113 protein-coding genes and 1 tRNA gene (2 of these 114 running past the window's edge) are annotated in these 115343 nt (G+C 50.2%); 66 read left to right on the forward strand and 48 right to left on the reverse strand.

Annotated elements, in window-relative coordinates; translation table 11 throughout:
* Together EFO84_RS09815 and EFO84_RS09820 are read right to left on the reverse strand one after the other, a co-directional pair.
* Window positions 1-41, reverse strand: the 5' end (the start) of a protein-coding gene (locus tag EFO84_RS09815) for a DUF2788 domain-containing protein (RefSeq protein WP_127347887.1). 175 nt of this gene lie to the left of the window's left edge; the window shows 41 of its 216 coding nt (coding positions 1-41); its start codon is at window positions 39-41; its stop codon lies beyond the left edge, outside the window.
* Between the two features lie 27 nt (window positions 42-68).
* Window positions 69-938 (reverse strand): alpha/beta fold hydrolase, encoded by an 870-nt coding sequence (locus tag EFO84_RS09820; RefSeq protein ID WP_348534537.1) that lies wholly within the window; start codon window positions 936-938, stop codon window positions 69-71.
* Window positions 939-970: 32 nt separating this feature from the next.
* Between EFO84_RS09820 and EFO84_RS09825 the strand changes: the two genes are divergently transcribed.
* Window positions 971-1459 carry a replication initiation regulator SeqA gene (locus tag EFO84_RS09825; protein ID WP_127347888.1) on the forward strand — a complete coding sequence of 163 codons (489 nt, stop codon included), beginning with the start codon at window positions 971-973 and terminating at the stop codon, window positions 1457-1459.
* Window positions 1459-3102 (forward strand): phosphoglucomutase (alpha-D-glucose-1,6-bisphosphate-dependent), encoded by a 1644-nt coding sequence (pgm, locus tag EFO84_RS09830; RefSeq protein ID WP_127347889.1) that lies wholly within the window; start codon window positions 1459-1461, stop codon window positions 3100-3102. Before EFO84_RS09825 ends, pgm begins: the two co-directional genes overlap by 1 nt.
* On the opposite strand, the gene EFO84_RS09835 is transcribed toward pgm, so the two are convergent.
* Entirely contained in the window at window positions 3077-4360 is a 1284-nt protein-coding gene (locus EFO84_RS09835; protein ID WP_127347890.1) for an MFS transporter, read from the reverse strand. The genes pgm and EFO84_RS09835 overlap by 26 nt on opposite strands.
* Before the next feature lie 169 nt (window positions 4361-4529).
* Between EFO84_RS09835 and EFO84_RS09840 the strand changes: the two genes are divergently transcribed.
* Both EFO84_RS09840 and hda read left to right on the forward strand, forming a co-directional pair.
* Complete coding sequence (locus tag EFO84_RS09840; RefSeq protein WP_127347891.1) at window positions 4530-5588, forward strand: DUF2066 domain-containing protein; 1059 nt, start codon at window positions 4530-4532, stop codon at window positions 5586-5588.
* Complete coding sequence (gene hda / locus EFO84_RS09845) at window positions 5588-6265, forward strand: DnaA regulatory inactivator Hda (protein ID WP_127347892.1); 678 nt, start codon at window positions 5588-5590, stop codon at window positions 6263-6265. The genes EFO84_RS09840 and hda overlap by 1 nt, the downstream gene beginning before the upstream one ends.
* On the opposite strand, the gene EFO84_RS09850 is transcribed toward hda, so the two are convergent.
* From EFO84_RS09850 to arsC, 3 genes are read right to left on the reverse strand one after another with little or no spacing between them, the layout of a single operon-like run.
* A complete protein-coding gene (locus tag EFO84_RS09850) occupies window positions 6262-6654 on the reverse strand; it encodes a DUF2069 domain-containing protein (protein WP_127347893.1) in 393 nt (130 codons plus the stop codon). The genes hda and EFO84_RS09850 overlap by 4 nt on opposite strands.
* A gap of 4 nt (window positions 6655-6658) precedes the next feature.
* A complete protein-coding gene (gene wrbA / locus EFO84_RS09855) occupies window positions 6659-7231 on the reverse strand; it encodes an NAD(P)H:quinone oxidoreductase (protein ID WP_127347894.1) in 573 nt (190 codons plus the stop codon).
* Window positions 7228-7581 carry an arsenate reductase (glutaredoxin) gene (arsC, locus tag EFO84_RS09860; RefSeq protein WP_127347895.1) on the reverse strand — a complete coding sequence of 118 codons (354 nt, stop codon included), beginning with the start codon at window positions 7579-7581 and terminating at the stop codon, window positions 7228-7230. Before arsC ends, wrbA begins: the two co-directional genes overlap by 4 nt.
* A gap of 45 nt (window positions 7582-7626) precedes the next feature.
* On the opposite strand from arsC, the gene EFO84_RS09865 reads away from it, so the two are divergent.
* A complete protein-coding gene (locus EFO84_RS09865) occupies window positions 7627-8094 on the forward strand; it encodes a TlpA family protein disulfide reductase (protein ID WP_127347896.1) in 468 nt (155 codons plus the stop codon).
* Here the strand turns inward: EFO84_RS09865 and bepA are convergent.
* Window positions 8083-9525 carry a beta-barrel assembly-enhancing protease gene (gene bepA, locus EFO84_RS09870; protein ID WP_127347897.1) on the reverse strand — a complete coding sequence of 481 codons (1443 nt, stop codon included), beginning with the start codon at window positions 9523-9525 and terminating at the stop codon, window positions 8083-8085. The two genes, EFO84_RS09865 and bepA, sit on opposite strands and share 12 nt — an antisense overlap.
* Before the next feature lie 162 nt (window positions 9526-9687).
* On the opposite strand from bepA, the gene EFO84_RS09875 reads away from it, so the two are divergent.
* Window positions 9688-10764, forward strand: coding sequence for an AI-2E family transporter (locus EFO84_RS09875; RefSeq protein WP_127347898.1), 1077 nt, complete (start codon window positions 9688-9690; stop codon window positions 10762-10764).
* Window positions 10765-10768: 4 nt separating this feature from the next.
* On the opposite strand, the gene bcp is transcribed toward EFO84_RS09875, so the two are convergent.
* A complete protein-coding gene (gene bcp, locus EFO84_RS09880; protein ID WP_127347899.1) occupies window positions 10769-11230 on the reverse strand; it encodes a thioredoxin-dependent thiol peroxidase in 462 nt (153 codons plus the stop codon).
* 125 nt (window positions 11231-11355) lie between these two features.
* Between bcp and dapA the strand changes: the two genes are divergently transcribed.
* The 3 genes from dapA to purC are packed head-to-tail and all read left to right on the forward strand — an operon-like array spanning window position 11356 to window position 14056.
* Window positions 11356-12231: a 4-hydroxy-tetrahydrodipicolinate synthase gene (gene dapA / locus EFO84_RS09885; RefSeq protein WP_127347900.1), complete on the forward strand. Its 876-nt coding sequence runs from the start codon at window positions 11356-11358 to the stop codon at window positions 12229-12231.
* Window positions 12232-12244: 13 nt separating this feature from the next.
* Window positions 12245-13303, forward strand: coding sequence for an NlpB/DapX family lipoprotein (gene bamC / locus EFO84_RS09890; RefSeq protein ID WP_127347901.1), 1059 nt, complete (start codon window positions 12245-12247; stop codon window positions 13301-13303).
* Window positions 13304-13342: 39 nt separating this feature from the next.
* Window positions 13343-14056 (forward strand): phosphoribosylaminoimidazolesuccinocarboxamide synthase, encoded by a 714-nt coding sequence (gene purC, locus EFO84_RS09895; RefSeq protein WP_127347902.1) that lies wholly within the window; start codon window positions 13343-13345, stop codon window positions 14054-14056.
* On the opposite strand, the gene EFO84_RS09900 is transcribed toward purC, so the two are convergent.
* Genes EFO84_RS09900 through EFO84_RS09915 form a run of 4 tightly spaced genes read right to left on the reverse strand, consistent with a single transcriptional unit; the run spans window position 14039 to window position 16431 of the window.
* On the reverse strand, window positions 14039-14191 hold the full coding sequence (locus EFO84_RS09900; RefSeq protein WP_127347903.1) for a DUF2897 family protein: 153 nt from the start codon (window positions 14189-14191) through the stop codon (window positions 14039-14041). The genes purC and EFO84_RS09900 overlap by 18 nt on opposite strands.
* A complete protein-coding gene (locus EFO84_RS09905; protein WP_127347904.1) occupies window positions 14179-14937 on the reverse strand; it encodes a M15 family metallopeptidase in 759 nt (252 codons plus the stop codon). The genes EFO84_RS09900 and EFO84_RS09905 overlap by 13 nt, the downstream gene beginning before the upstream one ends.
* Entirely contained in the window at window positions 14931-16064 is a 1134-nt protein-coding gene (dapE, locus tag EFO84_RS09910) for a succinyl-diaminopimelate desuccinylase (protein WP_127347905.1), read from the reverse strand. The genes EFO84_RS09905 and dapE overlap by 7 nt, the downstream gene beginning before the upstream one ends.
* Window positions 16057-16431: a Spx/MgsR family RNA polymerase-binding regulatory protein gene (locus tag EFO84_RS09915; RefSeq protein WP_127347906.1), complete on the reverse strand. Its 375-nt coding sequence runs from the start codon at window positions 16429-16431 to the stop codon at window positions 16057-16059. The genes dapE and EFO84_RS09915 overlap by 8 nt, the downstream gene beginning before the upstream one ends.
* Before the next feature lie 187 nt (window positions 16432-16618).
* On the opposite strand from EFO84_RS09915, the gene yfbV reads away from it, so the two are divergent.
* The gene (yfbV, locus tag EFO84_RS09920) at window positions 16619-17026 is read left to right on the forward strand and encodes a terminus macrodomain insulation protein YfbV (protein ID WP_127347907.1); all 408 of its coding nucleotides are present in this window, start codon (window positions 16619-16621) and stop codon (window positions 17024-17026) included.
* 30 nt (window positions 17027-17056) lie between these two features.
* Here the strand turns inward: yfbV and xthA are convergent, their stop codons facing one another.
* A complete protein-coding gene (gene xthA / locus EFO84_RS09925; protein ID WP_127347908.1) occupies window positions 17057-17866 on the reverse strand; it encodes an exodeoxyribonuclease III in 810 nt (269 codons plus the stop codon).
* Window positions 17867-18051: 185 nt separating this feature from the next.
* Between xthA and EFO84_RS09930 the strand changes: the two genes are divergently transcribed.
* Genes EFO84_RS09930 through EFO84_RS09950 form a run of 5 tightly spaced genes read left to right on the forward strand, consistent with a single transcriptional unit; the run spans window position 18052 to window position 23283 of the window.
* Window positions 18052-19122, forward strand: coding sequence for an alpha/beta hydrolase (locus tag EFO84_RS09930; protein WP_127347909.1), 1071 nt, complete (start codon window positions 18052-18054; stop codon window positions 19120-19122).
* 8 nt (window positions 19123-19130) lie between these two features.
* The gene (gene hemH, locus EFO84_RS09935) at window positions 19131-20228 is read left to right on the forward strand and encodes a ferrochelatase (RefSeq protein WP_127347910.1); all 1098 of its coding nucleotides are present in this window, start codon (window positions 19131-19133) and stop codon (window positions 20226-20228) included.
* Window positions 20206-20424 carry a hypothetical protein gene (locus EFO84_RS09940; RefSeq protein WP_127347911.1) on the forward strand — a complete coding sequence of 73 codons (219 nt, stop codon included), beginning with the start codon at window positions 20206-20208 and terminating at the stop codon, window positions 20422-20424. Before hemH ends, EFO84_RS09940 begins: the two co-directional genes overlap by 23 nt.
* Complete coding sequence (locus EFO84_RS09945; RefSeq protein ID WP_205701973.1) at window positions 20421-21887, forward strand: phospholipase D family protein; 1467 nt, start codon at window positions 20421-20423, stop codon at window positions 21885-21887. The genes EFO84_RS09940 and EFO84_RS09945 overlap by 4 nt, the downstream gene beginning before the upstream one ends.
* A gap of 34 nt (window positions 21888-21921) precedes the next feature.
* On the forward strand, window positions 21922-23283 hold the full coding sequence (locus tag EFO84_RS09950; RefSeq protein WP_127348233.1) for an MBL fold metallo-hydrolase RNA specificity domain-containing protein: 1362 nt from the start codon (window positions 21922-21924) through the stop codon (window positions 23281-23283).
* Here the strand turns inward: EFO84_RS09950 and EFO84_RS09955 are convergent.
* The 3 genes from EFO84_RS09955 to EFO84_RS09965 form a co-directional block, all read right to left on the reverse strand.
* On the reverse strand, window positions 23280-26804 hold the full coding sequence (locus EFO84_RS09955; RefSeq protein WP_127347912.1) for a putative bifunctional diguanylate cyclase/phosphodiesterase: 3525 nt from the start codon (window positions 26802-26804) through the stop codon (window positions 23280-23282). The genes EFO84_RS09950 and EFO84_RS09955 overlap by 4 nt on opposite strands.
* 63 nt (window positions 26805-26867) lie before the next feature.
* Window positions 26868-27308 carry a GNAT family N-acetyltransferase gene (locus EFO84_RS09960; protein WP_127347913.1) on the reverse strand — a complete coding sequence of 147 codons (441 nt, stop codon included), beginning with the start codon at window positions 27306-27308 and terminating at the stop codon, window positions 26868-26870.
* A 2-nt stretch (window positions 27309-27310) separates the two neighbouring features.
* Window positions 27311-27901, reverse strand: a complete 591-nt coding sequence (locus EFO84_RS09965; RefSeq protein ID WP_127347914.1) for a YceI family protein — start codon at window positions 27899-27901, stop codon at window positions 27311-27313.
* Between the two features lie 156 nt (window positions 27902-28057).
* Here EFO84_RS09965 and EFO84_RS09970 point away from each other — a divergent pair, with 156 nt between their 5' ends.
* The 3 genes from EFO84_RS09970 (at window position 28058) to EFO84_RS09980 (ending at window position 30786) form a co-directional block, all read left to right on the forward strand.
* Window positions 28058-28567, forward strand: a complete 510-nt coding sequence (locus EFO84_RS09970) for a fasciclin domain-containing protein (protein WP_127347915.1) — start codon at window positions 28058-28060, stop codon at window positions 28565-28567.
* Window positions 28568-28666: 99 nt separating this feature from the next.
* Window positions 28667-29596, forward strand: coding sequence for a mechanosensitive ion channel domain-containing protein (locus EFO84_RS09975; protein ID WP_127347916.1), 930 nt, complete (start codon window positions 28667-28669; stop codon window positions 29594-29596).
* 2 nt (window positions 29597-29598) lie between these two features.
* Entirely contained in the window at window positions 29599-30786 is a 1188-nt protein-coding gene (locus EFO84_RS09980) for a GGDEF domain-containing protein (RefSeq protein ID WP_127347917.1), read from the forward strand.
* On the opposite strand, the gene EFO84_RS09985 is transcribed toward EFO84_RS09980, so the two are convergent.
* The gene (locus tag EFO84_RS09985) at window positions 30766-31140 is read right to left on the reverse strand and encodes a YchJ family protein (RefSeq protein WP_127347918.1); all 375 of its coding nucleotides are present in this window, start codon (window positions 31138-31140) and stop codon (window positions 30766-30768) included. The two genes, EFO84_RS09980 and EFO84_RS09985, sit on opposite strands and share 21 nt — an antisense overlap.
* Before the next feature lie 215 nt (window positions 31141-31355).
* Here EFO84_RS09985 and EFO84_RS09990 point away from each other — a divergent pair, with 215 nt between their 5' ends.
* The 5 genes from EFO84_RS09990 to prpF are packed head-to-tail and all read left to right on the forward strand — an operon-like array spanning window position 31356 to window position 37870.
* Complete coding sequence (locus EFO84_RS09990; RefSeq protein WP_127347919.1) at window positions 31356-32039, forward strand: GntR family transcriptional regulator; 684 nt, start codon at window positions 31356-31358, stop codon at window positions 32037-32039.
* Window positions 32040-32064: 25 nt separating this feature from the next.
* Entirely contained in the window at window positions 32065-32931 is an 867-nt protein-coding gene (prpB, locus tag EFO84_RS09995; protein WP_205701982.1) for a methylisocitrate lyase, read from the forward strand.
* Between the two features lie 22 nt (window positions 32932-32953).
* Window positions 32954-34081 (forward strand): bifunctional 2-methylcitrate synthase/citrate synthase, encoded by a 1128-nt coding sequence (gene prpC / locus EFO84_RS10000; RefSeq protein ID WP_127347921.1) that lies wholly within the window; start codon window positions 32954-32956, stop codon window positions 34079-34081.
* Window position 34082: 1 nt separating this feature from the next.
* Window positions 34083-36674: a Fe/S-dependent 2-methylisocitrate dehydratase AcnD gene (gene acnD / locus EFO84_RS10005; protein WP_127347922.1), complete on the forward strand. Its 2592-nt coding sequence runs from the start codon at window positions 34083-34085 to the stop codon at window positions 36672-36674.
* Window positions 36674-37870, forward strand: coding sequence for a 2-methylaconitate cis-trans isomerase PrpF (gene prpF, locus EFO84_RS10010; RefSeq protein WP_127347923.1), 1197 nt, complete (start codon window positions 36674-36676; stop codon window positions 37868-37870). Before acnD ends, prpF begins: the two co-directional genes overlap by 1 nt.
* Before the next feature lie 22 nt (window positions 37871-37892).
* Here prpF and EFO84_RS10015 read toward each other — a convergent pair whose 3' ends face one another.
* From EFO84_RS10015 to EFO84_RS10035, 5 genes are all read right to left on the reverse strand, one after another.
* Window positions 37893-39671, reverse strand: a complete 1779-nt coding sequence (locus tag EFO84_RS10015) for a long-chain-acyl-CoA synthetase (RefSeq protein WP_127347924.1) — start codon at window positions 39669-39671, stop codon at window positions 37893-37895.
* 94 nt (window positions 39672-39765) lie between these two features.
* The gene (gene kynU / locus EFO84_RS10020; protein WP_127347925.1) at window positions 39766-40953 is read right to left on the reverse strand and encodes a kynureninase; all 1188 of its coding nucleotides are present in this window, start codon (window positions 40951-40953) and stop codon (window positions 39766-39768) included.
* A 12-nt stretch (window positions 40954-40965) separates the two neighbouring features.
* Window positions 40966-41835, reverse strand: coding sequence for an alpha/beta hydrolase family protein (locus EFO84_RS10025; protein ID WP_127347926.1), 870 nt, complete (start codon window positions 41833-41835; stop codon window positions 40966-40968).
* A 69-nt stretch (window positions 41836-41904) separates the two neighbouring features.
* Entirely contained in the window at window positions 41905-42417 is a 513-nt protein-coding gene (locus EFO84_RS10030; RefSeq protein WP_127347927.1) for a hypothetical protein, read from the reverse strand.
* Between the two features lie 37 nt (window positions 42418-42454).
* Window positions 42455-43903: a protein adenylyltransferase SelO gene (locus EFO84_RS10035; RefSeq protein ID WP_127347928.1), complete on the reverse strand. Its 1449-nt coding sequence runs from the start codon at window positions 43901-43903 to the stop codon at window positions 42455-42457.
* An 80-nt stretch (window positions 43904-43983) separates the two neighbouring features.
* Here EFO84_RS10035 and EFO84_RS10040 point away from each other — a divergent pair, with 80 nt between their 5' ends.
* Together EFO84_RS10040 and EFO84_RS10045 are read left to right on the forward strand one after the other, a co-directional pair.
* Complete coding sequence (locus tag EFO84_RS10040; RefSeq protein ID WP_127347929.1) at window positions 43984-44682, forward strand: PepSY domain-containing protein; 699 nt, start codon at window positions 43984-43986, stop codon at window positions 44680-44682.
* Window positions 44683-44799: 117 nt separating this feature from the next.
* Window positions 44800-45303: a YbjN domain-containing protein gene (locus EFO84_RS10045; RefSeq protein WP_127347930.1), complete on the forward strand. Its 504-nt coding sequence runs from the start codon at window positions 44800-44802 to the stop codon at window positions 45301-45303.
* A gap of 83 nt (window positions 45304-45386) precedes the next feature.
* On the opposite strand, the gene EFO84_RS10050 is transcribed toward EFO84_RS10045, so the two are convergent.
* The 8 genes from EFO84_RS10050 to EFO84_RS10085 all read right to left on the reverse strand — a co-directional run bounded on the left by EFO84_RS10050 (window position 45387) and on the right by EFO84_RS10085 (window position 51263).
* Complete coding sequence (locus tag EFO84_RS10050; protein ID WP_127347931.1) at window positions 45387-45596, reverse strand: cold-shock protein; 210 nt, start codon at window positions 45594-45596, stop codon at window positions 45387-45389.
* A 207-nt stretch (window positions 45597-45803) separates the two neighbouring features.
* Window positions 45804-46022: a DUF2798 domain-containing protein gene (locus tag EFO84_RS10055; RefSeq protein ID WP_127347932.1), complete on the reverse strand. Its 219-nt coding sequence runs from the start codon at window positions 46020-46022 to the stop codon at window positions 45804-45806.
* A 25-nt stretch (window positions 46023-46047) separates the two neighbouring features.
* Window positions 46048-46124 (reverse strand) — tRNA-Val (locus tag EFO84_RS10060).
* A 123-nt stretch (window positions 46125-46247) separates the two neighbouring features.
* On the reverse strand, window positions 46248-47759 hold the full coding sequence (locus EFO84_RS10065; protein WP_127347933.1) for an AbgT family transporter: 1512 nt from the start codon (window positions 47757-47759) through the stop codon (window positions 46248-46250).
* Window positions 47756-48925: a vWA domain-containing protein gene (locus EFO84_RS10070; protein ID WP_127347934.1), complete on the reverse strand. Its 1170-nt coding sequence runs from the start codon at window positions 48923-48925 to the stop codon at window positions 47756-47758. Before EFO84_RS10070 ends, EFO84_RS10065 begins: the two co-directional genes overlap by 4 nt.
* A 3-nt stretch (window positions 48926-48928) precedes the next feature.
* Window positions 48929-49762 (reverse strand): AAA family ATPase, encoded by an 834-nt coding sequence (locus EFO84_RS10075; protein WP_127347935.1) that lies wholly within the window; start codon window positions 49760-49762, stop codon window positions 48929-48931.
* On the reverse strand, window positions 49759-50145 hold the full coding sequence (locus EFO84_RS10080) for a DUF6746 family protein (RefSeq protein WP_127347936.1): 387 nt from the start codon (window positions 50143-50145) through the stop codon (window positions 49759-49761). The genes EFO84_RS10075 and EFO84_RS10080 overlap by 4 nt, the downstream gene beginning before the upstream one ends.
* Window positions 50146-50207: 62 nt before the next feature.
* Window positions 50208-51263, reverse strand: coding sequence for a DUF3080 family protein (locus EFO84_RS10085; protein ID WP_127347937.1), 1056 nt, complete (start codon window positions 51261-51263; stop codon window positions 50208-50210).
* A 34-nt stretch (window positions 51264-51297) separates the two neighbouring features.
* Here EFO84_RS10085 and EFO84_RS10090 point away from each other — a divergent pair, with 34 nt between their 5' ends.
* Entirely contained in the window at window positions 51298-51897 is a 600-nt protein-coding gene (locus EFO84_RS10090; RefSeq protein ID WP_127347938.1) for a riboflavin synthase subunit alpha, read from the forward strand.
* Here the strand turns inward: EFO84_RS10090 and EFO84_RS10095 are convergent.
* Both EFO84_RS10095 and EFO84_RS10100 read right to left on the reverse strand, forming a co-directional pair.
* Window positions 51891-52100: a CPXCG motif-containing cysteine-rich protein gene (locus EFO84_RS10095; RefSeq protein ID WP_127347939.1), complete on the reverse strand. Its 210-nt coding sequence runs from the start codon at window positions 52098-52100 to the stop codon at window positions 51891-51893. The two genes, EFO84_RS10090 and EFO84_RS10095, sit on opposite strands and share 7 nt — an antisense overlap.
* Before the next feature lie 68 nt (window positions 52101-52168).
* Window positions 52169-53080: a DMT family transporter gene (locus EFO84_RS10100; protein WP_240642689.1), complete on the reverse strand. Its 912-nt coding sequence runs from the start codon at window positions 53078-53080 to the stop codon at window positions 52169-52171.
* Between the two features lie 97 nt (window positions 53081-53177).
* Between EFO84_RS10100 and thrS the strand changes: the two genes are divergently transcribed.
* From thrS to EFO84_RS10135, 7 genes are all read left to right on the forward strand, one after another.
* Window positions 53178-55091, forward strand: a complete 1914-nt coding sequence (gene thrS / locus EFO84_RS10105) for a threonine--tRNA ligase (protein WP_127347940.1) — start codon at window positions 53178-53180, stop codon at window positions 55089-55091.
* 22 nt (window positions 55092-55113) lie between these two features.
* Window positions 55114-55659 (forward strand): translation initiation factor IF-3, encoded by a 546-nt coding sequence (gene infC, locus EFO84_RS10110; protein WP_127347941.1) that lies wholly within the window; start codon window positions 55114-55116, stop codon window positions 55657-55659.
* 84 nt (window positions 55660-55743) lie between these two features.
* Entirely contained in the window at window positions 55744-55941 is a 198-nt protein-coding gene (gene rpmI, locus EFO84_RS10115; protein WP_127347942.1) for a 50S ribosomal protein L35, read from the forward strand.
* Window positions 55942-55956: 15 nt separating this feature from the next.
* The gene (rplT, locus tag EFO84_RS10120; protein ID WP_127347943.1) at window positions 55957-56310 is read left to right on the forward strand and encodes a 50S ribosomal protein L20; all 354 of its coding nucleotides are present in this window, start codon (window positions 55957-55959) and stop codon (window positions 56308-56310) included.
* A gap of 100 nt (window positions 56311-56410) precedes the next feature.
* Window positions 56411-57391 (forward strand): phenylalanine--tRNA ligase subunit alpha, encoded by a 981-nt coding sequence (gene pheS / locus EFO84_RS10125; protein ID WP_127347944.1) that lies wholly within the window; start codon window positions 56411-56413, stop codon window positions 57389-57391.
* A 15-nt stretch (window positions 57392-57406) separates the two neighbouring features.
* The gene (pheT, locus tag EFO84_RS10130) at window positions 57407-59794 is read left to right on the forward strand and encodes a phenylalanine--tRNA ligase subunit beta (protein WP_127347945.1); all 2388 of its coding nucleotides are present in this window, start codon (window positions 57407-57409) and stop codon (window positions 59792-59794) included.
* Window positions 59795-59797: 3 nt separating this feature from the next.
* On the forward strand, window positions 59798-60091 hold the full coding sequence (locus EFO84_RS10135; RefSeq protein ID WP_127347946.1) for an integration host factor subunit alpha: 294 nt from the start codon (window positions 59798-59800) through the stop codon (window positions 60089-60091).
* An 11-nt stretch (window positions 60092-60102) separates the two neighbouring features.
* On the opposite strand, the gene EFO84_RS10140 is transcribed toward EFO84_RS10135, so the two are convergent.
* The 3 genes from EFO84_RS10140 to EFO84_RS10150 form a co-directional block, all read right to left on the reverse strand.
* Entirely contained in the window at window positions 60103-60768 is a 666-nt protein-coding gene (locus EFO84_RS10140) for a ChrR family anti-sigma-E factor (protein ID WP_127347947.1), read from the reverse strand.
* Entirely contained in the window at window positions 60761-61381 is a 621-nt protein-coding gene (locus EFO84_RS10145; RefSeq protein WP_127347948.1) for a sigma-70 family RNA polymerase sigma factor, read from the reverse strand. Before EFO84_RS10145 ends, EFO84_RS10140 begins: the two co-directional genes overlap by 8 nt.
* A gap of 74 nt (window positions 61382-61455) precedes the next feature.
* On the reverse strand, window positions 61456-62058 hold the full coding sequence (locus EFO84_RS10150; RefSeq protein ID WP_164742430.1) for an LON peptidase substrate-binding domain-containing protein: 603 nt from the start codon (window positions 62056-62058) through the stop codon (window positions 61456-61458).
* A gap of 213 nt (window positions 62059-62271) precedes the next feature.
* Between EFO84_RS10150 and phrB the strand changes: the two genes are divergently transcribed.
* From phrB to EFO84_RS10195, 9 genes are read left to right on the forward strand one after another with little or no spacing between them, the layout of a single operon-like run.
* Complete coding sequence (gene phrB / locus EFO84_RS10155) at window positions 62272-63678, forward strand: deoxyribodipyrimidine photo-lyase (RefSeq protein WP_127347950.1); 1407 nt, start codon at window positions 62272-62274, stop codon at window positions 63676-63678.
* Between the two features lie 26 nt (window positions 63679-63704).
* Window positions 63705-64145 carry a nuclear transport factor 2 family protein gene (locus EFO84_RS10160; RefSeq protein WP_240642692.1) on the forward strand — a complete coding sequence of 147 codons (441 nt, stop codon included), beginning with the start codon at window positions 63705-63707 and terminating at the stop codon, window positions 64143-64145.
* Window positions 64142-64855: an SDR family NAD(P)-dependent oxidoreductase gene (locus EFO84_RS10165; RefSeq protein ID WP_127347951.1), complete on the forward strand. Its 714-nt coding sequence runs from the start codon at window positions 64142-64144 to the stop codon at window positions 64853-64855. Before EFO84_RS10160 ends, EFO84_RS10165 begins: the two co-directional genes overlap by 4 nt.
* A gap of 12 nt (window positions 64856-64867) precedes the next feature.
* Window positions 64868-66151 carry an NAD(P)/FAD-dependent oxidoreductase gene (locus EFO84_RS10170; RefSeq protein WP_127347952.1) on the forward strand — a complete coding sequence of 428 codons (1284 nt, stop codon included), beginning with the start codon at window positions 64868-64870 and terminating at the stop codon, window positions 66149-66151.
* Window positions 66141-66908: a DUF1365 domain-containing protein gene (locus EFO84_RS10175; RefSeq protein ID WP_348534538.1), complete on the forward strand. Its 768-nt coding sequence runs from the start codon at window positions 66141-66143 to the stop codon at window positions 66906-66908. The genes EFO84_RS10170 and EFO84_RS10175 overlap by 11 nt, the downstream gene beginning before the upstream one ends.
* The gene (locus EFO84_RS10180) at window positions 66905-68143 is read left to right on the forward strand and encodes an SAM-dependent methyltransferase (protein ID WP_127347953.1); all 1239 of its coding nucleotides are present in this window, start codon (window positions 66905-66907) and stop codon (window positions 68141-68143) included. The genes EFO84_RS10175 and EFO84_RS10180 overlap by 4 nt, the downstream gene beginning before the upstream one ends.
* Window positions 68134-68679, forward strand: coding sequence for a DUF2878 family protein (locus tag EFO84_RS10185; RefSeq protein ID WP_127347954.1), 546 nt, complete (start codon window positions 68134-68136; stop codon window positions 68677-68679). Before EFO84_RS10180 ends, EFO84_RS10185 begins: the two co-directional genes overlap by 10 nt.
* On the forward strand, window positions 68654-69190 hold the full coding sequence (locus tag EFO84_RS10190; protein WP_127347955.1) for a chalcone isomerase family protein: 537 nt from the start codon (window positions 68654-68656) through the stop codon (window positions 69188-69190). Before EFO84_RS10185 ends, EFO84_RS10190 begins: the two co-directional genes overlap by 26 nt.
* On the forward strand, window positions 69187-69708 hold the full coding sequence (locus tag EFO84_RS10195; RefSeq protein ID WP_127347956.1) for a DUF3833 domain-containing protein: 522 nt from the start codon (window positions 69187-69189) through the stop codon (window positions 69706-69708). Before EFO84_RS10190 ends, EFO84_RS10195 begins: the two co-directional genes overlap by 4 nt.
* Here the strand turns inward: EFO84_RS10195 and EFO84_RS10200 are convergent, their stop codons facing one another.
* The gene (locus EFO84_RS10200; protein WP_127347957.1) at window positions 69709-70086 is read right to left on the reverse strand and encodes a hypothetical protein; all 378 of its coding nucleotides are present in this window, start codon (window positions 70084-70086) and stop codon (window positions 69709-69711) included.
* Window positions 70087-70194: 108 nt separating this feature from the next.
* Between EFO84_RS10200 and EFO84_RS10205 the strand changes: the two genes are divergently transcribed.
* Genes EFO84_RS10205 through EFO84_RS10220 form a run of 4 tightly spaced genes read left to right on the forward strand, consistent with a single transcriptional unit; the run spans window position 70195 to window position 73490 of the window.
* Window positions 70195-70950, forward strand: coding sequence for a Nif3-like dinuclear metal center hexameric protein (locus tag EFO84_RS10205; protein ID WP_127347958.1), 756 nt, complete (start codon window positions 70195-70197; stop codon window positions 70948-70950).
* A gap of 3 nt (window positions 70951-70953) precedes the next feature.
* Window positions 70954-71730, forward strand: coding sequence for a methyltransferase domain-containing protein (locus EFO84_RS10210; protein WP_348534539.1), 777 nt, complete (start codon window positions 70954-70956; stop codon window positions 71728-71730).
* A complete protein-coding gene (locus tag EFO84_RS10215; protein ID WP_127347959.1) occupies window positions 71723-72598 on the forward strand; it encodes a diacylglycerol/lipid kinase family protein in 876 nt (291 codons plus the stop codon). Before EFO84_RS10210 ends, EFO84_RS10215 begins: the two co-directional genes overlap by 8 nt.
* Before the next feature lie 19 nt (window positions 72599-72617).
* The gene (locus tag EFO84_RS10220) at window positions 72618-73490 is read left to right on the forward strand and encodes an NAD(P)-dependent oxidoreductase (protein ID WP_127347960.1); all 873 of its coding nucleotides are present in this window, start codon (window positions 72618-72620) and stop codon (window positions 73488-73490) included.
* Between the two features lie 83 nt (window positions 73491-73573).
* Here the strand turns inward: EFO84_RS10220 and EFO84_RS10225 are convergent, their stop codons facing one another.
* Window positions 73574-74929 carry a DUF1329 domain-containing protein gene (locus EFO84_RS10225; protein ID WP_127347961.1) on the reverse strand — a complete coding sequence of 452 codons (1356 nt, stop codon included), beginning with the start codon at window positions 74927-74929 and terminating at the stop codon, window positions 73574-73576.
* Between the two features lie 171 nt (window positions 74930-75100).
* On the opposite strand from EFO84_RS10225, the gene EFO84_RS10230 reads away from it, so the two are divergent.
* Both EFO84_RS10230 and EFO84_RS10235 read left to right on the forward strand, forming a co-directional pair.
* On the forward strand, window positions 75101-76231 hold the full coding sequence (locus EFO84_RS10230; RefSeq protein ID WP_127347962.1) for a WD40/YVTN/BNR-like repeat-containing protein: 1131 nt from the start codon (window positions 75101-75103) through the stop codon (window positions 76229-76231).
* Between the two features lie 18 nt (window positions 76232-76249).
* A complete protein-coding gene (locus EFO84_RS10235) occupies window positions 76250-78598 on the forward strand; it encodes an efflux RND transporter permease subunit (RefSeq protein WP_127347963.1) in 2349 nt (782 codons plus the stop codon).
* On the opposite strand, the gene EFO84_RS10240 is transcribed toward EFO84_RS10235, so the two are convergent.
* Both EFO84_RS10240 and sbcB read right to left on the reverse strand, forming a co-directional pair.
* Entirely contained in the window at window positions 78595-80226 is a 1632-nt protein-coding gene (locus EFO84_RS10240; protein ID WP_127347964.1) for a GMC family oxidoreductase, read from the reverse strand. The two genes, EFO84_RS10235 and EFO84_RS10240, sit on opposite strands and share 4 nt — an antisense overlap.
* A 2-nt stretch (window positions 80227-80228) precedes the next feature.
* Window positions 80229-81656, reverse strand: coding sequence for an exodeoxyribonuclease I (gene sbcB, locus EFO84_RS10245; protein ID WP_127347965.1), 1428 nt, complete (start codon window positions 81654-81656; stop codon window positions 80229-80231).
* A gap of 141 nt (window positions 81657-81797) precedes the next feature.
* Between sbcB and EFO84_RS10250 the strand changes: the two genes are divergently transcribed.
* On the forward strand, window positions 81798-82799 hold the full coding sequence (locus EFO84_RS10250) for an isoaspartyl peptidase/L-asparaginase family protein (protein ID WP_127347966.1): 1002 nt from the start codon (window positions 81798-81800) through the stop codon (window positions 82797-82799).
* A 70-nt stretch (window positions 82800-82869) separates the two neighbouring features.
* Complete coding sequence (gene hrpA / locus EFO84_RS10255; RefSeq protein ID WP_240642693.1) at window positions 82870-86622, forward strand: ATP-dependent RNA helicase HrpA; 3753 nt, start codon at window positions 82870-82872, stop codon at window positions 86620-86622.
* A gap of 1 nt (window position 86623) precedes the next feature.
* On the opposite strand, the gene EFO84_RS10260 is transcribed toward hrpA, so the two are convergent.
* The 6 genes from EFO84_RS10260 to ubiG all read right to left on the reverse strand — a co-directional run bounded on the left by EFO84_RS10260 (window position 86624) and on the right by ubiG (window position 92407).
* A complete protein-coding gene (locus EFO84_RS10260; RefSeq protein WP_127347968.1) occupies window positions 86624-86881 on the reverse strand; it encodes a GrxA family glutaredoxin in 258 nt (85 codons plus the stop codon).
* Window positions 86882-86897: 16 nt separating this feature from the next.
* Complete coding sequence (yfaE, locus tag EFO84_RS10265; RefSeq protein WP_127347969.1) at window positions 86898-87161, reverse strand: class I ribonucleotide reductase maintenance protein YfaE; 264 nt, start codon at window positions 87159-87161, stop codon at window positions 86898-86900.
* Window positions 87162-87168: 7 nt separating this feature from the next.
* Window positions 87169-88299, reverse strand: coding sequence for a class Ia ribonucleoside-diphosphate reductase subunit beta (nrdB, locus tag EFO84_RS10270; protein ID WP_127347970.1), 1131 nt, complete (start codon window positions 88297-88299; stop codon window positions 87169-87171).
* A 17-nt stretch (window positions 88300-88316) separates the two neighbouring features.
* A complete protein-coding gene (gene nrdA, locus EFO84_RS10275; RefSeq protein ID WP_127347971.1) occupies window positions 88317-90656 on the reverse strand; it encodes a class 1a ribonucleoside-diphosphate reductase subunit alpha in 2340 nt (779 codons plus the stop codon).
* Window positions 90657-91037: 381 nt separating this feature from the next.
* Window positions 91038-91709 (reverse strand): phosphoglycolate phosphatase, encoded by a 672-nt coding sequence (gene gph, locus EFO84_RS10280; RefSeq protein ID WP_205701974.1) that lies wholly within the window; start codon window positions 91707-91709, stop codon window positions 91038-91040.
* Window positions 91694-92407 carry a bifunctional 2-polyprenyl-6-hydroxyphenol methylase/3-demethylubiquinol 3-O-methyltransferase UbiG gene (ubiG, locus tag EFO84_RS10285; protein ID WP_127347972.1) on the reverse strand — a complete coding sequence of 238 codons (714 nt, stop codon included), beginning with the start codon at window positions 92405-92407 and terminating at the stop codon, window positions 91694-91696. Before ubiG ends, gph begins: the two co-directional genes overlap by 16 nt.
* Before the next feature lie 154 nt (window positions 92408-92561).
* Between ubiG and gyrA the strand changes: the two genes are divergently transcribed.
* The 11 genes from gyrA (at window position 92562) to EFO84_RS10340 (ending at window position 104241) form a co-directional block, all read left to right on the forward strand.
* Complete coding sequence (gene gyrA / locus EFO84_RS10290) at window positions 92562-95258, forward strand: DNA topoisomerase (ATP-hydrolyzing) subunit A (RefSeq protein ID WP_127347973.1); 2697 nt, start codon at window positions 92562-92564, stop codon at window positions 95256-95258.
* Window positions 95259-95263: 5 nt separating this feature from the next.
* Window positions 95264-96346, forward strand: a complete 1083-nt coding sequence (gene serC, locus EFO84_RS10295) for a 3-phosphoserine/phosphohydroxythreonine transaminase (RefSeq protein ID WP_127347974.1) — start codon at window positions 95264-95266, stop codon at window positions 96344-96346.
* An 18-nt stretch (window positions 96347-96364) separates the two neighbouring features.
* Window positions 96365-97477, forward strand: coding sequence for a histidinol-phosphate transaminase (hisC, locus tag EFO84_RS10300; protein ID WP_127347975.1), 1113 nt, complete (start codon window positions 96365-96367; stop codon window positions 97475-97477).
* 4 nt (window positions 97478-97481) lie between these two features.
* A complete protein-coding gene (gene aroA, locus EFO84_RS10305) occupies window positions 97482-98774 on the forward strand; it encodes a 3-phosphoshikimate 1-carboxyvinyltransferase (RefSeq protein ID WP_127347976.1) in 1293 nt (430 codons plus the stop codon).
* A 76-nt stretch (window positions 98775-98850) separates the two neighbouring features.
* Complete coding sequence (gene cmk / locus EFO84_RS10310; RefSeq protein WP_127347977.1) at window positions 98851-99552, forward strand: (d)CMP kinase; 702 nt, start codon at window positions 98851-98853, stop codon at window positions 99550-99552.
* 112 nt (window positions 99553-99664) lie between these two features.
* The gene (gene rpsA / locus EFO84_RS10315) at window positions 99665-101341 is read left to right on the forward strand and encodes a 30S ribosomal protein S1 (protein ID WP_127347978.1); all 1677 of its coding nucleotides are present in this window, start codon (window positions 99665-99667) and stop codon (window positions 101339-101341) included.
* Between the two features lie 29 nt (window positions 101342-101370).
* Window positions 101371-101670 carry an integration host factor subunit beta gene (locus tag EFO84_RS10320; protein ID WP_348534541.1) on the forward strand — a complete coding sequence of 100 codons (300 nt, stop codon included), beginning with the start codon at window positions 101371-101373 and terminating at the stop codon, window positions 101668-101670.
* Window positions 101671-101742: 72 nt separating this feature from the next.
* The gene (locus tag EFO84_RS10325) at window positions 101743-101994 is read left to right on the forward strand and encodes a lipopolysaccharide assembly protein LapA domain-containing protein (protein ID WP_164742431.1); all 252 of its coding nucleotides are present in this window, start codon (window positions 101743-101745) and stop codon (window positions 101992-101994) included.
* Window positions 101995-101999: 5 nt separating this feature from the next.
* A complete protein-coding gene (gene lapB / locus EFO84_RS10330) occupies window positions 102000-103157 on the forward strand; it encodes a lipopolysaccharide assembly protein LapB (RefSeq protein ID WP_127347981.1) in 1158 nt (385 codons plus the stop codon).
* Window positions 103158-103163: 6 nt separating this feature from the next.
* Entirely contained in the window at window positions 103164-103856 is a 693-nt protein-coding gene (gene pyrF, locus EFO84_RS10335; protein WP_127347982.1) for an orotidine-5'-phosphate decarboxylase, read from the forward strand.
* An 82-nt stretch (window positions 103857-103938) separates the two neighbouring features.
* A complete protein-coding gene (locus EFO84_RS10340; protein WP_127347983.1) occupies window positions 103939-104241 on the forward strand; it encodes a ComEA family DNA-binding protein in 303 nt (100 codons plus the stop codon).
* A gap of 12 nt (window positions 104242-104253) precedes the next feature.
* On the opposite strand, the gene rrtA is transcribed toward EFO84_RS10340, so the two are convergent.
* A complete protein-coding gene (rrtA, locus tag EFO84_RS10345) occupies window positions 104254-104862 on the reverse strand; it encodes a rhombosortase (protein WP_127347984.1) in 609 nt (202 codons plus the stop codon).
* Window positions 104863-104938: 76 nt separating this feature from the next.
* On the opposite strand from rrtA, the gene ggt reads away from it, so the two are divergent.
* Window positions 104939-106699, forward strand: a complete 1761-nt coding sequence (gene ggt, locus EFO84_RS10350) for a gamma-glutamyltransferase (RefSeq protein WP_127347985.1) — start codon at window positions 104939-104941, stop codon at window positions 106697-106699.
* On the opposite strand, the gene msrB is transcribed toward ggt, so the two are convergent.
* Window positions 106696-107868 (reverse strand): peptide-methionine (R)-S-oxide reductase MsrB, encoded by a 1173-nt coding sequence (gene msrB, locus EFO84_RS10355; RefSeq protein ID WP_127347986.1) that lies wholly within the window; start codon window positions 107866-107868, stop codon window positions 106696-106698. The genes ggt and msrB overlap by 4 nt on opposite strands.
* Window positions 107869-107885: 17 nt before the next feature.
* Entirely contained in the window at window positions 107886-108620 is a 735-nt protein-coding gene (locus EFO84_RS10360; protein ID WP_127347987.1) for a DUF1499 domain-containing protein, read from the reverse strand.
* Between the two features lie 173 nt (window positions 108621-108793).
* On the opposite strand from EFO84_RS10360, the gene EFO84_RS10365 reads away from it, so the two are divergent.
* The 4 genes in view from EFO84_RS10365 to EFO84_RS10380 are tightly spaced (at most 43 nt apart) and all read left to right on the forward strand, a layout consistent with a single transcriptional unit that may run on beyond the window.
* Window positions 108794-111175: a TonB-dependent receptor gene (locus tag EFO84_RS10365; RefSeq protein ID WP_127347988.1), complete on the forward strand. Its 2382-nt coding sequence runs from the start codon at window positions 108794-108796 to the stop codon at window positions 111173-111175.
* 43 nt (window positions 111176-111218) lie between these two features.
* Entirely contained in the window at window positions 111219-113363 is a 2145-nt protein-coding gene (locus EFO84_RS10370; RefSeq protein WP_127347989.1) for a dihydrolipoyl dehydrogenase family protein, read from the forward strand.
* Window positions 113363-114427: an ABC transporter substrate-binding protein gene (locus EFO84_RS10375; protein ID WP_164742432.1), complete on the forward strand. Its 1065-nt coding sequence runs from the start codon at window positions 113363-113365 to the stop codon at window positions 114425-114427. The genes EFO84_RS10370 and EFO84_RS10375 overlap by 1 nt, the downstream gene beginning before the upstream one ends.
* On the forward strand, window positions 114424-115343 hold the 5' portion of the coding sequence (locus tag EFO84_RS10380) for an ABC transporter permease family protein (protein ID WP_127347991.1). 655 nt of this gene lie beyond the right edge of the window; 920 of the gene's 1575 nt are visible here — the first part of the coding sequence; its start codon is at window positions 114424-114426; its stop codon lies off the right edge, out of view. Before EFO84_RS10375 ends, EFO84_RS10380 begins: the two co-directional genes overlap by 4 nt.

Here is a 115343-nt window from a genome sequence, read left to right on the forward strand (position 1 = left end):
GTTCCTAAGGTTTCGATCAGTTCAAAATGTTCTGACAACATCGATGGTCTCCAGCAAATTGGCCGAGATTATACCACGCCAAGCCGCTCGGTGCGACTATGTTGCGCCAGAAATGCCATCACTAAGCGGTTAAAAATCTGTGGCTTTTCGGCATGCAACCAATGCCCAGTGCCTTCAATAACTTTCAATTCTACGCGGCTAAATCGTTGCCGAATGGCCGCTTCGTGTTGCGCTAAGAGATAGTCGGAAGCGCCACCCTTGATAAATAAAATAGGCCCAGAGTAGTGACCATCGGTAACCGCGCCGGCGAGGGTTGGGTAATTGTGTTGCAACGCTGCTAAGTTCAACCGCCAGCTAAACTGGCCTTCATCGAGGCGCAGATTCTTCAACAAGAACTGCCGTACACCGATGCTATCAATCGTTTTTGCGAGGGCTTGGTCAGCCTCTTTGCGACTGCTAATAGTGCTTAAATCAAGGCTGCTCAGGGCATCAAGGATATGATGATGCTTGGCTTCATACGCTACCGGGGCAATATCGGCGGCCACCACACTGAGGCTTTGTTGCGGGTAGCGCAGGGCAAATTCCATCGCCACTTTGCCACCTAATGAATGGCCGACTAAATGTACCGCTGGCAGTTCAAGCTTGGTCAGAAGCTGCCGCAGATCTGCGGCCATTAAGGCAAAATCCATGTGTTCGGCATGTGCTGAATCGCCATGATTACGTAAATCAACATAAATCACCTGATAATCCTGTTGGAGCTCACGGCCTAAGCCTTTTAGATTATCTAAATCGCCGAATAGCCCGTGCAGCAGCACTACCGCTGGCCCGTTACCTTGTATTTCATAATTCAAATCTAGCGAGCTCGATTGACTCATCACCACCTCATACTCTGTGAATATCTGTACCCGCGGCTTGGCTTCGGTATAATAGCCCATCATACGCATTGATAACCAATTAGGGTAACGACCCGATGACTAAGCAGATCGACATTGACGACGAATTATATCGCTATATTGCCAGCCACACGCAACATATTGGCGAGAGTGCCTCAGCGATTCTGCGGCGCTTACTTGGGTTTCAACAAGCTATTGTGCCCGCAACACCAGCGCCTACTAACCCAACGCGTACAATTTTTGATGTGATGAGCAAAGCCGACTTAGCCGGTCAGCGCAGCATCGTCGCACGCTTTCTATATATCTTGAGTATGTTGCACCGTTGTCATGCACAGCAATTTGAGCGGGTACTGCAGATCACAGGGCGCGACCGTAAGTATTTTGCCACTGTAGAACGCGAGCTCGAAGAAGCTGGCACCAGCACCAATCCAAAGCAAATACCCGATAGCGACTATTACGTGGTGACTAATAACAACACCACGCGCAAAAAAATGATGCTGACTCAGGTAGCGTTAGAGCTCGGCTATAACCAAACACAAGCTGAACGAATCAGGGACTTACTCTAATGGCATTGCATGAACGCGCTGGACAGCCAGCCCAAGCGAGTGATTTGACCAATATTGCACAACTGGTGAGTGCTTATTTTGTGCATGATGTTGACCCCCGCAAAAAAGCCGAACAAGTACAGTTTGGCACCTCTGGCCATCGCGGTTGTTCACTGAACAATAGCTTCAATGAAGCACATATTTTAGCGATAAGCCAAGCGCTGGTGTTATATCGTGAGGAGCAGGGTATTACTGGGCCAATATTTGTTGGTCGCGATACCCATGCCTTATCTGAAGCGGCCTTTATGACCACCTTAGAGGTACTCATTGCCAATGGTCTTGAAGTGCATGTGCAAAGCGACGATGGCTACACCCCAACGCCAGTGATTAGCCATGCTATTTTGCGCTATAACCGTGGTCGCAAAAAAGGTTTAGCCGATGGTATCGTGATCACCCCATCGCATAACCCACCCAGCGATGGCGGCTTTAAATACAATCCGCCGCACGGTGGACCGGCCGATACCGATGCGACCCGAATCATTGAAAAATATGCTAATGCTATTTTGAGTTCGGAGTTAATTGGAGTGAACGCAGTGCCTTATGCTGAAGCTCGCGCCAGTAAGCGCCTCAAGCAGGTTGATTGGCGTAAAGCCTATGTCGAAAGCCTCGATCAAGTGGTGGATATGGCGGCAATTGCGAAGGCCGGTGTGCGTATTGGCGTCGATGCTATGGGCGGTGCCGGGGCCAGTTACTGGGCTTTGATGCGCGATCATTATGGTCTCGATATCAGCGTGAAAAACGCTGTGGTAGATGCCACCTTCAGCTTTATGAGCTTGGATAAAGACGGCAAGATCCGTATGGATTGCTCGTCGCCGTATGCCATGCAATCACTATTGGCGTTAAAAGATCAGTTTGACATCGCTGTGGCCAATGACCCTGATTATGACCGTCACGGTATTGTCACGCCATCACACGGGCTCATGAACCCTAACCATTTTCTTGCCGTTGCAATTGATTATTTGTGCCAAAGTCGTGGCTGGCCGGCGCAGCTAGCGATAGGTAAAACCTTGGTATCCAGTGCCACTATTGACCGTGTGGTAGCCGCGCATGGCCGTCCATTGCGTGAAATGCCGGTCGGCTTTAAATGGTTTGCGCAAGAATTGCATGATGGCGTGACCGCGTTTGCTGGTGAAGAAAGTGCTGGTGCAACATTTCTTGATCGCCAAGGTTTGCCATGGTCGACCGATAAAGACGGTATCGTCATGGCATTACTGGCGGCCGAAATAGTCGCCACGCAAAAATGCGATCCAAGCCAGTATTACCAAGCCCTCTGTAGCAAACACGGTACTGCCTATTATCAGCGTATTGATGTGGCATCAAGCGCAGAAGCCAATGCGGCGTTTGCGGATCTTCGCGGCTACAAATTGGGAATTACCGAGTTAGCGGGTGATGCAGTGACCGCGGTGATGACCAAAGCACCAGCCAACCAAGCCTTGATTGGTGGGGTTAAAGTGACAACCGTCAATGGTTGGTTTGCAGCGCGCCCTTCAGGCACTGAACCAGTATATAAAATCTATAGCGAAAGCTTTGTCAGTGCTGAGCATTTGCAGCAGTTAGCTAGCGAAGCTCAGCAATGGGTTAATCGTTGGTTGGGCGTGGCATAGGGCCGGGACCATCGGCTTCGCCTTCTTGCATCTCTTCAGCTAATGCCGTTAACACGCCGTCAGAAGTTGCTGACGGCGGTACCATGGCAAATGCTGAATGAGTTTGTAAGCGTGCTTTGGGACGTTTGCCGATACGGAATAACGAGTACACACTGACACTTGCGGTAAGCGCCATTAGCAGTAAGAAGAAGTAATCAACCCCACCAAATTCCATCAATACGGCCACCAGTGGTGCACCGATAATAGCGCCCATGGCACCCACTTTAATGATGGCACCAGTAGCGCCAACCATCTGATCTTTTTCTAAAAAGTCATTGGTGTGGGCCATACCTAACGAATACATCGGCAGGGCACAGGCCCCGAGTAACCCCATACAAAGGTAGATTAACGCGACCGAATCGGCATTTAGTTGCGATAAAATCAGCGACATCACCGCCGCGATACCGGCACTGGCGGCCATAATCCAGCGCCGATCAATGCGATCTGATAAGAAGCCGATCGGTGCTTGCGCGAGTAAGCCACCGAGGATAAAAGCGGCCATAAATAATGACACTTGCTCGACCGTCAGACCAATATATAACGCGTACATGGGCCCGATACCATAAAACATGGCGAAACAGGCCTGCATGATAAAGGCGTTCACCAGCCCGAGGGGAACAATTTTAAACAGTTCCCCGAGCGGTACTTTGCGCGGTTCATTGCCGCTCGGCTCCACCGTAACACTGATCAGAATTGGAATAATCGACAGGTTCATCAGCAATGCCACCAAGGCAAAAGCGACGAAGCCGCTTGGATCGGCAATACCCAGTAGCAGCTGGCCAATGACCAGACCGCCGTATATTAGTACCAGATAGACCGATAGCACTTTGCCTCGATTGCGGTTATCTGCCATGGTGTTCAGCCAGCTCTCAACAATGACAAAGATAGCGGACATGGCAAAACCAGTCATGAAGCGCATGACAAACCATACCAGTGGGTCTATCCACACCGCTTGAATTAATACTGATGCTGCACCTAATGCGGCTAATCCTCCAAAGGCACGAATGTAACCAACGCGGCGAATATCTTTCGGAGCGCGGGTAGTGCCAAACAGAAAGCCAATAAAATAGGCCGACATGATCATACCGGTGGTGAGGGTACCGAAATCTTCCATGGTGGCGCGCAATGACAACAGGGTGCTGGTCATGCCAACACAAATACCAATAAAGGTGACGCTGGTGAGAAGCGAGCTAATTGCTCGCAGTTGTTGCTTCAGCATGCGGGTATGATCCTTGCTTGCGCGCGTGTGGCGGCGGCCGATACAGTGTTAAAAGTGTAGCACAGCAAATGCAAAGGTTGAATGAACAATGAGTTATCCACAGCTTGTTACTTGCCCGCAGGGCTTGGGCTGATTATGATGGGGTCATTACTGTTTATTTGAGGCCACTATGCCGTATCAGCTGCTCTCTCTGCTTCGCTTTGTCACGCTTGCGACACTGCTGTTGTTTAGCTCTCAACCAGCACGAGCTGCGGTGGAATTGACTGCGCTATATCAAGCCCACGTTGAGGTGTCGACGCAAAGCACGGCAGAACGTACCAAAGCTCTGCAGCAAGCACTGTCGCAGGCATTGTTACGCATTTCTGGAGATGATCAATTATTACAGCACCCACAAGTACTGCAGGCATTGCGCAGCGTGTCGGACTACATCATGCAATATGCGTATCAGCAACACGCTGAACAATTACAACTTTGGGTGCAATTTGATCAGGATAAAATTAATCAACTGATTCAAAACGCAGAGTCAGGTATTTGGAGTAATTTACGCCCGGAGCTACTGGTTTGGGTGGTGCGTGAAAATGAGCAATTACAGCGGCAATTGGTCGGTCGCGATGAGTCATCGGAATTATTAACACAACTGCGCGATACCGCTCAGCAACGCGGTTTACCGCTGAAGTTTCCGTTACTCGATTTGAACGACACCATGGCTATCAGCGCACTGGATGTATGGGGACGCTTTGACGACGCCCTCAGTTTTGCCTCGGCACGTTATCCACACGATGGTGTGATTGTTGCCCGTATTTATCAGGCTGATCCAAGTTTGAACACAGACCTGTGGATGGCGGATTGGACCTTACAATTAGGTGATATTCGTTGGCGCGGTGAGGTGACTAGCCCCGATCAGCAACAGCTAGGAGCTCTGCTGATTGCCCAAGTCAGCCGAGAATTGGCGCAACGCTACCGTATTAGTAGTACCGCTGCACAACTCAATCAATGGCAGATGACGGTGCATGAGTTGGCTGACATTACACAAGTAATTGCCGCCGAGCAGCTACTGGCCAGTCTGCCGGCGGTTACTAGTGTGCAATTGACTGGCTTTGGCGAGCGTACCGCAGTATTTTCGATTAGCCTGCAAGCCGATCCAAATAGTATTGTCCAAGCCCTAGATCTGAGTAAGCAATTACGGCCACTGCCTGATGCGGCCCATTACCGCTGGGTTACTGATTAATGAATGCCCAGCAATTACCCTTGGCGGTTTCCCTTCCTGTTGCTGAAACTTTCGCAACCTGGGTCGGTGGAGGCAATACCGATGCAGTTGCGATGTTAACCAGTAGCCAGCAGCCTCTGGTATACCTGTGGGGGCCTTCAGGGGTCGGTAAAAGCCATTTATTGCACGCCCTTTGCGCTGAATATTCGCAGTTGATTTATTTACCATTAGCAGAACTCAAAGGCGTGGTTGATGCTAAGTGTCTTCGCGGTTTGGAAAACTATGCATGGGTCTGTTTAGATGATATCGATGCGGTGTTGGCAGACCCCGATTGGTGTCATGAATTATTCACCTTATACAATCGCATTGATGATCAGGGCAGTACTAAGTTGGTGGTTACCGCCAAACAAGCCCCAGCTCAATTGACGGTTCACTTAGCAGATTTAAAATCGCGCTTACAATGGGGTCTCACCTTACATATTCAGGCGCTTGACGACAGCCACAAAGTACGCGCTATCCAGCTACGCGCCCAAGCTATGGGCTTAAGTTTGAGTACCGATACCGCGCAGTTTATGGTACAGCGCTTACATCGTGATTTACCCAGTTTGATCAACGCGTTAGAGCGGCTTGACCAAGCTTCCATTGTGGCTAAACGAGCCCTGACCACGCCCTTCGTGAAAGCGGTATTAGAGCTTTAGCGCTGTTCTTTTAGTGGTTTGAGACCGAGCCCTTGCGCACGACCTTGCATGCGGGCATAGCCGGTACAGCCAACAAACGCCATGCTGGTTAGAATCAACTCAGCAATCGCCCAATCACGTTGCAGCGGTGCCACGTATAGCATGGTCAGGCTGTGTAAAAAATACCACATCAAAATGAAGTTGGCCCAGGCATGGGTATAAGCATGACCACGGATAATCCCGTAAAGCGGAAATAGTAATGGTATCACCCAAAACCCTAAGCGGAATTCCAAGCTTAGCGAACTGGCACAGTTACAGGTGATCTGCCAAATCAGCATTAACGCCAATAAACCCAGGTAACTGGCCAATGCCAGTAGACGAAATTGACGAATGGTTTGTACTGCGGCCATGACTTTAACTCCGTGCTGTTAGTTGTGTTGCGAGCTGGGCGACGCGTGCGCCAAGCGCCTGGGCCGCTTGACGCTCATGCTGACTCAGCTGATTCCCAGCCGCATGCTCAACATGGCTTGCGCCATAAGGAGTACCTCCGGCGGCGGTGGTTTGGATAGCTGGCACGGTATAGGGAATACCGGTAATCAGCATACCGTGATGCAGTAAGGGCACCATCATGGACAGTAAGGTACTCTCTTGACCCCCATGCATGGAACTGGAGGAGGTGAATACTGCGCCTGGTTTATCCACCAAAACACCCCGTAACCAAGCACTCGATGAGCTTTCCCAAAACTGCTGCAGCGCACTCGCCATATGACCAAATCGCGTGGGACTCCCCATGATTAAAGCGTCGCACTGCTCTAAATCAGCTAAGGTAACGGTCAAATCACGCTGACTAGCAGGTTCACCAGCACTGGTTACTGTGCGCATAAGCGCTTCGCCGCCGACACTAGCGATACCATCAGCGATAGCATCAGCAAGTTGTTGGGTGGCGCCATGACGGCTGTAGTAAAGCACCAGCACCCGAGCCGTCATGATAGTAATTCCACTATTGCCTCGGGAGGACGGCCAAGTTTGGCGCGCTCGCCAACCACTACAATAGGACGCTCGATTAGCTGCGGATGTGCCGCCATAGCTGCGATAAATTGTTGCTCGCTGCTTGCCGCGTTAAGTCCTGACTCGGCAAAGGCCGTTTCTTTAGAGCGCACTAACTCACGCGCTGAAGAAAAACCGAGTTGCTTCAGTAGCTCTCTGATCCTTGCCTCTGAAAGCACATCCTGCAGATATAAATGCACCTTGGGCTGAATACCGTGTTGCTCTAATAGTTGCAGGGTTTGTCGACTTTTCGAACAGCGGGGGTTGTGATAAATAGTCACTTCAGACATTCTAGAACCTCTTAATTTTGTCTTCGATAGCTTAAGGTATCGCGCATGCAATGTCGATTTTTACCCGCAGTAGCAGGTGTTACAGCCATTCTTAGTAGCCTGCTAATCAGCTGCACGCCCGCTCCAGATTTTCACACCGATAGCGACGGAGCCATGCATTGGCAGCAGCTAAAAGGTCGTTATGTAGTGGTGAACTATTTCGCTGAATGGTGCGCACCCTGTTTAAAAGAACTGCCTGAACTCAACACCTTTCATCGGCAGCATAGCGATCAAGTGACGCTGTTAGGCGTTAGTTTTGACCCGCTGGATAATCAGCAGTTGGCGCAGTTAAAGCAGCGTTACGCCATTGAATTTCCGTTGATCCAATTGCAACCTGCACCAAAGTTACCATTTGCTATGCCACGCATGTTACCCGCCACCTATATTATCGATCCCGAAGGGAAGGTCAGTGGCCCGCTGCTAGGCGAACAGGATCTGCATAGTTTGCGACGTGCCAGTGGTTTAGCCGAATAAATCGTGCAATTGCCGCTTTTGTGCCATGAGTTGTTCGATACGAGCTTGCAGACGGCGCCTATCTAACTCACTTTGATTACCCTTGTGGGCCAAGTGTAAATTATTGATGGCTTGGTCAAAGGCGCCATGCATGGCGTACAATTCAGCCCGTGTTTCGTGCATAGCAGCGCTATTACCTTGCTGTCGATAGGCTTCAACGAGCAACTGCAGGGCGATAACATTGCCATCATCGCGCAACAAATAATCCCGCAGTAGCTCGATGGCTAAAGCCGGTTGTTTGGCTTGAATAGCAGCATTGGCAAAATTGACCGTGATGACTTGCTCGCGTGGTTCTCGCATATAGGCTTTTTCGAGTAATTTCAGCGCCTCATTCGCACGGCCTTGCGCCAGTAAAATATCGGTTTGTACGTCAAGATAAAAACCATTCATGGGTTCATGATCGAGTAACGGCGCTAACACCTGTTCCGCCTGATCGGCTTTACCTTGGTCGAGCAACACTATCGCCAGTGCATAGCGATTGGCGTTATCAACAGCAGTGAATTGCTCACGCAATAATGGCCGAAGTGCCTCTTCGTTGAGGAGCTGTAAATGCCGCGCTTTAACCCGTGCTTTAGCTAATAGATAGCGCGACTCATCACGGTTCACTGGGCGCGGTAGCGCTTCGGCGCGAACCCGCGTGTCAGCAATTCGAGCTTCTGAAATAGGGTGAGTTAATAACATTTGCGGAACTTTGGTGGCGTAACGATGTTTTTCGGCTAAGCGACCAAAAAATCCTGGCGCACCCATGGGATCATAACCAGCTCGCACCAACATGGTTAAACCAACGCGGTCCGCTTCTTGCTCAAATTGTCTGGTGTAGTTAATTTGTAGTTGTTGCGCTCCGGCTATGGTGGTGCTGAGTGCAGCCATGCCTAAATCAGGGCTGATCATCCCCAATAATACGGCGCCTAGCATGGCTACTATGGTATTTGGAGAGGCATTCTGCAGGCGTTCCATATTGCGGACGATATGCCGTTGCGATACGTGGGCAACTTCATGCGCCATCACCGATGCTAATTCTGATTCGGTCTCGGTCTCGGCAATTAAGCCAGTATAAAAGCCGATATAACCACCGAAAAAGGCAAAGGCGTTGATATCATTCTGGTTGATCCAGAAGAATGTAAATGGAAAACGCACATCATCAGCTTCACGCACCAAACGGGTGCCCATATCTTTTAAGTATTCGTTTAGGACAGGGTCGCCAACAACCGGTGCTTGCGCACGAATTTGCCGCATGTAGAGATCGCCAAAGGTGCGCTCGCGCTCAACCGACATAACGCTAATACCCGCGGTTCCTATCTCAGGCAGACGATTTTGCTGCGCAACGCTGGTTGCGCTGCTCATGAGCAACAAGGTGATAATAACCGATGGTAAAAGTTTGGATAACTGCATGATTCCAACTCGTTGTGACGCTAAGCTTAGGATACCTGTTTCAGCTAAAGGTTCCACCGTGACTGGGCAGTGTTGATGCAATTGATTCTTTTGTTTCGATTGTAACCCAGACCACAAGCCAGCTATGATGAGTATACGCAACCACCAAGGAGTGACAAGGTCATGTGGGACTATCTAAAAACCTGGTATCAACGCAAATTCTCTGATCCAGATGCCATTACCTTGTTCTTACTGCTGATATTCAGCTTTGGTTTAATTATTTTAGTGGGCGAAATTCTCGCGCCTATTCTTGTTGCGATTAGTTTGGCGTATTTGCTCGACTGGCCAATTCAACGCATGGAGAGCTTAAAAGTAGGGCGAGGTGCCGCGGTACTGACGGTATTTTTGCTGTTTATTGCGCTCAATGTGGCCCTGATTATTTTCTTGATGCCAGTTATCTGGCAGCAGTCGCTGGCGCTGTTCGCGGAATTACCGCAAATGGTGGTGAAAACCCGTGTGTTACTGGATAAATTGCCGGAATTATTTCCAGATTACATTGAACCGAGCCACATCACTCACTTTGTAGATACCAGTACCCAACGTATTATTCTTTTTGGCGAGACAGTGCTTGCGCAGTCGTTTAGTCGCATCATCGGTATTATGGCCTTACTGATTTATTTCATCATTGTGCCATTACTGGTGTTTTTTATGCTCAAAGACAAGCATGTGCTGATGTCTCATGTGTCACGTATAATGCCGCATAATCGCCGCTTGATTACCCAAGTCAGTAACGAAATGAATGTACAGATCATGAATTACATTCGCGGCAAAGCGCTCGAAGTGGTGATCGTTGGTGTCACTAGCTTTGTAGTGTTTGCTTTATTTGATTTACGCTATGCAGCGTTACTGGCGGTATTGGTTGGTTTGTCGGTGTTAATTCCCTACATCGGCGCAGCGGTAGTGACCTTGCCGGTATTCTTGGTGGCACTGTTTCAATTCGGCTGGAGTGCTATGTTTGCTTATGTCATGGCGGCTTATTTGCTGATCCAAGCTCTCGATGGTAACGTTTTGGTGCCGCTATTATTCTCTGAAGCGGTGAGTTTAAATCCGGTTTATATCATTGCTGCAGTATTGGTCTTCGGCGGTATTTGGGGCTTTTGGGGGGTGTTCTTCGCCATCCCGCTAGCAAGCTTGGTGAAAGCCGTACTGACGGCATTGTCGAGCAAAGCCGACAGTGTACCGCCAGTGGCCCAAACCTAAACGCTTAGAGGGCAGCTAACACCACTTGGTGGTGATTGCTGGTTTTGAAGTTATCGAACACCTGAGCAATGCGGCCATCTTGATTAATAAGAAAGCTGATGCGGTGCAAACCATCGTAGGTTTTACCCATAAACTTTTTACTGCCCCAAACACCGAACTGTTCAGCAACGGCGCGGTCTTCATCACTGAGTAAGGTGAAGTTGAGTTGGTCACGCTCGGTGAATTTAGCTAAGCGCGCAGGGGCGTCGGTGCTAATACCCACGGTAATGACACCCTGTTGTTGTAACTGTGCTTGGTGATCGCGCAGTTGTTGCGCTTGCACGGTGCAGCCGGGCGTCATAGCTTTTGGATAAAAGTACACCAATACCCGACCTTGTGACAGCAACTCGGTAAGCGCTACTGGATCACCATATGCATTGCGAAGCGTGAATGCTGGTGCTTGATCACCGGCTTGTAATGTCTGCATAAAACCTCCTCATTGAAGTGTGGCTAGTGTAGATGAACATAAAGCGGTCTGCAAAGCCGCTTGCCCCTTGTGTTTGGGGGGTACTGAAAGTACCATTGACAACTTATTCGCAAACAGGAGTGCACATGTTAACAGGTAGTATCGTGGCCTTGGTCACCCCATTTACCAGTCAAGGTAATGTTGATTTTGCCTTCTTAGAGGCACTGGTTAATTGGCATGTTGAACAAGGTACCGATGCCATTGTTGCTATGGGCACAACCGGTGAATCAGCCACCATGAGTCATGATGAGCACGTAATGGTGGTCAGTGCTATTACTGAACTGGCAGCTGGTCGCATCGCTGTGATTGCCGGTAATGGGTCAAACTCTACCAGTGAAGCTGTACACCTTACGGAGCGTATGAGTCATCTACCACTGGCTGGTTTTCTTAACGTCAATCCCTATTACAATAAACCATCGCAATGCGGCTTAATGGCCCATTATCGGGCTTGTTGTGAAGCCAGTGACCTACCGCAATTGCTGTACAACGTGCCCAGTCGCACCGGTGCTGACTTGCTCCCGGAGCAGATTGCAGAATTAGCTACGTTACCAAATATTGTTGGGATCAAAGAAGCCACTGGAGACATCTCCCGCGTGGCTCAACTTCGTGAACTCTGTGGTGACGATTTTATTTTACTGAGTGGTGATGACCCAACCGGGTGTGACTTTATGCTTCAAGGTGGGCGTGGCGTTATCAGCGTTACTGCCAACGTGATGCCGGCACTCATGAAACGGATGGTCACAGCAGCATTGGCCGGTGAGGCTGATACGGCGCATAACTATGACCAGCAGATGGCCACTATTCATGCCGCGATGTTCGTGCAAGCCAATCCAATACCGGTAAAATGGGCATTGAGCCTGATGGGCAAATTACAGCCACATTACCGCTTGCCTATGACCGAGCCGGAGTTGGCCCAACAACATCACATTGAACAAACATTAAAACAAGCCGGTTTAATTTAGGCGCGGAGTATTCATGAAAGTTTCTGCAGTAACTATAACGAGTCTGGCCGTGGTATTCATGAGCGCTTGCTCGTTTACGCCGAAAGAGCAAGCCAGCGGCTCATTTGACTATGTTGCCGTGCAGGCACAACAAGCAATAATCCCCGCTGCTGATTTAAGTCTGCCACCAGCGCGCGATACTTATGCGGTTCCGCCGGTTGAGGGTCAGCGTGACATTGGTGCTGCAGTCAATATTTTGGCTCCGGTACTAGTGTGGCCAACAGCCGCCGGTAGCCGGGTTGAAGAGGCTGATACTCAAGTGCGAGTGCACTTTGATGAAGTGGAAGGCACGGATGATTTGCCCAGTTTGATTTGGGCAGCCAGCCTTGCTCGGCTGCAAGCCGACAGTATTGCTGTGCAAACAGAGCGAGTACAACAGCTGATCGAAACGGGTTGGGTTACCGAGCAAAAAACGATTGGTGATGACGAGCTTGAACTGATCATCGAACGTCGCTTTGCGATTGAATTTGAAGCGCCAGCGCATGGTCGCACGGTAGCCGTGCAAGTCAATTTGCTGGAGAAAAAGGAAAGTGGTGCAGGGGCAGGTTTACGTCCAGGTTTAGTTGACGACCGTAACCAAGCGGCGTTACTACTCAATAGTCTAATCAACGAAGTGGCCGTGCGCCTGATTTCTACGCAGAAACAGATTAGCCCAGATACCTACACGGTGAGCGCTGGTTTTGACGGCAAAGGTTATGCCGCGCTGTTAGTTGATACGAGTTTCATCAATACGTGGACCATTGTTGGTTTAGCGCTGCCCGAGCTGGGCTTTACTGTGGACGATTTAAATCAATCAAGCGGGCGCTATTATGTCACCTATAACAGCGAATCATCAGTGCTTGGTTCGCTGGCATTTTGGCGAGACAATCCGAGCTTAGCGTTAACCGATGGCGCTTACGAGATTTTGGTGACAGGTGACCAAACGGCTACCTCAATCACCTTTTATCGCGACGGCCAGCCATTGCCTGCAGCTGAGGTTAATGCATTATACGCACCATTTGCTGCTGAATTCCGCCGCCAACTTGAGTTATAATGGCGGCCTTTAATTTATCTTGCTGGAGTTGAGCTGAGTATGGAAAAACGCACTGAATTGTACCGCGGTAAAGCGAAAACGGTGTTTACCACCGATAACCCTGAACGCTTGATTCTGCAATTCCGTAACGATACCTCAGCCTTTGATGGTGAGCGTATCGAACAGCTAGACCGTAAGGGCATGGTGAACAACAAGTTTAATAATTTCATCATGCAGAAACTCGAAGCGGCAGGTATCCCAACCCAACTCGACCGTGTCTTAAGCGATACCGAAACCTTGGTAAAACGTTTAACCATGATCCCGGTTGAATGTGTGATGCGCAATTTCGCCGCGGGCTCGCTGGTACGCCGTCTCGGTGTTACCGAAGGGCAGCCACTGAATCCACCTACCTTTGAGCAATTTCTGAAAAATGATGCCTTGCATGACCCAATGGTCAATGAATCCCTTGCGATTAGCTTTGGTTGGGCAACCGCTGAGCAGTTAGCACGTATGAAGGCACTGACTGTGCAAGTCAATCAGGTATTATCAGCGCTGTTTGACCAAGCTGGGCTAATGTTGGTTGATTTCAAATTAGAGTTTGGTGTTGATGCCGAGGGCAACATTGTGTTGGGTGATGAGTTCAGTCCTGACGGCTGTCGTTTGTGGGATAAAGAGACCAAGAAAAAACTCGACAAAGACCGTTTTCGCCAAGGTTTAGGTGGTGTGGTTGAAGCATATGAAGAGGTGGCGGCGCGTTTAGGGTTGGTTATCTGATTCACGCTTTTGCTTTTCAATTTCATCCAAATGCCGTTGCTTAAGCGACGGCATTTTCATATGTGCGGTATGCTTTACCAGCATGATATTGCCAATAATAATGCCGAATACAATCAATAGTGCTAGCCAAACCATACGGCATCTCCATCTTCGTTAGGTCCACAGACCTGATCGATATAGCGTTGTTTTAATTCAGCTAATTGAGCTAGTACAAAGTCCTTTCCGGCCAATTCGCTGGCTACTAAAACTTGCTGCAATAGTTCAGTTGTTAGCTGACCTGCCGCTGGCGCGGCTAGCTGGCTGTAGCTCAGATGCCATGGCTCGGCAGCAACGCCGCCTTGATAGCGAGCATAAGGCAAATGAAAGCCGAAATCGCTGGCATGCTGTTGCAGCCACAGTGCGGCATCATAACACGGCCCGCCATGTTGATACTCAGCAGCAATCAATTGCAACGGTTGTTGCTGTTGCTCAAACCAACGCGGGTCATACACGTCGCAGTCGGTACCCCAATGATGACGACTAGCGCCGGGCAGGGCTGACCAAGTCATGATAGCTGCGACGCGCTCGCCGCAACTGAGTTGTTCAGTGTTTAATAGCTGCCCTTGTTCATCGTAAAGCGGGGCGTGGCCCAAATATTTACGGTTCCATATAGCCAATTGCCGGTCAAAGTCACGAAAAGCAGAGGCGATGGCCAATTCAATACCGTCGGCGCGGGCAGCGGCTTGCATGGCAATAAAGGCGTCCCACACTGGTGCTTGCAAGCGTAACGCGCTAGCAAAGTCAGGATGACGTTGCACATGACTGGCTTGTTGCCCAGTCAGCTCGGCAACCGTAAGCTCAGTAATGGTTCGGTCACCCGCCGATACGGGCTGCTTCAGCATAGCAAGCGTTCCAGTAAGTGTTCATAAATATCAGCCAATTGTTCGATATCAGCGCTACTGACGCATTCATTGACTTTATGGATGGTAGCGTTCAATGGACCTAATTCAATCACTTGTGCGCCGGTAGGGGCAATGAAGCGGCCATCAGAAGTGCCACCCGAGGTCGAGAGCTGGGCGCTAAGTCCAGTACACGATTGCACTGCTGCCAAGGTCGCCGTGAGTAATTCACCAGCAGCGGTCAAGAAGGGTTCTCCGTTTAACTTCCAGTTCAGTTGGTAATCGAGTTCATGCTTAGCTAGGATGCTGGTGACCCGTTGCTTTAAGGTCGTAGCGTCAGTTTCAGTGCTGTAGCGAAAATTAAACTGCACCAATAGCTCGCCCGGAATGACATTACCAGCGCCGGTACCAGCATGGATATTGGAAATTTGTAGGCTAGTCGGTGGAAAAAATTCGTTGCCGTTATCCCAATGTTGTTGGGTCAATTCGGTGAGTGCAGCCATAGCTTTGTGTATGGGGTTATCAGCTAAATGTGGGTAAGCCACATGGCCTTGTATACCATATACGGTTAAATCGCCGCTTAAGCTGCCGCGGCGGCCATTCTTAATCACGTCACCTAACTGCGCTGAGCTAGATGGCTCACCAACTACGCACCAGGTGATTTTTTCATCGCGTGCTTCAAGGGTTTCCACCACTTTTGGGGTGCCGTTAATAAACGGCCCTTCTTCGTCACTGGTGATTAAAAAGGCAATACTGCCGCGGTGATTGGGGTGCTTGCTGACAAAGCGTTCAGTGGCCACCACCATTGCTGCCAAGCTACCTTTCATATCGGCGGCACCACGGCCATAAATCATGCCATCAACTTCGGTAGCTGAAAATGGTGCGTAGCGCCAGGCCTGCTCAGGACCACTGGGGACTACATCGGTGTGACCCGCGAAGCAGAACAACGGCTCAGTGCGACCACGACGTGCCCATAAATTAGTGGTATCGGCAAACACCATCGGTTCTAAGTCAAAACCAACTGCCGCTAAGCGTTCACCCATCAGGGTTTGACAACCCTCATCACTGGGGGTGACCGACGGTCGCTGAATGAGCTCTCTTGCTAGCGCGATAACCGCACCCTTAGCCATGCTGTTGGTCCAATACGAGTTGCCATTGGTGGGCATTAAAACCCACACAATAGTGGCCATTGATGGCCAGTAGCGGGCGTTTCATCAGGGTCGGGTAGCGTTGCAGTAATTCTACCGCCTGTTGGTCGCTGTTGATGTGCTGCTCTGCGGCGGATAATTGCCGCCAACTGGTTGATCGCTTATTTAGAAGATTATCGCGACCAATGTGTGCCAGCCACTGCTGTAAGGTGGCCGCCGACAAGGGCTCACTGCGCACATCATGAAAGACTATTTGCAACTGTGGATACTGCTGCACAGCTTGTTCAAGCCAGTTACGTGCTTTACGCACGGTGTCACAATTAGGGATTCCGTAAATGGTTGCTTGCATGGTGTTGTTTTCAGTCACATCATAAGTTAGAAATCACAGACCTGCATTGTGGCAAACCTCACTAGAATTCTCCACAAAATATGTGGATAAGTCTGTGAGTTAGCTGGGCTGAAACCACTAAGATATTGATTTTAATGATAATTACGCGTTGCTCGAAGAGTGAGCAGTACACTGAAAAGGTGAGCCAATGAGTTTTTTTAAAACCTTTGCCCAAGGTCAGCACTATGCCAACTTATGGCCGCGCCATGCCATTGTGGCGGCGCTACCCGAAGCAATGGTGGTGCCAGCGGTGGCATTCGCTGCGCGCTGGATGCCGGCCGTGGCGGTGGTTAATTTTTTAGTGCAATTTCAATGGCAGGGTGAAGCGATGATCCCGCAAGCCATAGTGACCTCATTATTTTTACTATCGATGCCGCTACAAGGTTGGTACTGGTTGGGAAAACGAGCGCACAGTCAATTACCTCCGCGACTGCAGCAATGGTATTTAGAGTTGATGGCGAAACTGCGTCTGCAGCCCCATGACAAGGCTACGTACTTAGCGTTGATTGTGGCCTTGAACAAGGCCTTGCGAGAACTGCCTCCAGACCAACATTAATTGCGATCAGGTTAGCGGAGGCAGGTGCCATTAGAATTCGAATTCAGACCAAACCGGGGCGTGATCAGAGGGTTTTTCGATGCCACGCAACTGGTAGTCAATACCACTATTACGACAACGCTGAACTAAATCTTGGGTGGCCATAATCAAGTCTATGCGCAGCCCACGGTTATCATCAAAGCCACGTGAACGGTAATCAAACCAGCTGTATTGTTCGGTCAAGGCCGGGTGACAGACGCGGAAAGTATCTTGTAAGCCCCAATTTAACAAATCATTGAGCCAAACCCGCTCTTCTGGCAAAAAGCTACACTTACCAGTCGCTAACCAGCGCTTAGCGTTATCAGCACCAATACCAATATCGCAATCTTGATGAGAGATATTCACATCCCCCATAACAATCACTGATTGCTGCGGATGGTGATGATCGTTTAAATAAGTCATCAAGTCGGCATAGAACTTTTCTTTAGCCGGAAATTTTAACGGGTGGTCGCGACTTTCGCCCTGCGGAAAATAGCCGTTAAGAATACGCACGCTGCTACCATCGGGAGCTATCCAGTCCCCCATAATCATGCGCCGTTGTGCGTCCTCGGCGTCTCCAGGAAAACCAAACTGCGGGTTTTGCAACGGTTGCTTGCTCAGCAATGCGACACCATAGTGGCCTTTTTGACCATGAAAGATGACGTGATAGCCAAGCGCTTCAACATCGGCTTGGGGAAACTGTTCGTCGTGTACTTTGGTTTCTTGTAAGCCAATGATATCCGGCTGATGTTTGGTGATCAGCGCTTCAAGTTGATGCAGCCGCGCGCGCAGCCCGTTAATATTAAAGGAGATAACTTTCATGATAGGTGATGATCTTATCTAGGCCATTAAAAGATGCCCAAAAGCATACCAGAAGGGTTGCCAGCATGCGACTGTCAGCAGCATTGTTCGGCTTGCTTTAGTGGTTGGCGTTATTTAGGTATACTCATTTCATAACATCAACAACAGGGTTGCTTTGGCATCCCATCGGCTAACAAGGACACGGCATGAGCACTGATTTACTGCAGATTCGTGCGGGGCGCGAGGCGTGGTTGCAGATTCAGGAACATGGTTTGCGCGCTGACGATATTAGCCTGCTAATGGGCGCTTCAGGTGGTCCGAAATGGTTCATTCTGCAAGGTTTAGACCGCTTTTTATTTGGTGATTTTTTTGCTAACCGCGAGCGGCCACTTGATCTGCTCGGCAGTTCTGCCGGTGGTTGGCGTTTTGCTGCGTTAGGTCAGCCCGATCCAGTGGCTGCGAGCGAATTATTTTGTCAGCTGTATACTGGGCAAACCTATAGCGAAAAACCGGATATTGCTGAAATCACCGATGAAGCCCGCAAGTTACTCCATCAATACGTTCCCGATTCGGTGGTGCCCGGCATGTTAGCGCAAAATAAATTTCACCATCATATGGTGGTGGTACGCTGCAAAGGGTTAACTGCCAATGAGGGCAAACGGCAATTAGCGGGCATGTTACTGGCTGCTGGTGCGAGTAGCCTAAAGCGTGCATGGCTGGGTAAATTCTATGAGCGCGTGGTGTTCCATCATCCACAGTCGGCGTGTCGGTTTAGTCGTGATTGGCATGATTTGCCGACCACGCATGTAGCCTTAACCGCAGACAACTTTAAGTCAGCGTTGTTGGCCACCGGCTCTATTCCCATGGTATTGGACGGTGTACGTGACATTGCTGATGCACCGGCAGGGGTGTACCGTGATGGTGGCATCACTGACTATCATTTTGATGTCGACTTAAGTGCCGTAGACGGCTTGGTTTTGTACCCGCACTTTTATAGCCATGTGATCCCTGGTTGGTTCGACAAAGCCTTAAGTTGGCGGCGCACCACCGGAAAACAATGGCCCAAAGTGATCCTTATGGCGCCATCGGCCGAATTTGTGGCAAGCCTACCGTACGGCAAAATTCCAGATCGTAACGATTTTGCCCGACTGGATGTACCGACGCGCTTTGCTTATTGGCGTGAAGCGGTCGCACAAGGGCAACGCTTAGCGGAACAGTTGCAAGAATGGATCGCTACTGACCAAATTCGCAACAAAGTTAAACTTTGGACCCCATAGGATCACCCATGAAATTTCAAGGCAGCCCGACATTTACCCACAGCCAGACCGATAAAATCGGCGTATTAGTCACCAACTTAGGTACTCCTGACGCGCCAAAAACGAAAGAATTACGGGTGTATTTGCGTCAATTCTTGTCGGATCCTCGGGTGGTTGAAGTGCCACGCCTGCTCTGGAAATTAATCCTTGAGGGCATTATTTTACGGACGCGGCCAAAGCGTTCGGCGGAAGCCTATAGCACGGTATGGACCGAACGTGGTTCGCCACTGCTGTATATCACTAAGGATCAAACTGACGCACTGCGCAGCAATTTGCAGCAACGTTACGGGGACGATGTGGTGGTTGAGTTCGCGATGCGGTACGGTAATCCGTCCATGGCGTCAGGCTTACAGTCATTGTTTGATCAAGGCGCCCGCAAGCTCCTAGTGTTACCACTTTATCCGCAATACTCAGCAGCGACTACTGGCTCGACCTTTGATGCTATTGCCAGCGATTTCATGCAGCGCCGCTGGCTGCCTGATTTTCGGTTTATCAATCATTACCATGATTTTCCTCCCTATATTACGGCTGTTGCCAACAGTATAAAGGCTTACTGGCAACAACATGGGCAGCCACAAAAGTTGGTACTCTCATACCATGGTGTGCCGTTGAGCTATCTGAAGAAGGGTGATCCCTATCATTGTGCATGCCACAAAACCTCACGGTTAATTGCTGAACAATTGGGTCTTAGCAAAGACCAATACCTAACTACTTTTCAATCACGTTTCGGTCGTGAAGAGTGGCTGAAACCCTATACCGATGAAACGCTGAAACAATTACCCAGTATGGGAGTCAAATCAATTCATGTGGTTTGCCCTGGGTTTTCAGCCGACTGTTTAGAGACCATTGAGGAAATTGGCGAAGAAAACCGAGAGTATTTTATTGAGGCTGGTGGTGAGCATTATGCCTATATCCCAGCTTTAAATGCCGAAGCAGAGCACATTGCTGTGTTGAGCGCTTTGGTCGAACAAAATTTGCAAGGCTGGCAGTTAGTTCACGATGAACAACAGCGCGGTGAATTGGCGCAACAGATGGAGCAAGACTATGGCAAAATCAACGGATCGTGAGAGAGATCGGGTATTTCAAGTATCCAGCAACCGCGGTAGTGCGCAGCATAAGCTGCGTTATGTTGAATCGTCAGTAGGTAGCGAGGACTTACAGGATTGCCGGATGTGCCGCACCGCCATCCCAGCGCAATCACCAACTAACGCGCGTGATGACGCGAAGTTGCTTACTCGCGAGGATGATCAAGCGAACTCATGACGCACCCGATGGCTCCGAGTTGGTCTGAGGCTGTTCAACAGCAATGCGCAGCACACCCGGGCTTGACGGGTATTTTGCCGCTTCCCGATGCACAGGAAGCCTTTGCTGCGCGGGTGTTGTTGATGCAACAGGCGCGTCAGCAAATCGATTTACAATATTATATTTGGCGTAACGATCGCACCGGGACACTGTTGTTTGAAGCGCTACTCGCCGCTGCTGATCGTGGTGTCAAAGTGCGTCTATTACTCGATGACCACAATACAGCGGGTCTTGATGCCATCTTAATTGGGTTACAGCAGCACCCAATGATTGAGGTGCGACTGTTTAATCCATTGCGCGTTCGGCGCCCTCGCTTTATTAATTACCTGTTTGATTTTCGTCGGGTTAACCGGCGTATGCATAACAAAGCCTTCATTATTGACCAGCAGGTCGTCATCAGCGGTGGTCGCAACATTGGTGACGAATATTTTGGCGCCAAAGACGATTTCCTTTTTGCTGATCTAGACGCCTTACTGATTGGTTCAGTGGTGGCGAATGTGGTGACCGAATTTGACACTTATTGGCACAGTGAACACGCACAGCCATTAGGGAAATTATTTCAGTTACAGATCAAGCCTCAGCAATTCGATCAGTTACGCCAGCAAGCACAGCGAATCACTAGCGACCCCAATGCGCAGCACTACGTTGCCGCCGTACGCGAATTACCGTTCATACAGCGTTTGCAGCAGCGGCAGTTAGAATTTGTCTGGGCCAAAACCGAACTAGTTGCCGATCATCCCGATAAGATTCGGGGTCGGGCAAAACGTCATCAGTTAATCACCCACCAGTTACAGCAAGCTATTGGTGAGCCGCACCATAGTTTATCGATTGTATCGCCGTATTTTGTGCCAACTCGCGCCGGCGTTGAGGCCTTGGAGCGTTTTGCTGCTGACGGCGTACGTATTCGCATTTTGACCAACGCCTTAGAGTCAACTGATGTGGCGATAGTACATGCCGGTTATGCGCGTTGGCGCAAACGTTTATTGGCAGCTGGCATCGAATTGTTTGAGTTGCAGAAAATTTCCGCCATGGCACGGCGCCTTGAGCGCAAAGCCAAGCGTCAACGATTGAAGGGTAAAGATCGCTTCGGTAGCTCGGCTTCTAGCCTACACGCCAAAACCTTCGCCACCGATCAGCAACGGGTGTTTGTTGGTTCATTTAACTTCGACCCGCGCTCGGCACAATTGAATACGGAATTGGGCTTTGTGATCCACAGTGAACAGCTCGGACAACGCATCAGCAACGCTTTTCAAGAGTATTTACCTGATTATGCCTACCAAGTTCTGCTGCGTGATGAGCGACTCGTGTGGCAGGAACGTTTGGGGCAACGGCAGATTATCTACAGTAGCGAGCCGGGTGTATCCATTTGGCGGCGTTTCGCCACCCGGATGTTAGCGCTACTGCCGATTGATTGGATGCTGTAGAGTGGTATCAACAGAATAAGCAGGGGATACAGTGATGCGATTGACCTTCTTGGGTGGCACCGAAACCGTCACCGGCTCAAAATATCTACTCGAAACTGAGAGCACCCGCGTACTCGTCGATTGTGGTCTGTATCAGGGCTATAAATGGCTCCGGCGGCGCAACTGGCAGCCGTTACCACTGGCAATTAATGAGGTCGATGCGATTGTCTTGACGCATGCCCATCTCGATCACTCTGGCTTTATTCCGGTCCTCTATAAACATGGCTTTCGCGGTAAAGTATTTACCCATGCGGCGACCGCAAGTCTGTGCGGACTACTGTGGCCAGACAGCGGTAAAATTCAAGAAGAAGATGCTAAGTTTTATCGTAAGCATAAATTGAGTCGTCATGCAGAACCAGAGCCTCTCTATGATGAAGCGACTGCACAGGCTGCACTCAAGTTATTGCAACCAGTTGAGTTTCATCAGCCATTTCAAGTGGGTGATTTACAGTTTAGTTTACAGCCAGTAGGGCATGTCTTAGGTGCTGCCAGTGTCATTGCCTCGCACCATGACTACCGCATTGGTTTTAGTGGTGATGTTGGCCGCCCTCATGATTTGTTAATGCATGCTCCCGAAGCGCTACCGCCAGTTGATTTGTTGCTACTTGAAGCTACTTATGGCGATCGCCGCCATGCCGCTGAGGATGCTTGGCAGCAACTGGCTGAGGTGGTGACTGAAACTGCGCGTGCTGGTGGGGTATTATTGATTCCCAGTTTTGCCGTAGGCCGCGCACAACTATTACAACACATGTTGGTGACCTTGATGGCACAGCGAAAAATACCGCGGTTACCGATATATCTTGATTCACCCATGGCGATCAGTGCCTCAGCTATTTATCAACGCTACCACCAGTATCATCGCTTAACCCACGAGCAATGTGAGAGCGCTTTTAACCAGGTGATATACACCCGTAGTATTGAGCAATCAAAAGCGCTCGCCAGTGAGCGTGGCCCGCATATAATTATTGCTGGTAGCGGTATGGCTACCGGTGGTCGTATTTTGCATCATTTCAAACATTGGTTGGCTGATCATCGCACCACGGTGTTATTTTCCGGGCATCAGGCCGGTGGTACCCGCGGGGCGAAAATGGAGCAGGGGGTAGAAACCATCAAAGTGCATGGGCAGTGGTTGCCGGTGAAAGCTAAAATTCGTCGCCTTGATGGGTTATCGGGGCATGCCGATTATACCGAGCTCGGTGCTTGGTTGCAGCAATCAAAACTACCGAGTCGTAGCCAAATATATCTGGTGCATGGTGAACCAGACGCGCTTGAGGCGATGGCTGATTACCTCAAGCAAACGACCGATTTTGACGTTAATATTGCCGATTATCGCGGTGTACTGCACTTGCCCAGTTAGCTGTTGGGCGCTTTATATTGACTAAGAAACTGCTGTAATTCACCCATTGGCATCGGTTTTGCGAAATAAAACCCTTGCGCGAGAGGGCACCCCATAGCGGTAATTTCAGCCGCTTGTTCAGCGGTCTCGATACCTTCAGCGACTGCTGCAATATTAAGCTGCTGCGCCATGGCAATGATCCCTTGCACGATAGATTTCGAGCTTGCGTGTTGGTTTAAATCATCAATAAAGGCGCGATCGATTTTTAGCTTCTGTACCGGCAAGCGTTGTAAATAACTTAAGCTTGAAAAGCCGGTACCGAAATCATCGATGCAGACATGAATGTTAGCATCGTAAAAGCGCTGTAAAACCGAGATGGCATGATTCATGTCGTCCATCAGGATACTCTCGGTTAACTCCAGTTCAAGGCTATTTGGTGGGATCTGATGGGCCGCAACCGTGGCAATCACATTGTCGTAAAAATCAGCACGATTAAACTGTAAGGCCGACAGATTTACCGCCATCTTTAATGGCCCAAAGCGTTCTAGCTGCTTCAGATCCATACAGGCTTGGTCAAGAGCCCAAGCACTAGCTGGAATAATCTGCCCAGTAGACTCGGCTAAAGGAATAAACTCAGCAGGCGAAACAAAACTACCATCGGCTAGCTGCCAGCGCATCAGCGCTTCGACACCAACCACGGAGTGTGTGGCGAGATCAATGATGGGTTGATAGTAAAGCTGCAGTTGTTGGTTATCGATAGCTTGTTGTAACTGACTGCGCAACATCACACTCGCTTGATAACTCTCGTCTTGTCTACCGGTGTAGAATTGAAAGTGATTGCGGCCCTGGCGCTTGGCTTGGGTCATGGCAATGTCGGCCTGCTGAATCAAGCTCATAGGCTCATTGATACCCGCTTGCCATATCGTAATGCCCATACTGGCCGTCAAATAAATCTTATGAGGATCAATATCATAAGGCTGAGCAATGCTTTGCAGAATATGATGCACTTGGGTTAGAAGCTCATCCATGCTGGCGCAATCAGCAATCACACCAACAAATTCATCGCCGCCAAAGCGTGTTGCCATTTGCGAACCACGAAAACATTTACGCAGCCGTTTTGCTACTTCAATGAGAATACTATCGCCAACCTCTAAACCGAGACTGTCATTAATTGGTTTAAAGCCATCCAAGTCGATAAAAAGCACCGCTAACAAGCCATCAGGATTGGTTTGGCGCATGGCTTGCTGAACATAGTCAGCGAGCGCTTGTTCCATAGATTCGCGATTAGGTAACCCTGTGAGTAGGTCATGGCTTGCTTGATAGCTGAGTTGTCGCTGATTATTGACGAGGTCTGTTACGTCATTTTGAATGCCGATAAAGTGGGTTACCACACCCTGTTGATCTCGTACTGGAGAGATTTTCAGTTCATTCCAGAATGGCTCGCCATTTTTGCGATAATTCAATATCTCAATTCGCAGTTCTTGCTGCTGAGCCAGAGCATCGCGGATACGTTGTACTGACGCCTGATTGGTATCGCGACCTTGCAAGAAACGACAGTTTTGTCCCAATGCGTCAGCGCGGGTAAAGCCTGTGACTTGCTCGAAACGATCATTGATATACACCAGCGGAAATCCGGGTTGTTGCGCATCGGCAATGACCACCCCATTGACACTAACGTCGACACTGCGCTGTAACAGCAGGAGCTGCGCCTCTTGCCGTTTGCGCTCGGTGACATCTTTGGCAATACCAAAGGCACCAATTACCTTGCCATCAATAATAGTGGGCAGATTATTCACATCGATGTGCTGGATAGCACCTAAGCTATCGCGAATACGCAGCTCGTAGCGCACTGTCTCGCCGTTTAACACGCGTTGGAAAAATGTCTGCGCGGTATCAAGATCGTCACTGATGACAAATTCAGCAAAGTGATGTTGTAGTACTTCCTCGCGTGGGCGTTTGAGAATGTCTAACACTGCTTGATTGACGCGTACTAACAACCCTTGCGGGTCGAGGGCGAATACTGCGTCTGGATTGCGTTCGTAAAGTGCATTAAAGCGTTGCTCATTATTATCCAGCTCACGCTGTTGTTGACGTAGTTCTTGTTGAGCGAAATCAAGCCGTTGTCGGTGTTGTAATACCGCCACAGTTTGCTGGGCCATGATCAAATACGAAACCCCGAACAATAGCGCAAAAATCACAAGTAACATGCGTAAGTTGGAGGCGTCTTCTAATTCAACAAAATCACTCATGGATGCCGATAAGGTCATATTACGACCAAATGGCATGGTAAAAGTGGTGTCGGCAAGGAAGAACTGTTGTTTCAGGTCAAGCGGTTGATTATCAAAGCTAATCAGCGGTTGCCCATTCAGTTGACCATAAATACGCAGTGACCCGGGAAGTAATCGGGTATCGGGTTGTAACATCTTTAATAGGTCTAGCACCGCCAATAAATAATGTGAGTCAGCTCGTTGTGGCTGAGTAGGGATCATCATCAATGCCAGTGGACGCATTTCTGCGCTAAGCCGACTACGCGGTATCAGCAAGGAAATTTCGGCTTTCGGTTGATTCAGCCAATTCTGTACTTCGGCACTATCTAGGTAGCGAGGATAGTCATCGATACGCGCACCGTATTGCTGCCAAACCTGTTCGCCACGGTCGGTAAACATATGCATGGCAATCATGTGCGGAATATCGCGCAAGTAGAGACTGGCATCATACTTGACATAATCATCATCGGCAGCGATATCCAATGCTTGCCAGCGTTCGACTAGGCGGCTCATTAATTGAATATTAACTTGTACGGTTTGTTCGCGGGTTTCACTGATACGCGCGACAATCGCATTGGCCTCACTCTCAATATTGCGCAAATGTGACAAACTGAGCGAGAACCAGGTTGAAAAAATGAACAACACGTAAAGAAACAGCACCGCGCCCATGCGTGGGGTGGGTAGTATGTAGCGTTCAATACTCTTGCTGCTGAGTAACAACAAGGTAATACCGAACATAAAAATAATCAGTGCAGCAATTGAGGTCACTGGGGGGTGCGGGCCAATATAAGCGAACCCGTTAGGAATCAGATGTAGCGCCATCATTGCTAGCGCACAGAGTTGCAAAATGATAGCGAAGCCGCGGGTCCACCAGCGTTGTATGCGGTGTTGTGGATTCAACGTGACCGTCACCGCGAGCACCAGAAATACAGCGGCCACGGGTGGATAAAAGTAGTTGTCGAGTTGTTGCAGCCAAGGCCAGTTGAAGGCTTTGTCGATTTGCAGGCCGGCTAAGAGACTATGCAGTGCGCAGACAAAAATGACTATTCCGCCAAGCAATTGCAGAATACGGCGCTGGGTTAATAAACCAATCAGCGCGGCAAATACGGCTAAACTAACGATTGCAGAGGTATTTGAAATGACCCGGTTAAATGGGCTTTCAGGGGCCGTTATCAGGTTAAACAACAAACCCAAAACGCCCACAGCAAGCGTGGCACTTAAGGTAATGAATAATCCGGCGCTAGCGATAATAGTGCTGTTGAGTCTATTCTGCATATGTCGCTTATTATTGTTATATGCGATCGGTACAGCCACTATAGAACGCGGTGAAGCCTAGGGTCAACGTTGCCATTCATAGAGCCAGCGATGTTCACCTGGACCAAAAAAGTCGGCTATGTCATCAATTTTTTCAAAGCCACACTGCTGATAGAGGCGCTGGGCGGCATGATTGTCAGCAGCAACTGTTAAACGAAGCTGATTGACGTTCAATTCTGTGGCTAAAAAATGCTGTAACAATTTGTGTCCAACCCCACGACCACGGGCCGCATGTGCCACTAACATGGACATCAGCCAATGCGGTTGTTGTGGTTCACTAGGAGCCACCAAGAGATAGCCTATTAGTTGCTGCTCAGAGGCAACCCAGAGCCCCTGCGGCCATTGCTGTAATGCTTGGTAAAACAACGCACTTGGGTAACCATGGTCACCGTAATAAGCGCGCTCAAGTGCAGCAATACCAGCAATGTCGCTGTGGATGGCCGGTCTTATGCTGATGGCTGTCATAACTAGCCTGGCTGAGTAAACGCAACACTAAAGGTGACGGGTACCACCAAGTCTATGCTCTGTAAGCCAGCAATAGTTCGTAGAGTTTCGATGCCTACGTCGAGCCCAGCCGCTTTGGTATCAATCATAATAGGCTGCACTGTTGTTGCCAGTAGGCGCTTATCGCCGGCTTTAGTGATCTGCACGGTTGCTGGTAGTTGCAGACGCTGTCCGGCAATTTCCAAGGTCAGTGGCAATTCAACAATAATCGTATCGCCTAATTTCAATTTACTGAGCTGGCTGGGCGGCACCGTCGCCGATACTGCTATATGTGGGAATTGCTCGGCGTTAAACAGATGCTTTGCCATGCGCTCGTTACGAATGGGTATCAGGGTATCAAGCCCACTAACCGGAATACGGATACTGACATTGTCACCTGCCCAAGCGCCAGAAAGCTGAGTGAATCGGTGCAGTTCGGCAATATGGTCATTTTTTACGGAAGCAAAGGTTAGGCGAGCAGTGCTGCTGTCAAGCTGCCAAGCACAGGCAAGAGTGTTAGAGGTAAATACAGTAAGAGCAATCATGCTGATGCTTAACGCAAAACGCTGAAACATGGTTCGAGTTCCTCAAATCAAATGAATAATATCGCGCAGAGTAAGCAGTTTACACTTCTTAACAAAAAGATCTAAACCAGTTACGACAAAACTGCGTAAAAGGATGAACTTTAGGCAAAACGCTTAGAGCGTATTTCACCCAACGAGGAGTTCAGTATGTTACGAGCAATCAAGTTAATTTCAGGTTTAGTATTAGCGGCCGCCGTATCAACATCAGCTATGGCACATAATCATGGTATGAAAGATGCCAAAGATATTGTAGCTATCGCGTCTGCTGACAGCCAGTTCTCAACCCTAGTGGCTGCCGTTCAAGCCGCTGGTTTGGTCGAAACGTTGCAAGGTAACGGTCCGTTCACCGTATTTGCACCAACTAATGATGCCTTCGCAGCATTGCCAGAAGGCACTGTTGAGAACTTATTGAAGCCAGAAAATAAAGCAGCATTGCAAGCGGTATTAACCTACCACGTGTTAGCTGATCGTGTACCTAGCAGCGCCATCGCAGGTAAAACTCTGAGCGTTGCTACGGTGCAAGGCGAAGAAGTATCCATTGATGCAACCAATGGTGTAGTCGTTGGCGGTGCCAATGTGATTGCTGCTGATATCAAAGCCAAAAACGGTGTCATTCATGTAATTGACAAGGTGATTCTACCACCATCAATGCAGTAATTTTTTAACGTCGTATCAGAGCAATAAAACACCGCTTTCGAGCGGTGTTTTTTTTTGACGATTATGTGACAATGGCGACATCTGCACTAAGGAGTCGCCATGACTGAATTTATCCAACAATTGCTCGCCAACTTTACTATTCCCGAGGATATCTGGCGGCCATTACTGAGTTCAGTGATTTTGATTGGCGTGGTGCTAAGTGCTCGGGCTGTGTTATCGAAGTTTATTCGCCGCTCGGTACAGTCGAATGAACTTCGCGGGCGTTGGCTGGCGCAAATGCGCAATGTTTTATTGTTACTGATGCTGCTTGGCTTAACGCTAATCTGGGCACAAGAGTTGCGGACTTTAGCATTATCCATTGTTGCGATAGCGGTCGCGCTAGTGGTGGCAACGAAAGAACTGATCCTGTGTGTTACCGGTTCTATTATTAAGTCTGGTGCGCGCTCGTTTGCTATTGGTGATCGCATTCAAATTAAAGATTTTCGTGGTGATGTGATTGATCAAAACTTATTGACCACCACACTGCTTGAAGTAGGGCCCGGTAAATTAACCCACCAGCGAACCGGTCGGATGATTGTGGTACCTAACGCCATGTTTGTATCCGAACCGCTGATTAACGAGAGTTATACGCACGATTATGTGCTGCATGTGTTTACCGTCCCATTTAAGCGCGAGGACAACTGGCGCCTAGCCAAGCAGGCATTTTTGGAAACGGCGCAAAGCTATTGTGCTGATTATCTGGAAGAAGCGCGCAGTTATATTCAGCGCATGAGCAATGTGCGGAGTATTGATGTGCCCTCGGTTGATCCGCGCGTGACCTTGCAAGTTCCTACCGCAGGTGATATTCATTTGATTATTCGTTTACCTGCACCAGCAGAAAAACGCAATTTCATGGAGCAAGCAATCTTGGCCGAAGTGTTTATGCGTTATGATTTTAGTCAAAAACCCTGTATTGAAAGGGGAGATGCTAATTCGACTGAAAAAGTGCCAGCATCACAGCCCTCCGATAAGCCCAATAAGGTGTTCTAATTATGCCTAGCGCGCAGCTCGATATTTTAACTATCATCGCGCTGCTCGCTTTAGGCTATTTTGTCATTGCCGGGTTGTTGTATCTCAACAAACATCAATATAGTGATCGTCAAGCAGTTACCCTATGGACCTGCGCTCAATTAGCCAAAGGCATCGGTGCCGCAGGGGTAATGCTCGCTGTAGCCCTCGATAGCACCGTAGTGCGAATCGCTTTGAATTTGTTCTTATTCCTTGGCTTCGCCCTCGAGTTTGCCGCCTACCGACTATATGCTGGGCGTATGCCTATTTATCGTTGGCCGGTGTTACTCATGTTGATCGGCTCAGTGGTATTTGTTGCCGGTTTTGTTATACCTGAACCACTACGGGGAAATTGGTGGGCCGCAACCGCTGCTATCAATTTTGCCGTGTTTACGTTTTGCAGCGCTACTACGTTATGGCGTTGGCGGCAACAGCATCGAATCAGCTCCAATTTCGTCAACGTCATTATCGTTACCTATTATTTGCACTTCGTGATTTGTATTCTGCGCGCTTGGTATGCGGTGCTGATTGATGGTCACAACTTTGTCACTCCAGTTCTTACCAATCAGCTCATGCTGGTGTGGAATTTCATCATCATGCTGCTCAACGGTCTGGGCTTTGTGTTGTTGCTAAAAGAGCGTGCTGATGAGCAGCTGCTGCAATTGACCATTCGCGATGCTCTGACCGGTATTTATAATCGCCGTCATTTTGATGAACAGATCCACATTGAATTTGCTCGTGCACAGCGTAATCAAGAGCCCTTAGCCTTAGCGTTCATGGATCTTGATAACTTTAAAGAGCTGAACGACCAATTTGGCCACCAATGCGGTGACCAAGCGTTAATTAAATTCAGTGAGTTTGTGCAACGACGTATACGCACCAGTGACATTTGGGTACGTTTAGGCGGTGATGAGTTTGCCCTATTAATGCCGGCGTCGACAGCAAAACAGGCAGGCCAAAAACTAGAGCGTTTGCGGGTAGAATTCAGCCATAGTCTGCATCAATTGGGTGAGCATCGCTTACAGTTTAGTTTTAGCGCTGGTATCGCTGATAGCGAGTCAGCCAATAACGTTGACGATTTGATCGGTCAAGCGGACCAGGTGTTGTATCAGGTTAAACAGGCGGGTCGCGACCAGGTTGCAAGTACTGAATTACTGAATGTCGCCCCGTAAATAAAGCCAACGCCCATTGACCTTGCGAAATTCAGAACGCTCCTCAAAACATTGTAATTGTTTGCCGTCACGATAAAAGGCACGAAAATGCACCCGCCCTTGGTCATTGTCTTGATCACTGGAAATGACCTGTAATTGCACCCAGTCTGGGTTATCCGATAGGTCCAAATACTCTGGACTGGTTGACGGATGCCATGTATCCAATAGGTAATCATCATCAGCAAGAACAAATGCGCTGTAGCGCGAGCGCATTAATGCTTCGACTGTTTGCGGTAATTGCTCACCACTGTGAAAAACTTCACAGCATTCGTCATAAGTCAGTTCAGAACCGCATGGGCAGAGCTTTTCGTTCATGTTGAAGTCCTTTTATCGCCGCATCGCTAAATCATTATCAGTACTCGTTATTTGTACTGGTTATCAGTAATAGTTAGCAGGTCGTTTTCCATGCTGCAACAACTAAACGATTGTGATCGCAAGCAATTCTCACATTGTCGACAATTTGCTGTTGTTTTGTTGATGTGACTTGTTTTTTGGTCTAAAATGTCGACACTTTGTAAGAGGCTAAACGCATGTCCCAGTTGCCAACCAAACCACCTTTTACCATGACCGCTGCCGACCGCGTTTTGTTGGAAATTCAGCGTGCTATCGTAGCCGGTGAGATTGCCCCAGGCACTAAGATTTCTGAGCCCGAACTGGCGCGGCGCTTTGATTTGAGCCGCGCACCACTGCGAGAGGCGTTAGCTCGACTGGAGCGTTGTCATCTGATTGAACGGCTACCGAATATTGGCGCTCGGGTGGTGAAGCTGTCGGTGGCGGGTTTGTCGTCGTTATATCAAATTCGTGAAGAGCTAGAAGGCTTGGCGTGTCGTTTAGCCGCTGAGCATATGTCTGACAGCGACATCAACGAGTTGCAGCAGTTGTTGGATCTGCACTTATCGACACAACGGGTTCGTGAGGGTGAGAGTTATTATCAAGAAGCCGGCGACGTTGATTTTCATTACCGCATTATTCAGGGCAGTAATAACCCCTACCTGATTAACATTCTTTGCGACGAACTCTACTACTTGGTGCGTATGTATCGGGTGCAATTAGGCATGAACGGGCCACGGGTATCACGCGCTTTTGACGAACACAAAGCTATTTTAACCGCGATCGCTAATCGTGACGGTGAGTTAGCGGATTTATTGATGCGGCGGCACATTGCTGCCTCGCGTCGCAACATTGAAAACCATTTGCAACAGCTAGGGAAATAATCGCATGCATAATCACACTTCAGGTATCAGTGCCGGTGCCAAATTACGCCAGGCCATTGCCAGCGAACAACCATTACAACTGGTGGGTACCATCAATGCCTATACGGCTATGATGGCTGAACGTATTGGTCACAAAGCACTGTATTTATCGGGAGCGGGTGTGGCCAATGCCTCGTTTGGTTTACCCGATTTAGGCATGACCTCGCTCAATGATGTCTGTGAAGACATTCGTCGTATTACCGGCGCCAGTTCATTACCACTCCTAGTCGATGCAGATACTGGCTGGGGTGGGGCGTTCAATATTGCCCGCACGGTCAAAGAAATGACTCGTGCTGGCGCGGCGGGCTTCCATATTGAAGATCAAGTGGCGCAGAAACGTTGTGGTCATCGCCCAAATAAAGAAATTGTCAGCCAAGCCGAAATGGTTGACCGCGTGAAAGCGGCGGTTGATGCGCGTCCAGACGCACAATTTGTTATCATGGCGCGCACCGATGCGCTGCAGCAAGAAGGGTTAAGCGCCGCGATTGAGCGCGCACAAGCCTGTGTTGAGGCAGGAGCAGACGCTATTTTTGCCGAAGCCGTGCATACCTTAGAGCAATATCAGGCCTTTACCAGCGCACTCAGCGTGCCGGTTCTCGCCAATATCACTGAGTTTGGTGCCACACCACTGTTCAACAAAGCTGAATTAGCCGAGGTTGGGGTGAAAATGGTGCTGTATCCATTGAGTGCTTTTCGCGCCATGAACAAAGCGGCGGAAAACGTCTATCAGCATTTGCTCGCCGACGGTGACCAAAAAGCGGTCATTGATAGCATGCAAACGCGCATGGAATTATACGATTATCTGAACTATCACAGCTTCGAAGCCAAGCTCGACGCGCTATTTAAAAAATAATTGAAGTTAATGGAGAGATAACATGGCAGATGCAAAAGTATTATCAGGCGCTGGTTTACGTGGCCAAGTAGCAGGTCAAACCGCGTTATGTACCGTTGGCAAAAGTGGCACCGGTTTAACCTATTGTGGTTACGACATTTCTGAATTAGCCGATAAAGTACAGTTTGAAGAAGTCGCTTATTTACTTGCTCATGGCGAATTGCCAAACCAAGCGCAACTGCAGGCTTATAAAGCCCGGTTAAAAGGCTTACGGGGCTTACCACAAGCACTCAAAGATGTGCTTGAGCGTATTCCTGCTGATGCTCACCCAATGGATGTGTTACGGACCGGTTGCTCAATGCTCGGTAACTTAGAGCCAGAGCGCAGTTTTGCTGATGCCGATCATGCCATTGAGCGTATGCTTGCGGTGTTCCCAAGTGTGCTGTTGTATTGGTATCGGTTCAGCCATGATGGCGTGCGCATCAACACCGAAACCAACGATGACTCAATTGGTGCACACTTCTTGCACATGCTGCACGACCAAGCGCCGTCGCAGTTGCATTCTGAGGTTATGAATACCTCGTTGATTTTGTATGCTGAGCATGAATTTAACGCCTCAACCTTTACTGCGCGGGTTTGTGCCTCAACCTTGTCAGACATTCATTCCTGTGTCACCGGTGCTATTGGGTCACTGCGTGGACCATTGCACGGCGGCGCCAACGAAGCAGCGATGGAACTGATTGAAGCGATGCAATCGGCCGATCATGCCGAGCAAACCTTGATGGGAATGCTGGCGCGCAAAGATAAGATCATGGGCTTTGGACATGCCATTTATAAAGAATTTGATCCACGCAATGACGTGATTAAAAAATGGTCGAAAAAATTAGCCGAAGAGTATGGTGATAGCCGCTTGTATGACGTATCAGTGCGTTGTGAAGAAGTCATGTGGCGTGAGAAAAAACTGTTTCCGAACGCCGATTTTTTCCATGCCTCGGCATATCATTTTATGGGTATTCCAACCAAGCTATTCACCCCAATTTTCGTGATGTCTCGAGTAACCGGTTGGACCGCACACGTGAAAGAGCAACGTGCAAATAACCGTATCATTCGCCCCAGCGCCGACTATACCGGCCCAGAGCCGCGTCCGGTGCCAGCACTAAGCGAGCGTTAAGATGAATCAGAACTATCGCAAGCCCTTACCGGGCACCAGCTTGATGTACTATGACACTCGCGAGGCGGTGAACAGCATTGCCGCCGGTGCCTACGAGCAATTGCCATACACCTCAAAGGTGTTGGCCGAGAACCTCGTGCGCCGCTGTGAACCAGAAAAGCTCGAGGCGTCACTACGCCAATTAATTGAGCGCAAGCGTGACCTCGATTTTCCGTGGTTTCCGGCGCGGGTGGTCTGTCACGACATTTTAGGGCAAACGGCACTGGTCGATTTGGCCGGTTTACGCGACGCCATCGCTGAAAAAGGCGGTGATCCTGCCAAGGTGAACCCGGTGGTGCCGACCCAGCTGATCGTTGACCACTCATTGGCGGTGGAGCATGCGGGCTTTGATAAAGAAGCGTTTGACAAGAACCGGGCGATTGAAGATCGCCGTAACGACGATCGCTTTCACTTTATCAACTGGACGAAAAAGGCCTTCAAAAACGTTGATGTGATCCCGCCGGGTAACGGCATTATGCATCAGATCAACTTAGAGAAGATGTCACCCGTGATTCAAGTGCGTGACAACGTGGCCTTTCCTGATACCTGTGTGGGCACCGATAGCCATACCCCTATGGTCGATGCACTCGGGGTGATTTCGGTAGGTGTAGGTGGTTTAGAAGCCGAGAGTGTAATGCTTGGTCGCGCCTCTTACATGCGTTTGCCCGATATTATTGGGGTAGAGCTCACCGGTTCGTTACAGCCAGGTATCATGGGTACTGACTTAGTGTTGGCCTTGACCGAGTTTTTGCGTAAGCAGAAAGTGGTGGGTGCCTACCTCGAATTCTTTGGTAGTGGCGCCGATCAGCTTAGCTTGGGCGATCGCTCGACTATTTCGAATATGACACCAGAATACGGTGCGACCGCGGCGATGTTTTATATCGACCAGCAAACCATCGACTATTTAACTTTAACCGGTCGTGATGATGCCCAAGTGGCGTTAATTGAACAGTATGCCAAGCATACCGGACTATGGGCTGATGGCATGGTCGATGCTCAGTATGAGCGGGTGTTAAAGTTTGATTTGTCGAGTGTGCAGCGCAATTTGGCTGGTCCATCAAATCCACATGCATTGTTACCAGCAGCCGAGTTAAAAGCTCGTGGCATCGCCGGTGTGGTGGAACAACGTGATGATGGCTTAATGCCTGATGGCGCCTGTATCATTGCCGCGATTACTAGCTGTACCAATACATCAAACCCACGCAATATGATTGCTGCCGGCTTAGTGGCGCGCAATGCTAATAAGCTCGGTTTAGTACGCAAACCGTGGGTTAAAACCTCATTAGCACCGGGGTCAAAAACCGTCAAAATGTACCTTGAAGAAGCCAATTTGCTGAGCGAGTTAGAGCAGCTCGGCTTCGGTGTGGTCGGCTTTGCCTGTACCACCTGTAACGGCATGAGCGGGGCACTTGACCCGGTCATTCAGCAAGAAATTATTGATCGTGACCTGTATGCCACGGCGGTGTTGTCGGGTAATCGTAACTTCGATGGCCGTATTCACCCGTATGCCAAGCAAGCCTTTTTGGCTTCGCCACCGTTGGTGGTAGCCTACGCCATAGCCGGTACCATTCGCTTTGATATCGAAAAAGACCCGTTAGGCTATAGTGCTGATGGTGCTCCAATCACCTTAAAAGACCTGTGGCCGAGTGACGCTGAGATCGACGCAATTGTGAAGGCCAGTGTGAAGCCAGAGCAATTCCGTAAAGTTTACGACCCGATGTTTGCCTTGAGTGTCGACTATGGTGAAAGCATTAGCCCACTGTACGATTGGCGCCCGACCAGTACCTATATTCGCCGTCCACCCTATTGGGAAGGCGCACTGGCCAATGAACCAACGCTCAAAGGCATGCGCCCACTAGCGGTGCTCGGCGATAACATTACCACCGACCATCTGTCGCCATCGAATGCCATTATGGCGGATAGCGCTGCCGGCGAGTACTTGGCCAAAATGGGGGTACCCGAAGAAGACTTTAACTCTTATGCAACCCACCGTGGTGACCACTTAACGGCGCAACGGGCAACCTTTGCTAACCCCAAGCTGCTGAATGAAATGGTACAGGAAAATGGCCAGGTCAAGCAGGGCTCATTGGCCCGGGTTGAACCTGAAGGTCAGGTGATGCGCATGTGGGAGGCCATTGAAACCTACATGAACCGCAAGCAACCGCTGATTATTGTTGCAGGTGCTGATTATGGGCAGGGGTCATCGCGCGATTGGGCCGCCAAGGGTGTGCGGTTAGCGGGCGTTGAAGCCATCGTCGCTGAAGGGTTTGAACGTATTCACCGCACTAACTTGATTGGTATGGGCGTTTTACCGCTAGAGTTTAAAGCCGGTACCACGCGCAATACCTTGGCCATCGACGGTACCGAACTGTTCGATGTGATGGGCCAACCAACGCCGGGCGCGGAACTGACGCTAGTCATTAACCGCCGCAACGGTGAGCAACTCAAAGTGCCGGTGAAATGCCGCTTGGATACCGAAGAAGAGTTGTCGATTTATACCGCCGGTGGAGTGTTGCAGCGTTTTGCCCAGGACTTCCTTGAAGGAGCGGTGTAATGACTGCTGTCGCCCAAATTAAGATCGCCGCCACCTATATGCGTGGCGGTACCTCTAAAGGCGTGTTCTTCCGCTTACAAGACTTGCCAGCAGCAGCACAACAGCCTGGCGCCGCCCGTGATGCCCTATTATTGCGGGTGATTGGTAGCCCTGATCCATACGCTAAACACACCGATGGTATGGGTGGGGCAACCTCTAGCACCAGTAAAACGGTGATCTTGTCGGCTAGTCAGCGTAGCGATCACGATGTTGATTATCTGTTTGGTCAGGTGGCTATTGATAAGCCATTTATTGATTGGAGCGGGAACTGCGGTAATTTAACCGCGGCGGTTGGCTCGTTTGCCATTAGCAACGGTTTGGTTGCCGCTGACAAGATCCCGCACAATGGCATTTGTACGGTGCGGATTTGGCAGGTCAATATTGCCAAGACTATCATTGCTCATGTGCCGATTAGCAACGGTGAGGTGCAAGAAACCGGTGACTTTGAACTGGATGGTGTGACCTTTCCGGCCGCTGAAGTGCAGATTGAGTTTCTTGACCCAGCCGCCGAAGACGGTGAGGGCGGTGGTGCTATGTTCCCAACCGGGCAACTGATTGATGAACTGGATCTTTCCGAGCTCGGTTTTGGTCTCATTCCGGCAACTTTAATCAATGCCGGCATCCCGACTATTTTCGTGAATGCTGGCGATATTGGCTATCAGGGCACAGAACTGCAAGGGGCTATTAATGAGAGCCCGCAAGCACTGGCTTTTTTTGAGCAACTACGTGCTATTGGTGCTCTCAAAATGGGCTTGATTAGTAATCTTGAGCAAGCCGCTAACCGCCAGCATACGCCGAAAATAGCCTTTGTTGCACCAGCGGCAAGCTACCAAGCTTCCAGCGGTAAGAGCGTTGATGCAACCGCGATTGACTTGAACGTGCGGGCCATGTCGATGGGTAAATTGCATCATGCCATGATGGGCACTGCAGCGGTGGCAATTGGCACTGCGGCGGCCATTCCGGGCACCTTGGTCAATTTAGCCGCCGGTGGTGGTGATCGCACCTCGGTCACGTTCGGGCATCCGTCAGGAACCTTGCGGGTAGGGGCAGAGGCGACTCTTATTGATGGTCAATGGACGGTCAAAAAAGCCATTATGAGCCGCAGCGCGCGGGTATTGATGGAAGGCTTTGTGCGCGTACCGGGCGACTGTTTCTAGTCGCCCGATAGCGCACAGCGGATTAAAACCGTACGCTACCGCTTTCGATTTGCTGTAATAAGTCAGCATCAAGGGGTTGATAGCCAAGCGTACGGTCAATCAGTACATAAATTTTTTCTTGCTCATGACGTAACCGGAAGCCTTGCTTTTTAAGTTCACTTTTCATGATCTTAAAAGTACCGGTAACCTCGTGTTGTTGGCCTAAACGGACAAACAAGGGGACCGCATAATCGGGCAACTGGCGCTTTAAGTGCTGATAAAAAGCGCTTGGGTTAAAACGCCGCCCGTGCGCTAAAATCAGCGATGCCATGCCGGCTCGACCATCAGTATTCGGTACTTCAACACCGTAAACCACTGCCTCAACGACATCAGCAAAAGTCTGAATTTGTGCCTCCACCTCAGTCGTAGCAACGTTCTCAGCTTTCCAACGAAAGGTATCACCAACGCGGTCAATAAAACCAATATGGCGATAGCCTTGGTCACGCACTAAGTCACCGGTATTGAACCAACAGTCACCCTGTGCAAACACGTTATGCATGAGTTTTGCCGAGTTGGCGTTGGGGTTGTTGGTGTAGCCATCAAATGGAGCTTTGTCAGTCACCGCGGTAATCAACAGGCCAATGTCACCCTTATTGACCCGCTGCATATGACCTTGCGGGTTGACCAGCGGTTGTTCGCGCTCAATATCAAATTGCACGATGGCATACTTCATCGGCGAAAAACCAACGGTGCGTTTCAAATTGAAGGCATTAACAAAACCGACATTGCCCTCGCTGGCGCCATACAGTTCACAAATGCGTTTAATGCCAAAACGCTGCTGAAAGGCATCCCAAATTTCTGCACGGAGTCCATTGCCTAGGATCACCCGCACTTTATGGTCTCGGTCGGTGGCTTGTTCGGGTTGATTGAGCAAAAAACGACAAATTTCCCCCACATAAATAAAGCACGTACACTGATAACGGCGAATGTCATCCCAAAAGCTACTGGCACTAAATTTATCGGCGAGGACCACGCTTGAACCCGAGCGTATCGCGGTGCTAAGCGACACCGATAGGGCGGTATTGTGATAGAGCGGCATGGCACAATATTGCACATCGCTGGGTTTCAGTGCCATCGACATACTACCAAAAGCAATGCCTGCCTTGACCCAGCGCAGATGGGTTAAGGCCGCTGACTTGGGCATGCCAGTGGTACCCGAGGTAAATACGTAGTAACAAATATCACCCAGTTGAATGCTATCGGTAACCGCTAAGTTGCTATCATCCAAATCAGTGCTTTGCACATGAAGCTGCGGATATTCGAACGCCGTAATAGCCGCGTTCAGCGTGCAGCTATCGAGCGCCTCTTGGCAGTCAGCAGTATAAATGAGCAGTTTGGGCTGAATAATACCGAAGCTATGTTCCAGCACTGCACCACGTTGCTTGGGGTTCATCATGCCGGCGACAGCGCCGAGTTTATTGATAGCAAAGACACAGGCTAATAGCTGTGGGCAATTGCCCATCATCACCGCAACACAATCACCTTTTTTAATGCCTTCGGCCTGCAGTCGCCGCGCCAAGCGATTACACCACGTATTAAACTCACCATAGCTGTAACGCTGCTGATGGTAATGCAGAAATAGCGCGTGTGGATTTCGCATCGCTTGCTGCTGCAGCAAACCAGCGGTAGAGCCGAAATCAGTTTTTTTCGGCCGCGACAATTGCCATACCCCGCGCAGAAAGTTAGGCATACGCGGCAGCATCTGTATGGCAGCTTTGGTGATATCAAGCAACGAATGGGTATTGTTATTATTAGTTACCATGCGAAGACTATCCTGGCTGATTGATGGTTTGGTGGTCGGTGACTACGGCTGTTTAACCACGATAGTAATCAAACCCGACCACCTTGACTAGCCCTCAGGTTACCGTACCACGTCGCTGCTGGAATTCAGCTGCCAAATAGCGTTTGTGATGGATGATTTCTGCCAGTTTTTGCGCTGCTTGCTCAACTTCTACGGCACTCAAATACAGTGGCGTAAAACCGAAGCGTAAATAGTTCGGTGCGCGAAAATCAGCGATCACACCGGCAGCTATGAGTGCCTGACAAATGGCGTAGGCCTGGGGGTGGGCGTAACTTAATTGACAGCCACGCTGCTGCCGTGTCAATGGCGTTAGCCGTTGAAACTGGCCAGCAATATCATGCTGTTGCAGGGCATTATCAAACTGATCGGCTAAATCGAGAGCCTGTTGATGTAATTGCGCTAAATCATGCCCATCGAAGGCCGTCAGCGCGGCATCCACCGCAGCCAAGGCAATGATACTTGGCGTTCCGGTTAGCAGTGCACGAATACCCGCAGCTGGGCGATACTCAGCAGCGAATTCAAAGGCATTGGCATGACCCATCCAGCCATATAGCGGCTGGCGAAATTGATCATGGTGGCGCTTGGCTACATAAACAAAGCCGGGTGCACCTGGGCCAGCATTCAAATATTTATAGGTACAGCCCACCGCAAAATCGACCTGCCAGTGGTCGAGTTCAATCGCCATAGCGCCGGCACTGTGAGCGAGATCAGCGATGATCAGGGCACCGTGCTGATGGGCCAGCTGACTCAGCGTTGCAAGGTCAAGCCGCTGACCACTGCGAAAGTTCACCTCAGTGACTAAAACTACCGCAGTGGTTTCATCAATGGCATCTACAAGTTGCTGTTCAGCCACTAATTTGAGCTGGCACTGCTGCTCGCCAACTAACTGTTGCAAGCCTTGCACCATATACAAATCGGTCGGGAAATTATCCGCCGTGGATAGCACCGTATTGCGACCTTCACGCAGCTGTAACGCCGCTGATAAGACCTTGAACAAATTCAGTGAAATAGAGTCACAGCATACCACTTGACCAGGCGCTGCGCCGAGCAGACGGGCAATTTTATCACCCACGGTGAGGGGCAAATTGATCCAGTCATGTTGATTCCAACTGTTGATCAGATCATTACCCCATTGCTGTTGAACAACGTTATTGACGCGCTCAGCGACTGCATTCGGTAACATACCGAGGGAGTTACCATCTAAATAAATCATCCCATTGGGTTTAAAAAACTGGCTAGTCATACGGGCTCGCTGTTAACGGTTAGCTGCTACGCTGGTGGCTTCAGCTGCGTTGGCAATAGCCTTTAACGTAGCACGAAGTTGCTGCCATGCGGCACTCTCTGGGTAGATAAAATCAAAGTGCCCAGCATCAGCAACGGTCACCACCTCGGCATCGGCTAAATAACCTGCTTGGGCCAAGGGTACAATGGTATCCGCGGCACTGGCTAACAACACAATAGGGGCCGTGAGTGGTTGTAAGCGCGGGTTTGCCTGTTGGTAAAGTGTGGCCGCTTGCGGTTCATCAACAGCAGCGCCAATCAACCATCGTGCTGCTTGCTGACAGCCACTATCGCCCTCAGCGTAGCGGCTGAAATCGGTGATAGCAGCCAAACCAACAACACCTTTGACCGCGGTTTTATTGCTGGCGAGAAGGGCTAAATGACCGCCAGCCGAATGTCCCACCAGTAACGGTGCTTGCCGAGCAATAGCCGGATGTTTAGACGTTTTGATGAAGTCGATAGCCTGCACCACATCATTTAAGGCCTGCGGCCATGCAGCTTGCTCAGCACTAGCGCGGCGATATTCGGGCACCCATACTGCATAACCATCATCGCGTAGCGCCGCCGCGGCGGCAGCTACGTGGTTCACATCGTAGTTCTGCAACCAACAGCCACCATGTACCAACACCACTAGCGGTGCTGGGGTGGTCTGCTGCGGTAACCATAACAAACCATAGTGGTCGGCGAGCTCGCCATAGCGCAAGGTTTCAGTGGCAACAGGCGCTTGTTCACTACTGTTCAACACAGTTTGAAAAGACACTGGGTCAGCTTGGCTGGTGGCAATGGCAAAGAGCCCTGCAAAGACCAGTAATAGTCGTTTTTTGGTTAAAGTTGTATAGACCATTTAAGTTGATTAAATCAGGTAATGAGTGGTGGTTGTATTACTCCATGAATTACCGATTTGATCAACCTGTTAGTGACTTTGATCGCTGGCTAATTCAATGTCACTGCAGGCAACTAAGGTGGTTTTGCTAATAACGCGTTGACGTTTCGCCCAGTTTGGCAGCAGTTCGGGACAGTGTTGGTAGATCAGTGCGCCAATTTGACACATCAGCCATTGTTCGATGCAACTCCCCTCATCGGCATAGTGCCATTGCTGATGGGAAGATTCGCAGAACATAAAAAAGTGATGAAAGTCTTCAATAAACCACTGGTAAAAAGTGAACACACGCTCATAACTAAAACATAAGTCGTCACGAACGCCGGCGACCTTAGCACTGTTATCTTCAAGCCAATATAATGCGGCGACACAGGCTGCTGCATCGTTGATAACCATAGCCGGGTGTTCGCCACTGCCACCGCCCAATATCAATTGACCGGACAGGGCTTGAAAGTCACCGTTGATATCTTCTAGGGCTTGGTAGATAGGGAAGCGCCCCAGCAGATTGCCGACATGGCGATGCTGAAATGAATCAATATGCGACATAGTTAGTCCTTAAAATCGCCGCTCGTAAGAACGCTGCTTAGGTGCCACAAAAGGTTTTGCTCACACGCTGTTCGGCTGTGGCCGGTTGGGTGTATTGCGGTGCCGTTGTAGGCATAGCGTAGGGCGTGCGTAACACCGTCATGAGGTCATTAAACACAGTCAGCTCGCCACTTTCAAGGGTTTGGCTGATGGCCGCCTGCACCCAATGATTGCGTGGGATCACTGCTGGATTGCGCTGATTCATCGCGGCATAAACTGCTGTCAATGGCAGTGGTTGGTGGCTAAGACGTTGCAGCCAACGTTGTTGCCATGCTCGCAGGGTAGTCTCAGTCGCCAGCTCGCCGTTAGCCAACCAGCGTAAGGTATTGGTGTAATCAAGTTGCTGCTCAGCCATGATCTGTAGCAGCTGGTCGATCAGATCGCGATCATCAGGCTGAATGTCAGTAATACCGATTTTTGCGCCCATAAGCGCGTAATAATGCTGCTCATAACAACGCGGGAATTGCTGCACTAATTCAGTAGCACACCGCACCGCCTGTTGACTATCCGATGCCATTAATGGCAACCACGCTTCACCTAACCGAGCGAGATTCCACAACGCTATGGCCGGCTGATTTTTGTAGGCATAGCGGCCAGCGCGGTCAATGGCACTAAATACCGCATTGGGGTCATAGTGTTCCATAAAGGCGCACGGACCATAATCAATGGTTTCACCGCTGAGTGTCATGTTATCGGTGTTCATCACACCATGAATAAAACCGACACTCATCCACTGTGCAATCAGTGCGGCTTGGCGCTCAATCACTGCGCTGTAAAGCGCTTGGTAGGGGTGTGCGCTGTTGGCACACTCCGGGTAATGCCGGGCAAGCACATAATCAGCAAATTGCTGGGTTAATGCGTCATCGTTAAAGCTGGCAATGTATTGCGCCGTGCCAACGCGTAAATGGCTACTCGCCACCCGAGTCAGTACCGCTCCAGGTAGCGCTTGCTCACGATATACCCAATCACCGGTGCTGACTGCCGCGAGTGCACGGGTAGTGGCAATGCCCATGGAATGCATCGCCTCACTCACAAGAAACTCGCGCAGTACTGGCCCCAGCGGTGCACGACCATCACCTGAGCGCGAAAACGGTGTTGGCCCGGAGCCCTTCAGTTGCACATCGATAATAGTGCCAGCGGGGGTTGCTAACTCAGCGAGCAAGAGAGCACGGCCATCGCCTAAACGTGGGACAAAGTGACCGAATTGATGCCCCGCATAACCCAATGCGGTGGGTTTTAGGCAGTCGGGCAGCTGATTACCCGCATACAGTTGTAAGCCTTGCGTGGTCATTTGCCAGCATGCAGGAATACCCAATTCAGTAGCCAGTTGTTGATTAAATGCCAGCCATTGTGGATCGCTCGCAGGACTTGGCTGAGCGCTGGCGACAATAGGCTGAATGGCCTCGGCAAATTGCTCGGCATAACTGTATTGGATCTGAAAAGACATTGAGCTACCATCAGTGCTGATTGTTACCAAGCAGTTTAACATAGCGCTGTAGGGACTCATCCCAAATTTGAGGATTATTCATGTTTTATCGCTGGTGTCGCATACTGCATAATTGGCTTGGTTTATTGCTCGTTATCCAGATCGCGCTATGGTTTATCAGTGGTTTAGTGATGGCTATTTTGCCGATAGAAGAGGTTCGCGGCGAACATTTGCGTAGTGTTACCAGTGTTGATTGGCGGCAGGCCATAGTCACGCCAGCCGAGATACTTAGCAAGCACAGTGCTAATGCGCAACTGATGTTAAGTGAGCGGGTGGTCGGTGCCAGCCAAACGCCGGTTTATCAGGTGCATGATCAGCACCATGATAGTCGCTATAGTGCGCTAAGCGGAGAATTGTTGGCGCCGCTATCGATGGCTGAGATTTCCGCCACAGCGGAGGCGCGCTATTTGGGTCACGGCGAATTAGCTGAGGTACAGCTGTTACAGCAAGCGCCAGCGGAAGTTCGGCATTTGCCGACACCGGTGTGGCAAGCGCGCTTTGCCGATGCCAACAACACAGTATTCTATTTAGACCCAGCCACCGGCGCAGTGCAGCGTGTGCGTACCGACCAGTGGCGGCTGTTTGATTTTCTGTGGATGCTTCACATCATGGATTACGATGAGCGGAGTAATTTCAATAATCCGCTGTTAATTACTACCTCAGCGTTGGCTTTGTTATTCACTTTAACGGGCATCATGTTGTTGTGGCGACGATATAAACCGCGCGCAAAGCTCAAATAACCAGCAGTTAACTCGTCTAAGCGATAATAGGGGTGGCTCAATACGCTCTTTTTGTTATGCTTAGACGGCACGTTAGAATCATGTTAATTAAAATCATAGAACAAGAAGGAAGTTACTATGCACAGTATCGTACGTACTGTTATCGCATCCTGCATGGTGGTTGCTGTTAGTGCTTGCGCGCAAGCAACGCCAACCCCCCAAGCAGCCGCCGTTGAACGCAATCAAAGTAATCAGTCAGCTGTGATTACTACAACGTCAACTGAGCAAATGGAACAATTACTGAAGAGCCAAGGCTATGCCTACACCATCGATGAAGATGGTGACTTGGTGTGGATGCACGACGGTTATAAGTCGATTGTTCTAATCTCCAGAGAAAAAAACAATCTGATGTTCAAAGCTGTATTTACCGATGGTGGCGGTAATTTAGAGACGGTCAACCAGTGGAATCAGAATGTCCGCTATTCGCGCAGCTATATGAGCGATGACGGCGATACCGTGCTGGAACTTGATTTAGACTTAGATGGTGGCGTGACAGAGCAGCATGTGATTGAGTGGCTAAAAGTTTGTCGCGATTCATTTCGCATGTGGATAGCCGACGTAGTGCTGGCTGAACAAGTTTAATAATGCGCTTAAAGTAATAAAAAAAGCCGCTACAAACTGTAGCGGCTTTTTATTCGATACGTTAAACAAGCGATTGTTATCGATTAGATAGCAACGATGTTCTCAGCTTGTGGGCCTTTAGGGCCTTTAGTGATAGTAAACGAAACTTTTTGACCTTCGGTCAAAGTTTTGAAGCCGGTGCTGGCAATGGCGCTGAAGTGAGCAAATACGTCTGCGCCACCTTGTTGCTCAATAAAACCAAAACCTTTCGCTTCGTTAAACCATTTTACAACGCCAGTTACTGTAGTAGACATAATCATATTCCTGAATATTAAGATAAATTTACTATCATAGCGGAGGCTATCGATAGCATGGTGCGGGGTAAAAAATGAAACTTAAAGCTCAGGACGAAGATGTAATACTAAGAACACGACGTAGAGACGATTTAATTGACTGTTTCTATCCAACGCCGCTCACTCTACGCTGATTCAGCGCAGAGTCAAGTGATATTCTGGAAAGTATTATTTCAGCCGTGCGGCGATACTCTCACTCAACGCACAAATACGTTGACCACCTAACAGCACCAGCACCCCAGCAATTGGCCAGGCAATCAAGAACGCCTGTAGCCAGCGCCAGCCAAACGCAGCATCAAAACCAGTATTGATATAGGTAATCAGGCCGGTCATCAAAAAGGCCATGTAGCAACTCATGAGTGCAGGGAATATTAGCTTTTTGATCATCGTGGTGTGTTCGCTTGAGAAAAGATGGTGCGTCCGAGTAGACTCGAACTACCGACCCCCACCATGTCAAGGTGGTGCTCTAACCAACTGAGCTACGGACGCACTGTATTGCAGATTGTTCAGCGTGCTGAACGGGCGCTATATTAGTAATTCAACAGCATTGCTGCAAGCACTTTTTGGTGCTTGCAGCGCGATTGCTCATTAATTGACTGCTTGAGCAACGATTTAGAACCCCAGCGGTATACCGAAACTGAAGAAACCAACCAATAGCGCTGTCCACACTAACAAGAAGGCGATGGAATAAGGCACCATCATGGCAATCATTTCACCAAAAGTGAGCTCACTATTGTACTTGCGCATAAAGGCTAAAATGATCCCGGCATAGCTCATCATCGGGGTGATGATGTTGGTGGCGGAATCGGCCACACGGAATGCAGCAGACACCAAGTCTGGGGTCATCTGTGGGTTGACGATGTACAGCATGGGAATAAAAATGGGCCCAAGTAGCATCCATTTGGAGGTTAACCCGCCAACAAATAGATTGATAACCGCAGTGACCAAAATAAAGCCGATTAGGAGCAGGATTGGAAAGCTCTGCAGGCCCAAGTTAATCAATAAATTGGCGCCCAAATAAGTGATGTAGGCGCCAAGCCCGCTATAACTTAAAACGCCTAAAAAGTTATAACAGAAGAAGGTAAGCACCAAGATATAGCCCATGGTATCCATTTGCTTGACCATGGCTTTGACCACACTTTGCAGTGAGGTAAAGCGACCACTGGCAACGCCGAAGAATACCCCCACCGTGGCAAATACTAGGGTGATGAGTAAAATCACGTTATTCAAGTAGGGGACTACGGTGCGCCCCTCACTTTCATACGGCGCCAACGGCCCCACCGCGAGGCCGTAAATGGCAGCTAAGGCTAACAACAAACCGATTCCGGCCCAGCGTAAGCCTTTGCGTTCAGCGTCGGTGACAGTAAAGTCGTTGAGTTGTAATTGCTCGGGCAGGGTAAAGGGTTTGTTTTCTAAGCGTGGTTGTACGAACTTTAGTGTGACCCACGCACCCACGCCACCCAACACAAAGGTCGAGACTAAAATAAAATAGTAATGCATGGTAGCAGGGGTGAGTGCTTCGCCAGCTTGGTTGGTGAACGGTATACCTTGGCTTTCGGCAAATACTTGCGCGTTCACGCCAATAATCACGTCGATCGGTGTAGCTGGTATCAAATTGGCACTAAAGCCCGCTGAGACCCCAGCGAAGGCGGCTGCCATACCGATTAATGGGTTTTTGCCGAGGCCGGCATATAATAAGCCCGCTAGTGGAATCAATATAAGATAACCGGCATCGGTGGCAATGGAGCTCATGATCCCGACAAACACCAGCAACAAGGGTAACCAATTAAGCGGCAGGCTGCGGCCGATTTTTTTCAGCAATGCGGTAAATAAGCCCGAGTGCTCGGCGATACCAACGCCTAACATCACAATCAGAATGACGCCTAGTACACCGCCACCAAAACCGAGCCAATTAGCCAGTAGGGCATTGTCAAATAGCCACACCACGTTCTCGGTCGCCAGCATATTGCGGATCACGTATTCGGTTTCGCCTTGCGCGCCCTGGGTGGTGAAGCTCAGGCCGCCAATCAGGGCGGTTAATAGCAGCGCGCCAATCAGAAAATAAATAAAGATGATCACCGGATCAGGAATGCGTTTACCCACCCGTTCAATAAAATCAATCACAACATACTCCTTATGGCGCGGTTTAAGCCGTCAATACTCAGCGGATACATGCGCCCGCCCATAATTTCTTGTACTAAGCCGATAGAATGGTGCCAATGCCAGCGCTCGAATGGTTGCGGATTTAACCACACTGACTTAGAAAAATGATTCAACACACGCTGCATAGTAGCTATTCCTGGCTCTTCATTCCAATGTTCGACACTGCCGCCCGGATGAGTTATTTCATAGGGTCCCATGGTGGCATCGCCGACAAAAATCAATTTATAGTCTTTACTGTAGCGGTTAATCACTTCAGTCAGCGGAATTTTTTCACTGAAGCGGCGACTATTGTGCCGCCATACCTGTTCATATAAACAATTATGAAAGTAATAAAATTCGAGATGTTTGAACTCGTTACGAGCGGCAGCAAAGAGCTGCTGGCATTCGTAGATGTAATCATCCATAGAGCCGCCGACATCAAACAGTATAAGCACTTTAATGGCATTATGCCGTTCGCGCTGCCATTGCAAGTCGAGCAACCCGGCTTTGGCCGAGGTGGCTGTTATGGTCTGTGCTAAGTCGAGTTCCAGTTCAGCACCACTGCGGGCAAAACGGCGCAAGCTCCGCAGTGCCATTTGGATGGTACGGTGGTTAATCAACTGCTCGCTATCTAAGTCACGGTACTCGCGTTGGTCCCATACTTTTACTGCTCGGCGCTGATTGCTACCTGTCTGGCCGATGCGAATACCTTCAGGATGAAAGCCATAGGCACCAAACGCTGAGCTGCCGCCGGTACCAATCCATTTGTTGCCTCCGGCGTGGCGTTTCTGTTGCTCAGCCAGACGCTCAGTGAAGGCCTCGAGTAGCTCTTTCAAGCCACCATGACCTTGCAGTTGCGCTTTTTCTTCATCGCTCAAATGGCGCTGGATGCTGCGCTGTAGCCAATCCGCAGGAATTTTTTGCGCTAAATCAACCTGCTCAACGCCGCTAAAGTATTCGGCAAAAGCCCGATCAAAGCGGTCGTACTGGCTTTCATCTTTAACTAAGGTCAGCTTAGCTAGGTGATAGAACTGCTCAACATCGCAGGCTGCCATGTCGTGTTCAAGAGCGGTCAGTAGGTCTAGCAGTTCGGTAATCGAGGTTTTTAACCCATGCTTTCGCAGGCAAAAGAAAAACTCAACCAACATGGTCTAGTCACGCCGCCGCGATAGAAAGGCTAACTTTTCGACCAGTTGCGTATCTTGCTCATTTTTCAACAGCGCCCCCAACAAGGGCAGGCTAGCGGCAGAGCCTTCGAGCTGATGCGGGGCAATATTCTCGACCAGCAGCAATTTCAGCCAATCGAGTAGCTCCGAAGTTGATGGCTTCTTCTTTAAATTGGCCACATCACGCAGGTTGAAAAAAGCCGTCAGCGCTTTATCGAGTAGCCGCTGCTTAATGTTCGGAAAGTGTACCTGCACAATTTGCGCTAGCGTATCGGCATCTGGAAATTGAATGTAATGAAAAAAGCAGCGCCGCAAAAACGCGTCGGGCAACTCTTTTTCATTATTCGAAGTGATGATCACGATAGGGCGCTGCTGCGCCTTTATTTGCTCACCCGTTTCGTAGACATGAAATTCCATCTGATCGAGCTCATGCAATAGGTCATTGGGGAACTCAATGTCGGCTTTATCAATTTCGTCAATCAGCAATACCGGGCGTTGGTCTTGGGTGAAGGCTTGCCATAGTTTGCCGGGCTTAATGTAGTTGCTGATATCGTGCACCTTGTCGCTGCCGAGCTGGCTGTCGCGCAGGCGCGATACCGCATCGTATTCATACAAGCCCTGCTGTGCTTTGCTGGTGGATTTAATCTGCCAGCGAAGCAATGGTGCTTGCAAGCTGGCTGCTAACTCTTCGGCTAAGCGAGTTTTACCGGTGCCGGGTTCACCTTTAAGGAGAAGGGGTTTTTGCAACACCACGGCGGCATTGACCGCTAATTGCAGTTGCGGCGAGACAATATATTGATCGGTGCTAGAAAAATTCATGGTTTAAGGAATTTTTGGCTGGTGGTTAAATAGCGCTGACCGTTGTCACGCACGCGCTCAAACTGCATCATCTCAGAACCTTTATGCACTTCTTCCAAGACATCTTTAAGGGTATCCACTTCGTCATCCAATTTCTGTAGGGCAACTTCTAGGGTGTAGGTCAATTGATGGATTTCTGCCATGTCAGCTGGTGTCAGTTCTGCTTTCGCTAAAATAGCGGCTAATTTGGCATTGTAATCGGTTAAATTAACCAACGCTTGCTCAAGCGTTTCGGACGCTTGGCCTTTGAAGTGATCAGGGCGTTTGTCGTCGCTGGCAACCGCAGCAAAAGAGACTGAGCCAAGCATGACACTGGCTAACAGCAGGGTACTGAACGCTTTCATATTAACTCCTAAATGAGAATAATTCGCAACAAGTGTAATCAGCTTTACTGCATATTTCAACGTCAATCACTAGCTTGTTGCTGCGGCGAAAAACCACAAGCATCAAACAGCACTTGCCATTGTTTGGCATGCGCACGCACGGCCTCGCGCAGTTGCTCGGGTTGCGCGATAAGGTGACTGAGATAGTCATTCATCAGCGGATGAGCATCGATAGCTTTGAGTCGCTCTAAATAGGGCTTAATTGCCTGCCCCTGTTGTAAGTAGGTGGCTAAGCGCGGCTGCAATTGGCCGCCGAAGATGCTGATGGCAACATTGCGCAGTATCTGCGCGCGTTCGGGAACCCCTGCGCTGCGGCAGCCAGCACGCTGGTCAATACCTTGGAGCAACGGGCTCAATTGCGCAAGTAGTTGTTGCTGTTCATAAAAACCACGCCATAACTGGCCGCTATAGCTGCTGTTATCGAGGGTTTCGAGGGCTGCTTGTAGCTCGGCTAAAGCGGGCAGCTCGCTGGCGTGGCTGCTATTGAGTGTTTGTATCAGCGTTTCGAGTGCTTGCAGCAACGGCGCGAATTGTGCTGGATCGGGTTGGTTCAGGGCTATTTTACCGCTGCTTAGGGTGTTTCGCAGTGCACTATCCTGCAGCATGGCTTGTGCGCGTAACAATGGCAAACTGGCTTGCTTTTGTGCCGCAACGTTGGTTAACCGTTGGCGCAGTTCGCTCGCGTCGAGGTCGGCCACACACTCATTCAGGGCGCTACTGATCTGAACATCATGGTAATAACGCAGCACGCCCTGTTGCAAGCGCCCTAAGCTGCTATTGCGCTCGGCAATCAACGCCGCTACACGGCACGAATCAAGGCGAAAGCTGTCTAGTAGCGACAGGTTCAGTTCAGTCACATCGAGCCGCAAATCACGCAGTGCCGGCAGCGATGGTGCAGGCTCCAGTACAAAGTCGCGCGGCTGGAGTTGCTGAGGCGTGGCAAGCCGTTGCTGGTAATCCTGCCAATCAGCCATAAGGCTTGTATCGCGGCTACAGGCGCTCAGCACCAGCACACTGATAACCAGCACCAGTGTGCTGTGAACGGCATAGCCTTTGCGGTCTAAACTCAGTACAATCACTGCTACTTATCACCTTGAGTTGAGTCTATCATCGATGTTTACCGGAATTGTGCAAACCCAGGCGCTGATTGCCCACATAAGTGAACGCCACAACTTTCGCCAGTTGACCGTGCAGGTCGAGCCTGAGTTTCTTACCGCGCTGACTATTGGTGCCAGCATTGCTATAAACGGCTGTTGTTTAACAGCGGTTCAATTTAGCACAAATCAGGTACAGTTCGATGTCATCGATGAAACCTTACGCTTAACCAACTTGGGTGCTTTAAAAGTGGGCGACCATGTGAACTTTGAGCGCTCGCTAAAAGTTGGTGATGAGATTGGTGGCCATCATGTGTCGGGCCATGTGCATTGCACCGGCACGATTGTTGAACGCAGCAACACCGTGGATAACTGGACCTTGTGGGTGGAGTTTCCGCTAGCTTTTTCGCGCTACATTCTAAGCAAGGGCTTTATTAGCGTGAATGGCGCTAGTTTGACGGTCGGGCAGGTGGTGGGCAACCGCTTCTCGTTACATCTGATTCCGGAAACTTTGCGACTGACCAATTTGGCCGAGGCCGAACAGGTCAATTTAGAATGCGATCAGCAAACCATCACCATAGTAGACACCGTGGAGCGGGTGCTGGCCGCGCGTCAATAGAAGTTCTCGTCGTCGCTGCGCACGCGCACCACAATCCGATCAAACACCTCATCTACCGTCATCACTAGGTGAATGTCGGCGCCACAGGCGCGGCATTCATCGAGGTAATCTTGCGCCCCAGCAGACGAATCAATGGCCAGATGAATACGATGACCGCAATGCGGACAACGCACACTGGCATCGTGTAATTTGGCATGGTCCATAACGTGTACTCCGTCATCAACAGGTACCTTGAGTATGGCGTATTTTGCAAAATTTTCCTGTCGGTCGGTCAATTCACCAACAGCACAATGCCAGCTAAGGCCACCAGCGCACCGCTAATCGATTGCCACGATAGCGCCTGTTTTCGCAGCCATTGCACCGGAATCAGCCATAATGGCGCAGTCGATAACAAGGTTTGTGCGATGCCTGGGCTGACACTTGAAATCGCAATTTGCTGTAACCAAATACCGAGAAAAGCACCCATCACCACCGCTGCCAGCAACCACGGAATACTGGTGTGACGCAGGGCACTACGGGTACTACGAATAATGGTTGGTTTGAGCAGTAGTAGGGCGATAAACAGCGCCACAGTACCGGCAAAAATGCGTAATAATGCAGCATTGAGCGGGTTAATCTCAAACTGATTGAGGGCATGGAACGACATCACCAAACCAACGGCTTGGCACAATGCAGCGCCAATTGCAGCACCAATACCACTGAGGTTTAAGGTGGTGTGGGCATCGGCGGCGCGGCGTTTTTCGCTGAGCACCAGCAAAATACCGCTGATAGTCACCACCACGCCAATGATTTGCCACACCGACATTGTTTCATGTAGCGCCCACCAAGCAATAAACGCTGCCAGCGGTGGTGCCAAATATTCCAATAGCATGGTGTGCCAAGGCCCCAACCGCCGCAGCGCGGCAAAGTACAAGGTGTCACCCAAGGCGATACCAATAACTCCCGAGGCCAATAGGATCCATGCCGCTTGGCTACCATCAAAGGCGCTCAAACTGCCCGCCAACCAGCCACTGACAAACAGCAACGGGCAAGCCACCACGCCTTTAACGAGGTTAAGTTGGGCGGCGCTAAGGAAACTTCCGGCTTGGTTATATAACAAGGTGGAAAGTGCCCAGAACAACGCCGCGGAGAGGGCGGCCAGTGGGCCGATCAGGGTGTCCATGGGCGCTAGTGTAATCGGCATTTTGCGTTGCAGCAATCGCCTTGCTGGGCTATAGTGGCGGCTTCATAAAAAACAAGTGACACTTGGTAGGTGCCACCACTGTAAAAAGGAATACGTCATGCCTGTAGTAACACTCCCCGATGGTAGTCAACGCCAGTACCCAAACCCATTATCGCTGCTCGATGTCGCTCAAGATATCGGCCCTGGTTTAGCGAAAGCCACCGTTGCTGGTCGTATTAACGGTCAGCTAGTCGATGCCTGCGAATTGATTACCGACGATGCCAACGTGCAAATTATCACGCCGAAAGACGATGACGGTGTGCATATCATCCGCCACTCCTGCGCGCATTTATTGGGGCACGCTATCAAGCAATTGTTCCCGCAGGCGAAAATGGCTATTGGTCCGGTCATCGATAACGGTTTTTACTACGACATCGACCTGGAGCATGTGTTAACTGCCGAAGACTTGCAAAAGCTCGAGCAACGCATGCTGGAATTAGCGAAAACTGAGTATTCTGTGGTGCGCCATAAGGTGAGCTGGAGCGAGGCACGCGAAACCTTCGTCAAACGCGGTGAATCGTACAAAGTCACCATTCTAGATGAAGACATTGCTCAGGACGACAAACCAGGCTTGTATCACCACGAAGAATACATTGATATGTGTCGTGGCCCGCATGTACCGAATATGCGCTTCTGCCAGCACTTTAAGATTATGAAAGTATCGGGTGCCTATTGGCGTGGCGATAGCAAAAACAAAATGCTACAGCGTATTTACGGCACCGCATGGGCTGATAAAAAGCAGCTGAATGCCTATTTGCAGCGCCTCGAAGAAGCTGAAAAACGCGACCATCGTAAAATTGGTAAGACCCAAGATTTATTCCATTGGCAAGAAGAAGCGCCTGGCATGGTGTTCTGGCACCACAATGGCTGGACGGTATTTCTTGAGCTGGAACGCTACATTCGCGAAAAACTGCGCGAGTATAAGTATCAGGAAGTGAAAGGCCCATTGATGATGGACCGCGTATTGTGGGAACGCTCAGGGCACTGGGAAAAATTCTCCGACTTGATGTTCACCACCGAATCAGAAAAGCGCGAATACGCCATTAAACCAATGAACTGCCCGGGTCACGTGCAGATCTTTAACCAAGGCTTGAAGTCGTACCGTGATCTGCCATTACGCATGGCGGAATTTGGTTGTTGTCACCGTAACGAGCCATCTGGTGCACTGCACGGATTAATGCGAGTGCGTGGTTTTACCCAAGACGACGCGCACATTTTCTGTACCGAGGCGCAAGTACAAGATGAAGTGGCCGGTTGTATCAAGATGGTCTATGAAACCTACCGTACCTTTGGTTTCGAACAGATTGTGGTGAAGCTGTCGACTCGCCCTGAAAAGCGCCTTGGTGATGACGCCACCTGGGATCGCGCTGAAGCGGCGCTGGCCGAAGCACTGAAGAGCAACGGCATTGAATTTGAGTATTTGCCAGGCGAAGGTGCCTTCTACGGACCGAAAATCGAGTTTACTTTACATGATTGTCTCGGTCGGGCCTGGCAGTGTGGTACAATACAACTCGATTTTGCCTTACCAGGGCGTTTGGGTGCCACTTATGTGGGTGAAGATAACGAGCGCCATGTGCCGGTTATGATTCACCGCGCTATTTTAGGCTCGCTGGAACGTTTCATGGGTATTCTGATTGAAGAATACGCTGGTTATTTCCCGCTTTGGTTAGCGCCAACGCAGGTGATGGTGATGAATATTACCGATAATCAGGCCGATTATGTGCGAAATACGGTAAAAGAGTTGAATAAATTAGGTTTTAGAGCCTCTGCTGACTTGAGAAATGAGAAGATAGGCTTTAAAATCCGCGAGCACACACTTAAGCGTGTTCCATATTTGCTTGTTGTTGGCGATAAAGAAGTCGACAACGGCGCGGTTGCGGTCCGTACACGGCGTGGTGAAGACCTCGGCGTTATGTCAGTAGAGCAAGTGATTGCGCTACTTAAAGATGAAGTACAGACTCGCAAGATTTGATCATTGTTTGGAGGAATAAACCATTAAAGGCGGAAAACCAACTCGTAAAGCTGGCGATAAAAGTAATCGAATCAACGAAGAGATTCGTCTCAAAGAAGTTCGATTGATCGGTGTAGAAGCAGAGCAGATTGGCGTAGTTCCTATTGCGCAAGCTTTGCAATTAGCCGAAGAGGCCGGGGTTGACCTGGTCGAAATTAGTCCCAATGCTGAGCCTCCGGTTTGTCGTTTGATGGATTATGGTAAGTTCCTCTACGAGAAATCGAAGAACTTAAAAGAGCAAAAGAAAAACCAGAAACAGATCCAGGTCAAGGAAGTTAAATTCCGTCCTGGCACTGACGAAGGCGATTATCAGGTAAAACTGCGCAACCTGACTCGTTTTCTGGAGGGAGGTGACAAAGCTAAAGTCACCGTTCGTTTCCGTGGCCGTGAAATGGCGCATCAGGAATTGGGTTTGGAACTATTGAATCGCATCAAAACCGATTTAGAGCCAATCTCGATTTGTGAATCGTTCCCAAGACGGGCTGAGGGTCGCCAGATGATGATGGTGCTGGCCCCTGCAAAGAAGTAACTGTGGTCCACAAGTAGGGCGCGAACCGCAAGGTAAGCAAACTCACCCTGTTACACTGTTAAATACCAATGCGGAGTAATTTTCATGCCGAAAATTAAATCGAATAAAGGCGCTGCAAAGCGTTTTAAGAAAACTGCTTCAGGCGGCTTCAAGTGTAAGCAATCACATTTGCGTCACATCCTGACTAAAAAGAGCTCAAAGCGTAAGCGTCATTTAGGCCCTAAAGCCATGGTGCACGTGTCTGACGTTCCATTAGTCGCCCGTATGTTACCGTACGCATAAGGAAGGAGAGAGCAAATGGCACGAGTAAAACGTGGTGTGACAGCGCGCGCGCGTCACAAGAAAGTCCTGAAGTTAGCGAAAGGTTATTATGGTGCTCGGAGCCGCGTTTATCGCGTTGCCAAGCAAGCCGTAATCAAAGCGGGTCAATATGCATACCGTGACCGTCGTGCGAAGAAACGTCAATTCCGTCAATTATGGATTGTGCGTATCAACGCTGCAGCGCGTCAAAACGGTCTGTCATACAGCCGCTTCATTGATGGTTTGAAAAAAGCATCAGTGGAAATCGATCGTAAAATCCTAGCCGACATCGCTGTGCATGACCAAAAAGGTTTTGCCGCGTTGGTAGAGAAAGCCAAAGGCACTCTGTAAGCAGGTCAAATTGGAAAAAGGGAGCAGATATGCTCCCTTTTTTTATGGCTTTTCGCTATCATATCGCATTCAACGCAATCGGCTATCATTGAGGAAGGTCATGCAGTTAACTGACATTGTTGCAGCGGCGCAAGCAGCTGTTGCCAGCGCGAGCAACCCAAGCGAGCTAGACCAAGTTCGCGTGGACTATTTGGGTAAAAAGGGTTTGCTTACTGAGCAATTGAAAAGCTTAGGAAAACTGAGCGCCGAAGAGCGCCCAGCAGCCGGTCAGCTGATCAACGAAGCTAAGCAACAGGTGCAGGACAGCATCAATGCCCGCAATGATGAGCTCAAAGCTGCTGAATTGGCCAGTAAATTAGCCGCCGAACAAATTGATGTGAGCTTGCCTGGTCGCCGCGCCCAAGTTGGCGGTTTACATCCAGTCAGTAAAACCATTCAGCGTATTGAGGCGTTTTTTGGTGATCTCGGTTTTCGCGTGGTAGAAGGTCCAGAAGTGGAAGATGATTTTCACAACTTTGACGCGCTGAATATACCCAGCAATCACCCAGCGCGCGCCGATCACGACACCTTTTATTTTACCCCTACCACCATGCTGCGTACGCAGACCTCGGGGGTACAAATTCGTACCATGGAAACTGAGCAACCGCCGCTGCGAATTATCTCCCCAGGGCGGGTGTACCGTAACGATTACGACCAAACCCATACACCGATGTTCCACCAAGTCGAGGGTTTGATGGTGGATACCGATGTGAGCTTCACTCAATTGAAGGGCATTTTGGTTGATTTTCTGCGTAACTATTTTGAAGAAGAGCTTGAAGTTCGCTTCCGGCCCTCGTATTTCCCCTTTACTGAGCCATCTGCTGAAGTAGACGTACGGCGTAAGGGCGGGCAATGGCTTGAAGTACTCGGCTGCGGCATGGTGCATCCTAAGGTGCTGGCCGCAGTAGGTATTGATAGCGAAAAATACACCGGATTTGCCTTTGGAATGGGCGTTGAGCGGCTCACCATGCTGCGTTATGGCGTCAATGATTTACGTGCGTTTTTTGAAAACGACGTTCGCTTCTTGAAACAATTTAACTAAGCGCCGGATAGCAAAATGAAATTTAGTGAACAGTGGTTAAGAACATGGGTTAATCCGGCGTTGTCATCGCTTGAGTTGTCGGAACAGTTAAGCATGGCAGGGCTTGAAGTGGATAGCATGGAGCCGGTTGCTGAGGCCTTTAACAACGTGGTGGTGGGTGAAGTACTCGAGTGTTGGCGCCATCCTGAAGCCGATAAACTGCAAGTCACCAAAGTTGCTATTGGTACTGATGAACCGGCCATTATTGTTTGCGGCGCACCGAATTGTCGCGCCGGCTTAAAAGTCGCGGTAGCGACCCTTGGTGCGGTGTTGCCGGGTGACTTCAAAATCAAAAAAGCCAAGCTGCGTGGTCAAGAGTCCAACGGTATGCTGTGTTCAAACGCTGAGCTGGGGCTCAACGATGACCATGACGGTATCATTGAATTACCCTCCGATGCGCCAGTAGGTATGGATTATCGCGCCTATTTGCAATTAGACGATTGCACCATGGATGTTGACCTTACGCCAAATCGTGCCGACTGTTTAGGGGTTCGTGGTATTGCCCGTGAAGTCGGGGTGTTGAACGGTTTAGCGGTCACCGAGCCAAGCATCGAGCCGGTGGCGGTTACCAGCAGTAGCGAGCGCGCCATTCAGTTACTGGCGCCGGCGGCTTGTCCGCGCTATTTAGGTCGGGTGATTGAAAACGTGGATTGCCAAGCACGCAGCCCAATGTGGCTGACCGAACGCCTGCGTCGTAGCGGTATTCGTAGCATTGACCCGGTGGTTGATGTCACCAACTACGTGTTACTGGAGCTGGGTCACCCCATGCATGCCTTTGACCATGATCAGTTGCATGGCGCAATACAGGTGCGCATGGCGACACCAAGCGAAAAACTGACCCTGCTTGACGGTGAACAAGTGACTTTGCAAGGCGATGTGTTAGTCATTGCTGATGAGCACCAAGCACTGGCTATGGCCGGTATTTTTGGCGGTGAGGGCAGTGGTGTGACTGCTGCTACCCGCACTATCTTTTTAGAGAGCGCATTCTTTGCGCCAGCGGCAATTACTGGCCGCGCGCGGCGTTTTGGCCTGCATACCGATGCTTCGCATCGATATGAGCGCGGTGTCGATCCTGAATTGCAACGCTTAGCCATGGAACGTGCCAGTGCGTTGATTCTTGAAATTTGTGGTGGCCAAGCTGGGCCTATCGTTGAAGCAGTAGCGCCTGAGTACTTACCGCAACCTAAGGTGGTCACTTTACGAGCCGCGCGCTTGGCTAAAGTGTTAGGTATTCAAGTGAGCGCTCAAGTGGTGGAGGATATCTTCCAACGCTTGGGCTTCAACGTAGAAAACACGGGCAGTGGTTGGCAGGTCACGGTACCGACCTTCCGCTTTGACATTGCCATTGAAGAAGATCTCATTGAAGAAGTGGCACGCATTTATGGCTACCACCGCATAGAGGCCGCAGCGCCGGCTGCGCAATTACGGATGATCCCGCGCCATGAAGCACAGTTATCAGCAAGCTTTTTCAAACGTGTACTGATTGACCGTGGCTATCAAGAAGCTATCACGTATAGCTTTGTCGACCCAAAACATCAGGCCTTGCTATTTGATGACACCGCGGCATTAACCTTGCCATTCCCAATCTCGCTAGAAATGTCGTCAATGCGGGTTAGTTTGTGGCCGGGCTTATTGAGTGCGGTGGCCTATAACCAAAAGCGCCAACAGCAAAGCCTGTCATTTTGTGAGACTGGTTTGCGCTTCATACCTGATCACAACGCTGAAAATGGCGTACGTCAGCAGCCCATGTTAGCCGGTGTGCGCGCGGGTAAAGCTTTTGCTGAACATTGGCAAGAAGGCGAGCGGGCAGTTGATTTCTACGATATCAAAGGTGACGTCGAGGCCTTGTTGGCGGCCACCGGTGAGGGCCACTTGTATCGCTTTGTGGCGGATCAACATCCAGCCTTACATCCGGGCCAGTCGGCAGCAATATTCCGCGCCGATAAACGGGTTGGCTATGTGGGTGCTATTCATCCGCAGTTTGAAAAGAGACTCGGTTTAAATGGCCGCACCTTCGTGTTTGAATTAGAATTTAATGCCATCGCGAAGCGTTCAGTACCCCGTGCACAGGCTATTTCTAAGTATCCAATGATTCGCCGCGACCTTGCTATTGTGGTGAAACAGCAGATTGCTGCTGGTGAAATTATCGCCGCTATCGAAAATGTTGGCGTAAATCATCTAGTTGACCTAAACTTGTTTGATGTTTATCAGGGCCCTGGCGTGGCTGAGGGGCAACGCAGTTTAGCGTTGTCACTGACGTTACAGCGCAGCGACCGGACTCTTGAAGAACAGGAAATCAACGCAGCCATTGCAGCTGTTGTTGAGATGCTGGCTACAGAATTTGGGGCGACCCTACGGGAGTAAGAAATGGCACTGACCAAAGCAGAAATGGCAGAACATTTGTTTGAGAAGTTTGGCATGAATAAAACCGTGGCCAAAAGTATTGTCGAGCACTTTTTTGAGCAGATTCGCATGGCTTTAGAAGCCGGTGAAGAGGTCAAACTGTCTGGTTTTGGTAACTTCGAACTGCGTACCAAAAACGAACGTCCTGGTCGTAATCCAAAAACCGGTGAAGATATTCCAATCTCGGCGCGCCGGGTCGTGACATTCCGCCCCGGCCAGAAGTTAAAGCAGCGAGTATGTAACGCGAAGCCTCAATAGAGGCTTCGTTGTTATTTCAAGAACAAACTGCTAAACGGGTTGAGCAGTCGGCTTAAGCCTGAGGTAAAATGCATAGGTGCATCAATGGTTGCCAAAGTTAGGCAGTCTTCATGCTGGGTTTGCGGCGTATGCTTATGATGACCATCTAGCAAGACAAAGTCACCGTCCCGATACTCATCACTTTCATCATTAAACACACCGTTGACCACCAGCGTTGCTTCAAAGCCACGATGGGTGTGCTCTGGTACTTGTGCGCCCTGGTCCATATAGATAAAGTTCAAAGTTTCACCGCTACCAATCTCAATCGGTGCACGCCACATTTTACCCAGCATTTTTGACCATGGACCAATACGGTCGCCATTGCGTGCCAAGGTAGCCGGTAGCTTGAAGCGTTTGCCTTCAAGGCTCAACGTTTCGAGCGGGGCGCTGCTGGCAGCACTTGGCTTGACGCTACTTTGAAAAATAGCGTTCAACATGGCTTCTTCATCAAGCTGGGCAAGCGGAACTTGGCGCTGGCCGAAGGCTTTTTGACACAGTTGCTCTTCAACGTCGCGAAGATGCATCTGGCAGGTTGGACACATGTCCACATGACTGCCAACCATCATCAACATCGCTGGGCTAAGTTCGCCCATTGCATACTGCACGAGGTGCTGTTCTGAAGGATGAAATTTAATCATGGTGTTGAATCAACTCTTTTAATTTCTGCAGCGCAAGTCGAGTACGCGACTTCACGGTGCCTAGTGGGATTTCTAAGGCGTCTGCGACTTCCTGCTGCGACTTTCCTTCAACATAAATTAGTTCAATAACAATACGTTGCGCCTTTGGTAACGATTCAGTGTAGACCGCTAATTGCTGCATCAATAGATCGTTATCGAGGGCGTAATCATCGTCAAGACTCTCATTTTCTTCGGCCAATACTGGCCACAAGTCATCAGCGCTTAAATCATGCTGACGGTGCTTGTTCTTGCGCAAGAAATCAAAGCGAATATTTCGTGCGATGGTAAAAATCCAGGTCGCAGCTGAGCCGCGATCTGGCTTAAATAAATGCGCCTTGTGCCACACGTTGGCCATGGTTTCTTGAACCAAATCCATAGCAGTTTGTTCGTTACCGAACTGGCGTGTGGCATACGCTTGAAGGCGCGGAGCAAAATGCCGAAATAGTTCAGCAAAAGCCGCGCGTGATTGTTCAGAGGCTATACGAGCCAGTAGTTCAGCTGCGTGCTCCGGATTATCGGCCTGCACAGGGGGCATACTTGTCCGTTTTATTATCGAGTCAGAGACTGACCGCATAGTCGTTACCTGCTGAAATGTTCCTCAAGTAATAGTACGTACGCGTCACCCATTCACTTGGATCAACAATAGTTTTATTCATCACAATTTGCACGAACAAGTTCATGCAAATAGTGTAAAGCTGGCTCGCAACTGCTCTCGTTTAATAAGGTCTGCTTTACCGCAGCGCTCACCGGCAAAATTTCGAGCCAACGTTGCGCTACCCAATTGGCACAGCCTAACTGTTGCGCTGTAGGTTGCCCACCTAGTTCTGGATAGCGGCTATATACCGCGGCAAGCTGCTCAGCAAGTTCATGGTAATCAGCGCTAAGATGATGTTCGGGCCATGCATTGAACGGGATAACCGACCCAACGCGCAAACCATCACTCGCAGTTTCTATAGCTTCCACTGCGAATAGTTGCTCGCCGGCCACAGTGATCCCTAACAAACCATCGGGCATAGTTTCGAAATCGACTACAGTCGCTAAAGTACCAATGCGGTGAATGTGAGTATTTTCGGCAACATCACCGGCATCATTAAACATACACATGCCGATATAGCCCGCAGGGGATTGCGCACAGGCTTCTTTCACCATGCGTAAATAGCGTGGTTCAAAGATCCGCAAGCGCATCTGTCCACCGGGCAACACATGCCCAGATAATGGAAATAGTGGAACCTTGAGCGGTTCTGTGGTCATTCGTACAACCTCTTGCATGGCGCGTTAAATTACTTGCTGGACAATCGCAGATTCACTAGCTTTATGGGTAAATCTGCATCACTCTGCTGTTAACGCAGTACGGTAACTTTCAGATCACTGGGTCGTAGCGCATTTTTTCGCCACTTTATAGACTGAACTAGATGATTGTAAAAAGCGTACTGACCATAACTTAATGTAAAGGATTCTTTGGCTATGACCAGCGGAATATGGTTTCGTAATGATTTACGTCTACAAGACAACCCAGCGGTAGCTGCCGCCTATGCCAACAATGCTGTGGGCAAAGTTATTCCGGCGCTTTATATAGCAGCGCCAAAGCAGTGGCAACAGCATGATTGGGCGGCTATCAAGGTCGATTTCTTATGGCGCCACTTAGAGCAGTTTCAAGCCGATGCCGCTGCTCATCAAATCGCTCTTGAAGTGGTGGTGATTGATGATTGGCAACAGGCCGGCAAAGCCTGTTTGGAATTTTGCCAACGTCATGGCCTCACTGAGCTTTATTTCAATCATGAGTACCCTGTTCATGAACAGCGTCGCGATAGGGCGGTAGCGGTATGGCTAGCCGACCATCACATACAATGCCACGGTTTTCATGGTGAATTACTGGTACCGCCGGTGATTAAAACCCAAACCGGCAATTATTACCAAAAATTCACCCCCTTTAATCGCGCTTGGCGAGCTCATTTGGCGACTGCAGGCGTAGCTGCTGCCATGCAACTGCCCCAGCATGACGTTAGTGATCAGTTGCAGCCACTACCTGAGTGTCCCGCTGCGCGGCGCGACAGCAGTGCTTGGCCGGTTGGTGAGCAGGCAGCACAACAACGGTTGCAACGTTATGTTGACGAACAGGTGATGAATTATGCTGATGAACGCGATTTCCCAGCGTTAGATACCACCTCACGGTTGTCGCCGTATTGGGAGCTTGGTTTGCTCGGCCCACAAGCTGCTGCGCGCCACCTACAATCACTTAGCCCAGAGTTTCCGCATGGTCTTGAGCGTGGTGCCGATGTATGGTTGACCGAATTAGCTTGGCGTGAATTCTATCAGCACCTGATGCGGCACATTCCGCGCTTGAGCTATGGCAAAGCGTTTTTGCAACACACCGATGCTTTCCCGTGGAATACCGATACCCAGCAATTTGCCCGCTGGTGTGAGGGCCGTACCGGTTATCCAATTGTTGATGCTGGCATGCGGCAGTTGGCGGCAGAAGGTTGGATGCATAATCGGGTGCGCATGATCGTAGCGAACTTTTTAGTCAAAGACTTACAGATTGATTGGCGTTGGGGTGAGCGATTTTTTATGCAACAGCTCATTGATGGGAGTTTTCCAGCTAATAATGGTGGTTGGCAATGGAGTGCTTCAACCGGTACCGATGCGGTGCCTTATTTTCGGGTCTTTAATCCAACCACACAAAGCGCCAAAGTTGATCCTGACGGCAGCTATATCCGTACTTGGATTAAGGAATTAAAGGATTGTCCGACCAAGCATATTCATGCGCCCGCAGCATGGCTCAAGGCAAGCGGTCGTGATGACTATCCTCAACCTATGGTCGACCACAGTAGCGCGCGCGAGCGCTTCTTGGCTGCCTTCAAACAATTATAACCAGTGCGCTACCTGAAGGAGGCCTTATGCAGTTGCTCAGCGACACCCTAATGCAGCACATCAAGAGCTTTTATTTGAGTTTTGATCACGCCAGTATTGATGCCCTCGGTGATATTTACCATGCTGATGTGCAATTTGTAGACCCTATTCATCAGGTATCCGGATTAGCGGCCTTGCAAGATTACTTCCGCAACATTCTACATGGCGTGGACTACTGCCATTTTGAATTCAGTCACAGCAGTACCAGCCAGGAGCAATTGTTCCTGACCTGGCAAATGCGTTTTCGCCACCCGAACTTGGCTAAAGGCCAGGAAATTGTGGTACCAGGTGTGAGCCATTGCCAAATAGCCGATGAGCGAGTGATTTACCAACGCGACTTTTACGATGCCGGTGCCATGGTGTATGAACACGTGCCGGTATTACGTTATGTCATTAGTAAGGTCAAACAACGGTTGAACAGCGCATGAACATATTAATAACTGGAGCTACATCAGGAATTGGCGAGCAATTAGCCCGTGATTATGCCGCCGCTGGCCACAAGGTGATTGCCTGCGGGCGCAACCAAAGTGCCTTACAGCAGCTGGTTGATGCCTATCCGCAACAGATCACCGCACAACAACTGGATGTCACCGATGCCGCCACCACCATTGCTCGCTTGCGTGGCTATCAGCAGCTCGATTTAGTGATTCTTTCGGCGGGTGTGTGCGAGTACGTTGATATCGACAGCTTTAGTAGTGCCATGTTTGAGCGGGTTTATGAGGTGAATATCTTTGGTATGTTGCGCTGTATTGAAGCCGTGTTGCCGAATTTAAAAGCCGGTAACCAGCTGGTATTAGTGGGAAGTACCGCGCGCTTGCTACCATTTACCCGAGCCGAAGCTTACGGTTCATCGAAAGCGGCGCTGCAATACATTGCCCGCAGCTTGCAAGTAGACCTGAGTAAGCGTGGTGTGGTGGTGCAGACGGTATCACCGGGGTTTGTTAAAACGCCGATGACGGCGGTGAATGATTTCGCCATGCCAATGGCGGTGACGGTAGAATTTGCCTCGCAGGCCATTCGTACAGGCATTGCCAAGAAACGCACTGATATTACCTTTCCACGGCTGTTTGGCTGGTTACTTAAATTTTTATCGCGGTTGCCGCAAAGCTGGCAAGTTGCCATTTCTAAACGTTTTTAATTTGAGGTTTTCATGAGAATTGCGGTTATCGGAACAGGGATAGCAGGTTTAACCAGCGCGTGGCTATTACAACGTGAACACCAAGTAACGGTGTTCGAAAAAAATGACTATATTGGTGGGCATACCGCCACCAAAAATATACCGCTACAGGGTAAGAACTACGCCATTGATACTGGTTTTATTGTATTTAATGACCGCACCTATCCGTATTTTCGCGCCATGATGCGCGAGTTGGGAGTATCGTGGCGCGACACCGAAATGAGCTTCAGTGTGCGTGATCCAGATACCGGAATTGAATACAACGGTAACAACCTTAATACCTTATTTGCCCAGCGTAAAAATTTATTTAGCCGAAAATTTTGGCGGCTGATTCGCGGTATTTTGAAGTTTAACAAAGCCGCCAAAGCTGCCTATGCAGAGCATGGCGATAGCCTTGATAACAAAACTCTCGGTGAATTTATTGCCGAGCAAAAGCTTCCGGCCGAAGTATCAGAACTGTATTTATTGCCGATGGTAGCGGCCATTTGGTCAGCGAGTTTGTCTGAGGCAGAGGCGTTTCCGTTAGGCTTCTTTTTACGCTTCTTTAATAATCACGGCTTGCTGAATGTGGCGGACCGGCCACAATGGCATACCATTGTAGGGGGCTCGGCGGCTTATATTGAGCCGCTGACGCGCTCATTTGCCGAATGCATTCATCTCAATGCACAGATTAAAGCCGTGCATCGTGGCTTACCGGATCGCGACGCTGCCATAACCTTAGAATTTAACGATGGCCGCTTCGTTGATTTTGATGAAGTGGTGTTGGCCTGTCATAGCGATGAGGCGCTGCAGCTATTGGCGCAGCCGACTGCTGAAGAATACGCGGTATTGACCGCTATTCCGTATCAACTCAATGATGTGGTGTTGCATACCGACACCCGTTTGTTACCGCGTAATGAACGTGCATGGGCCAGCTGGAACTATTTACTGCATACTGATGCCGAAGCTAAGGTACGGCCAAGTTCAGTGAGCTATAACATGAATATTTTGCAAGGTATTGAAGCGCCGGCAACCTTCTGTGTCACGCTCAATAATACCGACGCCATTGCGCCTCAGCAAATTCTCGGGCGCTACAGCTATGCGCACCCGGTTTATAGTGTTGAATCCATGGCGGCGCGGCAGCAACGTGGGCAAATTTGTGGACATCAGCACACGCACTTTGCCGGCGCGTATTGGTATAACGGCTTTCATGAGGATGGCGTGCGTAGTGCCGTAGATGTGGCGAAGCGGCTTGGAGTAAGTTGGCATGTTGAGTAGCGCCATTATGCGGGGTGAGGTGAGCCATAAGCGTTTCACCCCAACCCAGCATAGTTTTCGCTACGCTACCGCGCAGTGGTGGCTAGCACTCGACGAGTTACCGCAGGTTGCAGCAATGAGCCGTTGGTGGTCAGTTAAGCGCTGGGCACCGTTGCAATTTCGCCGCAGTGATTACCTGCGTGGTAGTGATGGTGATTTGACCACTGCAGTGTGCTCGAAAATGTCGGAATTAGCGGGTCAGTCGCTCCACGGGCGGGTGTTTTTTTTGGGCAATGTGCGTACCTTTGGCCTCTACTTTAGCCCAATCAATTGCTATTTTCTGCAACCTAGCGGGTCCAACACGTATTCGCACATGTTAGCTGAAGTAAGTAACACCCCATGGAATGAACGGCATTATTATTTGCTCGACCTTAGCCAACCACTGGCCCACGATAAAGCCTTTCATGTGTCGCCTTTTAATCCGCTTGATATGCAGTACCAATGGCGCATTCGTCCGCCAGCCGCAAGTAGCGGTGGTCAGCCCGCTAGCATTCATTTAGAGGCACATAAAGGCACTAAGCATTTTGCTGCGACGGTGACACTTGCGCGAGTTGAATTGAACTCAAAGAGTATAAATCGCGTATTGTTGAGATTCCCAGTCAACACCGTCACCACTGTGTTGGCTATTTACTGGCAAGCATTAAAACTTTGGCTCAAGCGGACGCCAATATACGACCACCAAAACCAGAACAATAGTGGAACCAAGGACAGTTTATGAGTAACAGTAACACGGCGGTAATGAATGTGAGTGAGATGAGTGCTATCGACAAACTAGCGCGAAAATTAGCGCTTAATTTGCTCAGTCGTATTCAGTACGGCAGTTTCTTGATTAAAGAGCAGGGCAGCACGGTGGGTAAATTTGGCCAGGCTGAAGGCCCATTGCAGGCCGAAATTGATGTGCTCAAGCCAGAGTTCTATCGGCGTTTGTTACTCGGCGGTAGTATTGCTTCCGGCGAGTTATTTATTGATCAAGCGTGGACCACACCTGATTTAACCAAGGTGATTCAGTTGTTTGCTCGTAATTTACCTGCACTTGATGCTTTTGAAGCGCGCTTCAGCTGGCTGACTTCACCCTTTCAACGGCTGCAACACTGGCGCCGCAGCAATAGCAAACGTCAAGCCAAGGAAAATATTTCTGCCCACTACGACCTCGGCAACGATTTGTATGAAGGCTTTCTTGATCCGCTGTTGCAATATTCCAGTGCCGTGTATCCGCATGCCGAAGCTAGCTTGGCCGAAGCGCAGCAACATAAGCTCAAACGTTTGTGTGATAGCCTTGATTTGCAGCCAAGCGACCATTTATTGGAGATCGGTACGGGCTGGGGTGGCTTAGCACTGTTTGCTGCCAAAAACTATGGCTGTAAAGTTACTACCACCACGATTTCTGAAGAACAGTATTGCCATGTTGAGCGGCTTATTACCGAGCAAAATTTGGGTGATCAAATCACCTTGTTGAAACAAGATTATCGTGATTTGACCGGCCAGTTCGATAAGTTGATCTCGGTGGAAATGATTGAGGCGGTAGGTAAAGTGTATATGCCAACCTTCTTTAAAACCTGCAGCGACCGCCTCAAGCCTAACGGGAAAATGGCATTACAAGCTATTACGATTGCCGACCAACGTATGGCTAGTTATGCCCATTCTGTTGATTTTATTCAAAAACATATTTTCCCAGGTGGGTTTTTACCGTCAATGACCATGATGGCGGACATGTTTACGCGCTACACCGATATGGTGATCCGTAAAGTCGATGATATTGGTTTAGACTACGCACGCACCTTGCACGATTGGCGGGTTAACTTTAACCGCGTTCATCCGCAGTTAATGAGCCATGGTTATGACGAGCGCTTTGGCCGCTTATGGAACTTTTATCTGGCCTACTGTGAGGGTGGTTTCCGTGAGCGTTCGGTGTCGGCGGTGCAGTTAGTTGCAAGTAAACCGCTATGTCGCTAATCCAGCGCTTATTCAGTGGTAACTGGCGCCGCATTATCGGCCTATTTTGGTTTGATTTAGTGTGGTTTGCCGCGGTAGCCGGGCGCGATGGTTGGTTACCGTTAACGGTGCTACTGGTGGTGGTACAAATTTATATAAGCAGTGCTGGGCGGCCGTTTAACCTCCGTCTTTATGCGCAATTGCTGCTGCTCGGTTTAGCCCTTGAGGCAACGGTGATCAGTAGTGGTGTGATTAGCTTTAATGGTGGCTGGCTGCCATTGTGGTTGTTGCTGTTATGGGCCGGTTTTGTCGCCATGTTGATGAATACCCTTGATTGGGTGGCCGGGCGTTATTGGGTTGCTGCACTGATAGGCATAGCCAGCGGGCCATTAACCTATGCCATTGGTATTCGTCTTGATGCTGCTGAATTATTACGACCAGAATGGCAGTTATGGCTGATTTACGCGCTGTTGTGGTCCCTTTACATGGTGATTTTTGCCAAGTTAATGCAGGTTAACGGAGGTCAGCAAAATGCCGAAAACACGTCCACTTCTTAGTCTTCTGGCTGGCATTTTAGCGGCTACCGGGGCGGTCGATGTAGAGGCTGCCGAACAATGCGCAATTCCCAATCAAACAGCCTTTGAGCAGGTCGGGGAAACACGCCTAAAAGTATTATTTTGGTCTATTTATGATGCCGAACTATGGACCGATAGTGGCGATTACAGCAGCTTTACCCAACGCGTACTGCGGCTCAATTACCTACGTAACATCAGCGCTGATGATTTGGTTGATACCACCGCTGACGAGTGGCAGCGCTTGGGCATTGAATTAACCGCTGAGCATCAACAATGGCTGAGTGAACTGCGCACCATGTGGCCTGATGTCAACGAAGGTGACTGTTTGATGCTGGTAGAAGATAGCCAAGGTCATGCCGAGTTTTATAACGCCAAAGGTTCACTCGGGCGCATTGAGTCAGCTATTTTCACCGACCATTTTTTAGCTATTTGGTTAGCTGAGAACAGCCGCTTTGACGATGAACGGAAACAGTTATTAGGAGTATCACCATGAAAAAGTTAATCGCACTGTTGGCAACCGTGCTACTACTAACTGGCTGTTCGGCCAAATTGGAAGATTACAACGGCGTCACCCCAGAGCTGAAGTTAGAACAATTCTTTAACGGTGAATTGATAGCCTACGGTATGGTGCAAGATTACACCAATAAAGTGAACCAACGCTTCAAGGTCGACATGATCGGTACCTGGAATGGCAATGAAGGCGTGCTTGACGAGACCTTCTATTATGACGACGGCAGTACGTCAAAGCGTATTTGGTACATCACTAAAACCGCAGAAGGGCGTTATGTTGGCCGTGCCGATGATGTGATTGGCAGCGCGGAAGGGCAAGTAGCCGGAAACACGCTAAATTGGGTGTACGACTTAGAAATTGATTTGGACGGCGAGCCATTTGTGATCACCTTAGATGATTGGCTCTATCTGATTGATGAAAATAACATGATGAACCGCACCGAAATGCGCAAATTCAGCATTCCGGTCGGTGAGATCACTATCTATATTGGCAAGAAGTAATTAGAAACCGCGCGGCAGGCGGCCATTGCTGGCGCCTTGCTGCAGTTTCTGCCGCCATAGCTCTTTGGCGGTCAGCCCTGAGCCACCGCCACTTACTTTTGCGGCAGACTTTTTCGCGGCCGGTTTAGCGGCTTTCTTCGCAGGCGCTTTGGCCTTAACAGCGGCTTTGCTGGACGGTTTTTCCGCTGCCGTAGCAGGCTTTTTGGCGCTACCCGATAACTCAGCGGCAGCTTCTGCTAGTTGCGCTAAGCGCATATTCTTGCCACCATCCACACTAAACCAGCCGTTAGCTGCTTCAATGCTTGGCTTTTTACCGTGAGCTTGTTGGTAAGCTGCGGTAAAATCGGCAATAACTTGGTCTTTATCGAGTTTGCTCATGGGTTGTTATCCTATGTGGCGACGAGATAGATGACTTTTTATACTGGTTTTTTCCGACAATGTCTAATTTGCGGCGCCCCAATTGCGCCCAACAACTAGGATTAGGGTATGCAGCGCCAGCAACTTGAACACTACCTGCGCGATTATTTAGCCGTTGATAGCATCAGTGACTATTGTCCCAATGGCTTGCAGATAGAAGGCCGCCAGCAGCTGCAACGAATCGTCACCGGGGTCACCGCCAGCCAAGCACTGATTGATGCGGCAGTGGCCTGCAAGGCAGATGCTATTTTGGTGCACCACGGCTATTTCTGGAAAAATGAACCCGCGGTGATTACTGGCATGAAGCACCGTCGTATTAAAACCTTGCTGAGCCATGATATCAATCTGTTCGCTTACCATCTGCCGCTCGATATTCACCCTGAGGTGGGTAATAACCATCAGTTGGCTAAGTTGTTTGGCTTCAACTCCAGTGACGCATTGCTCGGCATTGAGCCGCGCGGTCTAGTGCGTTTTACCGAGTTGGCCGATGTCATCACCAGCGACCAGTTAGCCGATCGAATTGCTAGCGCCCTGCAGCGACCGCTTACTTGCATGGTGCCGTGCGCGCAACCTATTCGCAAAATTGCTTGGTGTAGTGGTGGCGGGCAAGGTTATATCGATGCGGCGGCAGCACAAGGCTGCGATGCCTTTATCAGCGGCGAAGTCTCTGAACAAACCGTACACAGCGCGCGGGAGCAGGGCATTGCCTTCTACGCGGCCGGTCATCATGCTACTGAACGTTGTGGGATCAAAGCGTTGGGTGAACATATCGCCGCGCAGTTTGAGCTCCAGGTTGAATTTATTGATATTGATAACCCGGCCTAAGCGATGATGAGCAAGCAAACCCATGATCGCAGCTTTAGTGGCATGACCGATAAGTTTGCCCGTAATATTTACGCCACCAGCAAAGGCAAATTGCGCTTAGCGGTGCTACAGCGTGATTTACAGCCGCTGATTGAGCATTCCAAGCCACTGCGGGTGCTGGATATCGGCGCCGGGCTTGGGCAGTTATCGCAAGCGTTCGCCGCTCAGGGCCATCATGTCACCCATTCCGATATTGCCGCTGAGATGATTAGCGCTGCCGCGCAGGCACATCAACAAGCCGGTTTGCAGCAGCACTATCGGTATCTGGTGGCCTCGTTACAACAGTTACCAGAACACTTGGATGGCGAACAGTTTGACCTGGTGCTGTGTCATGCGGTTCTGGAGTGGCTGGTCGACCCCGCTGCGGCATTGGCTCTGTGTAAACAATTTATGGCCCCACAAGGGCAGTTATCGCTGATGTTTTACAACCGCGATGCCAAGCTGATGGCGAATATTATTTACGGTAACTTTGACTACGTGAATGATGATTTACAGGTCAAGAAAAAGGTTAAGCTAAGTCCGCAACAGCCACTAGACCCGCGCCAAGTAGCCAGTTGGCTTCAGCAGCTTGAGTTGCAGCCAAGGCTACAAACTGGGGTGCGTTGTTTTCATGATTACTTGCGTAACCGCAGCGACCAACAGCGTTTTGACGAGCTGTTAGCATTAGAGCTGCGCTACAATCAACAACCGCCATTCAATCAGTTAGGGCGCTATTTGCACTGGCTGGTTAGCTATGCGTGAGCCGCGCCGGGTATTAATTTACTACCATAGCTTGCATCGACGGGCGCAATATCGCGCGCATGCATACAGTCAGTACTTTCTAAAACAGCTACCACATCATCAGGTGGTGCTGATGGCCAGCAGCGCCAGTCGTGAGCAGGACTTAAGTCAGTTGCGAAGCGCGGTTGATGGTATCGATGAAATGTTGGTGGTAGGTGGTGATGGTAGCGTTAACTTAGTCACGCAAGTGATTGCTCTACGGCCGTTCCGGCTGAGTGTAATTCCCTGTGGTACCGGCAATGATTTTGCCCGTGACTTGGGCATCACTGACTGGCGTTGGCGGATGCAAGACGGTTTATTGGTTGAGCAGGTGAGTATTGGTAAAGCTGGGCACGAGTATTTTGTTAATCACGCTGGTAGCGGTTTAAGTGCCGACCTTATTGCCTTACAACCGCGCTGGCTGAAACGAAGTTTTGGTCGGCTGAGTTATAGTTTAGCGTTGTGCCGTTATTTATTCGGGCCGTTGTCACGTCGTCAGCCTCTTTATTTAAGGGGGCGCTGGTATGACTGTCACATTGCTGCGGTGAGCCGCTTTATTGGCGGCGGTATTGCGGTGAATCCACAGGGTTCACGGCGGCAGCAGCAGTTGCAGTGGTTGGCGGTACCACGCGCCAGCCGATGGCGGCAATTACGCGCGTTGTGGCAGCTACTTTTGCCAAGCCAAAACCACTGCGCCGAATTAGAATTACAACGCAGCGCAGACGGTCAGCTTGGCAGTGCCGACGCGCACTACGAGCTCGATGGCGATCTCCGTGGCGTTGGTCCAGTACAGATTGAATGCATTCCTGAGGGTCTTACTGTGGTACGACCCAAAGCGCCCAATAATTAATTGACCAAGGAGTTTCATCATGACAATGTCGTGCGCATTTATCGGCCTCGGTGTTATGGGCGGGCCAATGGCTCGCCATCTGAGCCAAAAGGGCTTTACCACCACTGTTTACAACCGCACCGCCGCAAAGGCGCAGCAGTGGGCTACTGAGCATCAGGGGCGGGCGGCATTAACCCCACGTGAGGCAGTACTGAATGCCGACGTGGTATTACTGTGTGTGGGTAACGATGATGATGTGCGCTCGGTAGTCTATGGCGCCGATGGTGTGCTGGCCGGAATGCATTCAGGAGCGGTGTTGGTCGATCACACTACTGCTTCGGCAGAACTGGCTCGTGAGCTTGCTGCGGCCGCTCGTGAGCGCGGCATTGCCTTCCTTGATGCCCCGGTATCCGGCGGTCAAGCAGGTGCTGAAAACGGCGTGCTGACCGCAATGATTGGAGGAGAACGAGCCACTTTAGACCAAGTTGATGCAGTGTTGGCCTGCTACTGCAAAACTCGCGAACACATGGGGCCTGCCGGCCACGGGCAGTTAGCCAAAATGGTCAATCAGGTGTGTATTGCTGGGGTGGTGCAAGGCCTTGCCGAAGGCCTGCAATTAGCTCGCAAGGTGGGCTTAGATGCCGACACGTTGGTGCGCTGCATCAGTCAGGGCGCCGCTGGTTCATGGCAGATGCAAAACCGCTATCGCAGCATGTGGGACCAACACTATAACCACGGTTTTGCAGTGGACTGGATGCGCAAAGATTTAAAAATCGTGTTAGCCGAAGCCGAGCGCCAGGGTGTGAGCATGCCATTGACCGCGCTAGTCGACCAGTTCTATGCCGAAGTGCAAAATATGGGCGGCTCGCGCTGGGATACCTCAAGCCTATTGGCCCGCCTTGAGCGCAAATGATTACGTTGATAAAAATTTAGTCGGGAAATAGCCATAAAAAAAGCCAGCGTAAGCTGGCTTTTTGCGTAATCGGTATAGCGCTATTAACGAATACCCATACGACGCAGGGCGCCGGTACTGAAGTCTGAGCGGCGTGGGCTAATGTCGAAGTCCATGAATTCACTTTCTTCGTTGGCCAAGCCAAGCAACACATAACGGCCAGACGTTAGGTCGTATAGTGCTTCTGCAGACATCCATGGGGTGTCGTGATAGTAGAATTGTACGTTGTACGCTTCACCGACGCGCCATAAGGTGCCACGCTCATCGTAGTGGTCAACAACTGACGCTGTCCAGGTATCTTCATCAATGAACATGTGACGCACAGCATACTGGTGACGCTCACCTTCTTTCAGGGTTGCTTTCACTTCCCAAACGCGGTGTTTTTCGTAACGCACGTAGTCTTGGTTCATGTGGCCAGCGTTGATGATGTCATCGTAGCTTAGGCTAGTGTCCATCAGCTTGAAGTTGTTGTAGCCAATGTACATTTCACGTTTGCCAATCAGTTCCCAGTTGTACTTGTCTGGTGCACCGTTGAACATATCTAGACCATCTGAGGTACGTAAGCCGTCCGCAGCAGTACCTGGGCCGTCATAGGCTACGTTTGGCGCTAACCGAACGCGGCGCTGACCAGCGTTGTACAGCCATGCCTTACGGGCTTCTTTGACTTGGTCAATAGTCTCGTGAACTAACAGCACGGTACCGGTTAACTGGGTTGGTGCTAATACTTCTTGTAGGAAGTAAAACAGGATATTGTCGTCAGCACTTTCACGGCCACTTTGCATGTATTCTGGGAATACTAATGACTCGCGCAGTAAAACTGGGTTGGGTGAACCGTTTTCAAGTACCCGGAATTGGTTCACAACGCGAGTTACTGCACCACCGCGGTAGCGCGTTATATGGTTCCAAATAACTTCTAAACCGTTTTGTGGAATTGGGAAAGGCACGTGCTTATCAAAGTTTGCCAACCCGTTGCCGCCGGCTACCAATTCAGCATTCAAAGCGTTCTTTTTCACCGCGTCGTAGACATCTTGCGGGTAGGCCGCAGAACGACGGGTCGGATAAATATTCATTTTGTAGGTTGGATACTTATCAAACATGGCAATTTGACCCGCCGACAACATGTCTTTGTGCTGGTCTAAATTATCATGAGTGATGGTAAACAGAATTTCGTCATCAGCGAATGGATCAGCCGGACGTGAAGGAATGTCACCATCAGCTTTTACACTGTAGCCACCAGTCCACGCAGGGATAGAACCATCGGCATTAGCTGCCATTTCGGCACCCATTGGGGTTAAATCACGACCCAAACGGTCCGCCTGTTCAGTCGTAACTTTGGCCATTACACTGGCAGAAACGACAGATAGCGCAAACAGTCCGGCTTTCAGCATCATTTTATTCATCGTTGCTTTTCCTTGTTGTTCTTCATACTTGTACTAGCGTTAGAATCTGGTTTACGGTAGGGTATCGGCTGGTTCGACCTCCTACGGAATACCCATAGCATGTATCGCCCGTAGAAATTTTGCAACTGTTACGAATACAATTCTAAGACCACCTAAACATAAGAGGGTTCCATGATCAAAGCAACCGCCTGTCATAGCGTATTGCTCGGCCTAACATTAACACTGGCCCCCGTTGTTGTTGCAGCGAACGACTTTGATATCATCACCGCCCCCGCGATGGTCGCGCCGTTAGCGACCAAAGCCACTCTAACAGAGATTACCCAAGCCGGGGAACAGGCAATTGCGGTCGGTGATTTTGGCGTCATTGTGCGCCGCGAAGCGGCTGGTGCGTGGCAGCAAGCCGCAGTGCCTAGCAGCGTGTATTTCACCGCTGTCGACTTTGCCAATGCCAAGCACGGCTGGGCTGTTGGCCACCATGGGGTGATTGTGCACAGCACCGATGGCGGCGCAACGTGGCAAACACAGCTGGACGGTTTTGCCTTAATTGATTTGCAAATCACCGCATTTGAACAGCGTCTCATCGATTTACAACAGCAACTTGATAGTGGCGAGTTAGACGATGACACCCTGATGGTGGTGGAAGAACAGCTTATGAGTGTCGAGTTTTTACTCGACAATGCACGGTTTGCCAAAGAAGAAGGGCCAACACGCCCCTTTTTAGACGTTATTGCCTTGTCTGAAGATATTGTGATTGCGGTTGGTGCTTATGGTACTGCGGTGCGTTCAACCGATGGCGGCGCAAGCTGGCAGGTACTTGATGCACAAATTAATAACCCAAGTGAGTTTCATTTTAATGCCTTAGCGACCGATGGCACTGCGCTTTATTTGGCCGGTGAGCAAGGGCTGTTGTTCAAAAGTGATGATCAGGGCGCAAGTTTTTATGAGATTGAGCCGCCTTATAGCGGCTCCTATTTTGGCTTATTTGTTGATACTCAACGGCGCTTATGGGCATTTGGGTTACGTGGTAACGTGTTTTATAGCGATGACCAAGGCGCTAGCTTCGCACAAGTACGCTTAAGTAATCGCGTCAATATTAATGCGGCAGCTGATGCCTATGATGGTGGCGTTTATTTAGTCGGTAATGCCGGCATGGTCGCCCACATTGACGCAACTGGTGTGGTGCAGGAGATAAATCACCCAAGCGGCGCTACGTTAACCGATGTGCTGGTGATGCCAGACCAATCGCTGACCTTGGTAGGGCAGCAAGGTGTTCTCACGATGCCGGCTATGGCGCAAAAATAAGTATAGGACGCAATGACTATGTCAGAATTAAAAACAAGCGCCGCGATTGAGCAAAAGAGTGTGTGGTTAGAACGCCTACTGTTCGGTTTTAGGCCGCTGTGGTTTGTTGCTTTTGCGGTGCTTACAGCATTTCTGGCGTGGCACGCCAGCATGGTGCGCCCAGAAGCCAGCTTTACCAAAATGATCCCGACCAACCACGAGTTCATCCAAAATTATTTCAAGCATCAGCGCGACTTGGCCGGTATGGGTAACGTGGTGCGGATCGCTGTGGAAACCACCGAGGGCGATATTTTTAGCGCCGAGTATCAGCGCGTCTTGCGTGATGTGACCGACGAAGTGTTCTTTATCTCTGGAGTTAACCGCTCTGGTTTGCGCAGTGTGTGGACGCCGAACGTACGCTGGAGCGAAGTCACCGAAGAAGGCTTTGTGGGCGGTCCGGTGATTCCAGATACTTGGGATGAGTCTGAGCAATCACTGGAACAGCTGCGCAGCAATATTTTGCGCTCGGGCGAATTGGGTAACTTGGTGGCGTCTAACTTCAAATCAGCACTGATTTTTGTGCCGCTCAACGAGATTGACCCAGACACCGGCGAGGCACTCAACTATGCTGATTTTTCAGAAAAGTTAGAAACCTTAATTCGCGACAAATACGAGTCAGACACCATCAAAATTCATATCACTGGCTTTGCCAAAGTGATTGGTGATTTGATTGAGGGCGCCGAACAGGTGGCCATGTTCTTCCTGATTGCTATCGTGATCACCTTGCTGATGCTGTATTGGTATAGCCGTTGCTGGCGTAGCTCGTTTACGGTGTTGGTGTGTTCCATCATTGCCGTGGTATGGCAGCTGGGTATCATTGAACTGATTGGTAGCGGCATTAACCCGTACTCCATGTTGGTACCGTTTTTGGTGTTTGCCATCGGTGTAAGCCATGGTGTGCAGATCATCAATGCGATTGGCAATAACCGCTTTGCCGGCTTCGATAATCTCGCCTCAGCACGGTTAGCCTTCCGTGGTCTCTATATTGCTGGCTTAACGGCATTGGTATCCGATGCCATTGGTTTTACCACCTTAATGGTCATTGATATCAAGGTGATTCAGGAGCTTGCAATTGCGGCTAGTATCGGTGTGGCGGTGGTGGTACTGACCAATTTAGGCTTGCTGCCGATTATTATGTCGTATGTGGGTATCTCACCGAGTGGCCGTCGTTATGCCGAGAAAAGCCATAACGAAACCCACTCTATCTTGGCGTTTTTCAGCAACTTCTCGAAGCCAAAGTGGGCCTATCCGGCGCTGGCAGTCGCTTTTGTCGGTTTAGCTTGGGGTTTAGTCTACAGCGCTGATATGAAGATCGGTGACCTCGACGCTGGGGCGCCGGAATTGCGCCCCGACAGCCGTTATAACCTAGATAATCAGTTTATTGTCGACAACTACAGCTCCAGTACCGATATTTTTGTCGTCATGGCAGAAACTGAGCCAGGCTCCTGTGTGGCGTATCAAAATCTTGAATTGATGGATCAATTCAGCTGGCACATGCAGAACACCCCGGGCGTACAAGACGTTAAGTCTATCGTGTACGTGGCTAAAATGGGTGGTTTCGGGCTGAATGAGGGTAACCTCAAGTGGTTTAGCTTGAATCGCAACCAGTACGTGTTGAATGCCAATACCAGCCGTGCCCCATCAGGTTTGGTGAACCCTGCCTGCTCGATGGCGCCGATCATTATTTACCTCAATGATCACAAGGCTGAAACCCTGAAAACCGTGGTTGCCTCAGTGCAAGAATTCAATGCCAACTATCAGCAACAAGGCTTAAGTTTGCTGATGGCTGCCGGTAATTCAGGCATTGAAGCAGCGACCAACTCGGTGATTGAACAAGCACAAACGAAAATGCTGTTGTGGGTGTATGGCGTGGTTATTTTCCTCTGCCTGTTAACCTTCCGCAGTATTCGTACCGTGGCGTGCATTATTCTGCCGTTGATGTTGACCACAGTAATGAGTCAAGGCCTGATGGCAGTGCTCGGCATTGGTGTGAAAGTTGCGACCTTGCCGGTGATTGCACTGGGTGTTGGTATTGGCGTGGATTACGGTATTTATATCTACACCCGCATGAAAGAGGCGCTAGAGCAGGGTAAACATCTTGATGATGCCTATATGTACGCGCTAGAAACTACTGGTAAAGCGGTTGGCTTCACTGGCTTAACACTCGCGATTGGCGTGGCGACCTGGATGTGGTCACCGATTAAGTTTCAAGCGGATATGGGCATCTTGCTGACCTTCATGTTCATCTGGAACATGTTGGGTGCGATGATTCTGATTCCAGCCTTGGCGCGTTTTTTCGCTAACTTCACCCCGGCCCGCAAAGGTTAGGGTGAGTCGGCGTCGGCAAGGATAAAGTCGGCGCCAATATCGGCTATGACCATGGTGGGAGCGTTGGTATTACCGCTAACCACCGTGGGCATAATCGATGCATCAATGACCCGCAGATTACGCACACCACGAACCCTTAATTCGGCATCAACCACGGCATCGGCATCATTGCCCATGCGGCAGGTGCTGGTGGGGTGATAGATAAGCCCGATATGACGTTGTAACTCACTCAGTAATTGTTCATCGCTCACCGTTTGGGTGGGCATAATCACACCACCATTGTGCTCAGCGAGCGCCGGTGCTTGCATGATTTTCAACGCTTGGCGTACACCACTCAATAACACCTGCTGGTCGTCTCGATTTTGCAAAAAATTGTAGTAAAAACCCGGAGCCTGCGCGGCATCGGGGCTTTGCAAGAATACCCGCCCGCGGGCCTTGGGCCGCAACACACAGACATGACAGGCGTAGCCATTGCGTAAAGCCGGTAGTAAATCGTAACCACTGTCATTAAATAATGTAGGAACCAGGTGTAATTGAATATCCGGAGTGCTGACAGCCTCGCTACTGCGCAAAAAACCGCCCACTTCGCAGGGTGGTGAGGCCAATGGCCCTTGTTTTTTGCGTAAGAAACGCCATAAGCCGGCGCTGAGTTTGGCGAGCCCAACTGGGTTAATGGTAATGCCATCTTTACGCGCATTTTTGTATTGCAGCATGACATCCACATGTTCTTGCAAGTTCTCACCGACTTCAGGGCGATCCGCGACTAGCGCAATGCCAAATTGCGCAAGTTCAGCAGCAGGGCCTACGCCTGATAGTTTGAGCAAATGCGGTGAATTAAGCGCACCACCGCACAAAATGACTTCTTTGTTGGCGCGCACAAAATGCAGCTTGCCGCGGCGGCGATAATAAATTCCGATAGCACGGTCGCCGTCAAAAACCACGCGCTCGACCAAGCAGCCGGTATGCACCGCCAGATTACTACGTGATTGTGCTGGCTCTAAGAACGCTTTACGTACGCTCCAGCGTTTGCCTTGATGAATAGTAAATTGATAGCGTCCCACGCCAAACAACTCGGCACCGTTGAAATCTCGATTACGCGCTATGCCAACTTGTTCAGCTGCCTTCATGAACTGCTCGGCAACGGTAAAGTGCACCGGCACGTCGCTGACATGCAACGGCCCTTGGTCGCCATGAAAATCATCGGCACCACGTTGGTTACGTTCAAGTTTCTTGAAGCGTGCCAGCACATTATCCCAGCCCCATGCCGGGCTACTTTGCTCGGCCCACTGTTGATAGTCGCTGGCGGCCCCACGGGTGTAGATCATGGCGTTAATAGCGCTGCTGCCACCAAGGCCTTTGCCACGTGGGGTATACAAGCCTTTGCCATCGCGCAGCGGCAAGCCATCACTGCTGCGATACAGCCAGTTATACTTGGCCCAGTGCATAAAGCTTGCTACCGCTCCAGGCATATCCACTAACAGCGACTTATTGTCACCACCGGCTTCAAATACCGCCACCTGATAGCGACCATTCTCACTGAGCCGATTGGCCAGCACACAGCCAGCTGAGCCCGCGCCAACAATTACATAGTCATAGTGCTTATCATGCTCAGGCGATGGTTTTGACATAGTTATAAGCTCTCAACATAGCGGTATAAATCGTGCAACAAGCGCAGTTTGTGCGGCTCGTCGCGGTGTTCTTCTGCAGCATGCTCAATTTGCTCGGCAAAACTGCTGAGCGACAGGCCACCACGTGGCGGTTGCAGCAATCGTTGTCGACAAAATTGCCGCCAGCGCTCAAGCTCATCAGCACTCAAGGTTGCTGGAAAATTACGCGCGCGATACCGGAACAGCATTTCAGGGATACGTGCATCGGCGACATTAAGTGCTATACCGGCCAATTGTTCTGGGCTGGTTGCACGAATGATATCCATATTAGCGCGGTCTTGTGGGCTAAAAAATGGTCCGGAATAGAGCATTAAATCAGGGTCATCAACAGCATCAAAGTCACGTTGTTCGGCTAATGCATCAATAATGCGTTGGCGCAGCTCAGGCTGCTCAATCAGCGTTTGCCGATGCTGCTCAAAGCGCTTTAAATCGAGCTGCCAGCGTTCGCAGACCGGTGCGGTTAGTACGTTACTTGGCGCTAAAAACGGGCAGCGGTTAATGCCTAAGGTTTGCCCGCCGAAGGCTTCTTGGCCCTGCAAGTCACGACGTTTAGTAAAGCGTCGTTGTTGCATTTGCTCAACACTCGCATCGGCAAAGACGCTGGGGTCACAGCGCAAATCCCAATAGATTAGGTTGTTAGGCTGCTTTGGGTGATACGCCAACGGTAAAATTAGACTTAAATAGCCCTGTTCGGCGCCGTACCAGCTGCTGATGTGGGCCAGCGCGGTAAAGTTATGCAGCCCGATCAGTTGTTGAATATCGCGTTTGTGGCGGATTCTAAAGGCATAATCGAATAACTTAGGTTGTGCGCGCTTGAGTAGTTGCGCCAGGCTAATAGTCGCCCGCACATCGCTTAAGGCATCGTGGGCGTTGCCGTGAGCAATGCCGTTAGCGCGGGTCAAATCTTCCAAGCGCATACTCACCCGGCCATCATCTTTTTGCGGCCATTCAATACCCTCAGGGCGCAGGGCGTAACAGGCGCGCACTAAATCAATCAGATCCCAGCGCGAGCTTTGCTCTTGCCAACTGTAGGCATATGGATCGTAAAAATTGCGATAGAGCAAATGACGGCTGACTTCATCATCAAAGTTTACGGAGTTGTAACCGACAATAGTGGTGTTTGGTTGACTGAATTCAGCATGAATTTTGGCCGCAAAGGCCGCTTCATGCATACCCTGATTAAACGCTTGCTGAGGCGTAATACCGGTTACTAAGACAGCGCGCGGGTGCGGCAAAAAATCTGGCGTGGGCTGGGCATAAATCGATAACGGTCGGCCAATGGGCTGCAGATCAGCGTCGGTCCGAATTCCAGCAAATTGTGCTGGGCGGTCAAGCTGTGGGTTGGCGCCCCAAGTTTCGTAGTCGTGCCAATAAAAGGTTGGATTGTGCATGCGGCTCCACGCTTCATTGATCGTTATAGTTGCTCGCTTGGTCGCTTTCGCCCTTGCCAGCAACACCGGCTTGGTCAATAGTAAAGCCAATTACAGCAAATTACGAACGGGTATTCACCTGTTATTCAACGAGGATCAGCCATGTTACGCCATTTCATCGTCATCAGTGTGTTGTTAGCGAGTTATTCAGCCCAAGCTGAGGAGCCACCATTTGGTATCGCCATTCATGGCGGTGCCGGAACCATTACCCGCGCTCAGTTTAGCGCTGAGCAAGAACAGGCTTATAAAGATAAGCTAGCGGAGGCGGTCGAAGCCGGACACGCAATTTTAGCCGCTGGCGGTGAATCGATGGATGCAGTTATCGCCGCCATTCAGGTGATGGAAGCATCACCTTTCTTTAATGCCGGTAAAGGTGCGGTGTATACCTTTGACGGTGGCCATGAGCTTGATGCCTCGATTATGAACGGGGCGACATTAGCGGCCGGTGCCGTGGCTGGGGTGACTACGGTCAAAAGCCCCATTGCGCTGGCTCGGGCGGTGATGGAACAGTCGGTGCACGTGATGCTCAGTGGCAAAGGTGCGGAACAATTTGCCGAACAACAGGGTTTGGAACTGGTAGCCAATAGTTATTTCAATACTGACGCGCGCTATCAACAGCTGTTGGAAGCCAAAAAGCGCCTTGGTGTGGCTGATTATCAGGCCTATTTAGCCCTTGATGAGCGCTTTAAATATGGCACCGTTGGTGCGGTGGCGCTGGATAAAAACGGCAATTTAGCGGCCGGCACGTCAACCGGCGGCATGACTGCGAAGCGTTGGGGGCGGGTCGGTGATGCGCCGATTATTGGTGCTGGCACCTGGGCCGATAACGCTAGCTGTGCAGTCTCTGCGACTGGTCATGGTGAGTATTTCATTCGCTACCATGTCGCTGCCGATATCTGCTCACGGGTAAAATACCAGGGCGTTGATATTGTCAGCGCTGGTGATACGGTGATCCATGATGTTTTATTGCCCGCTGGCGGTACCGGTGGCGTGATCATTATTGATGCGGCGGGCAATGTGCACATGCCGTTTAATACCGAAGGTATGTACCGCGCTAAACGGGTCGGCAATCAACCGACTGAAGTGAGCATCTACAAAAACTGAGGATGCATTAACATCAGGCCGTGCTGCTGGTAAACTGCACCTCGTTATTCACTGCGTTGTCGGGAACATCGTGCAGCAATCGACTCAATCAGCAGCCCAGGCTATTATTTTTCCCGCCGAATTACCGGTGGTGCAAGCGAAAGCCGAGATCCAAGCGGCTATCGCTGCCCATCAGGTGATTATTGTAGCTGGCGAAACTGGCTCGGGCAAAACCACCCAGTTACCGAAAATGTTGCTGGAGATGGGCTTTGGTCGTGCTGCAGAAGGCACTCGCATTGCCCATACCCAGCCGCGCCGGCTGGCCGCTCGTAGCGTTGCCCAGCGCATTGCCAGCGAGTTGCAGAGTGAGCTCGGCCAGCGGGTTGGCTTTAAAGTGCGCTTTAGCGACCAAACCACTGCCAGCACAGAAATTAAGCTACTGACCGACGGTATGCTGCTCGCTGAAGTGCAGCAAGATAGCCTGCTGCGCGGCTACGACGCGATTATTATTGACGAAGCCCACGAACGCAGCCTCAATATCGACTTTTTACTGGGTGTGTTGGCAACAATTTTACCCAAGCGCCCCGATTTAAAGCTCATCATCACCTCAGCCACCATAGAAACCGAGCGCTTTGCCAAGCATTTTAATCACGCACCGATTATCACCGTTGAGGGGCGTACCTTTCCGGTTGAAGTACGCTATCGGCCGGTAACTGAAGATAGTTCCGATAGCGACGATGGCGATGTAGTGCAGGCAGTGGTGAGTGCCGTGCGCGAGTTACAAGCTGAGGGCCCCGGCGATATTTTGGTGTTTGCCAGTGGCGAACGTGAAATTCGTGATTTTGCTGAGGCCTTAACCGAGGCCGAGCTTGGTGATACGGAATTACTGCCGCTATTTGCGCGTTTGTCCACCGCTGAGCAGAATCGGATCTTTCAAGGCCACGGTAATCGCCGCGTCGTGATTGCTACCAACGTGGCTGAAACCTCGCTGACCGTGCCGGGCATCCGCTATGTGGTGGACCCAGGCACGGCCCGTATTAGCCGCTATAGTTATCGCACCAAAGTACAGCGCCTACCTATCGAGAAAATCTCCCAGGCCAGCGCCAATCAGCGCAAAGGACGCTGTGGGCGGGTTGCTGCCGGGGTATGTATTCGGTTATACAGCGAAGAGGATTTTTTAGCGCGTCCGCAATACACCGATCCCGAAATCTTACGTACCAACTTGGCCGCTGTCATTTTGCAAATGACCGCGGCACGGTTAGGCGATATTCGTAAGTTTCCATTTATTGATCGGCCTGACGAGCGTTATATCAACGATGGTTTGAACCTGCTACAAGAGCTGCATGCCATCAAATCAGCGCCGCGACGTGGTAAAGGCCCGCAACTAACTGCCTTGGGCCAGCAATTGGCGCAGTTGCCGGTAGATCCGCGCTTAGCCCGGATGATCATTGCTGCGCGTGATACGGGTGCGGTGCAAGAAGCATTAGTGGTTACTGCCGCTCTCAGTATTCAGGACCCGCGTGAACGACCGCAACAATTCCAACAAAAAGCCTCCGAACTGCATGCGCGTTTTCACGATAAAGAGTCTGATTTTGTCAGTTATTTGAAGTTGTGGCAGTACGTTCATGAGCTGGAGAAAAGCCTGTCGAAAAACCAGTTTCGTAAGCGCCTGAAAGAAGAATTTATTCATTTTCTGCGCATTCGCGAATGGCAAGATGTCTATACCCAGTTGCGGCAAACGGTTCGTACCCTTGGCTTTCGCTTGAACACCGAAGCGGCCAACTATCAAGCATTACATCAAGCGCTGCTGAGCGGCATGCTATCGCAACTGGGGCAAAAACAAGACAGTCATGAATTTCTAGGGGCACGAAATAGAAAGTTCTATGTGTTTCCGGGTTCTGGATTATTTAAAAAGCCACCGAAGTGGTTGATGTCGGCGGAACTGGTAGAAACCTCGCGCTTGTTTGCGCGCGTGAATGCGCGCATTGAACCGGAGTGGGTTGAGCCACTGGCCATGCACTTGGTGAAGCGCAGTTATTTTGAGCCACATTTCTCGGCCAACAGTGGTTCGGTAGTGGCCGATGAGCAAGTCACCCTGTATGGCTTGATTATTGTGCCGAAACGGCGTGTTCAATATGGCCCGGTTGACCCCGTCGCAGCTCGCGCGCTGTTTATTCGTGAAGCCCTGGTGAATGGACAACTGAAACGCAAGCTACCCTTTATTGCCCACAATTTAGCGTTACTCGACGAAGTCCGTGAGCTCGAAGAGAAATCGAGACGGCGCGATATCGTGGTAGACGACGAGGTATTGTTTGCTGCCTATGATCAACATATTCCAGCCCATGTGTATAACGAGCAGTTGCTAGCAGGGTGGTGGCATCAGGCGGTCAAGCAACAACCTCGGCTACTGTTTTTTGAGCGTGACACCGTGATGGCGCAGAGCGCTGACCATATTACTGCGGCGGATTATCCGGAGTTCTGGCAACAGGGTAACTTGCGGCTACCGCTAAGTTATATCTTTGCCCCCGAGGATACCGCCGATGGCGTGACGGTGACGGTACCGTTAGCTTTGCTAAATCAATTACAGCCAGACGGTTTTGATTGGTTAGTACCAGCGTTTCGCCCGGCATTGGTAACGGCGTTGATTAAGAGTTTACCGAAGAGTTGGCGGCGAAACTTTGTGCCGGCGCCAAATTTTGCTGAGGCATTTTGTGCCGATGACCAGGCTAATGACCCAACTAAGCAGCCGCTGATTGCAGCGTTAAGCGAAAAATTACGCCGTATGACCGGGGTAACTGTTCCTACCGAGGCGTGGGATGTGAGTCAGGTGGACAACTATTTGCGGATGAATTTTTCAGTCCTCAATGATAGTGGGCAGGTGGTGGCTAGTTCGCGCGATTTATCGGCTCTGCAGCAGCAACTACAAGGGCGAGTTAAGCAGGCGCTGCGGCAAGCGGTGAGCACGCTTGCTGAAACTCCGCAAGCGGCCACCGATTGGCAATTTGGTACACTGCCCGAGGTGCTTGAACAACAGCAACGTGGCTTTGCTATCAAGGCTTATTCAGCACTGGTGCCGGCTGCTGAGGGGGTGCGCCAAGAGTTATTCGATAGTGCCGAACGGGCGGCATTTGAGCATCGCACCGGCTTACGCAAATTACTCTTATTGCAGCTACCATCACCGATACGGCATTTGCAGCAATCACTGTCGAATCGCGCCAAGCTGGCGATGTATTACAACCCCTGGGGTAAAGTTGACGAGCTGATTGATGATTGTATTGTCGCGGCCTTGGATGAATGCATTGAACAAATTGGTGACGTCCGTGACGCGCAGAGATTTACACGGTTGTACGATTTAGCGCGGGCTGAGCTCAATGATCGGGTCACCGCTATGGCCCAGCTAGTTGAGCCGGTATTGGTGCTGAGTCAGCAATTGCGTAAGCGCTTGAAAGGCAGTATGAACTTACAGTTGGTACAAGCTTATGGCGATATTGCCCAGCAATTGGATCGGTTGGTGAAGCCAGGCTTTGTCAGTGCCGCAGGTAGCGCGCGATTACGGGATATTGAGCGCTATATGAAGGCGGTTGAGCGGCGCCTCGATAAAGTTGCAGTCGACCCTAATAAAGATCGGCTGCATACCCTAACCATTGATGCACTTTGGCAGAGCTATCAGCAACTGCTGGCTAGTTGGCCGAAGCACAAGCCACAGCCAGAAAAGTTGCGTGAGTTACCCTGGATGATCGAAGAATTGCGAGTAAGCTTTTTTGCCCAACAGCTCGGCACCCGCTATCCAATCTCGCAGCAGCGTATCAACCAAGTGCTCAAGGAGCTGCAGCAAAAGAGCTAGTTTATAGCCCTAAATGCTGGCGTGAGTAGGCTTCGAATTCGGTACAGCCGCCGATATGTTGATCATCAATAAATACCTGCGGCACGGTGTGCACAGGGTTGCCAGTGAGCTTCTCCAAGTCGGTTTTACTAATGCCTTGGGCGTACATATCAATGTATTCGAAACTAAAATCGTCGCGTTGCTGGCTTAACCGCTCGGCAATCTGCACAGCGCGGGTGCAATAGCCACAGCCGGGGCGACCAAAGATAACTGTTCTCATGATGATAGTCCTTGGGTTAACGATGTTCGATGGTTAGATCAGAAGCGGGCACACAACAGCAGGGCAGGCAATCACCGGGCCGAATAAACGCCAGTGGCTCATTGATATAGCTCACTTGGCCTTCAAGCAGCTGGGTTCGACAGGCACCGCAAAAACCGTTACGACAATGATAGTGGCTTTCAATGCCAGCAGCCTCAATCGCTTCGAGTAGCGTGCCTTGTGATGGATCAACGGCCAGCTGATGCTGACCGTTGACGATGACCTTGAAGGTGGTTGCCATTGCCTGATTAGAGCTCAAAGCCCCCAAGATCAGCCGCGCTTACTTCGTTGTCGATTTGACCAACCAAATAAGACGAAATCTCAGCCTCTTGCGGAGCTACTTGCACGTTATCTGATACGAGATACTTATTCATCCAGGGTAATGGGTTGCTACGCTGTTTGAACGGCGCGTCAAAGCCAATGGCTTGCATCCGCATGTTGGCGATGTACTCCACGTATTGGCACAGAATTTCTTCATTCAAACCAATCATTGAGCCATGTTTAAACAGGTAATGCGCCCATTGTTTTTCCTGCTCAACTGCGCTCATAAAGATGTTCAATGCTTCGTCGCGCAATTCCTCTGCTATTTCACGCATTTCTGGGTCGTCGTGGCCATACTGCCAGAGGTTGATGATTTGCTGAGTTGATGACAAATGCAGGTTTTCATCGCGCGCAATCAAACGAATGATTTTTGAGTTACCTTCCATCAGGTCGCGTTCAGCAAAGGCGAAGGTACAGGCAAAACTTACATAGAAGCGGACGGCTTCAAGTGCATTGACCGAGTTAATACACAAAAATAGCTTCTTTTTCAGTTCCCGTAAGCTGACGGTGTGTTTTTCACCGAGCACTTCAACGTCACCTTCACCGTGGGTTTGCCACAGCTGGGTATAGAAAATTAGGTCGTCATAATAGCGGGAGATATCGGTGGCGCGTTTCTGAATTTCGGTATTAATGACGATATCTTCGAACACTTCACTCGGGTCAGTAAATAAATTACGCAAAATATGCGTGTATGAGCGCGAGTGAATGGTCTCTGAAAACGACCAGGTTTCGATCCAGGTTTCTAATTCTGGAATAGATACGATAGGCAGCAGCGCGATGTTTGGGCTGCGGCCTTGCACCGAGTCAAGCAAGGTCTGATATTTCAGGTTGGAAATAAAAATGTGCTTTTCGCTGTCGGTCAGTGAGTGGAAGTCGACCCGATCACGACTGACGTCAATTTCTTCCGGACGCCAGAAAAAGCTTAGTTGTTTTTCGATCAACTTCTCAAAAATGGCATGCTTTTGCTGGTCGTAACGGGCCACGTTCACTGAGTTGCCGAAAAACATCGGCTCCAACAATGGGTTGCTTGCGGTCTGATTAAACGTTGAATAACTCATCTTCGCTACTTCCTCTATCAGATTTTGCAGGCGCCGCCGGCACAATCATCATCTTCAGCTTCCACAGCTACGGTTGCAGCTTGGTTCGATTGTTCGGTTTGCTTGGCGTCAATTTTATCGCGCAGGTCGACTTGGTTATCTGAGGCGCCGTCACGGGTATTGTGGTAGTACAAGGTCTTTACACCAAGTTTGTAGGCGTACAAAAGATCTTGTAGCAATTGCTTCATCGGCACCCGACCACCGTCGAATTTGCTAGGGTCGTAGTTGGTGTTGGCAGAAATGGTTTGGTCGACAAACTTCTGCATAATACCGACCAGCTCTAGATAGCCTTTATTACTTGGAATAGTCCACAATAGTTCATAAGCATCTTTCAAACGCTCGTATTCTGGGACGACTTGCTTGGTGATACCATCTTTCGATGCCTTCACGCTGATATGGCCGCGCGGTGGTTCAATACCGTTGGTCGCATTAGAAATTTGTGATGACGTTTCCGATGGCATTAAGGCCGACAAGGTTGAGTTGCGCATACCATACTGAACTACTTCTTGGCGCAGTTGATCCCAATCCAGTTGCAGCGGCTCATGGCATACTGCATCGAGATCTTTTTTGTAGGTATCAATTGGCATGATGCCTTTGGCATAGGTGGTTTCATTGAATTTCGGACAGGCGCCTAATTCTTTCGCCAGATTCACCGAGGCTTTCATCAAATAGTATTGAATGGCTTCAAAGGTGCGGTGTACCAAGCCATTGGCTGAACCATCAGAGTAACGCACGCCATTTTTGGCCAGATAGTAAGCGAAGTTAATCACTCCAATACCCAGCGTACGGCGGCCCATGGTGGCATTGAAAGCGGCCGGAACAGGGTAGTCTTGGTAGTCGAGCAAGCTATCTAACGCACGCACCGCGAGGTCAGCCATTTCTTCAATTTCACTCAATGACTCGATAGCACCGAGGTTAAACGCAGATAGCGTACACAGGGCGATTTCGCCTTCTGGATCATTCACATGAGCCAGTGGCTTGGTCGGTAGGGCGATTTCAAGGCACAGGTTGCTTTGACGAATAGGCGCCACGGCCGGATCAAATGGGCTGTGAGTGTTGCAATGGTCAACGTTTTGCAAGTAGATACGGCCGGTTGAGGCACGCTCTTGCATAAATAAACCGAATAACTCAATGGCCTTAATACGTTTCTTGCGAATTGAGTCGTCTTTTTCGTACAGAGTATAGAGCCGCTCAAATTCATTTTGGTCAGCAAAGAAAGAGTCGTACAGGCCTGGTACATCGGATGGGCTGAACAGTGTGATGTAATCGTCTTTGATCAAGCGGTTGTACATCAAGCGGTTGAATTGCACACCATAATCGAGGTGGCGAACACGGTTCTCTTCAACCCCGCGGTTGTTCTTCAGTACCAACAGGCTCTCAACTTCAAGATGCCACAATGGGTAGAATAGGGTGGCTGCACCACCGCGCACACCACCTTGTGAACAGCTTTTGACTGCAGTTTGGAAATACTTATAGAACGGGATACAGCCGGTATGGAACGCTTCACCGCCGCGAATTGGGCTACCTAGGGCACGAATGCGACCGGCGTTGATGCCGATACCTGCACGTTGCGATACATATTTCACAATCGCTGAAGCGGTAGCGTTGATCGAATCAAGGCTATCGCCAGCTTCAATCAATACGCACGAGCTGAACTGCCGTGTCGGTGTGCGTACACCCGACATGATCGGAGTTGGCAGTGAGATCTTGAACAATGAGGTGGCGTCATAGAAGCGTTTCACGTAGCTCATACGCGTCTCGCGTGGGTAGTTTGCGAACAAACAGGCGGCCACTAGTACGTACAAGAACTGAGCACTTTCAAAGATGTCACCGGTGACCCGGTTTTGTACCAAATATTTGCCCTCAAGTTGCTTGATGGCAGCGTACGAGAAGTTCATGTCACGACTGTGATCAATGAAGTCGTTCATGGCCTCAAATTCGGCTTGGCTATAGTCGTCAAGCAAGTGTTTGTCATAGCGGCCATTGGCGACCATTTTGGTGACTTGGTCATATAAATGCGGTGGTTCAAACTGGCCAAATGCCAGCTTACGCAAGTGGAATACCGCTAATCGTGCCGCTAGATACTGATAATCCGGGGCATCTTCGGAGATTAAATCGGCCGCCGCTTTGATAATGGTTTCGTGGATGTCTTCAGTTTTAATGCCATCGTAAAATTGAATGCGCGATTTAATCTCAACTTCCGAGACTGAAACGTTGTTTAGCCCTTCCGCGGCCCAGTCGATAACACGATGGATTTTGTCGAGGTCCAGTGGTTCACGTTCGCCACTGCGCTTAGTCACAAACAGTTGTTGATTCATGCGGCACACCCATAAATTGTCGTTTTTGATTATTGTACGTCGCCACAAGATATAGTGCGGCTAGTGATGGTTTGACCCAATTGCACACTATATCTAGGGTTGCGATAGATAGTGCTAGATTAGCACTTCTGCTTCACTGATCAAGCGGGAGATGATGCGAATGCTGGCATTTTGACCGGGTGAAAATCAGTCATCAGGCGGAAAGTCTTGTGCTTATAGCGTCTTAGCGAATGCAAGCGTTTTAAATTATTTTTTTATGAAATTTTGGTCTTTCATAGAAACTGTTAAGACAGAGTCGATATAAGCCAATAACCACGCGGCTTACACAATATATGGCGGTATTTTTGTCGATCACCACTATATCTAGTAGGAACCGATCCTTTAGTCGATTAAAGAGAGCAGTTCCAATAACTGCTGCGGCTGCTCAATAGCGGCATGTGCGCCCCAAGCTTCAGGCTGGTCATTGGCATGGATGTAACCATAGCGCGCTAATACGGTATGCATCCCAGCCGCTCGGCCTGCTTGGATATCGCGTTCGGCATCGCCGACATACCAACACCGCGATGCCACCACTTGCAACTGGTCGGCTGCATGTAATAATGGCTGCGGATGCGGTTTAGCCACGTTTAAGGTGTCACCACTCACCACCACCGGCAGCGCTTGTAAGCTCGGAAAGTAGGGTAGCACCAGCTGCGTCAGTGCATGCGGCTTGTTGGTGACAATACCGGCTAAAATACCGCGCGCAGCCAATTGCTGTAGCAATAGCTCCACGCCATCGTAAAGACGTGTATGCACCGCCACATGGTCGGCGTAATAGGCTAAAAACTTTTGCCGTAACTCGTCTTTGCGCTGTTCAAATTGCTCACCAAAAGCGAATCGCAGTAAGCCCGCAGAGCCGTGCGATGCCAGTGGTGTGTAGTGTTCAGCAGCCACTAGCGGGCGTTGCTCTGCAGCTAGCACGGCATTCAGCGCGGCGCCTAAATCATCAGCGGTATCTAATAAGGTGCCGTCGAGGTCAAACAGCACCGCTTGCGGCATTACAATGGTTTGCATAGGCACACCAAATAATTGACATCGACATTGGCGTCATCCATATAAAAGCCGCGCCAGGGTAAATAATGCAAGCCAGTCATCGCCACCGGCTCAAGCCCTGCGGCATCGGTCATGCGCAGTAGTTCGGCGGGCTGAATAAACTTGTCGTGTTGATGGGTGCCTTTTGGTACCCATTGCAGCACATACTCCGCGGCCACTATGCCTAGCAGCCAAGATTTGATGTTGCGATTGAGGGTAGAAAAGATAATTTTACCGCCAGGTTTCAACGCCTGCGCCGCGGCTTGCACAATAGCGGCTGGGTCGGGCACATGCTCAAGCATTTCTAAGCAGGTGACCAGGTCAAATTGGCCACTATGCTGGGCCGCAAACTGTTCGGCACTAACTAGCTGATAATCAACGTTGACGCCGCTCTCTAGAGCATGCAGGCGCGCTACTTGCAATGAAGCGTCGGCCAAATCAATAGCAGTAACCTGCGCACCCGCTGTGGCTAGAGCTTCGGCCAAAATACCGCCACCACAACCAATATCAAGTGCTTTTAAGCCAAATACCCCAGCACAATGCTGCTGAATAAAATCAAGTCGCAGTGGGTTAATTTGATGCAGTGGCTTAAATTCACCTTCTGGATCCCACCAGCGCGAGGCGATGGCGCTAAATTTTTCGATCTCTTTGGGGTCAACGTTATTGGAGTTGGTTTGCATCAGGTACTTCTGCTTCGGCTGAAAAGTCGGTACAGTGTACCCAACCTCTCGGTGTAAAAAAAGCGCCAGAAAAAAGGATGCGATGCGGCAGTGCTACGGGTACAATGCAAGCATTCATACAATTATAAAAAGATAGTCGTTTAGGGATAAAGCTATGAGTGATCTCGGCAGAGAAGTCGTTCCGGTCAATATTGAAGATGAGCTAAAGAGCTCGTATCTCGACTACGCTATGAGCGTTATTGTCGGTCGTGCGTTACCGGACGTTCGTGATGGCCTCAAACCTGTGCATCGTCGGGTGTTATTCGCCATGAACGAATTGCGCAATGACTACAACAAACCCTACAAGAAATCCGCTCGTATTGTCGGTGACGTGATTGGTAAATATCACCCCCATGGTGACAGTGCGGTGTACGACACCATTGTTCGTATGGCCCAACCGTTCTCATTACGTTACATGCTGGTAGATGGCCAAGGTAACTTTGGTTCGGTTGATGGCGACTCTGCTGCGGCTATGCGTTATACCGAAATTCGAATGGCCAAAATTGCCAGCGAATTACTCTCTGACTTAGACAAAGAAACCGTCGATTTTGTGCCCAACTACGATGGTACCGAGCAAATTCCTGATGTCTTACCAACCCGCGTACCGAACCTGCTGGTCAATGGTTCGTCGGGTATTGCGGTGGGCATGGCGACCAACATTCCGCCACACAACTTAACCGAAGTCATCAATGGCTGCTTGGCCATGATTGATAACCCAGAAATCACCATCGAGGAATTGATGGAGCATATTCCGGGGCCAGATTTCCCAACCGCCGCCAGCATTTCTGGCCGAGCCGGTATCATTGAAGCCTACAAAACTGGGCGTGGCCGCATCCATTTGCGCGCCAAAGCGATTATCGAAACCGACAGCAATGGTCGTGAAGCGATTATCGTTAATGAGATCCCGTACCAAGTTAACAAAGCCAAACTAATTGAAAAAATTGCCGAATTGGTGAAAGAGAAGCGTATCGAAGGCATCACTGGGCTGCGCGATGAATCAGACAAAGACGGCATGCGCATTGTGATTGAAATTAAGCGCGGCGAAGTCACTGAAGTCATTCTCAACCATTTGTACGCCAACACTCAAATGCAAGTGGTGTTTGGTATCAACATGGTCGCGCTGGATAAAAACCAGCCACGCTTGTTTAACCTGCCGGATATGCTCAAGTGCTTTATTCTGCACCGTCGCGAAGTGGTGACACGGCGCTCAGTGTACGAATTGCGTAAGGCCCGTGAGCGTGCACACATTTTGGAAGGCTTAGCCATTGCGCTGGCCAATATTGACGAAATCATTGAACTGATTCGCGCCTCAAAAACCGCAGCTGATGCCAAATTAGGCTTAGTGGCCCGCGCTTGGCAATTGGGTGATGTAGCCGCCATGCTAGAACGCGCCGGGGTAGATGCTGCGCGTCCTGACCATTTAGAAGAGCAATACGGAATTCGTGACGGCCAGTACTTCTTAACCGAAGAGCAGGCGCAAGCGATTCTTGATTTGCGCTTACAGAAGCTGACTGGGCTTGAGCACGAGAAGATCCTTGATGAATACAAAGAGATCTTGGTGCAAATTGAAGCCTTGCTGCACATTTTGAATAGCTCAGCACGGTTGATGGAAGTGATTCGCGAAGAGCTAGAAAAAATTCGGGCAGATTATGGCGATGCGCGCCGTACGGAAATTACCGCAGCAGCGCATGACATCAGTATGGAAGATTTAATCAACGAAGAAGATGTAGTGGTAACTCTGTCGAACGCCGGATACGTGAAGTATCAGCCGTTGACCGAGTACGAAGCACAGCGCCGCGGCGGTAAAGGCAAAGCGGCAACGCGCATGAAAGAAGAAGACTTCGTTGAGCGCTTATGGGTCGCTAACACCCATGATACGATTTTGTGTTTCTCGACCCGGGGGCGTATTTACTGGATGAAAGTATACCAGTTGCCACTGGCAAGCCGCACCGCGCGTGGTCGCCCTATTGTTAACTTACTGCCGCTAGAAGCCGACGAGCGCATTACCGCTATCTTGCCAACCCGTGATTATCCGGAAGACAAGTTTGTGGTGATGGCAACGCGCAACGGCACCATCAAGAAGACACCCATGGTGGACTATTCACGGCAACGTTCGAGCGGCATTATTGCGTTGAATTTGAATGATGGCGATGAACTGATTGGCGTGGCTATTACCTCGGCCGGTGACGAGCTGATGTTGTTCTCAGATGCCGGTAAAGTGGTGCGCTTTAGCCAAGAGCAGGTGCGTTCCATGGGCCGTACCGCCACCGGTGTACGCGGTATCCGTTTAGCCGATGGGCAAAAAGTGGTGTCATTGATTGTGCCAAGCCGCAGCACTGACGAGGATGAGCAGCCGTGTATCCTCACGGTCACGGAAAATGGCTATGGTAAACGCACGCCATTAGCTGATTACCCAGCAAAGAGCCGTGCTACCAAAGGCGTGTTATCGATCAAAGTCAGTGAGCGTAACGGTTTAGTGGTTGGCGCTATGGAATGTGTGAGCGATAACCAAATAATGCTGATTAGCGACAAAGGCACCTTAGTACGTACCCGAGTCAGTGAAGTATCAGTCGTCGGGCGTAACACCCAAGGTGTGCGGCTAATTCGGACCGGTGACGATGAATTTGTCGTTGGTTTGCAACGGATTGACGAAAGCGAAGAGTTGGATGAAACCGATGCCTTGTTGAATGAACCGGTAGAGGGCGATGACGACCTTACGGCTGACGATCTTGACGATGATTTAGATGATGATGGCGATGACGCAGACGATAGCGACGTGGCCGAAGATACTGACGATAACCAGAAGGACTAAGCTGCATGAATGCCCCGTTTAACTTTTCTGCGGGGCCGGCAATGCTGCCGGCAGAGGTCATGCAGCAAGCCCAGGCTGAGTTTCTCAGCTGGCGTAATTGCGGCATATCGGTGCTTGAAATCAGTCATCGTGATCCAGCTTTTATGCGGATGGCGGCTGAGGCTGAGCAGGATTTGCGTGACTTAATGGCAATTCCTGATAACTATCACGTGTTGTTTATGCATGGCGGCGGCCGCGGTCAATTCAGCGCCGTTGCGCAGAATATTGCCAGCCCAGATGCCACCGTGGATTATCTGAACTGTGGTATTTGGTCTGAGTTTGCCATTCGCGAAGCGCAAAAGTATGTCGCTCAGGTCAATGTAGTGGGCGGGCCGGTGCAAACCGAGCAGGGTAAGGCCATTTGTGCACCGCAACAGTGGCAATTATCCGAGCAGGCGGCGTATTTTCACTATTGTCCTAATGAAACCGTCGATGGCATAGCGGTACACGATATCCCTGAAGTGGCCGCTCCGTTAGTGGCAGACATGTCATCTAATATTCTATCCACCCGCCTTGATGTCTCGCGCTTTGGTGTTATCTATGCCGGCGCGCAGAAGAACATTGGGCCGTCTGGCTTTGCCATTGCTATTGTGCGCAACGACTTGCTCGGCAAGGCCCAGGGTAATACTTCAACCATCATGGATTACACCGTACAAGCCAAAGAGGGCTCCATGTACAACACCCCAAATACCTTTGCTTGGTATTTGTCAGGGCTGGTGTTCCAGTGGTTAAAACGTCAAGGCGGGGTTGCCGCTATGGAGCAATTGAACCGCGCCAAAGCCGCTAAACTGTATGATTTTATCGACCGTTCCAGCTTTTATTCAAATCCAGTTCACCCGCATTACCGTTCATTAATGAATGTGCCGTTTTTATTAGCGGATGACGCGCTGAACGAGCGCTTTTTGCGCGAGGCTGAGCAGCACGGCCTAGTGGGCTTAAAAGGGCACCGTTTTGTCGGCGGTATGCGGGCGAGTATTTATAACGCCATGCCGATGGCCGGCGTAGACGCCTTATTGGCGTTTATGGCTGATTTTGAGAAAAAAGCGTAATTAATTAAAGGATGTATCATGTCGGAATTTAACGCCCAACAGCTTGCTAACGCGGGTATTCGTAATCTCAGCCCGTATCAGGCTGGCAAGCCGATTGAAGAGTTAGAGCGTGAGCTGGGCATCAAAAATATTGTCAAATTGGCATCCAACGAAAACCCACTGGGCCTAAGTGCCAAGGTGAAGCAGGCGCTAATCGAGCAGATTAGTGGCTTAGCGCGTTACCCCGATGCTAACGGCTTTTATTTAAAGAGCAAAATCGCCAGCAAATTTGGTTTACAGGTGAACCAAATTACCCTCGGTAACGGCTCCAACGATATCCTTGAATTGGTTGCCCGCACGTATGTTAACGATCAGCATGAGGTGATTTATTCACAACATGCCTTCGTGGTGTATCCGTTGGTTACCCAAGCCATTGGGGCCAAAGGTATAGCCGTGCCAGCCAAGAACTACGGTCATGATTTAGAGGCGATGCTGGCGGCTATCAGCGACCGCACCAAAATGATTTTTATTGCCAACCCGAATAACCCCACCGGTACCTTTCTGTCTACTCAGCAACTGTATGCTTTCATTAAGCAGGTGCCGCAACATATTTTAGTGGTGTTAGATGAAGCCTACTCCGAGTATGTCAGTGCCGCCGAATGTGCGCCGTCTATGGCGTGGGTGGCAGAGTTCCCGCACCTGATTGTCAGCCGCACCTTTTCAAAAGCCTATGGTTTAGCCGGTTTGCGCGCTGGTTTTGCGGTGTCCCATGCAAGTGTTGCCGACTATCTCAATCGATTGCGCCAACCGTTCAACATGAACAGCTTAAGTTTACGTGCCGCTGAAGTAGCCCTCGATGACGACGATTACTTAGCGCAATCAGTTCAGATTAACCAGCAGGGTATGGCGCAGTTGATCGCTTTTTGCGATGCCACCGGGCTATCGTATATTCCGTCGTGGGGCAACTTTTTGACCATTGAAGTGGGTCCAGAAGCTGCCACCCTGTACCAAAAATTACTCCATGCGGGCGTGATTGTTCGCCCGATTGCTGGTTATGAATTACCCAACCACTTGCGCGTGAGTATAGGCTTACAACATGAAAATCAAGCCTTTATTGATGCCATGAAAACTATTCTAGGGGCCTCTCGCTAAGCCCATGAACGGCCCCAATAGCCTGTATTTGCAAGGGTTGACGCAATGTTCCGGTGAAGTCACTTTACCGGGCTCAAAAAGTATTGCCAATCGGGCGTTACTAATGGCTGCGTTGGTTAGTCAAGGTACTACTGAACTGACTAATATGCTGCGCAGCGATGACACCGAGCGCATGCTTGAGGCATTACGGGCGTTAGGGGTGGTGATTGAGATTGACGCGGCACAGCCAACCACCATGCGCGTGCAGGGTTGTGGTGGGGTTTGGCCGCATTGCCCAAGCCAGCTTGACCTGGGCAATGCCGGCACCGCACTACGCCCACTCACCGCAGTGCTAAGCGCTACCCTGACCCAACCACTCACCGTCACCGGCGACCAACGCATGCAGCAGCGGCCTGTTGCGGCACTCGTCGATAGCTTAGTCACTGCTGGTGCCCAGGTGAGTTATGTGGGGCAACCTGGTTATCCGCCATTGCGCCTGCAGGGTGGCCTGCAGCCCGGCCAAGTCAGTATCGACGGTAGTGCATCCAGCCAATATGTCAGCGCCTTACTGATGGCGCTGCCACTGCTTGCTAGCGATAGTTTGTTGAAATTAACCGGTACGGTGGTGTCGTGGCCTTATATTGAGTTAACTTTAGCAATGCTGCGCCGCTTTGGCATTCAGGTACACCGAGTATGCGAGCAAGAATTTTTGATTCCCGGTGGCCAGCGTTATCAGTCACCCGGGCAGTACTGGGTTGAAGGTGACGCCAGTGCTGCCAGTTATTGGTTAGCCGCCGGTGCCATTGGCGGTGGCCCATTGCGGGTGCACGGAGTAGGGCGCGATAGTATCCAAGGCGATGTCGCCTTTGCCGATTATTTGGCCACTATGGGTGCTCAGATCACTGTGGCCGACCAGTGGATTGAGGTGCAAGGCGCGCCATTAAAAGCCCTTGATGCCGATCTCAACGCGATTCCTGATGCTGCCATGACCTTTGCCACTTTGGCATTGTTTGCCAGCGGCACAACGCATATCCGTAATGTTGCAAATTGGCGTATTAAAGAATCAGACCGCTTACTCGCGATGGCCACTGAGCTGCGCAAATTAGGTGCCGAGGTGGTCGAGCAAGCCGATAGCCTGCATATAACACCAGCGCAAACGCTACAACATGCCGCTATTCATACCTACGATGATCACCGTATCGCTATGAGTTTTGCGCTACTCGGCTTCACCACCAGCGGCGTTACCATTCTTGACCCCCAGTGTTGTGCGAAAACCTACCCGCAATTCTTTCGTGAGTTTCAGCAACGCTGCCGCTAGCAACAATGAGCGATAATGGGTGCTTTTTGTTGCAAAATCCGTATAATAAGCGCGCTTTTGTCTGCTTGAGGAATTCATGGGAAAATCTATTCCAGTTATAACTATCGACGGCCCAAGTGGTGCTGGTAAGGGTACGGTTAGCCGTATCTTGGCCGAGAAGCTTGGTTGGCATTTGCTCGATAGCGGCGCAATTTATCGGGTGTTAGCCTTAGCGGCTTTGCATCATGATATTTCCGCCGACGATGAGGTAGGTTTGGTAGCGCTAGCGACTGATCTCGATGTCAAATTTGAAGTGGAAGAAGAAAAGAACCTGACCCACATCATTCTTGAAGGCGAAGACGTGACTATGTCCATTCGCGCCGAAGCGGTAGGCACCATGGCTTCCAAAATTGCCGCTTTACCACGGGTACGTGAAGCCCTTCTGCGCCGTCAACGCGCATTTAAAGATCTACCGGGTTTAGTTGCGGACGGACGTGACATGGGCACGGTAGTTTTTCCACAAGCCGAAGCCAAAATATTTTTAACCGCAAGCCCCGAAGAACGCGGGCGGCGGCGCTATGAACAATTGCTAGAAAAGGGTTTTGCTGCTAATATTGAGCAATTAATCGCCGATATCGTTGAACGCGATTATCGCGATACCAATCGCTCGGTGGCACCCTTAGTGCCAGCCGACGATGCGCTATTTGTAGACTCTACAGCCTTATCAATCACTGAAGTGGTTGATCAGATTCTAGTTTTTGCCCATAGCAAATTATCAAATTCTGAGAAAGTTGGTTAAAACAACCAGCTAACTTGGCGGTCTGTGGCACGGATGTACACAGATAAATGTTAACAACCCCGCCTCACTGGAGTGTTTGGTGGACGTACTCAACCTGAAGATACATAACCTTATGTTAGATAATTTTGCACAGCTGTTTGAAGAAAGTCTGAAAACGACCGAAACCCGTCCTGGCTCCATTGTTAAAGGTACTATCGTTGCGATTAACCGCGATGTGGTATTGGTTGACGCGGGCCTGAAATCTGAGAGTGCTATTCCAGTAGAGCAATTCCGTAACGCTGAAGGCGTGGTGGAAGTTAAAGTTGGTGACATCATCGACGTAGCTTTGGATGCAGTTGAAGATGGCTTCGGTGAAACCATTCTTTCTCGCGAGAAAGCGAAGCGCTTTGAAGCTTGGCTGCAGCTGGAAAAAGCTTACGAAGAGCAAGCTACCGTTGTTGGTTTAATCAGTGGCAAAGTGAAAGGCGGTTTCACTGTTGATTTAGGCGGCGTTCGCGCATTCTTGCCTGGTTCACTGGTTGACGTGCGTCCGGTTCGTGAAACCACGCATTTAGAAAACAAAGAATTAGAATTCAAAGTCATCAAGCTCGACCAGAAACGTAACAACGTCGTTGTTTCACGCCGTGCGGTTATCGAAACTGAGAACAGCGTAGAGCGCGATCAGTTGTTAGAAAACCTGCAAGAAGGTCAAGAAGTTAAAGGTATCGTTAAGAACCTGACTGACTACGGCGCGTTCGTTGATTTAGGCGGCGTAGACGGCTTGTTGCACATCACTGACATGGCTTGGAAGCGCGTTAAGCATCCAAGTGAAGTGGTTAACGTTGGTGACGAAATCAACGTGAAAGTATTGAAGTTCGATCGTGACCGTACACGTGTATCTTTAGGCCTGAAACAATTAGGCGAAGATCCATGGGCCGCTATCGCTAACCGTTACCCAGAAGGTCACCGTTTGACTGGTCGCGTCACTAACCTGACTGATTACGGCTGCTTCGTAGAAATCGAAGAAGGCGTAGAAGGCTTAGTACACGTATCTGAAATGGATTGGACCAACAAGAACGTTCACCCATCTAAAGTGGTTAACTTAGGTGACGTTGTTGAAGTAATGGTATTAGAAATTGACGAAGAGCGTCGTCGTATTTCTTTAGGCCTGAAACAGTGTAAAGCTAACCCGTGGGAAGAGTTCGCGAAGAACTTCAACAAGGGCGACAAAGTATCTGGCAAGATCAAGTCAATCACTGACTTTGGTATCTTCATCGGTCTTGATGGCGGTATTGATGGTCTGGTTCACTTATCAGATATCAGCTGGAACGCTACTGGCGAAGAAGCGGTACGTGAATTCAAGAAAGGCGAAGAAGTTACTGCTATCGTCTTACAAGTTGACGCAGAGCGCGAGCGTATCTCTTTAGGCATCAAACAGCTTGAAGAAGATCCGTTCAACAATTATCTGGCGAGCATCAAAAAAGGTGCTATCGTTACAGGTAAGGTTATCGAAGTTGATGCCAAAGGCGCCAAAATCGAACTGGCTGACTCAGTAGAAGGCTACGTCCGCGTTGCTGACATTTCACGTGACCGCATCGAAGATGCCAGCACGGTATTGAAAGTTGGTGATAGCATCGAAGCACGCTACATGGGCGTTGACCGTAAAGGCCGCGCACTGAGCTTGTCAATTCGTGCAAAAGACGAAGTTGAAGAGAAAGAAGCTATGGAAACTGTAAACAAGCAGCAAGACGACGCTGACGGTTTCTCAAATGCCATGGCAGAAGCTTTCAAAGCAGCTAAAAACGACTAATAGTGTTTGGCCCGATTAGGCATTGACGCATCACAGAGGAGCTTACGATGACAAAGTCAGAGCTGATTCAGCAGTTGGCAAGGTTGTATCCTGAGTTTTCTCCGCGTCAGGTTGAAGATGCGGTGAAGGAACTTATCGAACAGATGGCGCAAGAATTGTCATCAGGTGGGCGCATTGAAGTCCGCGGGTTTGGTAGTTTTTCGTTGCATTATCGGGCCGCACGCGTGGGCCGTAATCCAAAAACCGGTGAAGCGGTGGAACTGGAAGGAAAATATGTTCCACATTTCAAAGCGGGTAAGGAATTACGCGAACGTGTCGACACGATTTAACGTCGAGTAAACAGAAACGGCATGCTATAGTTACGCATGCCGTTTTTTTTTGAGCGTCGTATAGGGAACCTTATGATTCGCTTTATCTTTGTGGTGCTACCGTTGCTGCTACTGTTTCTTTTTGCGGTGGCTTTTGGGGCGCTTAATCAACAACAATTACAGGTTGATTTGTTGATTGGTCGCTACGATGTACCGCTGACTTGGGTAGTTGCAGGGTTTTTACTGATTGGCTTTTTGCTTGGCTTGTTGAGCATGTTGGCACGCCAACTTGGCTTGCGTCATCAGTTACGCCAACAGCGTAAAGCTGTGCAGAAAGTGAGTTAGTCGCTATGTTAGAACTGCTGTTCCTATTACTCCCAGTAGCCGCAGCTTATGGCTGGTTTATGGGGCGTAATAGTGTTCGCAATGAAGATCGTCGTGAACAAGAACAGTTTTCTCGCCAATATGTTACTGGATTGAATTTACTGCTCTCCGATCAGCCCGATAAAGCGGTTGATTTGTTTATTGAATTACTCGATGTCGATTCAGATACTCTGGAAACACACTGGGCGCTAGGTAAATTATTCCGCCGCCGTGGTGAAGTCGACCGAGCCATTAAGATTCACCAAAATTTAACCTCACGGCCGTCTATTACTGAGCAAGAGCGTCGCGCCGCGATGTTTGAGCTGGGCCTCGATTATTTGGCCGCAGGCATTTACGACCGCGCCGAAGAAATGCTCATTGCGTTGCAGTCCGACAAACAATTTCAGCAAGCTTGTCAACGGCATTTGTTAGAGCTGTATGAGGCTACCCACGAGTGGGATAAAGCGATTAAAATTGCGCTCAAGTTAACCCGTAGCGACCCCAGTGCGGAGCGCGTGGTGGCGCAACTATATTGCGAATTAGCTGAACTACAAGATAACGTTGAATTCTCAGAAAAATACTACAGCAAAGCGCGTCAGCATGACCCACGATGTGCCCGTGCAGCTTTGGCGCTTGGGCGCTTATGGTACAACCAAGGGCAGTACAGCAAAGCCTTAACCATGCTTAGCGGTATTCTTACCGAAGACCCAGATTTTGTCGCTGAGGCGCTCGCGTTAATTAAAGCCTGTTACGTGGCGCTCGATGACGAAGCAGGGCTGATTCATTTCTTGCATCAATGTGTCAAATTAGCCCATTCAACCAGTGCTGCGGTGATGTTATCTGAACTGGTTGCACGCGAAAATGGCGTTGAGGCAGCAGAACAGTTTGTGCAAAGTACGCTGATAAAAAACCCCACCATGCGTGGTTTTCATCAATTGATGGATTTTCATATCCGTGCCGCCGATGTCGGCAAGGCGCGTGATAGCTTGCGCATGTTGCAACGCCTCGTTCAGCAACAAATGCAGCAGCGGCCTAAATATCGCTGTCGTCATTGTGGCTTTTCCGGCAGCACCTTGTACTGGCACTGTCCATCGTGTCGTAGTTGGGGGCAAATTAAGCCCATCATTGGTTTAGACGGAGAATAGTCAGGCATGAAGTCGCAGGTTTTTGTTGCTCTCGATTACCCTACACCAGCCGCTGCGTGGCCGCTAATCGATCAATTAGATCCGCACCAGTGCGGTTTAAAAGTTGGTAAAGAGCTATTTACTGCAGCAGGGCCAGAATTTGTCCGCGCCCTGGTACATCGCGGCTTTAAAGTGTTTCTTGATCTTAAATTCCATGATATCCCCAATACCGTTGCCAAAGCTGTGCGCGCTGCGGCGGAACTGGGTGTGTGGATGGTTAATGTGCATGCCAGTGGTGGTACGCGGATGATGCGCGCTGCCCGAGAAGCACTGGCCGATTTACCGCAGCCACCGTTATTGATTGCGGTCACCGTATTAACCAGTATGTCAGCCGAGGATTTAGCCGAGCTTGGTGTGACCATTCCACTGGCTGATCAGGTGCAACATCTGGCTACTTTGGCGGCGCAAAGCGGGCTTGACGGGGTGGTATGTTCAGCCCATGAAGCGGCGCAGCTGAAAGCCCAGTTTGGTGCTAACTTCGTGTTGGTGACCCCAGGAATACGCCCGAGTGGTTCCGACGCCGGTGACCAGCGCCGCATCATGACGCCCGAACAAGCTGCAGCACTTGGTATTGAAGTGCTAGTAATTGGTCGTCCGATAACACAAGCTGCGGATCCCGCCACAGTCTTACAGGCAATTAACAACGCGCTGACAGCATAGTATGCCGTAGCAATTCGCGCTTGCTAGGCGGGCGCGCTACACTTCTTGAACTGCATTACGCAGCTAAACCAAGGAGTCTATTATGTTACGGAAAACCTTCATTATTGCTTCATTACTGTCGCCGTTGTTGGTGGCCGCACCGGTGTCGGCTCAACCACTGCCGCAACCCAGCCCTCAAGCCCAGCAGGTGCAAGCCGTCAATTTAAATACGGCTAGTGCGGAACAGTTGGCGATGGGGCTAACTGGTGTTGGGCTGAAGCGCGCCGAGGCCATTGTTGAACTGCGCACCAAGCTAGGTGGTTTCACTGATGTTAATCAGCTGCTGCAAGTCAAAGGCATTGGCCCGCGTATGTTGGAGCTCAATCGCGAACGCATGCAACTGTAACGCTTTGGTGGATTAGTCAGTTTGCTGCTCCAGGAGCGCAGCCTTGATAGGCTTGCGGTGCAATAGATAGGCAAGGATGCCACTGACTAATCCGCCCACATGCATGACCCAAGTCAACTCACCATGGCTCATTAAGTCACCTGTTAATGGCCCAGACCAGAATTCAATACTCACCTTAGTAAGTAATAGCAACATAATAGCTATCATCAATGGCTCACGGCGAAATTTGCGTTCAGACCACTCTAACAACACACCTTGCATTAATAAGCCATGCAACACGCCGGATAAGCCAACGAATTGTTGTGGCTGACCTACCAGCCAAGTAAATAGGCTACACCCAACCATGATCAGCAGAATCCCGTTTAGCCAGCTACGTACATCATAGTGGCGCACGAACAACAGGGTTAACATCACCAATGCTACCAAGTTAAGCCACAGATGGCTGCGGCTGAGATGGAAGACATGCGCGCTGATGAGTCGCCATGGTTCACTAAAAGCCAAGCTGCGCGTGAAGTCATAGGCGGCTAGTAGCTGCGGCTGTTGTTCGGCAAATAAACTAGCCCAAATTGAAATGACGATGAGTAAAAGAGCGCTCAAGAGTACTTGGTGATAGTTAGACATGAGTCTGATCTCGCGTTTTTACGGTTGCTGTTATGGGTCTCCCTGCCTATGATAGAGTTTTTGCCGAACAAGGGGAATGCACGTGCGCTTGATTAGCTTAAGCTTAGTTGTGGTGGCTGTGGCCAGTATCATTGGTTGCAGTGAACAATCGGCCAGCAATGATGTGGTAGCACCTGAGGCCGCAACTGGTTTTGTTGAAAGGCAAGGGCAGACCAGTAACCAATACATGGTAGCGGCAGCAACTAGAGATGCAGCTGATGCCGGCGCTAAAATATTAGCCCAAGGTGGTACCGCAATTGATGCGGCAGTTGCCGTACAAGCTATGTTAACGCTGACTGAACCGCAATCCAGTGGTATCGGCGGCGGCGCCTTTATTTTGTATTGGGATAACACGGCAAAACGCTTAACCACGATTGATGCGCGTGAGCGGGCGCCGTTAGCAGCCACGCCAGAATTATTCCTTGATGGCCAAGGGCAACCACCAAAAACTTATTGGGATGCTATTGTCGGTGGCCGTTCTGTGGGTACTCCAGGGGTCTTGAAGGGGTTAGAAATGGCCCATCAACGCTGGGGTAAGGTAGCCTGGTCTGAGTTATTTACCGATACTATCGCATTGGCAGAAACTGGCTTTACGGTATCACCGCGGCTACATCAATTATTAGCCATGAATTTTCATCCAGGGTTACGCAGCATGCAACCTGCCGCTGATTACTTTTACCCCAATGGCGAACCGTTGCAGGCTGGGCAATTACGTCCAAATCCAGAGTATGCGGCGGTGTTAAAGCGGGTTGCGGCGGAAGGGAGTAGTGCCTTTTATAGCGGTGGTATTGCCGAGGCAATGGTGCAAGCGGTGCAAACCAGTGCTATCAGTCCGGGGCTATTGAGTATGGCTGACTTAGCTGAGTATGAAGCCTTAGAACGTGAACCGATTTGTGCGGCCTATCGCACTGTATACGAGATCTGCAGTATGGGGCCGCCCAGTTCGGGTGGCATTACCGTGGTGCAAATGTTGGGCATTTTGGAGCACACGCCGATTGCCGATGCTGAGCCAATGAGCGTTGATGCCGTACATTATTTTACCCAAGCAGCACGGTTAGCCTACGCTGATCGCAATCGCTATATCGGTGACGCCGACTTTGTTGAAGTGCCAGTCGCACAGATGCTCAACAAAGAGTATCTGCGTGAGCGTGCGCAGTTAATTGGCGATAGCGATATGGGCAAAGCGCAGCCGGGTGAGTTTGGCTTAATCGCGCGTGCCGATGATCAGGCCTTAGAAATTCCAAGTACTAGTCATTTTGCCATTATTGATAGTTATGGCAATGCGGTATCTATGACCACCACCATTGAAATGGGCTTTGGTTCGGGCGTGATGGTGAATGGTTATTTGTTGAATAATCAATTGACCGATTTTAGCTTGGTCCCTGAGGTGGATGGTCGTTTGGTGGCTAATCGGGTTGAGGCCGGTAAGCGCCCGCGGAGTTCTATGTCACCAACCATTGTGTTCAATAATGAAACGCAACAGGTGATGCATGTGGTTGGCTCACCGGGTGGCCCCAATATTATCAACTACGTTGCACAAACGTTGGTTGCAGTATTGGATTGGGAGCTGGATATGCAAGCGGCAATGGCCTTACCGCATGTCACCAACTTGAATAACTTCACCTCGCTGGAGCAGAGTACCACTATTACTGAGCTGCAACAGGCATTGGAACAAAAAGGTCACGAAGTTCGTGTTCGTGACCTGAATAGTGGTTTACATGGTATTAGTGTGTTGGCCGATGGGCGCTTATTTGGCGGCGCTGATCCGCGCCGTGAAGGCGCGGCAGTCGGTAATTAATCGAGCACCGTTAAGTAATCTTGATAGCCGCGTGCAGCCATTTGCTCACGCGGAATAAATTCCATTGCTGCCGAGTTCATGCAGTAGCGCAGCCCAGTAGGGGCAGGGCCGTCATTAAATACATGGCCTAAATGGGAATCAGCATAACGGCTGCGCACTTCGACACGGGTCATAAACCACGAACGGTCGGTACGCTCAACGATGAATTCCGCCGCAATCGGCTGGGTAAAACTTGGCCAGCCAGACCCTGATTCGTATTTATCGCGCGAGCTAAATAGCGGCTCACCACTGACGATATCGACATAGATGCCGTCGCGTTTCTCGTCATTGTAGGCGTTTTGAAAAGCCCGCTCAGTTTTGTCTTTCTGGGTCACTTGGTACTGCAAATCGGTGAGCTGACTTTTAAGCGTTGCGCTATCGGGTTTGACAAAGTTGTGCCAACGATGGCTAGTAGCCGTATTCTTTGCAGTGTTGTCAGCGGTGTTTTCGTCAGTCATGTCAGCATACTCCCCGATAGAATCTTTAAATTGCCGATAATCGACCTGATACTGCTCGCCCCAGATAGCTTCGGCGAACTGAAAGCGTCCCGAATTGAAGGTGTAGAGCTGATAACGCACCGGGTTCTTCAAATAATAGTCCTGATGGTAGTCTTCGGCAGGGTAGAAGCTGTCAAACGCCGTCACCTCCAGCACAATAGGCTTTTTGTAACGTCCAGACGCCTCTAATGCGGTGATCTCCGCCAGGGCAATTTGTCGTTCTCGCTGGTTGTGATAAAAGATACCTGGCCGATACTGTTTGCCACGGTCGTAGAATTGACCGTCAGCATCGGTTGGATCCATCATCCGCCATAACGCTTGAATCAGCCCGGTGTAGGTCACCACCTGCGGGTCGTAATATACTTGTACGGCTTCGGTGTGCCCGGTCAAGCCACCGGCGACTTGTTGGTAGCTAGGATTTTGCTCGCTACCGCCGGTATATCCGGAAATAACTTGGGTAACGCCCGGTACCTGTTCAAAGGCTTTCTCGACACACCAAAAGCAGCCACCAGCAAAGGTAGCAATGCGAACTTCATTAGCTACGACCGGTGTTGCTCTGGTGGTGGATGCTTGCGACCACAGTATGAAAGCTGCCACCAGAACACTCAGAATCACTAACCAACGATATCGCATTGCTAATTCTCCTCGAGCTAAAGCGCCTGTTCTAACGCTGCCAAATAGGCGCGAATACGCTTGGCGTTGACCCCGACATCGCTGCGGCCAACCCGCGATTTACTGCGCATATCCACTGCACTGCCGGTGTCGGTCGCGACAATGCGAATCACCACATCATCTTTAAAACCAAACCATGTGGTGGTATCAGTGGCTTCAATACGACCCTCAGTAGCATCGCTGGCAACCAATTCCCAACCCATATCGGCAACTATCGTTAGAGCTTGCTGATAAACTTGCTCAACACTAGCGCTGGTAGTCCAAGTGGCTAGGTCTGGGTAGGCTTTACGCTGTTGTTCGGCACTTTCTTCACCGGCGAATTCAACCGGATTTGGCGCATCGGCGCGCAGTGGGGCAATGGCCACAAATGCGGGTGGATTGCTCAAATCGGTACTAATGTCATGAATGGGTGGTACGCTACGAGCTGTTTGCAACTGCAGGTAGGGCAGAATAAAGCTTACCCCGGCAGCAATCACCGCTAGCCCAAGAAGCATACTTGACGGCGCATTGTTGGCCGGCTTCAGCGCTTGCCAGATTAACAGTACCAGGCCAACCACAGCGGCGCCAGCACCAATATAGGCGGCCCAGCGTAACAGCAGAAATGCCGTGCCAAGTTCAGCCACACCGGCCTGGTATAGTGGCCCTGAAATAGCCAGCGTCAGCAAGGCAAGAAAACCAACGGCGATGGCCAAGTAGCTTATTAATTTGCGCATAAATGAGAACCTTAGTTGTTATGTATGTAGCGTTACGTGATGGTTGCTGCGATAGATCAGCATCATCGTGTCTAGCAATGAACAAAATAGTCTAAATAGCAGTGGTATAGTTGGTGTAAAACCGACATATCATAGTAGTACATACTGTCCCAAATAGCGCCCTAGGATCTCACATGCCCAAACTATTTAATCGTTCACCACTGGCAGCAAGTTTATTGGCTGTGTTAGTCAGCCCCATCAGTGCCGCTCAACAGGCGCCCGTTGATGGCAACCAGCAGCAAGTTCAAACCGCGGTCGAAGTGATTGAAGTGCGCGGTGAGCGCCTGCAAGGATTACAACTATCGCCAAAAGATCAGCCTACCAGCTCGTTGTTCGGTGGCCAGCAGGCTTTAGCTGACCTCGCTCGCTCGGTGACGCCTATTAGTGCTGATTTAATTGCGGCATCAGCCATCACCGACTTACATGATGTTGCCAAAGTGGCGCCGAATAGTTTCGCAGCTGCTGGTTTTGGTGCGCCGAGCTTACCCACAATTCGTGGCCAATTAGGCGAAGTATTACAAAACGGTATGCGCCGCCAAGGCGGCAATAATGGACTCGGTTTACCGCTAAGTTTTAATAGTGTCGGGCAACTTGATGTGGTGCGTGGTGTACCACCGGTGATGTTGGGATCAACCCAGCGCACCGGAGGTTTTGTCAATCTGCAAGCCAAACGTGCTGATCTCAGCGCCGATCAGACCCGTGCCACGCTGCAATTGGGGCGGTGGGATGCCTACCGAGCCCAGCTTGACCATAGTAGCGTGCTCAAGCCCGACGAGCAGGGCGTGCGAATCAGTGTTGAAGCGATTCGCGAGAGCAGTTTCTATGACTACTCTGAGTTCAGCAGTGATAGCCTGTTTGTCACTCACCGTTGGCTGCCTGACGAGCAGTCTGAATTGAATCTGTATGCTGAATTTTATCAGGTAGATTGGACCGATAACGCCGGTTTCAATCGGCCCACACAAGCACTGATTGATGATGGCTTATATGTACAAGGGCAGGGTCAACAACCCAATGGATCGATGGTTCCGGGCGCTTTTGCATTAGTAGCGCCGACCGGCTTAATTGAGCTGCCGCGGAATCAGGTTTACACCGACCCAGACGATATTAACCATGCACAAACCTGGCTAGTCTATGGCGATTATCAGCGCCAACTTAACAACGATTGGAGCTACCGCCATGATTTCATGCTGCAACACCTACAACGCGAAGAGATAGCCCAGAATAGTTTTGTCGAAATTGTCGATGGTGCAACCACCTTTGAAACCCGTTCAACCTGGCAACGCGATTGGCAGAATGACAGTAGCAGCTGGTTTGGCGGTAGTTTTCGTTACCATGATGTGCTGGGTTTCAGCCAATTTACCACTGAAGCTGACCTGCCGGTTGACCTGAGTGGACCATTGAGTAACCGGCGTATTCCATTGACTGCGGCACAACAAGCGCGGTTAGTGGAGTTGCGCCCTGGGGTCTATGTATCGCCCGGCAGTCAATATGATACCAACGGTGATGGCGTGGGTGATTTTAACGTATCGGATACCACCGATTCACGTAGTTATCAGCTCGGCTTATTTGCTCAGCATCGCCAGCAACTCACAACAGCATGGATACTAGAAGCTGGAATCCGTGCCGATTGGTATGAAGTTGAGGCGCGCGACCCTATTGCTCCAGCGGGGGTAATTGCTGCTGCTGATACGCATCAAGATGTGTTGTACGGTATCCAAGCTAGCCTGAGTTACAAACTAACTGATGATCAACGTCTCTATGCCAGTAGTAACTACACCGAATCGACCTCAAACAGCATGGCAGGCGGCACGGTGCTTGGTGCTGACCAGCGTATTAACCCGCTGAACTTCGCCACCGAAAATGAGGCATTTGAAGTTGGTTATAAATATGCGCCAGTCGGTAGCGCTTGGTATGCCGATGTGAATTGGTTTTATCAAACCCGCAGCCTACGCAACCGTGATGGTTCTAACTCAGGTATCAAGACCCAAGGCGTAGAAAGCCAATTGTTTTATCAAGCCGAGCAATTGTGGTTTAGTGCCGGCTACAGCTATTTGTCTGCCCGCTTTGATAATTCAGCAGCGTTTCAAGATGCGCGTACCGTGTATGACGCATTTGATACCTCGCGCCCTGATTTAGTCGAGGGAACCGGCGTTGGCGCGCCAAATTTTGCGGCATTTCCAGCATCATCGATGCGGCTGCAGGGCTTGCCCGACCATCAACTTAGCATTGCTGGTGGTATTGATGTAGGCGCTGGTATCGAGGTCGGTGGTCAAGTGAGCTATCATGGCGACTACAAGCTCGACTTTTTGAATACCGTCAGAATTCGCCAACAGCACACGATCAATGTATTCGCGCAATGGCAGCCGACTTCAGCATGGAGCGCACGCCTAGATGTGTTTAACCTAACTAACCAAGACAATTGGTCGCCAGTATTCGAAGGCGGCTATTTCGGCGCTACCTTAGTTTTCCCTGAATTGCCGCGGCATGCTAAATTGACGCTCAGTTACAGTTTTTAGAGCCAAGGCGTTGTGACGCATAGCCTAACGCAAGGAGAATGACGTGAAGTGGGGCAAATTATTGGTTATTGCAGTACTACTGGCGCTGCTGGTCGTTGTTTACCAGCAACAATGGCATCTGTATTTATCACTCGACCAGCTGAAAGCGCAGCAGCAACAATTGGCGCAATGGCATAATCAGCATTTTGTCGCATTATTTGTCGGCTACTTGCTGGTGTATATTGCGGTGACGGCTTTATCCATTCCCGGTGCGGTGATTCTAACCCTAGGGAGTGGAGCGTTATTCGGTTTGGGCTGGGGTCTTTTGCTGGCTTCGTTTGCCTCTACTCTGGGTGCATTTTTGGCCTTCTTAAGCGCTCGTTATGTGTTGCGCGATAGCCTTGAAAAGCGCTTTGGCGAGCGCCTACAACAGGTGAATGCGGGCATTGACCGTGATGGTGCCTGGTACTTACTGACTTTACGTTTGGTGCCGCTGTTTCCATTTTGGATGATTAACTTAGTCATGGGGTTAACGCGCATGCCGGCCTGGCGCTTTTATTGGGTCAGTCAGCTGGGTATGTTAGCCGGCACCGCGGTGTTTGTTAACGCCGGTACCCAGCTCGCGCAAGTGGAGCAGGTGAGTGACATTCTATCCGGGCAGCTGTTGTTGAGTTTTGTGCTACTAGGGCTATTCCCGCTACTGGCCAAGCAGATCGTTGCCTGGCTCAAGGCGCGCCGAGTTTATAAAGGTTGGCAACGGCCGCGGCAGTTTGATGACAATCTGTTAGTGATAGGAGCTGGCTCAGGCGGCTTGGTCAGTGCTTATATTGCTGCTGCCGTGAAAGCCAAGGTGACTTTGGTGGAACAGCATGCCATGGGCGGTGATTGTTTGAATACCGGTTGTGTGCCGTCCAAAGCCCTGTTGCATATCGCTCATGGCCGTAAACAAGCCAATGCTCTCAATCAGCATGGTGTTGCGGTGACTGTTGGTGCGGTGGATTTCAAAGCTGTGATGGCAACAGTACAGCAGGTCATCACCGCCATTGAACCGCATGATTCGGTCGAGCGCTATAGTAGCTTAGGAGTGAACGTAATTCTCGGTAAAGCGCGCTTGCTGAGCCCGTGGCAGGTAGAGATTATCAATGCCGACGGGCAGGTGACCCAGCGCAGCGCGCGAACCATTATTCTAGCCACCGGTGCACGACCCTTGCTGCCAGCTATTCCCGGTCTTGCCGAAAGCAACTGGGTCAGCTCAGATACTATTTGGCAACTCGCCGAGTTACCGCAGCGTTTAACGGTATTGGGTGGCGGGCCTATTGGCGTAGAGCTGGCGCAAGCCTTTGCGCGGTTAGGAAGCCAAGTGACCGTGGTGGAAGCTTTACCTCAACTACTGCCGCGCGAAGATGATGATGCCGCTGAACTAGTGCAACAGCAGCTGCAGCATGATGGGGTTACCGTGTACACCGGCCACAAAGCGGTGAAAGTCACCCAGCATAATGGCACGCAGCAGGTGCATATTGTTGCCGCTGACCAAGCGCCGTTAACCGTTGCTGCCGACATTATTTTAGTGGCATTAGGGCGTCAGCCTCGCTTAGATGGCTATGGCTTGCAAGAACTCGGCGTAGAAACCAATAAAACCATTACGACCAACGAATTTTTGCAGACCAACTTCCCCAATATTTATGCTGTAGGTGATGTTGCTGGGCCATTTCAGTTAACCCACGCCGCCAGTCATCAGGCGTGGTATGCCGCGGTTAATGCGTTATTCAGCCCGTTGAAAAAGTTTAAAGCTGATTATCGGGTGATGCCTGCTGCGACCTTCTGTGAACCTGAAGTGGCGCGGGTAGGTCTCAACGAAAAGGAAGCCGCGCAACAGGGTATTGCAGTTGAGGTTACCCGTTATGATATTGATGATCTGGACCGTGCTATTGCGGATCAAAAGCGTTACGGCTGGGTAAAGGTATTGACCAAGCCTGCTAGCGATAAAATTTTGGGGGTAACCATTGTCGGTGCCCAAGCAGGTGATCTGTTGGCGGAGTTTGTACTGGCTATGAAACATGGTATTGGTTTGAATAAGTTACTGGGTACCATTCATATTTACCCGACTATGGCCGAAGCCAACAAGTATGCGGCTGGGGTATGGAAGCGCGCACATGCGCCACAACGCGTGCTGGCTTGGTTGGAACGCTTTCATGGCTGGCGGCGCTGATGAGAGTATGGCTGCTTGGCATGATGTTGAGTGTGCAACAGGTGTACTTTCATGCCTGGGGCGGCTCGGATGAAGTGAACCAATATGTGCGTTGGGCGCAGCAACAACTGGCCCAGCAAGATATTGAGCTGGTGCATGTAAAAGTTGCTGATATCAGCGAAACAGTGACCTTACTGTTACGTGAAAACCAACAGCAGCAACCATCCAGTGCGGTCGATTTATTGTGGCTCAACGGTGAGAACTTTCACGCGTTAAAAGCAGCCGGAGCATTGCGCGGTGAGCTCTCGCAGGCGGTTGCAAATAGTGCCTTGCTGGACCCAACACTGGGCTGGCAAAACGATTTTGGCATTGCTACCGATGACTATGAGCTACCGTGGGGCGTCGGGCAATTTCATCTATTTATCCGTAATTCGCCAACCTCAACGAGCATGACGCCGGCGCAGTTTTTGACACTGGCACAGAGTAAACCGGGGCGGCTGAGCTATCCCAAACCACCAGAATTTCATGGCACCACCTTTCTAAAACTATTGCTACTAGAACTCAATCAGCATAATGCGGCGCTTTATCAACCACCGCAGGCGCAACAGCAAGAACTGTTATTGGCGCCGCTATGGGCTTATTTAGACCAATTACACCCGCTATTATGGCGAGGTGGAAAGGAGTTTCCAGTCAGTGCGGCACAGCAACAGCAGCTATTAGCCAATGGCGTGTTAGATAATGCTGTTAGTTTTAACCCCTCGGAGCTATTCAATGCCCAACGTGCTCAGCGGTTACCGGCAGGTATTGCACCGTTATTGATTGGTGAGCGGGCGATCACTAATAGCCATTATCTCGCTGTTCCTAAAGCTGCAGCCAACAGTGAAGGGGCCGTCAAGGTGATAAATTTCATGCTCAGCGAGGCCGCACAGCAACGTAAGCAAGCCGCTGACGGTTGGGGTGATACTGCTGTTATCCGCTTTCAACAAAGCGCTAATCAGCGCGATTTATTTCCGTCGCAACCCGAGCCACATGTAGGTTGGGTGCAATTACTCGAACAACAATGGTTAGAGCGTTATCAACAATGACTAGCAAACTGCCATGGCGTGGTGCTGTTGCACTGGTGCTGCTGACCGCGCCATGGTTGTTGTTGCTCAGTTATGGTATCGAACAACTCACGCAACAAACGCAGTTTCTTAGTCCTTGGCTGAATTACCCGGGGCTAGCTGAGATGATCGAGCAGACTGTCGTGGTCGGTATTACCGTGATGTTGGTGGCAACCATAGTGGTGCTTAGTAGCCAACCACTGCGTTCCTCTAGCGGCTGGTTGGTGCAAGTTATTGCACTACCACATTTGGCCTTTGCGATAGGCTTATTGTGGCTCTTTGCCCCCTATGGCTGGTTATGGCGCCTAGTGCCTGAAGCTTGGCATAGCAGTGTGTTTGACCGTCAACAGTTGCTCAGTTTTATCATTATACTGTTAGCAAAAGAAATTCCATTTTTGTGGCTGATGGGCCAGCGCACGCTGGCGCAAATGCCTTGGCGGCGCTGGCTATTGGTAGGGCAGAGCCTCGGTTATAGTCGCCAACGCAGTTGGTGGTTGTTGGTGATGCCAGAGCTACTGAGGCGTATGCGCTTACCACTGATGATTGTGTTGGTTTACAGCCTGAGTGTGGTTGATGTAGCGCTCATAGCAGCGGCGCAGACGCCACCACCGCTGGCTGTGCAAGTACTGCAATGGCAGCTTGATGCGCAGCCAGCTAGTCAGCAATTTGCCGCGTATGGTGCGCTGACGCTATTACTGTTAGCCGTTGTTGCTGCACTTGCGGTGTTCTTGCAAGAACGGCTGATCCGCGCTGTGGTATTGCCGCACCTTGGTAACTTCGCGCTGCGCGTACCGTGGCAAGCGCTGGTTAGCGTTATCGGCCTGGCGGCAGCCTTCGCTATTGCCGCACAAAGTATCGCCGTTGGCTGGTTTTATCCAGAATTATGGCCAACTAGCTG

Source organism: Pseudidiomarina mangrovi (genome assembly GCF_003999375.1).
Classification (GTDB): Bacteria; Pseudomonadota; Gammaproteobacteria; order Enterobacterales; family Alteromonadaceae; genus Pseudidiomarina; species Pseudidiomarina mangrovi.

Bases quoted from the DNA above. Each gene is read 5' to 3' on its own strand.
- EFO84_RS09820 (WP_348534537.1), bottom strand. From the start codon at position 938: ATGATGGGCTATTATACCGAAGCCAAGCCGCGGGTACAGATATTCACA.
- EFO84_RS09825 (WP_127347888.1), top strand. From the start codon at position 971: ATGACTAAGCAGATCGACATTGACGACGAATTATATCGCTATATTGCC.
- pgm (WP_127347889.1), top strand. From the start codon at position 1,459: ATGGCATTGCATGAACGCGCTGGACAGCCAGCCCAAGCGAGTGATTTG.
- EFO84_RS09835 (WP_127347890.1), bottom strand. From the start codon at position 4,360: ATGCTGAAGCAACAACTGCGAGCAATTAGCTCGCTTCTCACCAGCGTC.
- EFO84_RS09840 (WP_127347891.1), top strand. From the start codon at position 4,530: ATGCCGTATCAGCTGCTCTCTCTGCTTCGCTTTGTCACGCTTGCGACA.
- hda (WP_127347892.1), top strand. From the start codon at position 5,588: ATGAATGCCCAGCAATTACCCTTGGCGGTTTCCCTTCCTGTTGCTGAA.
- EFO84_RS09850 (WP_127347893.1), bottom strand. From the start codon at position 6,654: ATGGCCGCAGTACAAACCATTCGTCAATTTCGTCTACTGGCATTGGCC.
- wrbA (WP_127347894.1), bottom strand. From the start codon at position 7,231: ATGACGGCTCGGGTGCTGGTGCTTTACTACAGCCGTCATGGCGCCACC.
- arsC (WP_127347895.1), bottom strand. From the start codon at position 7,581: ATGTCTGAAGTGACTATTTATCACAACCCCCGCTGTTCGAAAAGTCGA.
- EFO84_RS09865 (WP_127347896.1), top strand. From the start codon at position 7,627: ATGCAATGTCGATTTTTACCCGCAGTAGCAGGTGTTACAGCCATTCTT.
- bepA (WP_127347897.1), bottom strand. From the start codon at position 9,525: ATGCAGTTATCCAAACTTTTACCATCGGTTATTATCACCTTGTTGCTC.
- EFO84_RS09875 (WP_127347898.1), top strand. From the start codon at position 9,688: ATGTGGGACTATCTAAAAACCTGGTATCAACGCAAATTCTCTGATCCA.
- bcp (WP_127347899.1), bottom strand. From the start codon at position 11,230: ATGCAGACATTACAAGCCGGTGATCAAGCACCAGCATTCACGCTTCGC.
- dapA (WP_127347900.1), top strand. From the start codon at position 11,356: ATGTTAACAGGTAGTATCGTGGCCTTGGTCACCCCATTTACCAGTCAA.
- bamC (WP_127347901.1), top strand. From the start codon at position 12,245: ATGAAAGTTTCTGCAGTAACTATAACGAGTCTGGCCGTGGTATTCATG.
- purC (WP_127347902.1), top strand. From the start codon at position 13,343: ATGGAAAAACGCACTGAATTGTACCGCGGTAAAGCGAAAACGGTGTTT.
- EFO84_RS09900 (WP_127347903.1), bottom strand. From the start codon at position 14,191: ATGGTTTGGCTAGCACTATTGATTGTATTCGGCATTATTATTGGCAAT.
- EFO84_RS09905 (WP_127347904.1), bottom strand. From the start codon at position 14,937: ATGCTGAAGCAGCCCGTATCGGCGGGTGACCGAACCATTACTGAGCTT.
- dapE (WP_127347905.1), bottom strand. From the start codon at position 16,064: ATGGCTAAGGGTGCGGTTATCGCGCTAGCAAGAGAGCTCATTCAGCGA.
- EFO84_RS09915 (WP_127347906.1), bottom strand. From the start codon at position 16,431: ATGCAAGCAACCATTTACGGAATCCCTAATTGTGACACCGTGCGTAAA.
- yfbV (WP_127347907.1), top strand. From the start codon at position 16,619: ATGAGTTTTTTTAAAACCTTTGCCCAAGGTCAGCACTATGCCAACTTA.
- xthA (WP_127347908.1), bottom strand. From the start codon at position 17,866: ATGAAAGTTATCTCCTTTAATATTAACGGGCTGCGCGCGCGGCTGCAT.
- EFO84_RS09930 (WP_127347909.1), top strand. From the start codon at position 18,052: ATGAGCACTGATTTACTGCAGATTCGTGCGGGGCGCGAGGCGTGGTTG.
- hemH (WP_127347910.1), top strand. From the start codon at position 19,131: ATGAAATTTCAAGGCAGCCCGACATTTACCCACAGCCAGACCGATAAA.
- EFO84_RS09940 (WP_127347911.1), top strand. From the start codon at position 20,206: ATGGCAAAATCAACGGATCGTGAGAGAGATCGGGTATTTCAAGTATCC.
- EFO84_RS09945 (WP_205701973.1), top strand. From the start codon at position 20,421: ATGACGCACCCGATGGCTCCGAGTTGGTCTGAGGCTGTTCAACAGCAA.
- EFO84_RS09950 (WP_127348233.1), top strand. From the start codon at position 21,922: ATGCGATTGACCTTCTTGGGTGGCACCGAAACCGTCACCGGCTCAAAA.
- EFO84_RS09955 (WP_127347912.1), bottom strand. From the start codon at position 26,804: ATGCAGAATAGACTCAACAGCACTATTATCGCTAGCGCCGGATTATTC.
- EFO84_RS09960 (WP_127347913.1), bottom strand. From the start codon at position 27,308: ATGACAGCCATCAGCATAAGACCGGCCATCCACAGCGACATTGCTGGT.
- EFO84_RS09965 (WP_127347914.1), bottom strand. From the start codon at position 27,901: ATGTTTCAGCGTTTTGCGTTAAGCATCAGCATGATTGCTCTTACTGTA.
- EFO84_RS09970 (WP_127347915.1), top strand. From the start codon at position 28,058: ATGTTACGAGCAATCAAGTTAATTTCAGGTTTAGTATTAGCGGCCGCC.
- EFO84_RS09975 (WP_127347916.1), top strand. From the start codon at position 28,667: ATGACTGAATTTATCCAACAATTGCTCGCCAACTTTACTATTCCCGAG.
- EFO84_RS09980 (WP_127347917.1), top strand. From the start codon at position 29,599: ATGCCTAGCGCGCAGCTCGATATTTTAACTATCATCGCGCTGCTCGCT.
- EFO84_RS09985 (WP_127347918.1), bottom strand. From the start codon at position 31,140: ATGAACGAAAAGCTCTGCCCATGCGGTTCTGAACTGACTTATGACGAA.
- EFO84_RS09990 (WP_127347919.1), top strand. From the start codon at position 31,356: ATGTCCCAGTTGCCAACCAAACCACCTTTTACCATGACCGCTGCCGAC.
- prpC (WP_127347921.1), top strand. From the start codon at position 32,954: ATGGCAGATGCAAAAGTATTATCAGGCGCTGGTTTACGTGGCCAAGTA.
- acnD (WP_127347922.1), top strand. From the start codon at position 34,083: ATGAATCAGAACTATCGCAAGCCCTTACCGGGCACCAGCTTGATGTAC.
- prpF (WP_127347923.1), top strand. From the start codon at position 36,674: ATGACTGCTGTCGCCCAAATTAAGATCGCCGCCACCTATATGCGTGGC.
- EFO84_RS10015 (WP_127347924.1), bottom strand. From the start codon at position 39,671: ATGGTAACTAATAATAACAATACCCATTCGTTGCTTGATATCACCAAA.
- kynU (WP_127347925.1), bottom strand. From the start codon at position 40,953: ATGACTAGCCAGTTTTTTAAACCCAATGGGATGATTTATTTAGATGGT.
- EFO84_RS10025 (WP_127347926.1), bottom strand. From the start codon at position 41,835: ATGGTCTATACAACTTTAACCAAAAAACGACTATTACTGGTCTTTGCA.
- EFO84_RS10030 (WP_127347927.1), bottom strand. From the start codon at position 42,417: ATGTCGCATATTGATTCATTTCAGCATCGCCATGTCGGCAATCTGCTG.
- EFO84_RS10035 (WP_127347928.1), bottom strand. From the start codon at position 43,903: ATGTCTTTTCAGATCCAATACAGTTATGCCGAGCAATTTGCCGAGGCC.
- EFO84_RS10040 (WP_127347929.1), top strand. From the start codon at position 43,984: ATGTTTTATCGCTGGTGTCGCATACTGCATAATTGGCTTGGTTTATTG.
- EFO84_RS10045 (WP_127347930.1), top strand. From the start codon at position 44,800: ATGCACAGTATCGTACGTACTGTTATCGCATCCTGCATGGTGGTTGCT.
- EFO84_RS10050 (WP_127347931.1), bottom strand. From the start codon at position 45,596: ATGTCTACTACAGTAACTGGCGTTGTAAAATGGTTTAACGAAGCGAAA.
- EFO84_RS10055 (WP_127347932.1), bottom strand. From the start codon at position 46,022: ATGATCAAAAAGCTAATATTCCCTGCACTCATGAGTTGCTACATGGCC.
- EFO84_RS10070 (WP_127347934.1), bottom strand. From the start codon at position 48,925: ATGTTGGTTGAGTTTTTCTTTTGCCTGCGAAAGCATGGGTTAAAAACC.
- EFO84_RS10075 (WP_127347935.1), bottom strand. From the start codon at position 49,762: ATGAATTTTTCTAGCACCGATCAATATATTGTCTCGCCGCAACTGCAA.
- EFO84_RS10080 (WP_127347936.1), bottom strand. From the start codon at position 50,145: ATGAAAGCGTTCAGTACCCTGCTGTTAGCCAGTGTCATGCTTGGCTCA.
- EFO84_RS10090 (WP_127347938.1), top strand. From the start codon at position 51,298: ATGTTTACCGGAATTGTGCAAACCCAGGCGCTGATTGCCCACATAAGT.
- EFO84_RS10095 (WP_127347939.1), bottom strand. From the start codon at position 52,100: ATGGACCATGCCAAATTACACGATGCCAGTGTGCGTTGTCCGCATTGC.
- EFO84_RS10100 (WP_240642689.1), bottom strand. From the start codon at position 53,080: ATGCCGATTACACTAGCGCCCATGGACACCCTGATCGGCCCACTGGCC.
- thrS (WP_127347940.1), top strand. From the start codon at position 53,178: ATGCCTGTAGTAACACTCCCCGATGGTAGTCAACGCCAGTACCCAAAC.
- rpmI (WP_127347942.1), top strand. From the start codon at position 55,744: ATGCCGAAAATTAAATCGAATAAAGGCGCTGCAAAGCGTTTTAAGAAA.
- rplT (WP_127347943.1), top strand. From the start codon at position 55,957: ATGGCACGAGTAAAACGTGGTGTGACAGCGCGCGCGCGTCACAAGAAA.
- pheS (WP_127347944.1), top strand. From the start codon at position 56,411: ATGCAGTTAACTGACATTGTTGCAGCGGCGCAAGCAGCTGTTGCCAGC.
- pheT (WP_127347945.1), top strand. From the start codon at position 57,407: ATGAAATTTAGTGAACAGTGGTTAAGAACATGGGTTAATCCGGCGTTG.
- EFO84_RS10135 (WP_127347946.1), top strand. From the start codon at position 59,798: ATGGCACTGACCAAAGCAGAAATGGCAGAACATTTGTTTGAGAAGTTT.
- EFO84_RS10140 (WP_127347947.1), bottom strand. From the start codon at position 60,768: ATGATTAAATTTCATCCTTCAGAACAGCACCTCGTGCAGTATGCAATG.
- EFO84_RS10145 (WP_127347948.1), bottom strand. From the start codon at position 61,381: ATGCGGTCAGTCTCTGACTCGATAATAAAACGGACAAGTATGCCCCCT.
- EFO84_RS10150 (WP_164742430.1), bottom strand. From the start codon at position 62,058: ATGACCACAGAACCGCTCAAGGTTCCACTATTTCCATTATCTGGGCAT.
- phrB (WP_127347950.1), top strand. From the start codon at position 62,272: ATGACCAGCGGAATATGGTTTCGTAATGATTTACGTCTACAAGACAAC.
- EFO84_RS10160 (WP_240642692.1), top strand. From the start codon at position 63,705: ATGCAGTTGCTCAGCGACACCCTAATGCAGCACATCAAGAGCTTTTAT.
- EFO84_RS10165 (WP_127347951.1), top strand. From the start codon at position 64,142: ATGAACATATTAATAACTGGAGCTACATCAGGAATTGGCGAGCAATTA.
- EFO84_RS10170 (WP_127347952.1), top strand. From the start codon at position 64,868: ATGAGAATTGCGGTTATCGGAACAGGGATAGCAGGTTTAACCAGCGCG.
- EFO84_RS10175 (WP_348534538.1), top strand. From the start codon at position 66,141: ATGTTGAGTAGCGCCATTATGCGGGGTGAGGTGAGCCATAAGCGTTTC.
- EFO84_RS10180 (WP_127347953.1), top strand. From the start codon at position 66,905: ATGAGTAACAGTAACACGGCGGTAATGAATGTGAGTGAGATGAGTGCT.
- EFO84_RS10185 (WP_127347954.1), top strand. From the start codon at position 68,134: ATGTCGCTAATCCAGCGCTTATTCAGTGGTAACTGGCGCCGCATTATC.
- EFO84_RS10190 (WP_127347955.1), top strand. From the start codon at position 68,654: ATGCCGAAAACACGTCCACTTCTTAGTCTTCTGGCTGGCATTTTAGCG.
- EFO84_RS10195 (WP_127347956.1), top strand. From the start codon at position 69,187: ATGAAAAAGTTAATCGCACTGTTGGCAACCGTGCTACTACTAACTGGC.
- EFO84_RS10200 (WP_127347957.1), bottom strand. From the start codon at position 70,086: ATGAGCAAACTCGATAAAGACCAAGTTATTGCCGATTTTACCGCAGCT.
- EFO84_RS10205 (WP_127347958.1), top strand. From the start codon at position 70,195: ATGCAGCGCCAGCAACTTGAACACTACCTGCGCGATTATTTAGCCGTT.
- EFO84_RS10210 (WP_348534539.1), top strand. From the start codon at position 70,954: ATGATGAGCAAGCAAACCCATGATCGCAGCTTTAGTGGCATGACCGAT.
- EFO84_RS10215 (WP_127347959.1), top strand. From the start codon at position 71,723: ATGCGTGAGCCGCGCCGGGTATTAATTTACTACCATAGCTTGCATCGA.
- EFO84_RS10220 (WP_127347960.1), top strand. From the start codon at position 72,618: ATGACAATGTCGTGCGCATTTATCGGCCTCGGTGTTATGGGCGGGCCA.
- EFO84_RS10225 (WP_127347961.1), bottom strand. From the start codon at position 74,929: ATGAATAAAATGATGCTGAAAGCCGGACTGTTTGCGCTATCTGTCGTT.
- EFO84_RS10230 (WP_127347962.1), top strand. From the start codon at position 75,101: ATGATCAAAGCAACCGCCTGTCATAGCGTATTGCTCGGCCTAACATTA.
- EFO84_RS10235 (WP_127347963.1), top strand. From the start codon at position 76,250: ATGTCAGAATTAAAAACAAGCGCCGCGATTGAGCAAAAGAGTGTGTGG.
- EFO84_RS10240 (WP_127347964.1), bottom strand. From the start codon at position 80,226: ATGTCAAAACCATCGCCTGAGCATGATAAGCACTATGACTATGTAATT.
- sbcB (WP_127347965.1), bottom strand. From the start codon at position 81,656: ATGCACAATCCAACCTTTTATTGGCACGACTACGAAACTTGGGGCGCC.
- EFO84_RS10250 (WP_127347966.1), top strand. From the start codon at position 81,798: ATGTTACGCCATTTCATCGTCATCAGTGTGTTGTTAGCGAGTTATTCA.
- EFO84_RS10260 (WP_127347968.1), bottom strand. From the start codon at position 86,881: ATGAGAACAGTTATCTTTGGTCGCCCCGGCTGTGGCTATTGCACCCGC.
- yfaE (WP_127347969.1), bottom strand. From the start codon at position 87,161: ATGGCAACCACCTTCAAGGTCATCGTCAACGGTCAGCATCAGCTGGCC.
- nrdB (WP_127347970.1), bottom strand. From the start codon at position 88,299: ATGAGTTATTCAACGTTTAATCAGACCGCAAGCAACCCATTGTTGGAG.
- nrdA (WP_127347971.1), bottom strand. From the start codon at position 90,656: ATGAATCAACAACTGTTTGTGACTAAGCGCAGTGGCGAACGTGAACCA.
- gph (WP_205701974.1), bottom strand. From the start codon at position 91,709: ATGCAAACCATTGTAATGCCGCAAGCGGTGCTGTTTGACCTCGACGGC.
- ubiG (WP_127347972.1), bottom strand. From the start codon at position 92,407: ATGCAAACCAACTCCAATAACGTTGACCCCAAAGAGATCGAAAAATTT.
- gyrA (WP_127347973.1), top strand. From the start codon at position 92,562: ATGAGTGATCTCGGCAGAGAAGTCGTTCCGGTCAATATTGAAGATGAG.
- serC (WP_127347974.1), top strand. From the start codon at position 95,264: ATGAATGCCCCGTTTAACTTTTCTGCGGGGCCGGCAATGCTGCCGGCA.
- hisC (WP_127347975.1), top strand. From the start codon at position 96,365: ATGTCGGAATTTAACGCCCAACAGCTTGCTAACGCGGGTATTCGTAAT.
- aroA (WP_127347976.1), top strand. From the start codon at position 97,482: ATGAACGGCCCCAATAGCCTGTATTTGCAAGGGTTGACGCAATGTTCC.
- cmk (WP_127347977.1), top strand. From the start codon at position 98,851: ATGGGAAAATCTATTCCAGTTATAACTATCGACGGCCCAAGTGGTGCT.
- rpsA (WP_127347978.1), top strand. From the start codon at position 99,665: ATGTTAGATAATTTTGCACAGCTGTTTGAAGAAAGTCTGAAAACGACC.
- EFO84_RS10325 (WP_164742431.1), top strand. From the start codon at position 101,743: ATGATTCGCTTTATCTTTGTGGTGCTACCGTTGCTGCTACTGTTTCTT.
- lapB (WP_127347981.1), top strand. From the start codon at position 102,000: ATGTTAGAACTGCTGTTCCTATTACTCCCAGTAGCCGCAGCTTATGGC.
- pyrF (WP_127347982.1), top strand. From the start codon at position 103,164: ATGAAGTCGCAGGTTTTTGTTGCTCTCGATTACCCTACACCAGCCGCT.
- EFO84_RS10340 (WP_127347983.1), top strand. From the start codon at position 103,939: ATGTTACGGAAAACCTTCATTATTGCTTCATTACTGTCGCCGTTGTTG.
- rrtA (WP_127347984.1), bottom strand. From the start codon at position 104,862: ATGTCTAACTATCACCAAGTACTCTTGAGCGCTCTTTTACTCATCGTC.
- ggt (WP_127347985.1), top strand. From the start codon at position 104,939: ATGCACGTGCGCTTGATTAGCTTAAGCTTAGTTGTGGTGGCTGTGGCC.
- msrB (WP_127347986.1), bottom strand. From the start codon at position 107,868: ATGCGATATCGTTGGTTAGTGATTCTGAGTGTTCTGGTGGCAGCTTTC.
- EFO84_RS10360 (WP_127347987.1), bottom strand. From the start codon at position 108,620: ATGCGCAAATTAATAAGCTACTTGGCCATCGCCGTTGGTTTTCTTGCC.
- EFO84_RS10365 (WP_127347988.1), top strand. From the start codon at position 108,794: ATGCCCAAACTATTTAATCGTTCACCACTGGCAGCAAGTTTATTGGCT.
- EFO84_RS10375 (WP_164742432.1), top strand. From the start codon at position 113,363: ATGAGAGTATGGCTGCTTGGCATGATGTTGAGTGTGCAACAGGTGTAC.